General features: G+C 58.4%; 99 protein-coding genes, 2 tRNA genes and 3 pseudogenes (2 of these 104 only partly in view). 43 read left to right on the top strand and 61 right to left on the bottom strand.

Annotation, left to right across the window (positions count from 1 at the left end):
• Both GIR22_RS06840 and GIR22_RS06835 read right to left on the bottom strand, forming a co-directional pair.
• Positions 1-4,317, bottom strand: partial view of an NEL-type E3 ubiquitin ligase domain-containing protein gene (locus tag GIR22_RS06840; RefSeq protein WP_178122134.1) — the 5' portion only. The gene continues 783 nt to the left of window position 1, outside the view; 4,317 of the gene's 5,100 nt are visible here — the first part of the coding sequence; it begins with the start codon at positions 4,315-4,317; its stop codon lies beyond the left edge, outside the window.
• 201 nt (positions 4,318-4,518) lie between these two features.
• Positions 4,519-7,608, bottom strand: a complete 3,090-nt coding sequence (locus GIR22_RS06835) for a transglycosylase domain-containing protein (protein WP_154742579.1) — start codon at positions 7,606-7,608, stop codon at positions 4,519-4,521.
• Between the two features lie 430 nt (positions 7,609-8,038).
• Here GIR22_RS06835 and GIR22_RS06830 point away from each other — a divergent pair, with 430 nt between their 5' ends.
• Entirely contained in the window at positions 8,039-9,445 is a 1,407-nt protein-coding gene (locus GIR22_RS06830; protein WP_154742578.1) for an amino acid permease, read from the top strand.
• Positions 9,446-9,553: 108 nt separating this feature from the next.
• On the opposite strand, the pseudogene GIR22_RS06825 reads toward GIR22_RS06830, so the two are convergent.
• Together GIR22_RS06825 and GIR22_RS06820 are read right to left on the bottom strand one after the other, a co-directional pair.
• Positions 9,554-10,693 (bottom strand): annotated as a pseudogene (locus GIR22_RS06825) (OpgC family protein).
• 162 nt (positions 10,694-10,855) lie between these two features.
• Positions 10,856-12,475: an FMN-binding glutamate synthase family protein gene (locus GIR22_RS06820; RefSeq protein ID WP_154742577.1), complete on the bottom strand. Its 1,620-nt coding sequence runs from the start codon at positions 12,473-12,475 to the stop codon at positions 10,856-10,858.
• Between the two features lie 228 nt (positions 12,476-12,703).
• Between GIR22_RS06820 and GIR22_RS06815 the strand changes: the two genes are divergently transcribed.
• On the top strand, positions 12,704-12,979 hold the full coding sequence (locus GIR22_RS06815) for a type B 50S ribosomal protein L31 (protein WP_154742576.1): 276 nt from the start codon (positions 12,704-12,706) through the stop codon (positions 12,977-12,979).
• Positions 12,980-13,075: 96 nt separating this feature from the next.
• Here the strand turns inward: GIR22_RS06815 and GIR22_RS06810 are convergent, their stop codons facing one another.
• On the bottom strand, positions 13,076-17,251 hold the full coding sequence (locus GIR22_RS06810) for a dermonecrotic toxin domain-containing protein (protein WP_154742575.1): 4,176 nt from the start codon (positions 17,249-17,251) through the stop codon (positions 13,076-13,078).
• A gap of 189 nt (positions 17,252-17,440) precedes the next feature.
• On the opposite strand from GIR22_RS06810, the gene GIR22_RS06805 reads away from it, so the two are divergent.
• From GIR22_RS06805 to GIR22_RS06795, 3 genes and pseudogenes are all read left to right on the top strand, one after another.
• Positions 17,441-17,851 carry an NUDIX hydrolase gene (locus GIR22_RS06805; RefSeq protein WP_154742574.1) on the top strand — a complete coding sequence of 137 codons (411 nt, stop codon included), beginning with the start codon at positions 17,441-17,443 and terminating at the stop codon, positions 17,849-17,851.
• 43 nt (positions 17,852-17,894) lie between these two features.
• Positions 17,895-18,032 (top strand): annotated as a pseudogene (locus GIR22_RS06800) (LysE family translocator); the annotation flags it as partial.
• Complete coding sequence (locus tag GIR22_RS06795) at positions 18,029-18,535, top strand: GNAT family N-acetyltransferase (RefSeq protein WP_154742573.1); 507 nt, start codon at positions 18,029-18,031, stop codon at positions 18,533-18,535. The pseudogene GIR22_RS06800 and the gene GIR22_RS06795, both read left to right, overlap by 4 nt.
• Positions 18,536-18,560: 25 nt before the next feature.
• On the opposite strand, the gene metR is transcribed toward GIR22_RS06795, so the two are convergent.
• Entirely contained in the window at positions 18,561-19,478 is a 918-nt protein-coding gene (metR, locus tag GIR22_RS06790; RefSeq protein WP_178122133.1) for a transcriptional regulator MetR, read from the bottom strand.
• Positions 19,479-19,681: 203 nt separating this feature from the next.
• Between metR and GIR22_RS06785 the strand changes: the two genes are divergently transcribed.
• Positions 19,682-20,701: an alpha/beta fold hydrolase gene (locus GIR22_RS06785; RefSeq protein WP_154742572.1), complete on the top strand. Its 1,020-nt coding sequence runs from the start codon at positions 19,682-19,684 to the stop codon at positions 20,699-20,701.
• 82 nt (positions 20,702-20,783) lie between these two features.
• Positions 20,784-21,437, top strand: a complete 654-nt coding sequence (locus GIR22_RS06780) for a DsbA family oxidoreductase (protein ID WP_154742571.1) — start codon at positions 20,784-20,786, stop codon at positions 21,435-21,437.
• A 254-nt stretch (positions 21,438-21,691) separates the two neighbouring features.
• On the opposite strand, the gene GIR22_RS06775 is transcribed toward GIR22_RS06780, so the two are convergent.
• From GIR22_RS06775 to GIR22_RS06725, 11 genes are all read right to left on the bottom strand, one after another.
• On the bottom strand, positions 21,692-22,021 hold the full coding sequence (locus tag GIR22_RS06775; protein ID WP_154742602.1) for a GlpM family protein: 330 nt from the start codon (positions 22,019-22,021) through the stop codon (positions 21,692-21,694).
• Between the two features lie 18 nt (positions 22,022-22,039).
• Entirely contained in the window at positions 22,040-23,380 is a 1,341-nt protein-coding gene (aauR, locus tag GIR22_RS06770) for a two-component response regulator AauR (RefSeq protein ID WP_154742570.1), read from the bottom strand.
• On the bottom strand, positions 23,377-25,278 hold the full coding sequence (gene aauS, locus GIR22_RS06765; protein WP_154742569.1) for a two-component sensor histidine kinase AauS: 1,902 nt from the start codon (positions 25,276-25,278) through the stop codon (positions 23,377-23,379). The genes aauR and aauS overlap by 4 nt, the downstream gene beginning before the upstream one ends.
• 161 nt (positions 25,279-25,439) lie before the next feature.
• The gene (locus tag GIR22_RS06760; RefSeq protein WP_154742568.1) at positions 25,440-26,174 is read right to left on the bottom strand and encodes an amino acid ABC transporter ATP-binding protein; all 735 of its coding nucleotides are present in this window, start codon (positions 26,172-26,174) and stop codon (positions 25,440-25,442) included.
• A complete protein-coding gene (locus GIR22_RS06755) occupies positions 26,171-26,842 on the bottom strand; it encodes an amino acid ABC transporter permease (protein WP_154742567.1) in 672 nt (223 codons plus the stop codon). Before GIR22_RS06755 ends, GIR22_RS06760 begins: the two co-directional genes overlap by 4 nt.
• Positions 26,842-27,588 (bottom strand): amino acid ABC transporter permease, encoded by a 747-nt coding sequence (locus GIR22_RS06750; RefSeq protein WP_154742566.1) that lies wholly within the window; start codon positions 27,586-27,588, stop codon positions 26,842-26,844. Before GIR22_RS06750 ends, GIR22_RS06755 begins: the two co-directional genes overlap by 1 nt.
• Positions 27,589-27,780: 192 nt before the next feature.
• Positions 27,781-28,713, bottom strand: coding sequence for a glutamate/aspartate ABC transporter substrate-binding protein (locus GIR22_RS06745; protein WP_154742565.1), 933 nt, complete (start codon positions 28,711-28,713; stop codon positions 27,781-27,783).
• 305 nt (positions 28,714-29,018) lie between these two features.
• Positions 29,019-30,557, bottom strand: a complete 1,539-nt coding sequence (glpD, locus tag GIR22_RS06740; RefSeq protein ID WP_154742564.1) for a glycerol-3-phosphate dehydrogenase — start codon at positions 30,555-30,557, stop codon at positions 29,019-29,021.
• Positions 30,558-30,752: 195 nt separating this feature from the next.
• Positions 30,753-31,508 carry a DeoR/GlpR family transcriptional regulator gene (locus GIR22_RS06735; protein ID WP_038443004.1) on the bottom strand — a complete coding sequence of 252 codons (756 nt, stop codon included), beginning with the start codon at positions 31,506-31,508 and terminating at the stop codon, positions 30,753-30,755.
• A gap of 96 nt (positions 31,509-31,604) precedes the next feature.
• The gene (gene glpK, locus GIR22_RS06730; protein WP_154742563.1) at positions 31,605-33,110 is read right to left on the bottom strand and encodes a glycerol kinase GlpK; all 1,506 of its coding nucleotides are present in this window, start codon (positions 33,108-33,110) and stop codon (positions 31,605-31,607) included.
• A gap of 80 nt (positions 33,111-33,190) precedes the next feature.
• On the bottom strand, positions 33,191-34,045 hold the full coding sequence (locus GIR22_RS06725) for an MIP/aquaporin family protein (protein ID WP_154742562.1): 855 nt from the start codon (positions 34,043-34,045) through the stop codon (positions 33,191-33,193).
• 371 nt (positions 34,046-34,416) lie between these two features.
• On the opposite strand from GIR22_RS06725, the gene ybaK reads away from it, so the two are divergent.
• Positions 34,417-34,887, top strand: coding sequence for a Cys-tRNA(Pro) deacylase (ybaK, locus tag GIR22_RS06720; protein ID WP_154742561.1), 471 nt, complete (start codon positions 34,417-34,419; stop codon positions 34,885-34,887).
• Positions 34,888-35,008: 121 nt separating this feature from the next.
• Here the strand turns inward: ybaK and GIR22_RS06715 are convergent, their stop codons facing one another.
• Positions 35,009-36,109: an ABC transporter ATP-binding protein gene (locus tag GIR22_RS06715; RefSeq protein ID WP_154742560.1), complete on the bottom strand. Its 1,101-nt coding sequence runs from the start codon at positions 36,107-36,109 to the stop codon at positions 35,009-35,011.
• Entirely contained in the window at positions 36,106-37,026 is a 921-nt protein-coding gene (argF, locus tag GIR22_RS06710) for an ornithine carbamoyltransferase (protein ID WP_154742559.1), read from the bottom strand. The genes GIR22_RS06715 and argF overlap by 4 nt, the downstream gene beginning before the upstream one ends.
• 442 nt (positions 37,027-37,468) lie before the next feature.
• Between argF and GIR22_RS06705 the strand changes: the two genes are divergently transcribed.
• Both GIR22_RS06705 and grxD read left to right on the top strand, forming a co-directional pair.
• On the top strand, positions 37,469-39,577 hold the full coding sequence (locus GIR22_RS06705; RefSeq protein WP_154742558.1) for a molybdopterin oxidoreductase family protein: 2,109 nt from the start codon (positions 37,469-37,471) through the stop codon (positions 39,575-39,577).
• 100 nt (positions 39,578-39,677) lie between these two features.
• Positions 39,678-40,019, top strand: coding sequence for a Grx4 family monothiol glutaredoxin (gene grxD / locus GIR22_RS06700; protein WP_154742557.1), 342 nt, complete (start codon positions 39,678-39,680; stop codon positions 40,017-40,019).
• Positions 40,020-40,117: 98 nt separating this feature from the next.
• Here the strand turns inward: grxD and bfr are convergent, their stop codons facing one another.
• Both bfr and GIR22_RS06690 read right to left on the bottom strand, forming a co-directional pair.
• Positions 40,118-40,588, bottom strand: a complete 471-nt coding sequence (gene bfr / locus GIR22_RS06695; RefSeq protein ID WP_154742556.1) for a bacterioferritin — start codon at positions 40,586-40,588, stop codon at positions 40,118-40,120.
• Between the two features lie 201 nt (positions 40,589-40,789).
• On the bottom strand, positions 40,790-41,008 hold the full coding sequence (locus tag GIR22_RS06690) for a bacterioferritin-associated ferredoxin (RefSeq protein ID WP_003208706.1): 219 nt from the start codon (positions 41,006-41,008) through the stop codon (positions 40,790-40,792).
• Positions 41,009-41,248: 240 nt separating this feature from the next.
• Between GIR22_RS06690 and GIR22_RS06685 the strand changes: the two genes are divergently transcribed.
• Positions 41,249-41,851 (top strand): peroxiredoxin, encoded by a 603-nt coding sequence (locus tag GIR22_RS06685; RefSeq protein ID WP_003172097.1) that lies wholly within the window; start codon positions 41,249-41,251, stop codon positions 41,849-41,851.
• Positions 41,852-41,916: 65 nt separating this feature from the next.
• Here GIR22_RS06685 and rnt read toward each other — a convergent pair whose 3' ends face one another.
• Positions 41,917-42,591: a ribonuclease T gene (rnt, locus tag GIR22_RS06680; protein ID WP_178122132.1), complete on the bottom strand. Its 675-nt coding sequence runs from the start codon at positions 42,589-42,591 to the stop codon at positions 41,917-41,919.
• Complete coding sequence (gene pyrC / locus GIR22_RS06675; RefSeq protein ID WP_154742554.1) at positions 42,588-43,634, bottom strand: dihydroorotase; 1,047 nt, start codon at positions 43,632-43,634, stop codon at positions 42,588-42,590. Before pyrC ends, rnt begins: the two co-directional genes overlap by 4 nt.
• Before the next feature lie 157 nt (positions 43,635-43,791).
• Between pyrC and GIR22_RS06670 the strand changes: the two genes are divergently transcribed.
• The 3 genes from GIR22_RS06670 (at position 43,792) to GIR22_RS06660 (ending at position 47,305) form a co-directional block, all read left to right on the top strand.
• The gene (locus GIR22_RS06670; RefSeq protein ID WP_178122131.1) at positions 43,792-44,700 is read left to right on the top strand and encodes an OmpA family protein; all 909 of its coding nucleotides are present in this window, start codon (positions 43,792-43,794) and stop codon (positions 44,698-44,700) included.
• 129 nt (positions 44,701-44,829) lie between these two features.
• Positions 44,830-46,047 carry an argininosuccinate synthase gene (locus GIR22_RS06665; protein WP_154742552.1) on the top strand — a complete coding sequence of 406 codons (1,218 nt, stop codon included), beginning with the start codon at positions 44,830-44,832 and terminating at the stop codon, positions 46,045-46,047.
• Between the two features lie 625 nt (positions 46,048-46,672).
• Positions 46,673-47,305: a response regulator transcription factor gene (locus GIR22_RS06660; protein WP_154742551.1), complete on the top strand. Its 633-nt coding sequence runs from the start codon at positions 46,673-46,675 to the stop codon at positions 47,303-47,305.
• A 75-nt stretch (positions 47,306-47,380) separates the two neighbouring features.
• Here GIR22_RS06660 and GIR22_RS06655 read toward each other — a convergent pair whose 3' ends face one another.
• From GIR22_RS06655 to metG, 8 genes and pseudogenes are all read right to left on the bottom strand, one after another.
• Positions 47,381-47,566 carry a PA3496 family putative envelope integrity protein gene (locus GIR22_RS06655; RefSeq protein ID WP_154742550.1) on the bottom strand — a complete coding sequence of 62 codons (186 nt, stop codon included), beginning with the start codon at positions 47,564-47,566 and terminating at the stop codon, positions 47,381-47,383.
• Positions 47,567-47,673: 107 nt separating this feature from the next.
• A complete protein-coding gene (gene nth / locus GIR22_RS06650) occupies positions 47,674-48,312 on the bottom strand; it encodes an endonuclease III (RefSeq protein ID WP_154742549.1) in 639 nt (212 codons plus the stop codon).
• Between the two features lie 25 nt (positions 48,313-48,337).
• Positions 48,338-48,844: an Rnf-Nqr domain containing protein gene (locus GIR22_RS06645; protein ID WP_178122130.1), complete on the bottom strand. Its 507-nt coding sequence runs from the start codon at positions 48,842-48,844 to the stop codon at positions 48,338-48,340.
• Positions 48,837-49,448 (bottom strand): RnfABCDGE type electron transport complex subunit G, encoded by a 612-nt coding sequence (locus tag GIR22_RS06640; protein WP_154742547.1) that lies wholly within the window; start codon positions 49,446-49,448, stop codon positions 48,837-48,839. Before GIR22_RS06640 ends, GIR22_RS06645 begins: the two co-directional genes overlap by 8 nt.
• Positions 49,445-50,419, bottom strand: coding sequence for an RnfABCDGE type electron transport complex subunit D (locus tag GIR22_RS06635; protein WP_154742546.1), 975 nt, complete (start codon positions 50,417-50,419; stop codon positions 49,445-49,447). The genes GIR22_RS06640 and GIR22_RS06635 overlap by 4 nt, the downstream gene beginning before the upstream one ends.
• Positions 50,415-51,239 (bottom strand): annotated as a pseudogene (gene rsxB / locus GIR22_RS06630) (electron transport complex subunit RsxB); the annotation flags it as partial. The gene GIR22_RS06635 and the pseudogene rsxB, both read right to left, overlap by 5 nt.
• Positions 51,236-51,814 carry an Rnf-Nqr domain containing protein gene (locus GIR22_RS06625; protein ID WP_154742544.1) on the bottom strand — a complete coding sequence of 193 codons (579 nt, stop codon included), beginning with the start codon at positions 51,812-51,814 and terminating at the stop codon, positions 51,236-51,238. The gene GIR22_RS06625 and the pseudogene rsxB, both read right to left, overlap by 4 nt.
• A 120-nt stretch (positions 51,815-51,934) precedes the next feature.
• Entirely contained in the window at positions 51,935-53,986 is a 2,052-nt protein-coding gene (gene metG, locus GIR22_RS06620; protein WP_154742543.1) for a methionine--tRNA ligase, read from the bottom strand.
• Positions 53,987-54,157: 171 nt separating this feature from the next.
• Here metG and apbC point away from each other — a divergent pair, with 171 nt between their 5' ends.
• Positions 54,158-55,252, top strand: a complete 1,095-nt coding sequence (gene apbC / locus GIR22_RS06615; RefSeq protein ID WP_154742542.1) for an iron-sulfur cluster carrier protein ApbC — start codon at positions 54,158-54,160, stop codon at positions 55,250-55,252.
• A gap of 498 nt (positions 55,253-55,750) precedes the next feature.
• On the opposite strand, the gene fdxA is transcribed toward apbC, so the two are convergent.
• The gene (fdxA, locus tag GIR22_RS06610) at positions 55,751-56,074 is read right to left on the bottom strand and encodes a ferredoxin FdxA (RefSeq protein ID WP_154742541.1); all 324 of its coding nucleotides are present in this window, start codon (positions 56,072-56,074) and stop codon (positions 55,751-55,753) included.
• Between the two features lie 142 nt (positions 56,075-56,216).
• Complete coding sequence (mutS, locus tag GIR22_RS06605) at positions 56,217-58,808, bottom strand: DNA mismatch repair protein MutS (protein ID WP_154742540.1); 2,592 nt, start codon at positions 58,806-58,808, stop codon at positions 56,217-56,219.
• A 189-nt stretch (positions 58,809-58,997) separates the two neighbouring features.
• Here mutS and GIR22_RS06600 point away from each other — a divergent pair, with 189 nt between their 5' ends.
• From GIR22_RS06600 to recX, 5 genes are all read left to right on the top strand, one after another.
• Positions 58,998-59,741 carry a LexA family transcriptional regulator gene (locus GIR22_RS06600; protein WP_178122129.1) on the top strand — a complete coding sequence of 248 codons (744 nt, stop codon included), beginning with the start codon at positions 58,998-59,000 and terminating at the stop codon, positions 59,739-59,741.
• Positions 59,742-60,133: 392 nt separating this feature from the next.
• Positions 60,134-60,472, top strand: coding sequence for a phage holin family protein (locus tag GIR22_RS06595; RefSeq protein ID WP_154742539.1), 339 nt, complete (start codon positions 60,134-60,136; stop codon positions 60,470-60,472).
• A 144-nt stretch (positions 60,473-60,616) separates the two neighbouring features.
• Complete coding sequence (locus GIR22_RS06590) at positions 60,617-61,117, top strand: nicotinamide-nucleotide amidohydrolase family protein (RefSeq protein ID WP_178122128.1); 501 nt, start codon at positions 60,617-60,619, stop codon at positions 61,115-61,117.
• 83 nt (positions 61,118-61,200) lie between these two features.
• Positions 61,201-62,259, top strand: coding sequence for a recombinase RecA (gene recA / locus GIR22_RS06585; protein WP_154742537.1), 1,059 nt, complete (start codon positions 61,201-61,203; stop codon positions 62,257-62,259).
• An 8-nt stretch (positions 62,260-62,267) separates the two neighbouring features.
• A complete protein-coding gene (gene recX, locus GIR22_RS06580) occupies positions 62,268-62,735 on the top strand; it encodes a recombination regulator RecX (protein ID WP_154742536.1) in 468 nt (155 codons plus the stop codon).
• 148 nt (positions 62,736-62,883) lie between these two features.
• On the opposite strand, the gene GIR22_RS06575 is transcribed toward recX, so the two are convergent.
• Positions 62,884-63,993, bottom strand: coding sequence for an LOG family protein (locus tag GIR22_RS06575; RefSeq protein ID WP_154742535.1), 1,110 nt, complete (start codon positions 63,991-63,993; stop codon positions 62,884-62,886).
• 413 nt (positions 63,994-64,406) lie between these two features.
• Entirely contained in the window at positions 64,407-64,847 is a 441-nt protein-coding gene (locus GIR22_RS06570; protein WP_154742534.1) for a PA3611 family quorum-sensing-regulated virulence factor, read from the bottom strand.
• A 209-nt stretch (positions 64,848-65,056) separates the two neighbouring features.
• On the opposite strand from GIR22_RS06570, the gene GIR22_RS06565 reads away from it, so the two are divergent.
• The 3 genes from GIR22_RS06565 (at position 65,057) to GIR22_RS06555 (ending at position 67,118) form a co-directional block, all read left to right on the top strand.
• Positions 65,057-65,767, top strand: coding sequence for a tRNA-uridine aminocarboxypropyltransferase (locus GIR22_RS06565; RefSeq protein WP_154742533.1), 711 nt, complete (start codon positions 65,057-65,059; stop codon positions 65,765-65,767).
• A 262-nt stretch (positions 65,768-66,029) separates the two neighbouring features.
• Complete coding sequence (gene erdR, locus GIR22_RS06560; protein WP_154742532.1) at positions 66,030-66,680, top strand: response regulator transcription factor ErdR; 651 nt, start codon at positions 66,030-66,032, stop codon at positions 66,678-66,680.
• 75 nt (positions 66,681-66,755) lie between these two features.
• Positions 66,756-67,118: a diacylglycerol kinase gene (locus tag GIR22_RS06555; protein ID WP_034096172.1), complete on the top strand. Its 363-nt coding sequence runs from the start codon at positions 66,756-66,758 to the stop codon at positions 67,116-67,118.
• Here the strand turns inward: GIR22_RS06555 and GIR22_RS06550 are convergent.
• Complete coding sequence (locus GIR22_RS06550; protein ID WP_178122127.1) at positions 67,115-68,041, bottom strand: LysR family transcriptional regulator; 927 nt, start codon at positions 68,039-68,041, stop codon at positions 67,115-67,117. The genes GIR22_RS06555 and GIR22_RS06550 overlap by 4 nt on opposite strands.
• Positions 68,042-68,165: 124 nt before the next feature.
• On the opposite strand from GIR22_RS06550, the gene fpr reads away from it, so the two are divergent.
• The gene (gene fpr, locus GIR22_RS06545) at positions 68,166-68,945 is read left to right on the top strand and encodes a ferredoxin-NADP reductase (RefSeq protein ID WP_095146759.1); all 780 of its coding nucleotides are present in this window, start codon (positions 68,166-68,168) and stop codon (positions 68,943-68,945) included.
• A 182-nt stretch (positions 68,946-69,127) separates the two neighbouring features.
• On the opposite strand, the gene tsaA is transcribed toward fpr, so the two are convergent.
• From tsaA to rimO, 5 genes are all read right to left on the bottom strand, one after another.
• Positions 69,128-69,823: a tRNA (N6-threonylcarbamoyladenosine(37)-N6)-methyltransferase TrmO gene (gene tsaA, locus GIR22_RS06540; protein ID WP_154742530.1), complete on the bottom strand. Its 696-nt coding sequence runs from the start codon at positions 69,821-69,823 to the stop codon at positions 69,128-69,130.
• Between the two features lie 69 nt (positions 69,824-69,892).
• Positions 69,893-70,354, bottom strand: a complete 462-nt coding sequence (locus tag GIR22_RS06535) for a YehS family protein (RefSeq protein ID WP_017529765.1) — start codon at positions 70,352-70,354, stop codon at positions 69,893-69,895.
• Positions 70,355-70,430: 76 nt separating this feature from the next.
• Complete coding sequence (locus GIR22_RS06530) at positions 70,431-71,141, bottom strand: rRNA pseudouridine synthase (RefSeq protein WP_154742529.1); 711 nt, start codon at positions 71,139-71,141, stop codon at positions 70,431-70,433.
• An 82-nt stretch (positions 71,142-71,223) separates the two neighbouring features.
• Positions 71,224-71,697, bottom strand: coding sequence for a GNAT family N-acetyltransferase (locus tag GIR22_RS06525; RefSeq protein WP_154742528.1), 474 nt, complete (start codon positions 71,695-71,697; stop codon positions 71,224-71,226).
• Between the two features lie 122 nt (positions 71,698-71,819).
• Positions 71,820-73,160: a 30S ribosomal protein S12 methylthiotransferase RimO gene (rimO, locus tag GIR22_RS06520; protein ID WP_154742527.1), complete on the bottom strand. Its 1,341-nt coding sequence runs from the start codon at positions 73,158-73,160 to the stop codon at positions 71,820-71,822.
• Between the two features lie 305 nt (positions 73,161-73,465).
• Between rimO and GIR22_RS06515 the strand changes: the two genes are divergently transcribed.
• Positions 73,466-75,367 carry a potassium transporter Kup gene (locus GIR22_RS06515; RefSeq protein ID WP_154742526.1) on the top strand — a complete coding sequence of 634 codons (1,902 nt, stop codon included), beginning with the start codon at positions 73,466-73,468 and terminating at the stop codon, positions 75,365-75,367.
• Between the two features lie 108 nt (positions 75,368-75,475).
• On the opposite strand, the gene GIR22_RS06510 is transcribed toward GIR22_RS06515, so the two are convergent.
• The 4 genes from GIR22_RS06510 to GIR22_RS06495 form a co-directional block, all read right to left on the bottom strand.
• The gene (locus tag GIR22_RS06510) at positions 75,476-76,756 is read right to left on the bottom strand and encodes a virulence factor family protein (RefSeq protein ID WP_154742525.1); all 1,281 of its coding nucleotides are present in this window, start codon (positions 76,754-76,756) and stop codon (positions 75,476-75,478) included.
• Entirely contained in the window at positions 76,756-79,398 is a 2,643-nt protein-coding gene (gene mprF / locus GIR22_RS06505; RefSeq protein WP_154742524.1) for a bifunctional lysylphosphatidylglycerol flippase/synthetase MprF, read from the bottom strand. Before mprF ends, GIR22_RS06510 begins: the two co-directional genes overlap by 1 nt.
• Before the next feature lie 277 nt (positions 79,399-79,675).
• Positions 79,676-79,752 (bottom strand) — tRNA-Met (locus GIR22_RS06500).
• A gap of 207 nt (positions 79,753-79,959) precedes the next feature.
• A tRNA-Met gene (locus tag GIR22_RS06495) sits at positions 79,960-80,036 on the bottom strand.
• A gap of 279 nt (positions 80,037-80,315) precedes the next feature.
• Here GIR22_RS06495 and dinB point away from each other — a divergent pair.
• Positions 80,316-81,374, top strand: coding sequence for a DNA polymerase IV (dinB, locus tag GIR22_RS06490; RefSeq protein ID WP_154742523.1), 1,059 nt, complete (start codon positions 80,316-80,318; stop codon positions 81,372-81,374).
• Positions 81,375-81,815: 441 nt separating this feature from the next.
• On the opposite strand, the gene GIR22_RS06485 is transcribed toward dinB, so the two are convergent.
• From GIR22_RS06485 to GIR22_RS06470, 4 genes are all read right to left on the bottom strand, one after another.
• The gene (locus GIR22_RS06485; protein WP_154742522.1) at positions 81,816-82,769 is read right to left on the bottom strand and encodes a hypothetical protein; all 954 of its coding nucleotides are present in this window, start codon (positions 82,767-82,769) and stop codon (positions 81,816-81,818) included.
• 20 nt (positions 82,770-82,789) lie between these two features.
• Positions 82,790-84,505, bottom strand: a complete 1,716-nt coding sequence (locus GIR22_RS06480; RefSeq protein ID WP_154742521.1) for a proline--tRNA ligase — start codon at positions 84,503-84,505, stop codon at positions 82,790-82,792.
• Positions 84,506-84,708: 203 nt separating this feature from the next.
• The gene (locus GIR22_RS06475; protein WP_154742520.1) at positions 84,709-86,241 is read right to left on the bottom strand and encodes an AmpG family muropeptide MFS transporter; all 1,533 of its coding nucleotides are present in this window, start codon (positions 86,239-86,241) and stop codon (positions 84,709-84,711) included.
• 43 nt (positions 86,242-86,284) lie between these two features.
• Complete coding sequence (locus GIR22_RS06470) at positions 86,285-86,665, bottom strand: MGMT family protein (RefSeq protein ID WP_154742600.1); 381 nt, start codon at positions 86,663-86,665, stop codon at positions 86,285-86,287.
• A 126-nt stretch (positions 86,666-86,791) separates the two neighbouring features.
• On the opposite strand from GIR22_RS06470, the gene GIR22_RS06465 reads away from it, so the two are divergent.
• The 10 genes from GIR22_RS06465 to GIR22_RS06420 all read left to right on the top strand — a co-directional run bounded on the left by GIR22_RS06465 (position 86,792) and on the right by GIR22_RS06420 (position 95,420).
• Positions 86,792-87,799: a DUF481 domain-containing protein gene (locus GIR22_RS06465; protein WP_154742519.1), complete on the top strand. Its 1,008-nt coding sequence runs from the start codon at positions 86,792-86,794 to the stop codon at positions 87,797-87,799.
• An 88-nt stretch (positions 87,800-87,887) separates the two neighbouring features.
• Positions 87,888-88,619 (top strand): HugZ family pyridoxamine 5'-phosphate oxidase, encoded by a 732-nt coding sequence (locus tag GIR22_RS06460; RefSeq protein WP_154742518.1) that lies wholly within the window; start codon positions 87,888-87,890, stop codon positions 88,617-88,619.
• Positions 88,620-88,685: 66 nt separating this feature from the next.
• Positions 88,686-89,162 carry an FxsA family protein gene (locus GIR22_RS06455; RefSeq protein WP_154742517.1) on the top strand — a complete coding sequence of 159 codons (477 nt, stop codon included), beginning with the start codon at positions 88,686-88,688 and terminating at the stop codon, positions 89,160-89,162.
• 246 nt (positions 89,163-89,408) lie between these two features.
• Positions 89,409-89,705, top strand: coding sequence for a co-chaperone GroES (locus tag GIR22_RS06450; protein ID WP_154742516.1), 297 nt, complete (start codon positions 89,409-89,411; stop codon positions 89,703-89,705).
• Positions 89,706-89,754: 49 nt separating this feature from the next.
• Entirely contained in the window at positions 89,755-91,398 is a 1,644-nt protein-coding gene (groL, locus tag GIR22_RS06445; RefSeq protein ID WP_154742515.1) for a chaperonin GroEL, read from the top strand.
• A 250-nt stretch (positions 91,399-91,648) separates the two neighbouring features.
• The gene (gene colR / locus GIR22_RS06440; protein WP_003175870.1) at positions 91,649-92,332 is read left to right on the top strand and encodes a two-component system response regulator ColR; all 684 of its coding nucleotides are present in this window, start codon (positions 91,649-91,651) and stop codon (positions 92,330-92,332) included.
• The gene (locus tag GIR22_RS06435) at positions 92,322-93,602 is read left to right on the top strand and encodes a sensor histidine kinase (RefSeq protein ID WP_154742514.1); all 1,281 of its coding nucleotides are present in this window, start codon (positions 92,322-92,324) and stop codon (positions 93,600-93,602) included. Before colR ends, GIR22_RS06435 begins: the two co-directional genes overlap by 11 nt.
• A gap of 189 nt (positions 93,603-93,791) precedes the next feature.
• Positions 93,792-94,472: a class I SAM-dependent methyltransferase gene (locus GIR22_RS06430; protein ID WP_154742513.1), complete on the top strand. Its 681-nt coding sequence runs from the start codon at positions 93,792-93,794 to the stop codon at positions 94,470-94,472.
• A gap of 4 nt (positions 94,473-94,476) precedes the next feature.
• Positions 94,477-95,193, top strand: coding sequence for a lipopolysaccharide kinase InaA family protein (locus tag GIR22_RS06425; protein WP_154742512.1), 717 nt, complete (start codon positions 94,477-94,479; stop codon positions 95,191-95,193).
• On the top strand, positions 95,193-95,420 hold the full coding sequence (locus tag GIR22_RS06420; RefSeq protein WP_154742511.1) for a hypothetical protein: 228 nt from the start codon (positions 95,193-95,195) through the stop codon (positions 95,418-95,420). Before GIR22_RS06425 ends, GIR22_RS06420 begins: the two co-directional genes overlap by 1 nt.
• A 75-nt stretch (positions 95,421-95,495) precedes the next feature.
• On the opposite strand, the gene GIR22_RS06415 is transcribed toward GIR22_RS06420, so the two are convergent.
• From GIR22_RS06415 to GIR22_RS06405, 3 genes are read right to left on the bottom strand one after another with little or no spacing between them, the layout of a single operon-like run.
• On the bottom strand, positions 95,496-96,593 hold the full coding sequence (locus GIR22_RS06415) for a DUF1513 domain-containing protein (RefSeq protein WP_154742599.1): 1,098 nt from the start codon (positions 96,591-96,593) through the stop codon (positions 95,496-95,498).
• Between the two features lie 2 nt (positions 96,594-96,595).
• Positions 96,596-97,660, bottom strand: coding sequence for an imelysin family protein (locus GIR22_RS06410; RefSeq protein WP_154742510.1), 1,065 nt, complete (start codon positions 97,658-97,660; stop codon positions 96,596-96,598).
• A gap of 31 nt (positions 97,661-97,691) precedes the next feature.
• On the bottom strand, positions 97,692-99,119 hold the full coding sequence (locus GIR22_RS06405; RefSeq protein ID WP_154742509.1) for a di-heme oxidoreductase family protein: 1,428 nt from the start codon (positions 99,117-99,119) through the stop codon (positions 97,692-97,694).
• A 134-nt stretch (positions 99,120-99,253) separates the two neighbouring features.
• Between GIR22_RS06405 and GIR22_RS06400 the strand changes: the two genes are divergently transcribed.
• A complete protein-coding gene (locus GIR22_RS06400) occupies positions 99,254-99,817 on the top strand; it encodes a nitroreductase family protein (protein ID WP_154742508.1) in 564 nt (187 codons plus the stop codon).
• 69 nt (positions 99,818-99,886) lie between these two features.
• Here the strand turns inward: GIR22_RS06400 and GIR22_RS06395 are convergent, their stop codons facing one another.
• The 6 genes from GIR22_RS06395 to gap all read right to left on the bottom strand — a co-directional run bounded on the left by GIR22_RS06395 (position 99,887) and on the right by gap (position 106,616).
• Positions 99,887-100,288: a YbaN family protein gene (locus GIR22_RS06395; protein WP_154742507.1), complete on the bottom strand. Its 402-nt coding sequence runs from the start codon at positions 100,286-100,288 to the stop codon at positions 99,887-99,889.
• A gap of 87 nt (positions 100,289-100,375) precedes the next feature.
• Entirely contained in the window at positions 100,376-100,984 is a 609-nt protein-coding gene (locus GIR22_RS06390) for a biliverdin-producing heme oxygenase (RefSeq protein ID WP_154742506.1), read from the bottom strand.
• Positions 100,985-101,126: 142 nt separating this feature from the next.
• Positions 101,127-103,700 carry a TonB-dependent receptor gene (locus GIR22_RS06385; RefSeq protein WP_154742505.1) on the bottom strand — a complete coding sequence of 858 codons (2,574 nt, stop codon included), beginning with the start codon at positions 103,698-103,700 and terminating at the stop codon, positions 101,127-101,129.
• Between the two features lie 116 nt (positions 103,701-103,816).
• A complete protein-coding gene (locus GIR22_RS06380) occupies positions 103,817-104,785 on the bottom strand; it encodes a FecR domain-containing protein (protein ID WP_178122125.1) in 969 nt (322 codons plus the stop codon).
• An 83-nt stretch (positions 104,786-104,868) separates the two neighbouring features.
• Positions 104,869-105,387: a sigma-70 family RNA polymerase sigma factor gene (locus GIR22_RS06375; protein ID WP_178122124.1), complete on the bottom strand. Its 519-nt coding sequence runs from the start codon at positions 105,385-105,387 to the stop codon at positions 104,869-104,871.
• A gap of 227 nt (positions 105,388-105,614) precedes the next feature.
• Positions 105,615-106,616: a type I glyceraldehyde-3-phosphate dehydrogenase gene (gene gap / locus GIR22_RS06370; RefSeq protein ID WP_154742504.1), complete on the bottom strand. Its 1,002-nt coding sequence runs from the start codon at positions 106,614-106,616 to the stop codon at positions 105,615-105,617.
• Positions 106,617-106,838: 222 nt separating this feature from the next.
• Between gap and edd the strand changes: the two genes are divergently transcribed.
• The 4 genes from edd to GIR22_RS06350 all read left to right on the top strand — a co-directional run bounded on the left by edd (position 106,839) and on the right by GIR22_RS06350 (position 111,881).
• Entirely contained in the window at positions 106,839-108,665 is a 1,827-nt protein-coding gene (gene edd, locus GIR22_RS06365) for a phosphogluconate dehydratase (RefSeq protein ID WP_154742503.1), read from the top strand.
• Positions 108,662-109,618, top strand: a complete 957-nt coding sequence (locus GIR22_RS06360) for a glucokinase (protein ID WP_178122123.1) — start codon at positions 108,662-108,664, stop codon at positions 109,616-109,618. Before edd ends, GIR22_RS06360 begins: the two co-directional genes overlap by 4 nt.
• A gap of 72 nt (positions 109,619-109,690) precedes the next feature.
• Positions 109,691-110,422 (top strand): response regulator, encoded by a 732-nt coding sequence (locus GIR22_RS06355; protein WP_178122122.1) that lies wholly within the window; start codon positions 109,691-109,693, stop codon positions 110,420-110,422.
• Entirely contained in the window at positions 110,412-111,881 is a 1,470-nt protein-coding gene (locus GIR22_RS06350; RefSeq protein ID WP_154742502.1) for an ATP-binding protein, read from the top strand. Before GIR22_RS06355 ends, GIR22_RS06350 begins: the two co-directional genes overlap by 11 nt.
• 121 nt (positions 111,882-112,002) lie before the next feature.
• Here GIR22_RS06350 and GIR22_RS06345 read toward each other — a convergent pair whose 3' ends face one another.
• Positions 112,003-112,932, bottom strand: a complete 930-nt coding sequence (locus GIR22_RS06345) for an AraC family transcriptional regulator (protein WP_154742501.1) — start codon at positions 112,930-112,932, stop codon at positions 112,003-112,005.
• A 327-nt stretch (positions 112,933-113,259) separates the two neighbouring features.
• On the opposite strand from GIR22_RS06345, the gene GIR22_RS06340 reads away from it, so the two are divergent.
• Both GIR22_RS06340 and GIR22_RS06335 read left to right on the top strand, forming a co-directional pair.
• On the top strand, positions 113,260-113,601 hold the full coding sequence (locus tag GIR22_RS06340) for an antibiotic biosynthesis monooxygenase family protein (RefSeq protein WP_154742500.1): 342 nt from the start codon (positions 113,260-113,262) through the stop codon (positions 113,599-113,601).
• Positions 113,602-113,644: 43 nt separating this feature from the next.
• Complete coding sequence (locus tag GIR22_RS06335; protein WP_154742499.1) at positions 113,645-113,890, top strand: hypothetical protein; 246 nt, start codon at positions 113,645-113,647, stop codon at positions 113,888-113,890.
• 42 nt (positions 113,891-113,932) lie between these two features.
• On the opposite strand, the gene GIR22_RS06330 is transcribed toward GIR22_RS06335, so the two are convergent.
• Together GIR22_RS06330 and GIR22_RS06325 are read right to left on the bottom strand one after the other, a co-directional pair.
• Positions 113,933-114,553, bottom strand: coding sequence for a flavin reductase family protein (locus tag GIR22_RS06330; protein ID WP_154742498.1), 621 nt, complete (start codon positions 114,551-114,553; stop codon positions 113,933-113,935).
• Between the two features lie 68 nt (positions 114,554-114,621).
• On the bottom strand, positions 114,622-115,343 hold the 3' portion of the coding sequence (locus GIR22_RS06325; protein WP_246207939.1) for a trypsin-like serine peptidase. 790 nt of this gene lie beyond the right edge of the window; 722 of the gene's 1,512 nt are visible here — the last part of the coding sequence; its start codon lies beyond the right edge, outside the window; its stop codon occupies positions 114,622-114,624.

Genomic DNA, 115,343 nt, shown 5'->3' with positions numbered 1-115,343 from the left:
GGCATTGATGAACAGTTGCTGGCGCAACTCCGTGTCGCGGTCCATCGCAACCAGCATGTCCCATACCCGGCGCCTCAGGTCTTCGGCCCCCAGGTCATAGAGTTGCCTGTCGGCCGCGGTTTGTACCAATTCGGGCGGGCGGAGCATTTTGAGCACGTTGAAAAAACCTTCGGAGTCGCGCTCGTGCTCAAGATCGTCCCAGATGGCTTGCGCACCGCTGCTGGTCTCGGGGCTAAGCCCCGTCAGCCAGAACTGGAGATCGTCGGGATTGCCCGGCGGGATCACGCGATCAGGGTCTATACCCGAGGCCCGGCGGTAGTCGGCAAAGCGCACCCCATCGGCGGCGTCGAGTTGGGTTCTGTCCAGCCAGCTGCGCCCGACTACCCGCGCGCCGGGCGAGTCTGGCAGGTACTCTGGAATGGTTTTTATCTGCGTGTCGAGAAGGTCCAGTTCCAGGTCGCTTTCACGCGGCAGTTCGATCCCCTCCGGCCATTGGTTGATACTGGTTCTGCGCAGCACCATTTGCTGAAGATGGGGCATACGCCGCACGTCCGGCGCTACCCGCAGCTCTGCGTGGTCCTGCAGGTTCAGGCTTTCCAGGCCTTTGCATCGGTACAGAACCTCGAAGTCTTCGCTATCCCAGGGGATGGGATTGGCACTTATGTCCAGCTTGGTCAGGCGCGGCAGGGTCACCAGCTCCTTGGGTACTCTGTCGATCTCGTTGTCGCTCAGGTCCAGCGCCCGCAGGTTGGGAAAGTTTTCGAGAAAACCTAAGTCCCTGTGAGTAAGGCGTGTGTTATCGACTACCAAAGTAGTGACATGGTCAAAGTTGCTGCGCAAGCGGCCCATGCTGCGCATGTAGCGGCCCAGCACCAGTTCGCTCAAATCAAGCTTGGTGCCCGGCGGCGCCAGGCCGTCAGCCGAGAGTTCGCCCCGTGAACGGTTTTCCCAGCACAGTTTCAATTCGTCGATGATGCGATCACGCATCAGTTGTTCGTTCGCCGCAAGCATGCTGTAGCGTTGGCCGAACGTGGGCTTTTTTTTCCAGTCACTGAGGTCTTGCAGCAGGGTTTTTCTTTCGGCTTCCAGGCCACTGAGAATGGCCGGCCCGTTGTCCAAGGCATTGAGCTTTTGCACAAACTCCTGCGCGCGCGCCTCGGTCATGCTCGGAAACACCGCGCTGACACGCTCATGCAAGGCGGGAGGCTGGCTGCGAAACAGGTCGCGAAACGCACCCAGCATCGGCCGTTGCAGCAGGGTCTGGGTGATGCGCTCATCGGTTTGGCGCAGGGTTGGCTCTTCGATCACGGTACGCCGTACGGCAGGCTCGACCAGTTGGTCTTTGAGCCATAATTTGAACGCGCGTCCCTGGCCGGGTACATAGCCCTCGGAGGTCTGCGGCACCACACGCAGCAGGGCTTCGAAAAAGTCGTATTGCGTCGCTGGCGCCTTGCTTGTCGGGTCGTGAATCGCATAACGACCATTGGTTTTACGCAGCAGGATCTTTTGCGTGCCAGCGTCGGTGGGCCCGGCCTGGCAGCGCAATTTGCCGCTTGGCGAGTGATCATGCACGCTGATGCTCAGGTCGTTGAAGGTGTCAGTCTGCTGACGCAAGAGGTTCAGCGCCATGCGCTCGGTGTCCGCGGTGATCAGGTCATCATTGTAGAAACCCTCGAAGGCATGGCTGGCAATGGTTTCGTTTTCCAGCGCGGTTGCCAGGTTTTTCAGGCGCAGCGGGATGCGCTGTTCGTTGGCCATGATCGCCACTTCGCCGGGCGAGGTGCGCAGCATCAGTTTTTCCACCAGTTCAGCCGGCAGTTGCGGGAAGTGCTTTTTCAGCAGTTTGGCGGGGGCGCTGTCCAACACTTCGCTGGTGCTGTAGAGGTGGTTGAAGATCGCGGTTTTCTGCCCGGCCAGCTCATCGGCCAGTTGAGCACGCAAGGCACTGGTGCGGGCTGCCTGGGTCGGTGGCAATGGCTCGGGCAGCAGGGCTTGCAGCTCGGGCTCGGTCAAGAACGTCGTGAGCTGCTCGGGCAGCTTACCGTTGTCCAGATCTTGCTGGCTGATCTTCAGGCTGTGGGCCGCGTCGGCGTCCTGGGCGCCATACGTCAGGGGGGGGCCTGCCAGCTCGACATTGTCGAACACCTGGATGGCTTTATCCGATGGCCAGTTTTCAAATTCACTGCTCAATTGCGCCGACCAGTGGAACGATTCATCCGCAGGCTGGCCTGCGCGGATTTTCTCCGACAGGCTCGTGGCTTTGTCGTAAAGCTGCTGGCGTTTGAGGCTGTCGGCCAGCAGCGGTGGTGGCGGCTCAAGGTCGATGTACATTTTGCGCAATGCGTTTGGCCGGGTACCGCTGAGGATGCCGGCCTGTTCCACTTGCTCAGGTGTCAGCCCCTGGGTGGAGTGCCCCAGACGGCTGCGCAGCTTGTCGTCCTGCCAGCTCCAGGGGTCTTCGCCTTCGTGCACCCAGGCGCCTTTGCCATTGTGTTCCACCACGGGCGAATACGCTTGCGGGCGGGTAGGATGCTTGATCCGGTAGGTGTCGCTTTGGGCATCGTGGTTCAGCACATAGTGCTGGTCTTCCAGGGGCAACACCTTCTTTTGTTCATGGGCATGCAACCCTAGTTCGTCTGGTTTGGAGCCCTCGGGCAAGCGCAGATTCCGGTCGACGTAAGGGCTCAGGTCCGGGCTCCACAAGCGTGGCTTGTCATTGACCGTGACCGCGCGCATGCCGTTGACGAACGGTGAGGCCTTGAATATCACTTGGTTGGCCAGGACCCCACCACCGACCATGGCCAACAGCTGCACCACATCGGTGACTACACCGACAATGTGCTCGGCGGCTTCTTCGAATTGGCCCTGTGTCAGGTCAACAATACCTTCGATGAGATCGCTGGCCAACTGATAGGCGGTATAGGCCAGCATCAATTCTCCCAGGCCCGGCACGAAGGGCGCGGCGACCATCAGAGCGATGTTCAATATGTCGGAAAGTATTTTCGTGAAGTTGGCCCACCAGGCCCAGCGCGTATTGCTGTCGGCATCGGCGGTGGGCACGGCGATGGTGCGGGCGTCATTGAGTATCTTGTTCAAGGATGCCTGGTAGCGCTGCTTCCATAGGTCGCCGTGGATTTTCTGCGCGCTCATTTTGAGGTCGGGGTTGTCCACGGCGACTTCTAGCCAGGTCGGGCCCGGGTCGAGAGGGTCTTTTTTGCGCCATTTTACTTTGCACAAGCGCTGCTCCAACCCGGCGAAAAAATAGCCACGTTTGTCGTGACCAACAAATTGGCTGAAAAACTGGCGGTAGGTTTGTTTGGGCACCTGTTGGCTGGACTGCAGCACGGCGTTGGTTTGCAGTTTGCGGATCAAGTCGCGCATGAAGTCCTGGGGCGAGGCATATTCCTTGACCGGGCTTTCCGGGTCGTGGGGGATATAGGCGATCAGCCTCGACACGCGGGTCGTTTTCTCCAAATCGGCGGCAATCAACAGAACCCCGGTGAGCGGCGCTTCCAGCAGGCTTATTTGGTAGAACTGCAATCTACCGGGGTCTCCATCCAAAATGCGCATCAGCGCGCGGTGGCCGCTATCACTCAGGTCGTAGTAGCCCTGCGCGTCGGTTTTCAGCCGTGCCATATGCGCTGCGGCTTTGAGAGCGGCCTTTTGGCTGGCGATGACTTGGGTTTGCAGCACGGTAGTCGCGACGACATTGTCGGGCAGCAAGTAGTTGTTCAGGTGTTGCTGATAAAGTGTGCCCAAGTCCAGTTCCCGGCACAGCGATTTAAATGCTTCGATGGGCATTTTGTGATTGTGATGCAAAATAATAGAGTGCCCACGATAATCGGGCTTGCTGATATAACTTGAATCTTTTTCGAATGTTTCGCTATCGGCGAAGTTATGCAATGCCGCGTCGAGTAACGAAACAATACGGCTGGTGACACCGTTGGAAAAATCAACCGCGTACCACGGCAGTTTTTTTGGGATGTAAAGATGCAGGAAGGTGGTCTTGACGTCCAGGTCCAGATCGTACTTGTCGAGAATGGCGTTTTTGAGCAGCGGTTCGGCGAAGGCATAGGCGTCTTGCAAGTCGCTCAGTTTCTGATCTACGGCATTCTGGGTACGCCAGCCTTCGGCGTTGGCGGCTTTGAGGGCCTGGTGCCCGGAGGTATCGGCGCTGTCGTACCAGGGCGCTTTGTTCAGGCCGGCGGCGTGCAGCGCGTGTATTCGCGGTACGGCGGTGGAGGTCAACCATTGCGGCGCGACCTGTTGGATCAACGCGTAGTGGGGGCCTTTTTCAACACTTGGCGTTGGTGTCAATGCGCTAACTATTCTAAGTACGCGAAGCGTTGGAGTATTCGTTGGTTCAGGCATGCGTGTGGCCTTGATGGTGGGTTTAAACCATTAGCCTAACGCCGAACGTATTGAGTGAAACGTTCAAAGTGTGTGCACTTTCAAGCATTAATTAGTGATTGGCTTTGATTATTCAAATGCACGATTTATATAACTAATACCTTTTTTTTAATGGCCAGGCGGCGCCCCACAAAGTGTCGTAAGCAAGTAAGGGTTGAGAATCGGCGCCATGCCCTTGAGCACCTGCACCGGCAGCGCGGAAGTAAAACGGAATTGCTGCGCCAAACTGCCTGGCACGAAGGCCGTCAATGTGCCGAAATGGCGTTCGCCCAGGTAGAACACAAAGGTGGCGGTGCGGTTGATCGACCGGGAGCTGAGCACGCGCCCACCGGCGCCGATGGCTTCGATGCGGTTGTCGCCGGTGCCGGTCTTGCCGCCCATTGCCAGGGGCGTACCGTCGCCCCGCTTGAAGCTGCCGGCGACGCGTTTGGCGGTGCCGGCATCTACCACTTGTGACAGGGCCCCGCGCAGGGCGTGCGCCACCTCAATGGGCATCACGCGCTCGCCTTGATTCGGGGCGTTGACCAGGCGTGTGTCGTAGGGCGTACCTGCAGCGAAATGCAGGCTGTCGATACGCAGTGCCGGTAACCGCACGCCGTCGTTGAGGATGATCCCCATCAACTCGGCCAGGGCCGCAGGGCGGTCGCCGGAACTGCCGATAGCGGTGGCCAGCGACGGCACTAAATGATCGAACGGGTAGCCCACTGCTTGCCAGCGCTGATGGATATCCAGGAACGCTTCGATCTCCAGCATGGTCCGAATGCGGCTGTTCCTGGCGCTTGCGTGACGGCTTTTGAACAGCCAGCCATACACTTCCTGGCGTTCGAATTCGCTGGCCTTGACGATCTGGCTGAAGGTCGCCTCAGGGTGGTTGAGCAAGTAGCCGAGCAGCCACAGATCCAGCGGGTGGACCTTGGCGATATAGCCTTGGTCGGGCAAGTCGTAGGCGCCGGGGCCGTAGCTGGCGTAGAGCTTTTGCAGGCGCGTATCGTTGAGCTTTTCCTGGCTTTTGGCGCTGATCAGGTGTGAGCGCACGAACCGGTTGAAGGTTTCCTGATTGGCATCCGGCAGCAGGTAGCGGTGTACAGCTGCCAAGCGGATGGGCGTCGGGCGCAGGCTGTCGAGGAAGGTTTCGAGGCGTGCCTGGGTGTCTTTGTTGCGGTACTTTTTCCAGAACTTGAGCAGGAAGGCGGTGCCCTCGCGGTCGGCGAACCGGGCCAGGTATTCCTGGCGGCGCGGGTCGTGGTCGTCTTTGAGCAGTTGTGCGCTGTTGTTGGGGCCAGCGTAGGTGCTGTAACGCACCACGTCGCGCATCAGGCGAATGAACGGCAGGTTGATGGACTCACGTAGCGCATCACGCAAGGTCGGGTTGCGGCCGTTGTCCTGGGGGCGAAAGTTATGGAAGCGGTGCACGCCGCCACCGGTGAAAAAGCTTTCGCCCGGGCTTGCCGAATAGGTACGGTCGAGGGCAGCGTCGAGCATCGCGGGCAGTTGCTTGTCCGACGTGCGTAGCAGGTAATCCACCGCCCAGCGACTGAGGCGGTCCTGCTCGGCCACTTCGACCTGTTTCAATGCCTTCGTGGGCAACGCCGCGTAACGTTCATGCAGTTCGGCGACGATTTGCAGGTAGGTGGTGAGTACGCGCAGCTTGGCGGTCGAGCCCAGTTCCAGTTTGCTGCCTTCGTTGATGTCGAATGGCTGGTCGGTGTTGTCGGTTTGCACTCGCACCCGGGAACCGTCGTCACTGCGCTCGAACAAGGTAAAGCTGTAGCGCACTTGCGCGGTGGTGGCGGGCGTGAGCAAGCGTTCGCCGAGCAGGCCGACCTGGGCCGCGAAGCTAGGGTCGGCCAATTGCTTGAGGTAGGCGCTGACCTGTTGCTGCAGCTCACCCTGCAAGGTGCTGGTGGCCGATAGGTCCAGGCGATCAAGGTCGTACAACGGGCGATTGAGCAGCGCGGCCAGCCGACTGCGGGCGACACTGATGCCCTTATTGGTATCGATCATCTTGATCGTCGGCTGCCGTTGCCAATCGCGGTAGCTGACCTGGCTCGCCAAGGCTGCGGTCAACAGTGCCGGTTCCAGCACGCCGTTCTGCGCCAGCAGCCGCAGGTGGCTGGCGGTCAGTTGCGCCAGCTCGTCGCGCCCGTTGGTCAGGTAATAAGAAGGCCGGCGCTGGGCGATGATCAGCGACAGCACCTGACGCAACGCCAGGCCCTGTTGCGCCAGGCTGTGCGGGTCTTGGGCAGGCTGAGTCAAGGCTTGGTTGACCTGCACGAAGTCGGCGCCGTACCACACCCGCAACCCTTCGGCCAGGCCGTGGACTTCACCGTGACCGGGCACGGCCGACAGCGGCACGCTGTTGAGGTAGTCGCGCACGATGGCTTGCCGGGCCGCCAAGGTATCGGGGCCGCCGGCGTAGGCACGCACGCTGGCGGAGAGCATCTGGCGGATTTTTTCACCACCGCTTTGCGTCAGGCCATCCGGCGAGTGGCGGTATTTTTCCAACTGGGTCGCCAGGGTGCTGCCCCCTGCACTTTGGCCGGGCAGGTGCAGGCGCCTGGCGACTTGCGACCACGCGGCCATGGCAAATCGCGGCCAGTCGACCGCCGGGTTGGCCCGCGGGCGATGGATGTCCAGCAGGTCGCGGTTTTCGATGAATAACAAACTGTGCACCACCAGGGGCGGGATGGCGGCGAATTCACTGTAGAGCTGCTGCGGGTAGTTGAATTGATACAGGGGCATGGCACGGCAATCGGTGATCGACAGGCCTGCCTGGATTTTTTCGGTGTAGGGCACGAACAGGCCTTTGCGCGCATAGTCCATCAAGTCATCGGAAAAGCGCGCCTGCGCGGCGATCACATAATTGCGTTTGAGCAGCCGTGGCAGGAACTCATCAAGGTCGCTGTAGCCCAGGCGTTTGTCGAAGGGACCGGCGCCGGGATACACCACAGCGGTACTGGCACCTGGGGCCAAGTGATAGTCGAGATCGGCTGCCAGGCTGCTGAGTTGGCGGGCCTGCCATTTGGAGGTGTCCATCTCCCGCGACAGCGCATACCCGAAGGCCATGAGGGCCATCAACACAAGTAGCCAGAACAGTCGTCGCCAGTAACGGCGTGTGGAAGAATCTTGCGGCAAAGGAGCCGGATCGTCCGTATGGATCGCAGCCTTGCTCGAGTCGGTTTGCCGCAGAGCGCCCATAGTCGACTGATCCATTCACGCAGATTGATCGCACTTGTCTGAAGCTTAGACGGTGGCAGGCCTGTGGGAAAAAAATCTGTGGGTTCGCCTCATGTGCAAGCCGTTCGGCTGCAATCAGCGTTCGTAGCCGGGCAGGGTGCAGGCATGACGCTGCACCACGGCTGTGCAATACTCGCCGCCTTTTTTGCCCTATGGGAACGAAGGAAGGGGATGGTCGCAGACGAACACCGTCTCTGCACAACCAGTCTCTGCCGGGAGTTCTCGCTGAATATTGTGATTGATAGAGTGAAAAACCCTACCGTTGGCTTTTTATACTGCACGCCCCGCTGATCTTAATGACGCGCCTGCCCACGAAGCCGGCGCGGTTTCGGCAAGCCAAGGCTTCGACACTCGGTGGTCATACCCAATAACAAAATGAGGTTGTATTCCTATGCCTGTCGGCAATCCACTGCCCCCTGAAGGCGGCCCGCTCAAACGCGAACTCGGCGAGCGCCACATTCGGCTGATGGCCCTGGGCGCCTGTATCGGCGTCGGCTTGTTTCTCGGCTCGGCCAAGGCCATTGAAATGGCCGGCCCGGCCATCATGCTGTCGTACATCCTGGGCGGCCTGGCGATCCTGGTGATCATGCGCGCCCTGGGCGAGATGGCGGTGCATAACCCGGTCGCCGGTTCGTTCAGCCGCTATGCGCAAGACTACCTTGGCCCGCTGGCGGGGTTCCTGACTGGCTGGAACTACTGGTTCCTGTGGTTGGTGACCTGCGTCGCGGAAATCACTGCCGTGGCGGTGTACATGGGCGTCTGGTTCCCTGATGTACCACGCTGGATCTGGGCCCTGGCGGCGCTGGTCAGCATGGGCAGCATCAACCTGATAGCGGTCAAGGCCTTTGGTGAGTTCGAGTTCTGGTTTGCCCTGATCAAGATCGTGACCATTATTGCGATGGTCGTGGGAGGGATCGGCATCATTGCGTTCGGTTTCGGCAATGACGGCGTCGCCTTGGGGATCTCCAACCTGTGGGCCCATGGCGGCTTCATGCCCAACGGTATGACAGGCGTGTTGATGTCGCTGCAAATGGTGATGTTCGCCTATCTGGGTGTGGAGATGATCGGCCTTACCGCCGGTGAAGCTCGCAACCCGCAGAAGACCATTCCCAGTGCCATCGGCTCGGTGTTCTGGCGGATCTTGCTGTTCTATGTCGGTGCCCTGTTCGTGATTCTGTCGATCTACCCGTGGAACGAAATCGGCACCCAGGGCAGCCCGTTTGTCATGACGTTTGAGCGCCTGGGTATCAAGACGGCGGCCGGTATCATCAACTTCGTGGTGATTACTGCGGCGTTGTCATCGTGCAACGGTGGCATCTTCAGCACTGGGCGCATGCTCTACAGCCTGGCGCAGAATGGCCAGGCACCCGCGCAGTTCGGCAAGACCTCCAGCAACGGCGTGCCACGACGGGCACTGTTGTTGTCGATTTTCGCCCTGCTGCTGGGTGTGTTGCTTAACTATCTGGTGCCGGAAAAGGTCTTTGTCTGGGTGACCTCGATTGCCACTTTCGGCGCAATCTGGACCTGGCTGATGATCCTGCTGGCACAGCTCAAGTTCCGTAAAAGCTTGAGCCCTGCCGAACAGAAGGCCTTGAAATACCGGATGTGGCTGTACCCGGTCAGTTCCTACCTGGCGCTGGCCTTCCTGGTGCTGGTGGTGGGCTTGATGGCCTGGTTTCCCGACACCCGTGTGGCACTGTATATCGGCCCTGGGTTCCTGGTGCTATTGACGGTGCTGTACTACGCCTTGAAGTTGCAGCCGCGCAATGCCGCTGCACCAGAGATGCGTTCGGTTTAAGCGCAAAAAACGGCCCGCTGTCGACAGCGGGCCGTTTGCTCAAAGGACCATTTGCGCAGCCACTGTCTTGAGTGGAAGGTAAATGGAGGCGCTTATCCCAAGCACTGACTATGTTGGCAGGGCCTGGCTGAGTGGGCGGGCATGCCGTTGGTTCAGGCGCTTGTTCAGGTCCAGCCAGGCGGCGAGTGCCACCATCAGGGCGAGGCCAAGCAGAGCGCTGCTCAACTGCATTGCCAGCGCATCGCCCGCGAGGGCATTGAGCATGTCCGCCAACGGTGCCAGCAGCACCCCCAGGCAGAATATCTCCAGGGAATAGCGACCCATCCGGCAGGTCTGCTGGGCCAACCAGTGTCGGGTCCAGCCCACGGTGGGCAACAGCTTGGCCGTGACGTACGCCAGCGCCAGGAAATGCAACAGGCGTACGGGTGACAGGTCGGTCTTGCTGATGGGTTACAGCCAGTGTTTGAGCCGGTTGGGCATCAGCGCATCGTGGACCTGTGGCCAGCGCCAGGAGAGGGTGATGAGGGCGGTGGTTACGAGGTAAATGGCGGCTGCGATAAACATTGGCTGGCGCAGTAGCGGACGGTTTTCGAGGGGCCGGGGGCGCTGCCCATGAATCGCCGCCGCGCCGCCCAGTACAAATAACAGTTGCCAGGTGACCGGGTTGAAGTACCACACCCCGTCGCCGATCGCCGCGAGGTTCCAGCCCATCCAGGGCGCCAGCAGGTAAACCGCCAGCGACACAGCCACCACGGCTTCGGCCTTGCGGATCAGCAATGGCAGCACCAGGGGTAATCCCGCCAACAACACGATATACAGCGGCAATGGGTCCATCAGGTTCGGCTTGAAGCGCAACAGCAGTTCATCCGTGAGTGCCTGTTGGGGGTTGCTGATAAAATGCGTAAGGCCCATCTCCTGGACCAGGTCACGGGTTTCTACATGGCTGTTGGCGAAAAACACGATGCCCATCAGCATCGCCAACAAAAAGATATGCACCACATACAGCACCCAGGCGCGCCGCAGGATTTTCACGCAAGTGATCCAGTAACCTTCGCGCAACAGGATCTTGCCGTAGGCCAACACCGCGGCATAACCGGCAAGGAACACAAAGACCTCCGCTGCATCGCTGAAGCCGATGTTGCGCAAAGTGATTTGGCCCAGAGGATTGTGAGGCACGTGATCCCAGAAAATGAAGATCAGTGCCAGGCCACGAAAAAAGTCGATGCGCGGGTCGCGTCCGTTAAGCATGGCAGCGGGCTCTTGAACAGATGATTGAATTATGACAAGTGAACGACAGCGTTTTTCGCTCTGTACGTCGAGCAGACCGCGTCCAAGTGCTCTGGCTTGATGAGGTCTTCGGCAATCACTTTCAACATGAGTTCAGTTCTTTGAGCGGCGCCGTGATGATCGTTAAGCGGCCACTGCATCGTGGGGCTCAAAACTGTCGGCTCGTGCCATCTGCCACATCCGCGAATAGAACTCGCCGCTCACTTCACCCGTGAGCAATTCACCGGGCTTGAGGAACACATGCAACTGCGAGAACAGTTTGATCTCGGTCGCCGACATGCGCCGCACCAAGTGCTTGGCCGACAATTGCGACGGATGATCCAGGCCCGCCGCCGCGAGCATTTCTGCCAGGGCCTTGAGGGTATTGCGGTGGAAGTTGAACACCCGCTGGGCCTTGTCCGGTACCACCAGCGCGCGTTGGCGTAGCGGGTCCTGGGTGGCGACGCCGGTAGGGCATTTGTTGGTGTGGCAGCTTTGCGACTGGATGCAACCAATGGCGAACATAAAGCCCCGTGCCGAGTTGGCCCAGTCGGCGCCGATAGCCAGGACGCTGGCGATATCAAAGGCGCTGACGATCTTGCCGCTGGCACCCAGCTTGATCTTGTCCCGCAGGTTCAGGCCCACCAGGGTGTTGTGCACGAACAACAGGCCTTCACGCAGGGGCACGCCTATATGGTCGGTGAACTCCACGGGCGCCGCGCCAGTGCCACCTTCTTTGCCGTCTACCACGATGAAGTCCGGAAGAATGCCGGTTTCGAGCATGGCCTTGGCAATACCCATGAATTCCCATGGGTGGCCCAGGCAGAACTTGAAACCCACCGGTTTACCGCCGGACAGCTCGCGCAGTTGGGCGATGAAGTGCATCAGCTCCAGGGGAGTGGAGAACGCGCTGTGGCGTGACGGCGAAATGCAGTCCTCACCCATCATGATGCCGCGGGTCTCGGCGATTTCCCGGGTGACCTTGTGCTTGGGCAAGATTCCGCCGTGGCCGGGCTTGGCGCCCTGGCTCATCTTGATCTCGATCATTCGCACTTGCGGGTTTTGTGCCTGCACGGCAAAGCGTTCCGGGTCAAAGCGGCCGTCGCTGGTACGGCAACCGAAATAGCCGCTGCCCAGTTCCCAGGTCAGGTCGCCGCCGTTTTCCCGGTGATAGGGGCTGATGCTGCCTTCGCCGGTGTCATGGGCGAAGTTGCCCAGCTTGGCGCCCTGGTTGAGCGCGCGAATGGCGTTGGCGCTCAGGGAGCCGAAGCTCATGGCCGAGATATTGAATACCGAGGCTGAATACGGCTGCTTGCACTGCGGGCCGCCGACCATCACCCGAAAGGCGCTCGGATCGCTCAACGGCGCAGGGCGCATGGAGTGGCCGATAAACTCGAAACCGGATTGATACACATCGATCAGGGTGCCGAAAGGTTTGTCGGCGCTTTGATTCTTGGCCCGGGAGTAAACCAGCGAGCGCTGGGCCCGGGAAAAGGGCAGGGCGTCGCTGTCGGATTCCAGCAGGTACTGGCGGATTTCCGGGCGAATGCCTTCCACCAGATAACGGATGTTGCCCAGGATCGGGTAGTTGCGGCGCACCGCGTGGGGGCTTTGCAGCAGGTCGAACACACCGATCAGGCTGAGCACGCCGGTGACCAGGGTGATCGGCCACAGCCATCCGTGTTCGATAAAAGGGAGGCTGGCAAGAGTGAAAATGACGCACACGACAAAAAACGCATAACGGCTAAGCAAGGACAAGCTCATACGTATTCCTTGGGTTCGGACTCATCAGGACCTGGGTCTTCAGGTGGTTGCGCCTGTGTCTTGTTATGGTTTTCACGATTAACGCAGGCTTCCAGCTTAAGGGCGATCTCTCGGCAGGAGCAACCGCTATAACGTAGAGCGCTATTCTTATTGCAATTGGTTCTCGTTTGGGTGGCTTATTATGTTATTGTATAACGCATCGACTTCACCCAAATGCCTGGAGGCTTTATGAAAGCTGGTATCCATCCTGATTACCGCACCGTGCTGTTCCATGACACGGCCGCTGATGTGTTTTTCCTGATTGGCTCTACTGCCGACACCGATCGCGCCCATAAACACACGGATGGCAACACATACCCCTACTTCGCTCTGGACGTGTCCAGCGCTTCCCACCCTATCTATACCGGCCAGCAGCGCAAGACCCAGGCCGAGGGGCGGATTGCCGGGTTCAACAAGCGGTTTGCGTCGTTTGGGTCTTCGGCGAAAAAGGTCGAGGCTGAGTAAAAACGAGGGGCGGGGGGAGCATCACCTTCGCTTGATTGACTGGCATTAGGGGGGCTCCCCCTCGCTCCTATCAGCCTTAGCTGCAGTGTTTAGCGCTCACATCCCCCAAGCCTTTGGCGTGCTGCCGTGATAATCAATGATTCCCCTGAGGATGAAGACATCCTTGCCATCTTCTTTCCCGGTTTGCTCAAAAGCTGCCCGCCATTTGCCTCGGCCTGATCCGGTCTCTACTTGCGGTAAATCAACATAGGTGAAGTTGCCTATTTTTTTTCGACTGATCCGGCCTGCCTGAATATCCTGAATGATTTCCTCAAGTTTAGTTCTGGCACCGTCTGGCAGAAGGGGGACTTGGGTATCTGCCAAGTCGTCTGATTTGACGATGTTGATCACTGGGTCGCGCGTGGTAGTCGGCACTGAAACCGCAGGGGCGCCTGGGGAGGAGGATGGCTTTTCAATTTTGTGTGTTTGAGCCCGGGAGGGACTGAACTCCAAAGGTGTTGAAAACTGAGAAATGTTTTTTTCAAATGCTGTGACGGTGACACTATCAACCATCTTTATGCCCGAGTCCGTGCCCGTTTGTTTGCCATACGACAGTGCAATATAGGGAATGCCGGATTTTTTAAAATCTTCTGAATATGATTCGATGCCTAATTTTTTGAGATTGTCTTTAAATCTATCTCGCTTGAAGTTTCTGAAGGATTCTTGAATTTGTGGGTCTGATAAAAGCAGTTCCAACGCTTCTTCGCGTGTGATCTTGTGATCAGAGGCTATTTTGTTAAGAACGCGCTGGCGTCCTTTTTCGGTTATAAAAGCATTAAGACTGTCAGTGGGGAAGGTTTCAAGTTTGTGTTTTAGAGAAAATTTGTCAAGGTTGTTTTCCTGTTTCTTTGTAATCGCGTAGCCTACAAACTCCGCTTTCGTGTCGGGGTCTGTAATTCGAATTGAACTTCTGATTTGTTTCGAAAAGTCATCATTTTTTCCAATGATCCTTACTATTTTTCTATAAAGTTGATCCTTTTCAGGGGCAGAGAGGGAGGGCGTTAGAAATCGAGTTGACCGGTTGATATGGAAATGAGTATCCGCGTCGGATCGTAGACTCAATATAGTATTACGCAATTGGACTTTAGTTCGTTCGCTTAAACCCCGTGGGCTCGATAGCATGCGGCGAAATTCAGCCTCATTAACACCAAGCTTTCGTCGTGCATTATCCAGTAATTGTTGTTTCTGTAATATATCCAGCTCTTTGAGGGGGTCTACCAACTCCTTCATTTCCGCCTCTGTTGAGTGAAGGTGAAACACTGCGAGAAGATCATCATCCAGTTGCTGTCCCGCGGTGCGTGGGCCCAGAGCGCTCATTACAGGGCCGCCACCAATTGCCGTCCTTTCAGAGCGTGCCTTCCAGCTTTTCGCGTCACCTGGCACCACCATGAAATCCACTTTGTTTCCTGCCGGATCTTTTACATAACGCGCGCCGCTCTCCATATAGGACTGATACAGGTGATAGCGACCGTTTTCATGCCTCATCGCAATAAATTGATTGTTCTTGTTGTCAATAAAGCTCGGCGCGCCTGTCTTGCGCGACAGCTTGAAGTTGTTCGTCTGGGCGAACGCCTCCACGTCAAATAGTGGGTCAATGGGGGGCGGCAATCGATACTCTACGACATTGATCCAGGCGGGCTCCAACGGTCTGATTGAGGTTTTTCCGATGGCGATGCTGGCTTTGTTATCCCAGCTGGTTTTCTTGATAAGCCCTGGGATACGGTGTCCCAGTTTCTTGGCGTTATTTAACCCTTTAATGATTCCCCGACGCAAAAACGACAGCGCAGTCTTGCCCGGTAGCAGATCCATCAGAAAGTCGGCGACCTCAACTCCAAACATAAAGGCATTCACCGACGATTCACGTGCAACCTCGGCGTTGCTCCGTGAACGGAAATCCGCATGTGCGAGCTGAAAGCCCAGTTGTGCCGAATACAGAAACGCGTGAAAGTTACCGGTTATGGGGATCAAGGTATAACGATGCACGCTACGCGTATCGCTGAGAATCTGCGCAAGCTCTTCTGTATCGTTAGTGGCCATCCGCTGGGTGAAATAGGCTTGCCACTCAGGTTTTACCTTCAAGCTGTCCAACTCCGCCAATCCAGTGACCAGCTCCCTGAAGGGTATGCCATCTGGAGCGTCCGGGGCATACAGCACACTGACACCGTTGGCCCTGGTGCCTTTTCGTTGAATGACCGTGACCCCATTGATGACCTGGCCCCCTTCCAGCGCACTGCCCAGAACCAATAGGTTGGCTTCGATATCGTACCTGCCGACCAGAGGGCGGGCTGTCGAGTCGGGGTGTTCTATCACCACCTTTATCCAGTCCAGGCCGCTGCCGGGTATCTTGAATGTAAACAGGTTGTAGGCGGCGGGGTTCAGTCGGCTTTCAAGGGCATCTTTTTGCATTTTTGCCGCGTTGGCGCGTTGCCAGGCGGCGGCAAAGTTGGCCCCTTCGCCGCTTTGCGAGAAGGCTGTCTTGAGATACTCCTGATATTTTTTGCCGATGTCTGCTTGTTGAGCGAGCGCGTGCAAGTCTGCGTTGTCGAGCCTGCCATGCTTTTTTCCAGAGGTATCGATGATGTCTGCCGTGGCGATGGTAGTCCTATGTACCTGATGCAAGGACAGCGGCTCGACATTGCGGCGGGCGTAGCTTCCCAGGGTCTGTAAAACGACGATGGCGTGGGTGCTCCAGGAGCCTTTCGTCAAACTTTCGCCATCCAGATACTGCAGGATGTCTATCTTCGGGTCTTTGCAGATAAAAACAGTTCCGGTTCTTTCGTTGCGATAGCCCGTTACCTTGACGGGTAGTGAGGACGTCACGCGCAGATGTACCAGGCTCTTATAGTGCGCAATATCCACATCGGCATACGCCGGTTTTTGTAGTTTCAGTGTCTTTTCGGTTTCGTCGGCAGAGAAGGATGGCTGTGTGGAAATATTCTCCAGCAGCGGGATGAGTTCGCTATTGCTGTCAACCATCGCCGTTTCAAGTCGCTTGTACTCGGACTGATCTTGCGCACTGGTTGTTCTCAACCAGTGCGGCTCGCGCAGTTCTACCAAGCGCAGATTGCGCACAGCAAGGGCCGCGCAAATATCCAGCTGCGGTGTCAAATCCGCAGCCAGATCAAGCTCGCCTTCGGCAGGCAGCGTCGCTTTGAGCAACGCGTCGCGAACATTGAAGTATTGCCGGACCCGAAGCGAGTGGACGCCAGTTGCCACGACATCTGCCTCAATCACCGGCGGATTTTCTGCCAGCACGGGCAAGCCGTTTGGTTCTGCGCGGGCCGATGTCGGCAGGCTATCGACCAGCAGCTTGCCTGCCGATTCGCCCTTGCCCATACGTGCTGCGACGGCTTCGTTCAAGCGCGCCAGGTCGTCATATTCCTCAAACCCTTCGCCGGGGCTGTAGAGCAGCACGTTGCCTGTGAACGGTGTCTGACCCGTGGCGCTCATGATGAATGCTGCGCAAAACCCACTGCCGTCTTCCAGCGCAAGTCGGTACACGCCGGGTCTGCGGCCTGCGGCGAAGGCTTTTTGCCGCGCCACCGCTGTCGGGTATTTCAGGACGTTGTCTGCCAGCGTCCGTCCCGCCGCCGACAATGTGCCGTCAACTGTGTGCAATGCCAATTGATGGGCCAGCGCCTGCCGGCGCAGTGCGACCAATCGCTTCTCTGGGCTGGGCTGGTCGTTGAACGGGGTTGTCCAGAATTCATTCAGGTTTTTCGTGAAGGCTATTGTCAGCACGCTGGTCAGCGTTGCTGCCGAACCAATGAGGGAGAGGCGTTTGTCCGCCTCCAGTGTGTCGGCTTGCCGATAGAAGGCGCCGGCCTCTTGCGTCAGATAGTCCTCACTACCAGGCGCCCGTAATTTGCTCAGCAGCGAGCCCAGGGGGTCGGAAGACAGGTGTTGTTTGCGCCCCTCGCTATCCTCCCGGTAACGGTTGTAAAAAATCTGGTTTGGATCGATGGGATGGGACAAGTCGGGAAAGGCCGCAGCCAAATGCTGTTGATACATGCTCTCAAGGCTCGGCTGCTCTTGCATCAGATCGCCGATCTGGACATTCAGGTTGCCAAGTTCGCGGATGAGGTGTGCCTGCTGTTCGTCGGTCGTTTGATTGGCCGGCGGTATCACAGGCAGTGTCACTGGCAATAAGGGGTCGAGGGTCACGCGGTTGGCCGGGGGCTGTTCCGGTTCGTCAAGCTGTGGGTCTTGGGAGGGAGGCAATGAAATGTGCATAGGGAGAACCCGTACGAATGGGGCGCTGCGCAGGTGCAGAGCGTCCGATTGAATATGAGTTTCGAGTGTATGGCTGGCGGTCGCGGGCGAAGCGGTGCATGTATGTTGGACAAAAGCGCGGGCCTTTCGATTGCCTGCGGCGCAGGTGCATGTGATCCTTGCGGCCTTTTAGATTGAGGCGTTTATTCCATGTCCATGACCATCCGCATTGCCGCCGCCCTGTTGATTGGCAACGACGGCCAAACCTTATTGGTGCGCAAGCGTGGCACTCAGGCATTCATGCAACCGGGCGGCAAGATCGATGCTGGCGAACAACCCGCCGAGGCCCTGGCCCGTGAGTTGTACGAAGAGCTGAACCTGCGCATTGATCCAAGCGAGGCTGTCTATCTCGGCCACTTCTCGGCGCCAGCTGCCAACGAGCCGGGTTTTATTGTGGAAGCCGAGCTGTTCCAGGTTCGCATCGACGTGGATGTGTTGCCCGCCGCCGAGATCGAGGAAGTACGCTGGATCGATCCGGCAGGCGACGGCGGCCTGCAATTGGCGCCCTTGACACGTGACCTGATCCTGCCGTTTTATCGCTCATCGCTGACCACCGCCTGACCTGTCGGGCTCAGAGGAATGAAGCATGGTCCCCCTCAATGAAGTGCTGATTTTCGCCGCCGCCATTGCCGGCTGGTTTATCAACAACCCTGTGTGGTTGTCGGTGCAGCGCTATTTCATGAGCCTCGTATTGGCTGCGCTGGCCGTGCGCCTGGTGCTTGAGCAGCGCCGCAGCGCATGATCATCCGCACGCTGGAAGTCAAGGACGCCGAGGCCTATCGGGCCCTGATGCTTGAGGCGTATGGCGCGTATCCCCAGGCGTTTACTTCTAGCGTGGCCGAGCGCGCGGCGATGCCGTCGAGCTGGTGGGAAAAGCGCCTGGAGAGTCCGCTGGATCGCTTGCTCGGCGCGTATGTCGACGACGAACTGGCCGGCATTGTCGGCCTTGCATTCGAACCGCGGGAAAAGGCGCGGCACAAGGTGACCCTGTTCGGCATGTACGTGTCTGACGCCCATCAGCAACAAGGCCTGGGCCGCCAGTTGGTGGAGGCGGCGCTCACCGAGGCGCGCCAACACCCGCGCCTCAAAGTAATCCAGCTCACAGTCACCGCCGGTAATGACGCGGCCTTTGCGTTGTACCGGCGTTGCGGGTTTATCCAGTACGGCCTGGAACCATTGGCGGTGCGGGTGGGTGTCGATTACTTCGACAAGATCCACATGTGGCGCGAACTTACAGCTAGTTGAGATCCTACATTTTGATGTGTGCCGATCAGCGAACCGCACTGACCCCATCCAGGGTCGAGAACGACGTGTCCTTGGCCGTCAGCAAAAAATCGCGCATGTAAGGCGCATCCAGCATGTCTGCGCGAATCCCGGCATACAGCGTGGCGAACAAGCCTTTTTCCCCCAGCCGCTTGGCTTTTACATAGCCCCGTGAGCTGTACTCGTGCAGCGCCCAATGGGGCATGCCGCACACCCCACGGCCGCTGGCCACCAATTGCATCATCATTACCGTCAGTTCAGAGGTGCGAACCTGGGCGGGCTCCACGTCGGCCGGCTCCAGGAAGCGGGTAAAGATGTCCAGGCGATCACGTTCCACCGGGTAGGTGATCAGGGTTTCGTTGAGCAAGTCCTCGGGCACGATATAGGGCTTGTGCGCCAGCGGGTGTTGGTTTGCCACGGCGAGCATGGCTTCGTAGGTGAACAGCGGCACATAGGTAATGCCCGCCAGCTCCAGTGGGTCAGAGGTCACCACCAGATCCAGGTCACCACGGGCCAGGGCCGGCAGCGGGGCGAAGGCGAAACCGGAAGCCAGGTCCAGTTCGACCTCCGGCCAGGCATCGCGGAACTGATCGATGGTCGGCATCAGCCACTGGAAGCAACTGTGGCACTCGATGGCCATGTGCAGGCGCCCGGCAGTACCGCCGGCCAGGCGGGCGATATCCCGTTCGGCGCCGCGCAGCAAGGGCAGGGTGGCATCTGCCAGTTGCAGCAGGCGCAAACCGGCGCTGGTGAAGCGCAGGGGCTTGGTCTTGCGCACGAACAACGGCAAGCCCAGGCGCTCTTCCAGTTCCTTGAACTGATGGGAGAGCGCGGACTGGGTCAGGTGCAGTCGTTCGGCGGCTTCTACCAGGCTGTCGGCTTCGCGCAAGGCGTGCAGGGTCTTTAGGTGACGGATCTCGAGCACGGGCGCTCCATGAATATAATTTGTGAAAAACGTGAATGGTGTGAGTTTGTCTCATGTTGTAGCCGCTGTCGACACCCGAGCCGGCATCTGCCCTTATGACCGCTGGGCGCCTTTCATCAAACTGTCACGCAACTGTGGCAGCGAACTTGAACAAACTTCATCAGACTCGCGCTCTACTGGGGTTCTGCGTTTCGGTGTTTTTCATGCGTGTAGTGTTATTTCTGGCCGCGTTATTGTTCGGCCTGCCGTCCTTTGCGGCTTCTCGATGCGATGTCAATGTCCCGACCCAACGGGTCGACCTGCCACACGTCAACCTGGCCTACCAGAGCATTGGTCGCGCCTCCGACCCGGCGTTGCTGCTGGTGATGGGCTTGGGTGGGCAATTGATTCACTGGCCCGACGAAGTGGTGGTCGCGCTGTGCCAGCAAGGTTTTCGGGTGATTCGCTATGATAACCGTGATGTTGGCCTGTCCACGTGGCGCCAGGTGCCTGCCAGCGCCAACCTGACGTTTGAAGTGTTGCGCTACAAATTGGGCCTGCCAGTGGCGGCGCCCTACACCCTGACCGACATGGCCGGCGATGCACTGGGGTTGATGGATGCCTTGCAGGTCCAGCAGTTTCACGTCCTGGGCGCCAGCATGGGCGGGATGATTGCCCAGCACCTGGCGGCCATGGCGCCCCAGCGGGTAGAAAGCTTGACGCTGATCATGAGCAGTTCCGGCGCCCAGGGTCTGCCGGCACCCAGTGCGGCGCTGGTACAACTGTTGTCGCGACGCAGCGCGCCCAATCGTGAGGTGGCGCTGGAGCAGCAGGCCGACTTGCTGGCGGCATTGGGCAGCCCCGAGGTGAAAGATGACCGCCAGGTACTCTTGCACCAGGCGGCGCTGTCTTATGACCGCGCCTTCAACCCCGAAGGGGTGAAGCGCCAGATCATGGCGATCCTCGCCGAACCCAGCCGCGTGGCCTTGCTCAACCAACTGCGGGTGCCAACCCTCGTGGTCCACGGCACCGCCGATCCGTTACTGCCGGTGATGCACGGGGTACACCTGGCCGCGCATATCCAGGGCAGTCAGTTGCGGCTGATTCCCGGCCTGGCTCATCGTTTTCAGGAAGCCTTCAAGGTGCCGTTGCTGGCTGCGGTGTTGCCGTACCTGCAAGCCCATCGGGAAGATGCAGCCCATTGGGCGCAGATTGACCCGGCGAGGTCTTCCAAGGTTTTGTGAGACAGGACGGCTCTGTCCCCGGAGAGATGGAGGGGTGTATGGTGCGAACTTTCTGGCGTGTTTTGCCTGCGAGGTTGCCTACATGAGTACTCCCCTGAAAATCGATTTCGTCAGCGATGTGTCCTGCCCCTGGTGCATCATTGGCCTGCGCGGCCTGACCGAAGCCCTGGACCAGTTGGGGCCTGAAGTGCAGGCCGAAATCCACTTCCAGCCCTTCGAGTTGAACCCTGACATGCCTGCCGAAGGGCAGAACATCACCGAACACATTACTGAAAAGTACGGCTCGACCGCCGAACAGTCCCAGGCCAACCGGGCGATGATTCGTGACCGTGGCGCCGAGGTGGGCTTTGCCTTTCGTACCGATGGCCAGAGCCGTATCTACAACACCTTCGATGCTCATCGGCTGTTGCATTGGGCAGGGCTTGAGGGGTTGCAGTACAACCTCAAGGAAGCGTTGTTCAAGGCGTATTTCACCGATCAGCAAAACCCTTCCGATCATGGCACTTTGGCGACGATTGCCGACAGTGTCGGCCTTGATCGTCTGCGGGCCGAAGAGGTCCTCAGCTCCAACGAGTACGCGGCCGAAGTCCGTGAGCAGGAGCAACTGTGGGTATCGCGTGGCGTAAGCTCGGTGCCGACCATTGTTTTCAATGATCAATACGCGGTCAGCGGTGGTCAGCCGGTGGAAGCCTTTGTTGATGCGATCCGGCAGATTATCCGCGAGGCCAAAGGCTGACCGACACCGCGATGTAGCCGCTGGCGCAGCCTGCGATCGGCTGCGTAGCAGTCGTTTGGGGTTTGAAATTGCTGAAGGTCCTACGGCCCTTATCGCAGCCTCGTGCCTCGACAGCGGCTACAAAAGCCGATCACCGATCAACTGTAGCCGCTGGCGTAGCCTGCGATCGGCTGCGTAGCAGTCGTTTGGGGTTTGAAATTGCTGAAGGTCCTGCGGCCCTTATCGCAGCCAGTGGCTACAGGATTTTCGGCGGATTATGCGTGCATGCGCACCCACACGCTGACCAGCACCGTAGCTGCCATCAACCACGCCACCGCCGCCACGGCCAGTGACGCCTCCAATCGCATCCGATCCACCATCACATACAACGTCGCCAGGTACACAAAGTACGGAATGATCGACCACATCCCGAACACGATGGTGGTCTTCAAGTCCTCCACCGAGCGGCCCTTGCCAACGATGTAATGGGCGATCAACGCAAAGGTCGGGAACAATGGCACCAAGCCTGCGATGTAATAATTCCGGGTCTTGGCCAGCGCCGCCAGGATCAACACCACGCCTGCTCCCAGCGCTGCTTTAAACAATAAATCCACGATGCTCCCCTAGTGACCCAAACCGTACTTTTTGACTTTGTCGAACAGCGTGGTCTTGGCCATGCCCAGTTCCTGGCTGGCCTGGGTCAGGTTACCACCGCTGCGTTGCAAGGCGTCGTTGAGCAGGTTACGTTCGAAGGTCTCCACCGCTTCGGTGAAGGCCAGGCCATGACTGCCGCTGCTGGCCCCGCTTTTCTTGAAGGCCGGAAGGCCCAGGGCAAAGCGTTCGGCGACGTTGCGCAGTTCGCGTACGTTGCCAGGCCAGTCGTGGCTCATCAGGTTGGACAGGGTCTGGTTGTCCAGCTCCGGTGCAGTACGGTCAAAGCGCAGGGACGATTGCTGCAGGAAGTGTTCGAACAGTTGCAGGATGTCTTCCCGGCGCTCGCGCAGGGGCGGCAGTTCCAGGGTGACTACGTTGAGGCGGTAATACAGGTCACTGCGAAATTGGCTGGCACGGCTCAGTTCATCCAGATCGGATTTGGTGGCGGCGATCACCCGGCAATCCACTGCCACGCTCTGGTTTGAGCCCAGGCGTTCCAGGGTGCGCTCCTGCAAGACCCGCAAGAGTTTGATCTGCAGGTTCATCGGCATGCTTTCTACTTCATCGAGAAATAGCGTGCCTTCGTGGGCATGTTCGATCTTGCCGATCCGCCGTTTGCCAGCGCCAGTAAAGGCGTTGGCCTCGTGACCGAAAATCTCGCTTTCAAACAGGTTCTCCGGCAGGCCGCCACAGTTCAAGGCGACGAACTGATGAGAGTGACGCCGGCTGAAGTCATGGAGGCAACGGGCGACCAGTTCCTTGCCGGTACCGGTCTCGCCTTCGATCAATACGTTGGCTGCGGTGTCGGCGACGTTGGCGATCAATTCACGCAGGTTCTGCATGGCGGGTGAGCGGCCGATGATCCGGCCTTCCAGGGAGTCACGTTCGGCCAGTTGCCGGCGCAACGACCAGACTTCCCGGGCCAGGCTCCGTTGCTCCAGGGCGCGACGGGCGACGTCCACCAGTCGTTCGGGGGAGAAGGGTTTTTCCATGAAGTCATAAGCGCCGCTGCGCATCGCGCCCACGGCCATGGAAATGTCGCCGTGACCGGTGATCAGTACCACGGGCAGGCTTTTATCCAGGAGCTTGAGGCGGGTCAGTAACTCCAGGCCATCTATGCCCGGCAGGCGAATGTCGCTGATGACGATGCCGGCGAAGTTTTCGCCGACACAGGCCAGGGCTTCTTCGGCGCTGCCCACGCCAATGCTGGGAATGTCTTCCAGGGCCAGGGCTTGCTGGCAGCCCAGCAAGACATGCGGGTCGTCTTCGACAATCAGGACGGTCAGGTCGGTTTTGTGCTCGGTATTCATGTCGACTCGCCGGGTTGAGAGCCTGCCAGGGGCAAGCTCAGGACAAAGGCTGTACCACCGTTGGCCGGATGCTCGACGGCGAGGTTGCCGCCGGTGGCCGCTGCGAGGCTGGCCGACAGGGTCAGGCCGAGGCCCAGCCCCTGCTCACCGGGTTTGGTGGTAAAAAACGGTTCGAATAAATGCTTGCGTATCTGAGGATCAATGCCATGGCCATTGTCGCGTACCCGCAGGCGGTATTTACCGTCGACGGTGTCGCCTTCCAGCCATAGTTCGGGGGCTGGTTGCGCCTGCATGGCATCCAGGGCATTGCCGATCAGGTTGACGAGAATTTGCTCCAGGCGGGTCTGGTCAATTTGCAATTGTGCGGGTGTGAAGTTGTGGTGCAGGGCCAGTGGCAGGTTCTCCAGGCGGCTGCCGAGGACTTGAAAGGCTGCGTCCACGGCCTTGTTCAGGCTCGCCTCGCCCTGGTCGTCACCGCGCCTTGCAAAGGAGCGCAGGCTCGCGGTGATCCGGCCCATGCGGTCGATCAGTTCGTTGATGGTCTTGAGGTTGGCGCTGGCCGTGTCCAGGGCACCACGCTCCAGGAAGCGCACGGCGTTACCCGACAAGGTACGCAGGGCGGCCAGGGGTTGGTTCAATTCATGAGCGATGCTGGTGGACATCTGGCCGATGGCTGCCAGTTTTCCCGCCTGTACCAGTTCATCCTGAGCCCGGCGCAAGGTTTCTTCGGCCTGGCGTCGCTCGCGGATCTGGCTCTTGAGCCGTTCGTTGCTGGCTCGCAGGTCAGTGGTGCGCTCGGTAATCCGTCGCTCCAGTTGGTTGTTGGCTTCCTGCAAGGCTTCCCGGGCGGCGAGGCGGGTGGCGATGACCTTGCGCCGCTCGTTCCAGGCGATCAGCAGGAAAGCTACCAGGGCAAAGGCGACCGCCACCAGGATGCCCTGGTTGATCGCGGCCTGGCGCAGGTTATTCAGGGGGGTGAGCAGGGTGAAATTCCACGGTGTGTCGTTCAGGGGCCGGGTCTGGGCCAGGTAGCTGACTTCCTTGTCGTCGGTCACCACTTCGCTATTGGCCGGGAACGTCAGTTTTTCCGTACCTTCGTTCAGCCGTTCCCGGGCCAAAGGTTGCAGTTCGTTGAGAGTCGCCCAGTAATACTGCAGGCTGCGGGCCAGGCGTTCCTTGGTGTCATCGCTCAGGGGAAGCACCGCCTTGAGTCGGCGAGCCGGGTCGCTGGACAGAATGATGATGCCGTTCTCGTCACTGACGAACGCTTCCAGGCGTGCCCGTTGCCAGCGTTCTTCCAACGCTTCCAGACGCACCTTGACCACCGCGACGCCGATGATCTTGCCGTGCTCTTCCAAGCCATGGGCCAGGTAGTAGCCCGGCTCGCCATTGGTGCTGCCGATGCCATAGAAACGGCCGGGTTGACCGCGCACTGCATTCTGGAAATAGGCACGAAAGGACAGGTCTTCCCCCAGGTAACTGTCGACATCGCGCCAGTTACTGGTGGCCAGCACGCGGCCGGTGGTGTCCATCACATAAATGGCCCGACTGCGGCTACGCCGGTTCAGGCCTTCGAGGTAATCGTTTACCGTGCGCCGGTATTCCGGGGACGGGTCAGCGAGCAATTTGGAAACGCTGGACTCCAGCTCCAGGAGGCTGGGCAGGTAGGTGTATTTGCTGATCTCGCTTTCGACGGTGCGGGCGTGCAATTCCAACTGGCGCTCGCCGTTATCGCTGAGGGTGCGGATGCCATAGTATTCACTGATCCAGAAGCCGATATAACCCAGGCCGATCATCAGCGCGATGATCAGTGGCGGCAGGAACAGTTGGCGAATCAGGCGAGGCTTCACGGCAAGTGATGGCGGTGCGGCGCGATAGAGGTTGGGGTCGCATTTCATCACAGATGCCTTGGGTCAGCTACCGCTTGCCTGGTCACTGTAGGAGCGAGCTGGCTCGCGAAGGACGTCAACAGCAACGCGTGTATCCAGGGTAAACGCGGTGTCCTTGAGTTCTTCGCGAGCAAGCTCGCTCCTACAGGGGAGGGGCGAGTTGCGCTTTTTTAGTGCTGCAGGATTTTCTCGAGGAAGTGCTGCGCGCGCTCGGAGCGGGCGCTGACGTCGCCGAAGAACTCTTCTTTCGGGCAGTCTTCAATGATCATGCCTTTGTCCATGAAGATCACGCGATCAGCCACTTTGCGGGCGAAGCCCATTTCATGGGTCACGCACATCATGGTCATGCCTTCGTGGGCCAACTGCACCATCACGTCCAGCACTTCGTTGACCATTTCCGGGTCCAGCGCCGAGGTGGGCTCGTCGAACAGCATGACGATCGGGTCCATGGCCAGGGCGCGGGCAATCGCTACACGCTGCTGCTGGCCACCGGACAGCTGGCCAGGGTGTTTGTGGGCGTGTTCCGACAAACCGACGCGCTCAAGCAGTTGCAGGCCCTTTTTGGTGGCCTCTTCCTTGCTGCGGCCCAACACCTTGATCTGGGCGATGGTCAGGTTTTCGGTAATGGTCATGTGCGGGAACAGCTCAAAGTGTTGGAACACCATGCCCACGCGCGAACGCAGTTTCGGCAGGTTGGTCTTCGAGTCGGAAATGGAGGTGCCATCGACCACGATGTCACCTTTCTGGAACGGCTCCAGGGCGTTGACGCATTTGATCAGGGTGGACTTGCCGGAGCCGGACGGCCCGCACACCACGATCACTTCGCCTTTTTTAACTTCAGTGCTGCAATCGGTCAGCACCTGGAAGTCGCCATACCACTTGTTGATATTCTTGATAGAGATCATACGGCAAACCTTTTTTGCAGACGCTTGACCAGCAGCGAGGCGGCAAAGCTGATGATGAAGTAGACGACACCGGCGAAGACCAGGAACTCATTGGAGCGGCCGATGATGTCGCCGTTAGCGCGGGCGGAGTTGAGGAAATCCACCAGACCCACGGTGTACACCAGCGAGGTGTCCTGGAACAGGATGATGCTCTGTTGCAGCAGCAGTGGGGTCATCTTGCGGAACGCCTGGGGCAGGATGATCAGGCGCATGGTCTGGCCATAGGTCATGCCCATCGCTTGCGCAGCGGCCATCTGGCCCTTGGGGATCGACTGCACGCCGGCCCGGACAATTTCGCAGAAGTACGCGGCTTCGAACATCATGAACGCCACGACACAGGAGGTGAACGCGCCGATCGGCGTGTCTTCACCGGTGATCCAGCGCAGCACGAACGGCACCGCCAGGTAGAACCAGGTGATCACCAGCAGCAGCGGGATCGAGCGGAAGTAGTTCACATAGGCGCCAGCCACACGGGACAGCAGTTTGTTGGAGGACAGCCGCATCAGCGCCAGGATGGTGCCGATGATGATGCCGCCGAACACGCCCATGACCATCAGTTTCAAGGTCATGACCATGCCGTTCCACAAGCCTGGAATAGCCGGGATGATACCGCTGAAATCGAATTCCATTATTTATCCCCCACGGAGATCAGGCCGGGCACTGCGACTTTCTTCTCGACCAGGCGCATCAGCAGCATGAGGCTCATGTTGAGGGTGAAGTAGATCAACGTGGCCAGGGTGAAGGCCTCGAACAGGTTCGCCGAGAACTCGGCGGTCTGCTTGGTTTGTGCCAGCAGTTCCATCAGGCCGATCAGGGACGCCACGGAGGAGTTCTTGAAGACGTTGAGGAATTCCGAGGTAAGTGGCGGAATGATGATCCGGTAGGCCTGGGGCAGCAGCACGTTCCAGTAGATCTGCGGCAGCTTGAAGCCCATGGCGCGTGCGGCAGCTTCCTGGCCACGGGGCAGCGCCTGGATGCCAGTACGCACTTGCTCACACACACGTGCGGCAGTGAACAGGCCCAGGCACACGACAACGCTCAGGTAGGCCGAGGTGGTTGGGTTGAGGTCTTGTTTGTACCAGTCTTGCAGGTTCTGCGGCAGCATGTCGGGTACCAGGAAGTACCAGATGAACAGCTGAACCAGCAGCGGTACGTTACGAAACAGTTCCACGTAGCAGGTCGCAATGCCTGATACGAGACGGTTTGGCACGGTGCGCATGACACCCAGTATCGAGCCCAGCAGTAAGGCGATGATCCATGCCACGATGGCAATGGCGATGGTCCAGCCCAAACCGGAGATGAACCAGTCGAGATAAGTCTCGCTGCCCACGCCAGTGGACTTGAAGAACACGCCCCAGTCCCAGTTGTAATTCATTAGGGTCTCCCCCGAAATCGATCGATGTACAAGCACCCGCTTGGGGAAAATCCATTCCCGCCTGACGTTGATCGTCAGGCACACGCGATCGGCTCGAAAACCGCCAGGTCGAGTGTTCCACATATAACCAGCAGGTAGTAACAGATGCCTGAGGGAGGGTTGGCTCCTTCAGGCGATAAGGTTAGTTCGCAATCAGGACTTTTTTTCTGCCGCCTTGTCGTCAGCCGCTTTGTCGGTCGGGTTGGCGATCAAGGCCTTGAGTTCGTCGCTCATCGGGAACATCAGGTTCAGGCCTTTTGGCGGGATTGGCGAGCTGAACCACTTGGTGTAGATCGTGTTGATCTCGCCCGACTTGTAGGTCGCAACGATAGCGTCGTCCACAGCTTTCTTGAATGGAGCGTCGCCCTTGCGGACCATGCAGCCGTAGATTTCGAAGGACTGCGGAGTACCGGTTACGGCCCAGTCGGTTGGTTTCTTGGCCTTGGCCATTTCGCCAGCCAGCAATGCGTCATCCATCATGAAGGCTACGGCGCGGCCGCTTTCCAGCATCTGGAAGGATTCACCGTGGTCCTTGGCGGAGATGACGTTCATGCCCATTTGCTTGTCGGCGTTCATGGACTTGAGGATGCGCTCGGACGTGGTACCGGCAGTGGTCACGACGTTCTTGCCTTTCAGGTCAGCGAAATCCTTGTAGGTCGAGTCCTTTTTGGACAGCAGACGGGTACCGATTTCGAAGATGCCGACGGAGAAGTCGACTTGTTGCTGACGCTCCACGTTGTTGGTAGTGGAGCCGCACTCGACATCCACGGTGCCGTTCTGCACCAGTGGAATACGGGTCTGCGAGGTCACGAGGTTGTATCTGACCTTCAACTCGCCTTCTTTCATGCCGAGGTCTTTCTCAACTGCTTTGACGATAGCCAGTTGGATGTCGTGGGAGTAACCCACTGGTTTGCCGGAAGCGTCCGCAATGTAGGAGAACGGAATGGAGGCGTCCCGGTGACCCAGGGTGATGGTGCCGGACTCTTTGATTTTCTTCAGTGTGCCGGTGAGTTCGGCGGCGAAAACTGGAGTGCTAATCAGAGCGGCAGCGATAGCTGCGCCCAAAATATGGGGGACGATACGCATCAATACTTCCTCGACATTTGTTTTTTTTATGAAGCCTGGACGGCCCTTTGATACAGCGAATGCCCGTGACGGCTCCTGAAGCGTCTCAGGCAATCGCCTATGAGTGTAGAGCATGAGTCGTGCCAAACCAGATTAAAAAGTTTAACTATTTGATTTTTATGAGTATTAACTTTATATGACGGTTTTTTTGGTCGACCAGAATCCGGCAAACCGAATGGTGTGGTGTGGATCGTTCGGAAAACCGACTGCCAGCCGGGCAGCCCAAAAAAAGCCCCTGGACCTTTCGGTGCAGGGGCTTTGTCAGATCAGGCCGCTTCTATCTTGCTGCGGGCCTGCTCCAGTTGGGTCAGGTAGCGTTGCACGTTAGCCTGTTCCTCTGGTGTGGTGAACAGGCCCAGCTTGCTGCGGCGCCAGAGGATGTCCTGCGAATGCAGGGCCCATTCCTCGGCGCACAGGTAATCGACTTCCCGGGTGTAGAGACCACCACCCAGGTGGTCACCCAGGTCGGCCAGCGATTGCACGCCTTCGAGTAGGCGCCAGGTGCGGCTGCCATAAGTGGTGGACCAGCGCCGGGCAATTTCGCTGGGGATCCAGTCGAACTTGCTGCGAATAGCAGCGGCCAAGGCTTCTGGCGTGGTCATGTGTTCACCGCCGGGCAAGGTCGCCTTGGCGGTCCAGTTTGGTTTGATGCCCTTGAAGTAGGGGGCCAGTTGCGCCAGCGCCGATTCCGCGAGTTTGCGATACGTGGTCAGCTTGCCGCCGAATACCGAGAGCAGTGGTGCCTCATCCGCAGCACCGGACAGGGCAAGGGTGTAGTCGCGGGTCACGGCTGACGGGTTATCGGATTCGTCGTTGCACAGTGGGCGCACACCGGAATAGGTATGGACGATATCGTCGCGGCTCAGTTGTTTCTTGAAATGGGCATTGACCACATTGAGCATGTAGTCGGTTTCGCCTTCGGTAATCGCCACTTTCGCCGGGTCGCCGGTGTATTCGCGGTCGGTGGTGCCGATGATGGTCAGGTGGCCCAGGTACGGAATGGTGAAGACGATGCGCTGGTCTTCGTTCTGCAGGATATGTGCGTGTGTACCTTCATACAGTTTCGGCACAATCAGGTGGCTACCCTGGATCAGGCGGATGCCATAGGGTGACTCCAGCTTCAGGTCTTCCTTGATGAATTTGGCGACCCAAGGTCCGGCCGCGTTCACCAACGCCTTGGCGCGTATCGAGAACAGGCTGCCGTCGGCCCGCTCCATGTTCATTTCCCACAGGCCTTTGCTGCGATGAGCGCTGACGCAACGGGTCTGGGTGTGGATGTGCGCACCCTTTTCACGGGCGGCCATGGCATTGAGTACCACCAGCCGAGCGTCGTCGACCCAGCAATCGGAGTATTCGAAACCTTTGGTTATTTCGCTTTTGAGTGGGCTGTCAGGACCAAACGTGAGGCTTTTGGAACCTTGGAGTTTTTCCCGCTTGCCCAAGTGGTCATACAGGAACAGGCCGGCGCGAATCATCCATGCTGGGCGCAGGTGCGGACGGTGGGGCAGGACAAAGCGCATTTGCTTGACGATATGCGGGGCCTTGCTCAGCAGCACTTCCCGTTCAGCCAGGGCTTCGCGCACCAGGCGGAATTCGTAATGCTCAAGGTAGCGCAGGCCGCCGTGGATCAGCTTGCTGCTGGCCGAAGAGGTGTGGCTGGCCAAGTCGTCCTTTTCGCAAAGAAAGACGGATAAACCGCGACCGGCCGCGTCTGCTGCTATGCCGACGCCATTGATACCGCCACCAATAACGGCAACATCATAGACGTCGGCCAGTGGCGGAGCAGGCAAGGTAGAAGGGTTCATCGGCAGGCCTCGCAATTTTCTTGTCTTGGAATTCGAACATTAATGTTCATTTGCGAAAATGGTAGCCTATAAACGCGGGCACAGCCACCCGACTTCGATTGAAAATACTGATCGAAGGGGTGAGAAAGGAAAATTTGTGAACATGAACCAGGGGCTGATCGTTACCACGCGCAGCGTAGGAACGATCAGATAGGCTTAAACCACTTCCAGCCGAATCTTGTTCTGACTCAGCAACTGCACCAACGCCGGCACCGGTTGCTGGTCGGTCACTAAACAATCAATCAAACTGATAGGTCCCAGGCGAATCATCGCGTTGCGCCCAAATTTGCTGGAGTCCGCCGCCAGGATCACCTTGCGCGCGTTGGCGATGATTGCCTGGGACACCCGCACTTCCTGGTAATCGAAGTCCAACAGGCTGCCGTCTTCATCGATGCCGCTGATGCCCACCAGGGCAAAGTCGACCTTGAACTGGTTGATAAAATCCACGCTGGCCTGGCCCACCACGCCGCCGTCACGGCGCACGTTGCCGCCAGTGAGCAACACATCGAAGTCGTCCTTGGCGCTGAGCATCATTGCGACATTGAGGTTGTTGGTGATGATCTTCAGGTGACTGTGGTTCAACAGTGCCCGGGCGATAGATTCGGTGGTGGTGCCGATATTGATGAACAGCGAGGCGTGATCAGGGATCTGCGCGGCAATGGCTTCGCCGATGCGCTGTTTCTCGTCGCGCATCTGATCGGCACGCATGGCGTACTCGGTATTTTCGACGCTGGAATCATAAGCTGCGCCGCCGTGATAGCGGCGCAGCAGGTTTGCTTCGGCCAGTTGATTAATATCCCGACGAATGGTTTGCGGGGTGACAACGAATAACTGCGCCATTTCCTCGATGCTCACATAGCCGCGTTCGCGGACCAGTTCGAGGATTTGCTGCTGGCGGGGAGGCAGATTCATGGGGCGTCCTTTGGGCTGCCGTACAAAAAAGTGGCCCATGATGCCGCAGGAATCCGCTCCCTGCCAGTTACAACCTATGCGGGTCCTGCCGTTGGCTTATTCAGCGCCTTCGTGGGGTTCCCAGTCGCGGGTGCGGCTGACGGCTTTTTTCCAGCCTGCGTAGAGTTTTTCCTTGGCCGCTTCGTCCAGTTGCGGTTCGAATTCGCGCTCGATCACGGCCTTGCCCCGCAATTCGTCCAGGCTGCTCCAGAAGCCACAAGCCAGGCCCGCCAGGTAGGCGGCGCCCAATGCGGTGGTTTCGCGCATTTGCGGACGCTCGACCTGGGTGCCAAGGATGTCGGCCTGGAACTGCATCAGGAAGTTGTTGGCCACAGCGCCACCATCTACCCGCAGGGATTTCAGGCGTTCGCCGGAATCCTGCTGCATGGCGTCGAGTACGTCGCGGGTCTGGTAGGCAATCGACTCAAGGGCGGCACGAATGATGTGGTCCACGCGTACGCCACGGGTCAGGCCGAACAGCGCGCCACGCGCATACGGGTCCCAGTAAGGAGCGCCCAGGCCGGTGAAGGCCGGTACCAGGTACACGCCGTTGCTGTCCTTGACCTTGCTCGCGAAGTATTCGGTGTCGGTGGCATCGGCGATGATCTTCAGTTCGTCACGCAGCCATTGCACGGTGGAGCCACCGTTGAACACGGCGCCTTCCAGGGCGTAGGCCACTTCGCCACGCGGGCCGCAAGCGATGGTGGTGAGCATCCCGTGCTTGGATTTCACGGCTTTGTCGCCGGTGTTCATCAGCAGGAAGCAGCCGGTGCCGTAGGTATTTTTCGCCTGCCCCGGTTCTACGCACATTTGGCCGAACAGCGCCGCCTGCTGGTCACCGGCGATACCGCCGATGGCGATGCCGCTTTTGGTGCGGCCGTAGATCTCAGAGGAAGACTTAACTTGCGGCAGCATCTCGCGCGGGATATCGAGGATTTCCAGCATCTTCGAATCCCACTCCAGGGTGTGGATGTTGAAGAGCATGGTGCGCGAGGCGTTGGTGTAGTCGGTGACGTGGGTCTTGCCGCCGGTAAATTTCCAGATCAGCCAGCTGTCGACTGTGCCGAACAGCAGTTCGCCGTTGCGCGCCCGCTCGCGGCTGCCTTCGACGTTGTCGAGGATCCACTTGAGCTTGGTGCCGGAGAAGTACGGGTCGGTGACCAGGCCGGTGGTGTCACTGATGTATTGCTCATGGCCGTCGCGCTTGAGTTGTTGGCAGATCTCGGTGCTGCGGCGGCACTGCCAGACGATGGCGTTGTAGACCGGGCGGCCTGTGACCTTGTCCCAGACCACGGTGGTTTCACGTTGGTTGGTGATGCCAATGGCAGCTACTTGATCATGGTGCAGACCAGCTTGCGCCAGGGCCTCGACCATCACTGCGCTCTGGGTGGCGAAGATTTCCATCGGGTCATGTTCAACCCAGCCGGCTTGCGGGTAATGCTGGACGAATTCGCGTTGGGCGGTGCAGACCACGTTGGCGTCGCGATCAAAAATGATTGCTCGTGAACTGGTCGTACCCTGATCGAGGGCAATGATGTAGTTCTTATTCTGAGAGTCGGTCATGTCGATTGCCTTGGACGGAAAATTTCGGAATAAAAAATAGCCTGGACTGTAAAAGGGCAGGAGAGTCCAGGCTACAGCTATCAGGAAGTACGAGTCTTGCCGGTAGCGGCAGCTTCGGATGCATCAGTTGTAGCAGGTGCGGCGCTGGGCAGGTGACGGGCAATCAACCCGCGGTAAGCCGCTGCACCGAGGCAGGCACCGACAATCGGTGCAAAAATCGGAATCAGGAAATAAGGGATGTCGCGTCCGCCAGTGAAGGCCATTTCACCCCAACCGGCGAAAAAGGTCATCAGTTTGGGGCCGAAGTCACGAGCCGGGTTCATCGCAAACCCGGTCAGCGGGCCCATGGCGCTGCCAATCACCGCGATCAGCAAACCGATCAGCAGTGGGGCCAGCGGGCCGCGGGGCAGGCCATTGTTGTCATCGGTCAGGGCCATGATCACGCCCATCAGGATGGCGGTGATGACCATTTCCACCAGGAACGCCTGGGCAGTGCTCAGCAGTGGGTGGGGGTAGGTGGAGAATACCGACGCCAATTCCAGGCTGGCTTGGGAGCCCCGGATCATGTGGTGGGTTTGTTCGTAATCGAAAAACAGGTTGCTATAAAGTGTGTAAACCAGCGCGGCGGCGCAGAAAGCGCCGGCCACTTGGGCGATGATGTAGAACGGCAGTTTGCGTTTGTCGAAATCGGCAAAAATACACAGGGCGATGCTGACGGCTGGATTGAGATGAGCCCCGGAAATGCCGGCACTCAGGTAAATCCCCATGCTGACACCAATCCCCCAGATGACACTGATCTCCCACAAGCCAAAGCTGGCACCCGCGACCTTGAGCGCAGCCACGCATCCGGTACCGAAGAAGATCAGCAATGCAGTCCCCAGGAACTCGGCCATGCATTGGCTCGAGAGTGGAGGCTGTTGAAGGGCAGTTGTCATTGAAAACCTCTGTTTTTGTTGTTGTCTGGAGTCTGGTCGCAACGGACAAGACACGATTTTCACCGTGGCAAGGATCCCATCCTGTTCGCGGTTTGCTGCGGGGCTACCGAAAAGTCATTTCTATAGTATTCGTAAACGAAAAAATATAGACAAGAAACACGGCTGTCAAAGGTCGAAAGTGAACTATCGGTCATTTTATAATTATTGACGTGGTGAATGATCGCGGCACGGCTGCGCGCAAACGTGCCAGAAGCCCGCTAAAAAAGCTGCTCTGACTCGCTGCGAAAGTGCCGGTACTAGAGCGTTTTAGCTCGGTTTGGCCTAGAATCGGCGGTCTGTTTTTCCACGTTTACCCCAAGCCTGGAGCCCTTATGACCCCCGCATTGGACTTGTTGAAAAAAGTTCGAGCCGAACATCGCATTCACAGTTACGAACATGACCCTAAGGCCGCGTCTTATGGCCTGGAGGCCGCGGAGAAGTTGAGTCTTGATCCGGCGCAGGTGTTCAAGACCTTGCTGGCCAGTAGTGAAAAGGGCGAATTATTGGTGGCGGTGGTGCCGGTCGTCGGAAGTCTGGACCTGAAGGCGCTGGCGCAGGCGGCCGGGGTCAAGAAAGTCGAGATGGCCGACCCGGCTGCTGCGCAACGTTCCACCGGGTATTTGCTGGGCGGGATCAGTCCATTGGGGCAGAAGAAACGCTTGCGCACGTTTATCGATGTGACGGCGCAGCCGTTTAAGACAATTTTTGTCAGCGCGGGAAGGAGAGGTTTGGAAGTAGAGCTGGCGGCGGCGGTGTTGGCCGAGCATACCCAGGCCAGGTTTGCGCCAATCGGTCGTGGGTAAAAAAACACATTGTAGGAGCGAGCGTGCTCGCGAAAAACCTCAACGATGCGTGTGCATTCTGGATAAACGCGTCGCCTATGAGTTCTTCGCGAGCAAGCTCGCTCCTACAGTGCCGTGTGTGTCAGCTGTAGCGCCGCACGCCGGAATCAATCTGCGGAATCTGCGCCGCCGTGCTACCGGATGCCTGGAACAGCACCAGATGCTCTGCCGCCACACGGATGCCGACATCAGTACCTACCTGATGATCGGCATGGCTGGGAAAGATCGATTCCAACTGAGCGCCGGTAGGCAATTGCAAACGATACAAGGTCGACGCACCCAGGAAGGTCTTGCCGACGATCCGTGTTTTCAGCGCGCTATCCGGGGCGTAGACGATGTCATCCGGGCGCAGCAACACATCGACTGCGCCGCCAATCGGCCAGGTGTAGGCGCGATTGCCGCGCAATTCGCCCAACTCGGTGGTCACTGACTCTGGTGTGCTCAGTTGGCCGCGAATGAAATAACCCTGTCCGATAAAGCTGGCCACAAACGGCGTCAGTGGTTCGTGATAGAGATTGTAGGGCGTATCCCACTGTTCCAGACGACCTTCCTTGAACACCCCCACATGATCACTCACCGCGAAGGCTTCTTCCTGATCGTGGGTCACCAGAATCGCACTGGTGCCCCGAGCCTTGAGGATGTCGCGTACTTCATGGCTGAGCTTGCGCCGCAACTCTCCGTCGAGGTTGGAGAAGGGTTCGTCGAGCAGCAACAGTTGTGGTTCCGGCGCCAATGCCCGGGCGAGGGCCACCCGCTGTTGCTGGCCACCGGAGAGCTCATGAGGGAAGCGCATGCCCAAACCCTTCAGGTTGACCAGTTCCAGTAACTCTGCAACCACTCGGTCTTTTTGTGGATGCTTGCGAATGCCGAAGGCAATGTTGTCGGTCACGCTCAAGTGAGGAAACAGCGCGTAGTCCTGGAACACCATGCCGATCCGGCGCTTCTCCGGCGCCAGGGTAAAACCGGCGCTGGAGATGACCTTGCCTGCCAGGCTGATTTCCCCTTCATATACCGGCTCAAAGCCAGCAATCGCCCGAAGGGTAGTGGTCTTGCCACACCCCGAGGAACCCAGCAGGCAGCCGATGTCACCGGCATTGAGGTGCAGATTGAGGTTCTGCACCACCCGTTGATCCTGATAACCGCATGCCAGGTTGCGTAGATTCAGCAGTAATGGCTGGCTCATGCGTGGTGGTATGCAGGTGGAACCAGGAACTCAAGCAAGGCCTTTTGTGCGTGCAGACGGTTTTCCGCCTGGTCCCAGGCCACTGATCGTTGATCGTCCAGCAGGTCGAGGCTGATTTCTTCGCCCCGGTGGGCTGGTAGGCAATGCATGAACAGCACATCTGGCGCGGCCAGGTCGAGCAGGGCGCGGGTCACCTGGAATGGTGCGAACAGCGCCAGGCGCTTGGCGGTTTCGTCTTCCTGGCCCATGGAGGTCCAGACGTCCGTACTCACCAGATGGGCGCCAGCCACCGCGTCCCGTGGGTCGCGAAGGATTTGCACACGGCCATCGGCCTTGGCGAGGAATTCAGCCGCCGGCTCATAGCCTTCAGGGCAGGCAATGCGCAAGTGGAAGTCGAACTGGATTGCCGCTTCTATATAGCTGTTGCACATGTTGTTGCCATCGCCGATCCAGGCCACGGTCTTGCCCTTGATCGAGCCGCGATGTTCAAGGAAGGTTTGCATGTCGGCCAGCAGTTGGCAGGGATGCAAATCGTCAGACAGGCCGTTGATCACGGGTACCCGGGAGTTGGCGGCAAACTCGGTCAGCGTGCTATGGGCGAAGGTACGAATCATCACCGCATCGAGCATGCGCGACATGACGATGGCGCAATCGCTGATCGGTTCGCCACGGCCCAGTTGGGTATCTCGCGGCGAGAGGAAGATGGCCTGGCCGCCGAGCTGGATCATCCCGGCTTCGAAAGACAGGCGGGTGCGGGTGGACGACTTCTCGAAAATCATTCCGAGTACGCGGTTTTTCAAAGGCTCGAACAGTACGCCGCGATTACGCAGGTCTTTAAGCTCAATGCCTCGACGGATCACGCTGACCAGCTCTTCGGGCGTGCAATCCATCAGGGAGAGAAAGTGCCTTGCGCTCATCATTAACTACCTTTTGCAACAGACCGCAGATACTCAAAGCCTTGTTTATTGTGACAACGGGCGAGACCTGCGGCGAAAGCCGCACGGGGCGACGAAATAGGGGAAGGCGCGATCTTATAATTAAATGTCGCGTCTTACCAATAGGGCTACGGTTTTTAGGGGTGTTCAAGGGCGCGGGGATAACGCTTTGAAGCCTGGATCCTGACAGCAGCGGGTTATTTGTACACTGGCGTTGCGCACTTTTGCAATGCGCAAAGGCGGTTGCAGGCCAGGTTTTGCCGGATTTGAGGGCCATGAATGAGGGGTGGCGGTTTTTTTGAAACATTTTCTAATGCTTGGTCATGGCCTGGCTTGATGCTCTTCGATTCACAAGACGAACGTTGCTGGCGCCTCTGGCAGTCGCGGGCCATAGTTGGCCAATGCCCTGATAAAGAGACTGGCCATGACCAAGACTCTCCACCACCGTGCCTGCCACCTGTGCGAAGCCATTTGTGGCTTGACTCTGGAAACCACCCAAGCCGAAGACGGCAGCCTCGCGATTACCTCAATCAAGGGCGACCCGTTGGACAGCTTCAGTCGTGGTCATATCTGCCCCAAGGCCGTAGCCCTGCAAGACATCCAGAACGATCCGGACCGCCTGCACCAGCCCATGCTGCGGGTAGGCAGCGAATGGCAACCGATCCCCTGGGACGAGGCCTTTGCCCTGGTGGCCGAGCGGCTGGCGGGGGTTCAGGCTCGTCATGGGCAGAACGCGGTGGCGGTGTACCAGGGTAACCCCAGCGTGCACAACTACGGCTTGATGACCCACAGCAACTACTTTCTGGGCCAGCTCAAGACGCGTAATCGTTTTTCTGCCACCTCGGTGGACCAGTTGCCCCACCACCTTACCAGTCACCTGATGTACGGCCATGGTTTGCTGCTGCCGATTCCAGACATTGATCATACCGACTTCATGCTGATTCTGGGGGGCAACCCACTGGCATCCAACGGCAGCATCATGACCGTGCCGGATGTGGAAAAACGCCTGAAAGCCATCCAGGCTCGTGGCGGCAAAGTGGTGGTGGTCGACCCTCGACGCAGCGAAACAGCAGCGATCGCCGATCAGCATATCTTCGTACGTCCCGGTGGCGATGCAGCGCTGTTGTTCGGGCTGCTCAATACCTTATTCACCGAGAACCTGACCCGTGACAGCCACTTGCTGGTTGAAGGCTTGGAAGATGTGCGTCGCGCGGTTGCCGGGTTTACCGCAGAGGCCATGAGCCGCCAAAGTGCGGTGCCGGCCGAGCAGATCCGCCAATTGGCGCGGGACTTTGCCGCTGCCGACAAGGCGGTTTGTTATGGGCGGATGGGGGTCTCGACCCAAGCCTTCGGTACGCTCTGCCATTGGTTGGTACAACTGATTAACCTGGTGACCGGCAATCTGGACCGCGTGGGTGGGGCCTTGTGCACCACGCCTGCGGTGGATCTGGTGGCGGCCACTTCCGGTGGGCATTTCAATCGCTGGCAGAGCCGGGTGTCCGGGCGTCCGGAATACGCTGGCGAGTTACCTGTGTCTGCCCTGGCCGAAGAAATGCTCACCGAGGGCGAAGGGCAAATCCGCGCCTTGGTGACGGTGGCAGGCAATCCGGTACTATCGACGCCTAATGGGCGTCAGTTGGAGCAGGCGTTGGACGGCCTGGAGTTCATGGTCTGCATCGACCTCTATATCAATGAAACCACGCGTTATGCCGATCTGATCCTGCCTTCCACTTCGGCGCTGGAAAACGATCACTACGACACCACTTTCAATATGTTTGCGGTGCGCAATGTCACCCGCTTCAATCGCGCGATTCTGCCTAAGCCTGAAGGCGCATTGCATGACTGGGAAATCTTTGTCGGGCTGGCCCAGGCGTTTGCGGCGAAGACCGGCAATGCCCTCAAGCCAACTCTGCCGCCGGCGCAGATGATCGACTTCGGTATACGGGCCGGGGTGTATGGCGATGCATCCAGCCATAAGTTATCGGTGGCGGCCTTGGCTGATTACCCCCATGGTCTGGACCTGGGGCCGCTCAAGGCCAATCTCGCTGGGCGCCTGAAAACGCTCAACGGCCAAGTGCAGGCCGCGCCTGCGGTGATCCTGGCGGATCTTGCGCGCTTCGCTGCGCAGCCTTTGCCCACCGTGGACGAGTTGCTGCTGATCGGCCGTCGTCATGTGCGCAGCAATAATTCCTGGATGCATAACTACCATCGCCTGGTGAAGGGCAAGCCACGGCACCAGTTATTGATGCATCCCGAAGACCTGGCCCAGCGTCAGTTGAGCGATGGCCAGCGGGTGCGTATCAGTTCGCGGATCGGCATGATTGAGGTGGAGGTGATGGCCAGCCTGGACATGATGCCAGGTGTTGTCAGCCTGCCTCATGGTTGGGGGCACGGCCGCCCAGGTGTGCAGATGAGCATTGCCAGCGGACAACCTGGAGCGAGTGCCAATGATCTGACCGATGAGCGGCATTTGGATGAGTTGTCGGGCAATGCGGCGTTAAATGGCGTACCGGTGCGGGTGGAGGCGGCGTGACGTTTGTCTGTCGGGGAGTCCGAGCACCCGGTCAGGCTTTTACGCTACAATGCGCCACCGTGCCGACCCGTGAGTCGCAAAGTTTCTGTCGAGGTGCTCCATGGATATCATCGAAACGATTAAAGAGCAGATTGCCAACAACACCATTCTGCTTTACATGAAGGGCGCACCCAATGCCCCTCAGTGTGGCTTCTCCGCGAAGGCCTCCCAGGCCATTATGGCGTGTGGCGAGAAATTCGCTTACGTGGACATTCTGCAGAACCCGGAAATCCGTGCCAACCTGCCCAAGTACGCCAATTGGCCTACTTTCCCGCAGTTGTGGGTTGCTGGTGAGTTGGTCGGTGGTAGCGACATCATCACTGAAATGGCAGCTGATGGTTCGTTGCAAACGTTGGTCAAGGACGCGTCCGCAAAAGCGGCTGTGGACAAGACTGAAGCCTGATTTTTCAGGTTTGGCAATAAAAAGCCCCGCTTCTCTATACGAGAGCGGGGCTTTTTAGTGGGCGCTATGTAGGAGCGAGCAAGCTCGCGCCTATAGGCTTACTCCCCCATCTGCGATTGCAGATAGTTCTCGAGGGTCACTTTGTCGATCAGGCCCTGTTGGGTTTCCAGCCAGTCGATATGCTCTTCCTGATCTTCGAGGATATCTTCCAGCAGTTCACGGCTGCCGAAGTCGCCATTGGTTTCGCAATGAACGATGGCAGCCTTGAGATCGCTGTGGCTTTTGCGTTCGATGCCCAGGTCGCAGGTGATCATTTCCTGGGTGTGCTCGCCGATGTGCAGCTTGCCCAAGTCCTGGACGTTCGGCAGGCCTTCCAGGAACAGAATGCGCTTGATCAGCTTGTCTGCGTCTTTCATAGCCTGGATGGATTCTTTGTACTCATGCTTGCCCAGCTTTTCCAGGCCCCAATCTTCATACATACGTGCATGCAGGAAGTATTGATTGATCGCGACCAGTTCATTGGCAAGGATCTTGTTGAGATGCTGGATGACTGTAATGTCGCCTTTCATGATTGGGGTCCTGCCCTGTGTTAACTGTATATAGGGTGGAGTTTGAGCTGGGTAAATACTACTGTCAAACCTAAGTTATTGAATAATAAATGAAAATTAATCGGAATAAGAATGTTTGTGTTCCGCGTCTTGGTGCTAACTGGTTGAATTCAAGGCATAAAAAAACCGGACACTAAGTCCGGTTCTTTAAAACACGTTGTTTTAAGCGTGTGTAAATTCTGCCGAGTAGGGGATCGCGGCCTGGGCAGTCTGCAGCTGCGTCAGGGTTTCCCGTACCACTTGCTTGGCCAGGCAGGCACATTTGCCGCATTGGCTGGCAACGCCGGTGGTTTCACGCACTTCCTTGTAGCTGCAGCAACCTTCGTAGATTGCTTCGCGGATTTGTCCGTCGGTGACGCCAGTGCAGAGGCAGACATACATAAGGGAGAACCATCGCGGTTTAGGCTTAAGTGCGATGGATCTTAATGTTAACGAGAATGATTGTCAAAGTAGTTTCTCAAGTCTTTGCGCCCGAGTGGGCTGTGCGCTGACGAACGGTTTTTTCAGTGTATGATGGTCAGTCTTCACGAAGCGTGATCGCGTCACAGGCTTGTCGTTTATATAAGGCAGGCTTGAGGTCGGTCCTTTTACTTCAGTCACTACATCATCAGGAGATATCCAATGAGCGTACTCGTCGGCAAACAAGCCCCGGATTTCGACGTACCTGCCGTCCTCGGCAATGGCGAAATCGTAGACAGCTTCAAACTGTCTGAAGCCATCAAAGGCAAATATGGCCTGGTGTTCTTCTACCCGCTGGACTTCACCTTCGTCTGCCCATCGGAGCTGATCGCTCTGGATCACCGCATGGACGATTTCAAGGCGCGTAACGTAGAAGTGGTAGCGGTTTCCATCGACTCCCATTTCACCCACAACGCTTGGCGCAACACTGCCATCAATGATGGCGGCATCGGCAAAGTCAAATACACCATGGCTGCCGACATGAAGCACGACATCGCCAAGGCCTACGACGTTGAGTCCGAAGGCGGCGTGGCTTTCCGTGGCGCGTTCCTGATCGACGACAAGGGCGTTGTCCGCTCGCAGATCATCAACGACCTGCCGTTGGGCCGTAACATGGAAGAACTGATCCGCCTGGTCGACGCCCTGCAATTCCACGAAGAGCACGGCGAAGTTTGCCCTGCCAACTGGAAAAAAGGCGACAAAGGCATGAACGCTTCGCCAGAAGGCGTTGCGGCTTACCTGACCGAGAACGCTGGCAAGCTGTAAGCCAGTTTAGCGGCATAAAAAAACCGGCCTGAGAGGGCCGGTTTTTTTATGCGCGGGATTCAACCTCAGTCGTTGAAGTCTTCCCAGCCGCCCATCTGTTTCCAGCGGTTGACGATGCCGCAGAACAGGTCGGCGGTCTTCTCGGTGTCGTAGCGAGCCGAGTGGGCTTCACGACCGTCGAAGTCGATACCGGCAGCCTGGCAGGCTTTCGCCAGCACGGTTTGACCATAGGCCAAGCCAGCCAGGGTCGCGGTGTCGAAGCTGGAGAATGGGTGAAAGGGATTGCGTTTCATATCCAGGCGCGTCACGGCGGCGTTCAAAAAGCCGAGGTCGAAGCTACTGTTGTGACCTACCAGGATTGCGCGTTTACAACCGTTGGCCTTCAAGGCCTTGCGCACGCCACGGAAAATGTCGGTCAGTGCCGCTTCCTCGCTGACGGCCATGCGCAGCGGATGGTCGAGCTTGATCCCGGTGAACTCCAGGGCCGCCGCTTCGATGTTGGCGCCTTCGAATGGCTCGACGCGGAAGAAGTGGGTGTGTTCCGGGAACACAAAACCCTGTTCATCCATGCCGATGGTGGTAGCGGCAATTTCCAGCAAGGCATCGGTGGCACAGTTGAAACCGCCGGTTTCTACGTCAATGACCACGGGCAGGTAGCCACGAAAGCGTTCGGCCATCGGGTGGCGCGAACCGCCACCCCCATGACCTTCGTGTTCGTCGTCGAAATGGTCTTCACTCACAGGTGTTCCTCCAGCAGGCGCCAGCGCAGTGTTTCACCGGCGCGCAGCGGGATGACGGTCAGCTCGCCAAATGGCAGGGTGGCAGGGGCGGTCCAGTCTTCACGGACCAGGGTAATGTGCTCGGTATTCGCCGGCAGGCCGTAGAACCGTGGGCCATTGAGGCTGGCGAAACCCTCAAGCTTGTCCAGCGCATTGCGCTGTTCGAACGCCTCGGCGTACAACTCAATCGCTGCATAGGCGGTGTAGCAGCCGGCACAGCCGCACGCCGCTTCCTTGGCGTGCTGGGCGTGGGGCGCCGAGTCGGTGCCGAGGAAGAACTTCTCATTGCCACTGGTGGCGGCATCGAGCAAGGCAACCTGATGGGTGTTGCGCTTGAGGATCGGCAGGCAGTAGAAGTGCGGCCGAATCCCGCCCACCAGCATGTGGTTGCGGTTATACAGCAGGTGATGTGCAGTGATGGTCGCGCCGACGTTGGCCGAAGCTTCGGTGACGAACTGTACGGCATCGGCCGTGGTGATGTGCTCGAACACCACTTTGAGCGTAGGGAACAACTCGACCAGACGGCGCATGTGCTCGTCGATGAAGATCTTCTCGCGATCAAACACGTCGACATCGCCACGGGTGACTTCGCCATGGATCAGCAGCGGCATGCCAACTTCAGCCATGGCTTCTATCGCCGGCAGTATCTTGTCGATACTGGTCACGCCGGAGTCGGAGTTGGTGGTCGCGCCGGCCGGGTACAGCTTGGCGGCATGGACGAAACCGCAGGCCTTCGCCTCACGAATCTCTTCGGGCTGGGTACGGTCGGTCAGGTAAAGCACCATCAACGGTTCGAAGCGGCTGCCGGCGGGTCGTGCAGCGAGGATACGCTGGCGATAGGCATCGGCTTGCGCGGCGTTACGCACCGGAGGTACCAGGTTAGGCATGATGATGGCGCGGCCAAACGTACGCGCTACATCGGCCACGGTTTGGGGCAACGCTGCACCATCGCGAAGATGAATATGCCAGTCGTCGGGACGCAGCAGGGTCAGGCGGTCGGACATTGGGGATTCCAGGCGGGTAAATCTGGTGGGAATGCTACCGGAAAAGACTCTTGCAGGCACTCGCTATCAAGTTTTGCAGGAGGCGACCGATATCCCTGGGTATGCCTTAACGATGCATGACGCCTTGTTGTGTTGTAGCAAACCTGTGGAGCCTCCCGTGCGCCAGCATTATCTAGCCTTGCTCAGTGTGTTCGCCAGCCTGCCCGCGATGGCCCTCACGTTCCAGACGCGGCTGGAGAATATCGAGTGGAAGGTTGCGGGTGATAAGTTTGAGTGTCGCTTGACCCAACCGATCACCGATTTCGGTTCGGGTGAGTTCGTGCGCCAGGCCGGCGAGCAGGCGACGTTTCGTCTGAAAGCTTATAACGGCTCGCTGGGTGTTGGCTCGGCCACCTTGTTGGCGGCAGCCGCGCCGTGGCAGCCGGGCCGAGGTGACATCAACCTCGGCGCAGTGCAGGTCGGCAGTGGCGATGTGCTGTTCAACAGCTCCCAGGCCCAGGCCGGGCGTCTGTTCAATGGCTTGCTTGAGGGCCGCAGCCCGGTGGTGCGCCATTATGGCCGCGACGGCGGTTTCTCCGAGGTTCGCCTGCTGCCTGTGAAGTTCAATAAGGCATACAGCGACTATCAACAGTGCACGGCCAAACTGCTGCCGATGAATTTCGAGCAGATCAAACAGGCCGAAGTGGGCTTTTCTGGCGCGGGGATCGAGCTGGACGCCGCGGCCAAGAAGAAGCTGTCGGTCATGTTGGAGTTCATCAAGGCTGATCCGACAGTCAATCACATCCAGTTGGACGGTCACTCGGACAACAGCGGTAATCGCCTGACCAATCGCGACCTCTCGCGACGTCGTGGTTTGGCGGTGATGGACTTCCTCAAGGCCAACGGGATCCCCGAATCACAGATTACCCTGCGCTTTCACGGCGAACGCTACCCGTTGGTGCCCAACACCAGTTCGGCCAATCGGGCCAGGAACCGGCGGGTCAATATTCACCTGGAGCGGGTCCCCGCCCCCGAGAAGCCGGCGCCCCAGGCCGTTGCCCCGAATGACACCGCAGCCACGTCGTGAAGTGCGGGGATTCGTCGCCCGCTCGACATAATCTGTCGCTTTATCTTCATTTGCTGTCGCGCCTCTGTAAATTCACGGTTTTGATCGGTAGAATCGACGCCTTTCCGTACAACCCCGTGGAGTGATGGCATGGCCGACGTAAACAAGGTCGTTCTCGCGTATTCCGGCGGCCTGGACACTTCGGTGATCCTCAAGTGGCTGCAGGATACTTATAACTGTGAAGTGGTGACCTTCACCGCTGACCTGGGTCAGGGCGAAGAGGTCGAACCTGCACGCGCCAAGGCGCAAGCCATGGGCGTGAAAGAGATCTACATTGACGACCTGCGCGAAGAATTCGTCCGCGATTTCGTCTTCCCGATGTTTCGCGCCAACACCGTCTACGAAGGCGAGTACCTGCTGGGTACCTCCATCGCGCGTCCGTTGATCGCCAAGCGCCTGATCGAAATCGCCAACGAAACCGGCGCCGACGCCATTTCCCATGGTGCCACCGGCAAGGGCAACGACCAGGTGCGTTTCGAACTGGGCGCCTATGCGCTCAAGCCAGGCGTGAAAGTGATTGCCCCTTGGCGTGAATGGGACCTGCTGTCCCGTGAAAAGCTGATGGATTACGCTGAAAAACACGGAATCCAGATCGAACGTCACGGCAAGAAAAAGTCCCCTTACTCGATGGACGCCAACTTGCTGCACATCTCCTATGAAGGCGGCGTGCTGGAAGACACCTGGACCGAGCACGAAGAGGACATGTGGCGTTGGACCGTCTCCCCGGAGAACGCGCCTGATACCCCGCAGTATCTGGAATTGACCTACCGCAATGGCGACATCGTGGCGCTGGACGGCGTCGACATGACACCGGCCACTGTACTGGCGACCTTGAACCGTATCGGTGGCGAGCACGGTATCGGCCGTCTGGACATTGTCGAGAACCGTTATGTCGGCATGAAGTCCCGTGGCTGCTACGAAACCCCGGGCGGCACCATCATGCTGCGCGCTCACCGGGCCATCGAGTCCATTACCCTGGACCGTGAAGTCGCTCACCTCAAAGATGAACTGATGCCCAAGTACGCCAGCCTGATCTACACCGGCTATTGGTGGAGCCCGGAGCGCTTGATGTTGCAGCAGATGATCGATGCCTCCCAGGTTCACGTGAATGGCGTTGTGCGCTTGAAGCTCTACAAAGGCAACGTGATCGTCACCGGACGCAAGTCCGATGAGTCGCTATTCGATGCCAATATCGCCACCTTTGAAGACGATGGCGGCGCCTACAACCAAGAGGATGCTGCCGGCTTCATCAAGCTCAACGCATTGCGCATGCGTATTGCAGCTAACAAAGGCCGCAAGTTGTTCTGAGTGTTTAGTGGTAATGAAAAATGGCCCCTTGTTTAAGGGGCCATTTTTTTTGGGTTGAATTCTATTGGTGTTTTTAAATTGTAAGTGGCGCCGGTAAATTTAATCTTGGTTGAATGTGTCGAGGCGATAGTTGAGACAACTAAAAAGAATACCCCTGTTTGTAACATTGAATCATGTAATTTTCCTGCAGTGCATAGAGAATTATATTGCAGAAATTTCTTACAGTAAGGTGCTGTCAATGAGGCGCTTATTGAATTTTCTGTCAGATATCTTCTATGTAAGAAAATGCTGATGCTGGAACTTTTTTAAGCAGGGTTCCTTGTCTATTCGTCGGACCGATCACGGTATACAAGGGGTATTTCCTGAAGCCTATGTACGGGCTGTTTACGTTTGACCCTTGATCCGAGGACTTTTCACTCAGAATGTGCTTGCTCCCGGAAAATTCTGAAAGTCTCAATAAAGCCCACCACATTTTTAAGGGTGTTTTTTTGTAGGTTAAATCCCATCTCTTTGTGGGTTGGGTCTCTGCTTACTGTTGCTTGGGGGGGAGTGCTATGCCAAGGAGGAAACGACTAGGCTATTGTGCTTACTCTAAATAATTCGAACAGCGAAATTGGACTTGCCCATGAATAAAGTGCTGATCGTGGATGATCATCCCGTCATTCGCCTTGCTGTGCGTATGCTAATGGAACGTCATGGTTATGAGGTCGTTGCCGAGACTGATAACGGTGTCGACGCATTGCAACTTGCGCGGGAGCATATGCCGGATATTGTCATACTGGATATTGGAATACCCAAGCTCGATGGTCTGGAAGTTATTTGTCGACTGTCGTCTACCAAGCAACCGCAACCCTTCAAGGTGCTGGTATTGACATCCCAGGCTCCAGGGCATTTTTCCATGCGGTGCATGCAGGCGGGGGCCGCTGGCTATGTGTGCAAGCAGCAGGACCTGACAGAACTGTTGAGTGCGATAAAGGCGGTACTGTCCGGTTACAGCTATTTCCCGAACCAGGCACTGAACTCAGTGCGTTCTACCCTGGGTAACGCCAGTGAGGCGGACATGGTCGAGCGTCTTTCAGGTCGAGAGATGATGGTGTTGCAACAACTGGCCCGGGGTAAAACCAATAAGGAGATCGCCGATGGGATGTTCCTGAGCAACAAAACCGTGAGCACCTACAAGACGCGCCTGCTGCTCAAGCTCAATGCGCGTTCCTTGGTAGACCTGATCGAACTGGCTCAGCGTAACGGCCTGGTATAAGGGAAGCACTGCCAACCTTGGACGTATAAACAGAAAAGCCTCCTTAAGGGAGGCTTCTGATCACTATCGGTTCGATTAGAGGTCAAAATCGTAATCGGCCAACTGTTTTTGCAAGCGTCGCTCTTCCAGAAGGTTGTCGATGGTGCGACGTTTGCTCAAATTGGTCTTGGCCACTTCCGCAGGTGCTTCGGCTGTGTCGTCGTCGGACTCTGCACCAACAAGCTCGTCTTCTACATCCAATTGTTCTTTGCCAGTGCTCATAAGGTTAACTCCAGGCTAAGACTGCCGTTGGCGCTCCTTATAACGATAATCGTCATGCGGGTAAAAAAGATTTTTTCAATCGACTGACCAAGAAAGGCAATAGCGGCTCAATCGTCGCCAGTCTTGTCCTTGTATTCGCACAGGTCTTCGATGCGGCAGCTTCCGCAGCGGGGCTTACGAGCCTGGCAGACGTAACGGCCATGAAGGATCAACCAGTGATGTGAATCAAGCAGATAGGGCTTGGGAACAAACTTCATCAGTTGCTTTTCAACCTCCACCACATTTTTCCCAGGGGCAATACCGGTTCGATTGCTTACCCGGAAGATATGCGTGTCCACGGCCATGGTCAGTTGCCGGAACGCAGTATTGAGCACGACGTTGGCTGTTTTTCTCCCGACACCGGGAAGGGCTTCGAGCGCTTCACGTGTTTGCGGGACTTCGCCGCCGTGCCGCTCCACCAGCAAGCGACAGGTCTCAATGACGTTTTTCGCCTTGCTGTTATACAGGCCAATGGTCTTGATGTACCCGGACAGACCCTCAATCCCCAGGGCGTATATGCTCTGGGGGGTGTTGGCTACGGGATACAGTTTGGCGGTGGCTTTGTTGACACCGACGTCTGTGGACTGGGCCGAGAGGATCACGGCGACCAGCAACTCGAACGGCGAGGAGTAAGCCAGTTCGGTCTTTGGTTCCGGGTTGTCTTCGTGAAGCCGGCGGAAAATTTCCAGGCGTTTGGCGGCGTTCATGGGGCGAGCGGTTCCTTGCAGGCGGTCAATGTGGTTTTGAAAAGTGAGCCCAGGCCTGTTGCCCGGCGAGCAGCAGCCCCAGCAGGATAAACCCGCCCGGTGCGAGTGTGGCGAGGGTGCCGTTGCCGATCAACGTCCGCAACAGGGCCAGCGTCATCAGCAGCGCGCCGAACAGCCCAAACAGTTGTAATCGCGCCTTGCCTTGACCTGCCTTGAACAGTCCATGGTGTTCCAGCAGTACGCATTGAACGCTGATCAGCGCCAAGTAAAGGCCCAGCTCCTGATAGAGGGGTAGGGCAAAGGCCTGCAAAACCAATTGTGTACAACTGACCAGCGTGGCGGCCAACAGCAGGCTGGCAACTAGCCGCAGTTGCCCTGCGACGGTATTTCTCAGGCTGAACATGCCCACGCCGTAGATCGTTACGATCACTGCCGACAGCCCCCAGAAACTCAGGGCCTTGGGCAGCGTGTCGCTGATGCCAACCAGTGGCGCGAGCATCAATGAGCTGGCCAGGGCGAAGGATTTAGTCACGGGGCGGGGGCTCCAGGATCGACTGTCGGGCATCATCAACATAGCGCAAGGCGTCGTGAACGGCGTTGAGCACGGCGCGGGAGGTGACAGTGGCTCCGGCGATTTGATCGAATTGGCCATGATCTTTCTTCAAGGCCCAGGCCGAGTCTTGTGGATCGTTGCGTGAGTGCCCCTTGAATGCTGCGATCCAGGCATCGTTGTTCTCGGCGATACGCCCGCCCAGGCTCGGAGTCTCCGACTGCTTCAAGGTTTTCACCCCCAGCAGTTTTCCGTTGCTGGAGACTGCAATCAGCAACTGGATCGTGCCGCCGTAGCCACTGGTTTGCGAGCGCAGGAGTACGGCGCTGGGTTGACCTGCCAAGGTGGCAAGGTAGCCTCCTTGCACTTGGCTGTTTTCCAGTGTTTGTGCAGTTATCGCCAAGGGTTGTTCCAGAGGCTGATTGTCGTAACTGTCGACTGGCAGGATGTCCAGCCAGGCGCGGCGCTGTAGATCCTGATGCTGCGCTGCGGCGCGGTTGGCGGTCAACTGCTGGACGCCCACCGTGAGGGCAACGCCGGCCGCGAAAATCAGCACCACTGTCAGCAGGCCTTGGGCACGCTTCATGAGTTCACCGCGGGCTGTTTTGGCGTTGCCCAGCGTTCCAGTGCCGGCACCGCCAGGTTCATCAGCAGTACCGCAAATGCCACGCCATCCGGATAACCGCCCCAAGTCCGTATCAAGTAAGTCAGCAAGCCCACCCCAGCACCAAAGAACAAACGTGCCCGCGGGCTTTTGGCACCGGAAACCGGTTCGGTGACGATAAAAAAGGCCCCGAGCATGCTGGCTCCGGTGAACCAGTGAAACAGCGGCGAACCATGGGAGTCCGACCCCGACCCGTTCCAGCACAACAGGCTGATGACGAACAAACTGCCGAGCATGCCCACAGGCGCGTGCCAACTGAACACTCGTTGCTGTAGCAGAAACACCCCGCCGGCCAGAAACGCCAGGTTGACCCATTCACTGCCCCTGCCGGCGATATGGCCGAAGGCCGGACTGGCGGCAAATAGCTCGTCGATGGTCAGGCTCCGATTGATATGCAGGACATCCAGGGCAGTTGCCCCGGCCCACGCGTCTGGCGTATTACTGTGCAGGCCGAATACCTGTTGCAGTCCCGCCAGCAAGTCCATGCCGTGGGGCGCGGGCCAATGGGTCATGGGTTGTGGAAAGGCCACCAGCATTAGTGCGTAACCCACCATGGCCGGGTTGAAAGGGTTTTGTTTGCCACCGTACAGGTGCTTGCCTAACAGCAGTGCACTGGTTACAGCCCCAAGGCATATCCACCATGGGCAATAAGGCGGCAGCGCCACGGCCAACAGCGTGGCGGTGACCATCGAGCTCATATCGCGGGCGTTCGGATGTCCGCGCAGCCGATAAACGCCGGCTTCCATCAGCAGGGCGTAACTGCACGCCAGAAACAGATTGATCAATACGCCCCAGCCGTAGAGCCAGAACATCGCCACTAACCCAGGTACTGCTGCGATCAACACCCGTTTCATCGCCTGTTGCTGATGATCGACGGTGTCAGGCGCTGACATGGGCATCCACCAGGCGCTGCGCTTCATTCAATGCCTGTTCCGCTGCTTCGAACTGCTGCTGCAGGATGATTAATTGCGACTGCTGCTCGAAGGTCGGCGGATGCCCGAAAGCCTTCAAGGATTTGTGGAGTTGGGCACGACTCATGGCGAGCTCAATCTTGGCCTTTTTTGCCGCGGTGTTCATGGCGGCAGCTTTTTGCGCGAGAACCCGTTCAATGGCCGCCTGGACTGGATCGGTTGTCACCGCCTCCACAGGCGCTGGGGATTTCGCACGAGCCAGGCGTTCGGTCAGTTTCTGTTCTTTCTCGCGCTGCAGGCGCGCATTGCGCTGCTCGAAGCGGTGCCGGGCGCGGTCGCGCTTGAGGCTACGGGCTTGTCGCTGCCCATCGTTGGCTGCCAATCCCCCGACAATCGGTAAAACGTTCGTCAGCGGATGCATCTCGATGCAATCAACGGGGCAGGGGGCGACACACAGGTCGCAACCGGTGCACTCGTCGATAATGACGGTGTGCATCAGCTTGGCCGCGCCGACGATGGCGTCCACCGGACAAGCCTGGATGCACTTGGTGCAGCCTATGCACTCGGCTTCACGAATAAAGGCGATCTGTGCGGGCGCCTCGCCACGGGTTAAGTCCAGCTTCAGTTCTGGCAGGTTCAACAACTGCGCCAGCCCGGCGATGGTTTCCCGTCCGCCCGGCGGGCATTTGTTGATGGCCTCACCCTTGGCAATGCCTTCGGCGTAGGGCTTGCAGCCAGGATGTCCGCATTTGCCGCACTGGGTTTGTGGCAGCAGTGCGTCGATACGTTGAATCAGGCTCATGGTTTGATCATTGTGTTGAAACCCAGAAAGGCCAAGGCCATCAGACCGAGACTGATCAGCTCGACCGGCAAGCCTCGAAAGGGCAGTGCAATATCGTTGTCGGCGATGCGTTGGCGCAGGTCAGTGAGCAGGCTCAAGACCAACCAGAATCCCAAGCCTGTGCCCAGGCTCAGGGTCGCCATGTGGGCCAGGCCCTTGCCATCCTGTGTGCCCAACAGCACCACGCTCAACACGCCGGCATTACCCAGCAATAACGGCCACAAGCCCTCGAACGACAGTTTGGGCAACTGGCGAGACAACACCCACAGCAGCGGCTGGATCAGCAACACGGTCACTGGCAGAAAGATAAACAGGCGCAGGGATGTCAGCGCCAGCGGCTGCAAAAGGAAGTGATACAGCAGATAGCCCGCAACACCGCTCAGCACCATCAGCAAGGTGGTGGCGATACCCAGGGCATGCACCTGCCGGCGTAGGGTTGGAGAAGATGCAACCATCGAGTCGGCAGCCAGGGGCATCTGCAACACGATGTTGCTGATCAAGGCGGTGCTGACAAGGGTGAGAAGCATATCGGTCATGGTCGTGCCGGTTAAGCGAACAGGACCTGATTATCCGGCAAGCGAGGAGAGAGCACTAGCCCAGTAGCCTGCGCCCCGCGAGGCTGCTGAGCAGCCCAACGGAGCGGTATGGCGAGGCGCTTACTTGATGCGTTGCCCTGGCTTGGCGCCGCTGTCCGGGCTCAACAGGTAGATTTCTGCACCCCCGGGACCGGCTGCCATCACCATGCCTTCGGATATGCCGAAACGCATCTTCCGTGGCTTGAGGTTGGCAATCATCATGGTCAGGCGACCTTCCAGCTTGGCCGGGTCCGGGTAGGCACTCTTGATCCCCGAGAACACGTTGCGTTGCTCGTCACCGATATCCAGGGTCAGGCGCAGCAGCTTGTCGGCGCCTTCTACGGCTTCAGCCTTGAGGATCAGCGCAACTCGCAGGTCCACTGCAGCAAACGCATCGAAGTCGATTTCCGGGGACAGCGGGTCTTTCGCCAGTTCACCATTACCCGCAGGTGCAGCTTCGCCGGTGTCAGTCTTGCTGGCTTCGAGGTCTTCTTTCGACGCGTCGCTCATGGCCTGGACTTTTACCGGGTCGATGCGGGTCATCAGCGGCTTGAATTCATTGAGCTGATGGTTGCCGAGCAAGGTGGCGTGATCGTTCCAGGTCAGCGGTGCGACGTTGAGGAACGCCTCGGCATCAGCGGCCAGCAACGGCAGCACCGGCTTGAGAAAGATCACCAGTTGACGGAACAGGTTGACGCCGGTGGCGCAGATCGCCTGGACTTCAGCCTGCTTGCCTTCCTGTTTGTTCAGCGACCACGGCGCCTTGTCGGCGATCCAGGCGTTGGCGCGGTCGGCCAGGCCCATGATCTCGCGCATGGCGCGGGCAAAGTCACGGGCCTCGTAGGCATCGGCGATGCTTGGCGCTGCGGCCAGGAACGCATCGGTCAGTTCTGGCGCGGCGTTCTCGGCCACCAGTACACCGGCGTTGCCCTTGTGGATAAAACCAGCGCAACGGCTGGCGATGTTGACCACCTTGCCCACCAGGTCCGAGTTGACCTTTTGCACGAAGTCTTCCAGGTTCAGGTCCAGGTCGTCGACGCCACGGCCCAGCTTGGAGGCGTAGTAGTAACGCAGGTATTCCGGCGACAGGTGGTCCAGGTAGGTGCGCGCCTTGATAAAGGTGCCACGGGACTTGGACATCTTCTGGCCGTTGACCGTCAGGTAGCCGTGCACGGCGATGCCGGTCGGTTTGCGGTAGCCCGAACCTTCGAGCATTGCCGGCCAGAACAGGGCGTGGAAGTTGACGATGTCCTTGCCGATGAAGTGATACAGCTCGGCGCTGGAGTCCTTGGCCCAGAACGCGTCGAAGTCCAACTCCGGCGTGCGGTCGCAAAGGTTCTTGAAGCTGGCCATGTAGCCGATCGGCGCGTCCAGCCAGACGTAGAAGTACTTGCCTGGCTCATCGGGAATCTCGAAACCGAAATACGGCGCATCGCGGGAGATATCCCACTGTTGCAGGCCGGCATCCAGCCATTCGGCGATCTTGTTCGCCACGGCATCTTGCAGGGTGCCGCTGCGGGTCCAGGTTTGCAGCATTTCCTGGAAGTCTGGCAGTTTGAAGAAGAAGTGCTGGGAATCCTTGAGTACCGGGGTGGCGCCGGAGATCGCCGACTTTGGATCCTTCAGGTCGGTGGGCGCGTAGGTGGCGCCGCATTTCTCGCAGTTGTCGCCGTACTGGTCTTCGGTGCCGCATTTCGGGCAGGTGCCCTTGATGAACCGATCGGCCAGGAACATTTTCTTTTCCGGGTCGAAATACTGGGTGATCGAACGCGTGGCGATGTGCCCGGCGTCTCGCAGCTTCAGGTAGATCTGGCTCGACAATTCACGGTTTTCTTCGGAATGGGTCGAGTGGAAGTTGTCGAAATCCACCAGGAACTCGGCAAAGTCGGCGCTGTGTTCAGCCTGCACGTTGGCGATCAGTTGTTCCGGGGTGATGCCTTCCTTTTCGGCGCGCAACATGATGGCCGAACCGTGGGCGTCGTCTGCGCAGACATAAATGCATTGGTTGCCGCGATGCTTCTGGAAGCGCACCCACATATCGGTCTGGATGTACTCAAGCATATGGCCAAGGTGGATTGAACCATTGGCATAGGGCAGGGCGCTGGTGACGAGGATCTTGCGTGGCTCGGACATGGGGCTCGGCTACTTGATGAAACGGAGGTCGGCCACTATAAAGCGCCGCGAAATTTATTTCACCCCGTGGCGTTGTTTCAGGGTTTTCCATCGTTGCGAAAGCATGCCCCTCGGCCGCGGGAACGGTTAGGATAGCCACCTGTTTTAGTCTGTCTTTTCCGGGAGTAGCCCATGAGCGCCGTCAATCGCGCAGCGGTGGAAGCCGTCCTTCGCCAATATACCGACCCTTATCTTAACCAGGACCCGGTCAGCGCCGGCTGTGTCCGGGCCATCGACGTCCAGGGCGATCAGGTAGTGGTCCAGCTCGAATTGGGCTACGCCGCGGGCCTGTTCAAGAGTGGCTGGGCGCAAATGCTGCAAATGGCGATTGAAGGCCTGGAGGGTGTCAAGTCTGCCAAGGTGGATATTCAATGCGTCATTGCCCCGCACAAGGCCCAAGCGCAGATTCCAGGCCTGGCCAACGTCAAGAACGTGGTGGCCGTGGCTTCCGGCAAAGGTGGCGTGGGCAAGTCCACGACGGCCGCCAACCTGGCCCTGGCCCTGGCCCGTGAAGGCGCGCGGGTAGGCATTCTCGACGCAGATATCTATGGCCCCAGTCAAGGCGTGATGTTCGGCATCGCCGAAGGCACCCGGCCGAAGATCAAGGACCAGAAGTGGTTCGTGCCCATCGAGTCTCACGGCGTGGAAGTGATGTCCATGGCCTTCCTGACCGACGACAACACGCCGATGGTCTGGCGCGGGCCGATGGTTTCCGGGGCTCTGCTGCAACTGGTCACGCAGACCGATTGGGGCAACCTGGATTATCTGGTGATCGACATGCCGCCGGGCACCGGTGATATCCAACTGACCCTGGCGCAAAAGGTACCGGTAGCGGGTTCGGTCATCGTCACCACGCCACAAGACCTGGCGCTGCTGGATGCCCGTAAAGGCGTGGAGATGTTCCGCAAGGTCAACATCCCGGTGCTGGGCGTCGTGGAAAACATGGCAGTACACATCTGTTCCAACTGTGGGCATGCCGAACACCTGTTCGGCGAAGGTGGTGGTGAGAAGTTGGCCACGCAATATGGCGTCGAGTTGCTGGCGTCGTTGCCGCTCTCGATGGGGATTCGCGAGCAAGCGGATGGCGGAAGGCCGACGGTGGTCGCCGAGCCCGACAGCCAGATCGCGATGGTCTACCAGGAATTGGCTCGTCACGTGGGTGCGCGAATTGTCCTGCAGGAAGCCGGGGCCCAGGCAATGCCGACCATTACTGTCAGCGACGACTGATCCACTTGAAAGCCAAAAAGCCTCGACGCTGTCGGGGCTTTTTGTTGTCGCTCGTAAGGCCTGTGAGGGGGGAATGACTCTATTACGTGGTGGCTGGTGTAAGCATTCACTTACTTTTTCGTAAGTGTTTGGTTCTTTTACTCGGTCAAGACGTCTCGAATGGTTGGGTTGTTTTTATAACTAATTGAAAAATAACAATTATTTTTTATTGTTCAGCATGGCAGGCTTGCAGTGCTTGCGATGGGTTCCCATTGAACTTAATCGGGAAGTCTCTACTATCAGCCCTGTGTCCACGGATTGACACAGTCATCAAGGATCGATGACTCAGGGAACGTCGCAGGATGCGATTCATCAGGATGATGAAAAGGAACACAGGGACTAGGGAAAAAATGTGGGCGGGTCAAACCGCCCCTTTTTTTATGCCTGCAGAAAAGTAAAAAGCCAGTGCCAGAAATGCAAAAAGGCCCGCAAGGGGCCTTTTGAAGAGCGACGACGCTATCAGCGCTCGAGGTCTGCAATCTTGCCTTTTTTGCCATCCCACTCTGCCGCATCCGGCATCGGGTCTTTGCGCTCAGTGATATTCGGCCAGACTTCCGCCAGGTCGACGTTCAACTGAATAAACTCCTGCATCTCTGCCGGGACTTCGTCCTCGGAAAAAATCGCGACGGCCGGGCATTCTGGCTCGCACAGCGCGCAGTCAATGCACTCATCCGGGTGGATCACCAGGAAGTTCGGGCCTTCGTAAAAGCAGTCCACCGGACAGACTTCTACGCAGTCGGTGTACTTGCACTTGATGCAGTTGTCGGTGACGACGAAGGTCATTTCTAATTTTCTCCTCAGGCGGCGGCAGCGAAACCCCGTGTGGTGGGGCTCGCGAGGTTCGGGAGCGATAGTCTACGGGCCAGGCTAAAAGCCAGCAGCATCCCAAACCGCGCGAGATTCTATCAGCTTGCAAGCGTCTGCGTTAGATCCGTGTCTTCAGTGCATAGAGCATTTCCAGCGCTTTTCGTGGCGTCAGGTCGTCCAGGTCAAGCTTTGCCAACTCATCCAGGACCGGATGGGGCAGGCTGGCGAACATATCGCTCTGATGTGGGGCGCTGGATTTGCTGGAAGCTTTCGCCGGGCTGGCCACGGGCAATTCGTGGGGCAGGGCGGTGGTCTCCAGGCGACTCAGGTGCTCACGGGCACGGGTGATGACTTCGTTTGGAACGCCGGCCAATTGAGCCACGGCCAGGCCATAGCTCTGGCTCGCCGGGCCTGGCAGCACATGGTGCAGGAACACGATGCGCTCGTTGTGCTCGGTCGCATTGAGGTGCACGTTGGCGACCAGCGGCTCGTTTTCCGGCAGCACGGTCAGTTCAAAGTAGTGTGTGGCAAATAGCGTATAGGCACGCAGGTACGCCAGACGCTCGGCCGCCGCCCAGGCCAGGGACAACCCGTCGAAGGTGCTGGTGCCACGACCTACTTCGTCCATCAGCACCAGGCTGCGTTCGGTAGCATTGTGCAGGATGTTGGCGGTCTCGCTCATTTCGACCATAAAGGTCGAACGACCACCGGCCAAGTCATCGCTGGAACCGATCCGGGTGAAGATTCGGTCCACCAGGGACAATTCGCAACTGGCCGCCGGCACGAAACTGCCGATATGAGCCAGCAGTACGATCAACGCGGTCTGGCGCATATAGGTGGATTTACCGCCCATGTTCGGACCGGTGATCACCAGCATTCGGGTGTCGTCGTCCAGGGACAGGTCGTTGGCCACGAACGGGGTGGTCAACACTTGCTCCACCACCGGGTGACGGCCCTGGACGATACGCATACACGGCTCACTGACAAAACGCGGGCAGTTCAGGTCAAGGTTCAGGGCTCGTTCGGCCAGGTTGCTCAGTACGTCCAGTTCCGCCAGGGCAGCAGCGGTGTCCTGCAAGGGCGCAAGTTTGCCGATCAAGTCCTCAAGCAAGGCTTCGTAAAGCATCTTCTCGCGAGCCAGGGCCCGGCTCTTGGCCGACAGCGCCTTGTCTTCGAAGGCTTTGAGCTCCGGCGTGATAAAGCGCTCGGCACCCTTGAGAGTCTGGCGTCGTTGGTAGTCGATAGGTGCCTGCTCGGCCTGCTTGCTCGGCAACTCGATAAAGTAGCCGTGGACGCGGTTGTAGCCGACTTTCAAGTTGGTCAGGCCGGTGCGGGCTTTCTCACGGGCTTCCAAGTCAATCAGGAATTGCCCGGCGTTTTCGCTCAGGGCTTGCAGTTCATCCAGTTCGCTGTCGTAACCGGTCTTCAGTACACCGCCGTCACGGATGATTGCAGGTGGGTTATCGATGATGGCTTTTTCCAGCAGGGCCGCCAGCTCCGGGTAAGTGCCGGCAGTTACTGCAAGCTGCTGCAGGTGCACAGCTTCCAGTTCGGTCATCGCCACTTGCAGTTGAGGCAGGGCGCCCAGGGCGTCCCGCAGGCGCGCGAGGTCACGAGGGCGTGCGTTACGCAAGCCGATTCGCGCAAGGATTCGCTCTATATCGCCGATCTCCTTGAGCTGCGGTTGCAGCTTTTCAAAGTGGTAACTGTCCAGCAGGCAGGTAATAGACGACTGGCGCGCTTGCAGCACGCTCAAGTCCCGTAGCGGACGGTTCAGCCAGCGGGTCAGCAAACGGCTGCCCATGGCGGTCTGGCAACGGTCGACCACCGATTGCAGGGTGTTGTCGCGGCCGCCGGCCAGGTTGGTGTCCAGTTCCAGGTTGCGACGGCTGGCGCCATCCAGCACCACAGTGTCATCCAGGCGCTCATGACGCAGGCTGCGCAAATGCGGCAGGGCGGTGCGCTGGGTTTCCTTGGCGTAGTTGAGCAGGCAACCGGCGGCGCCGATGGCCAGGGTCAGGTTTTCGCAACCAAAGCCCTTGAGGTCCTGTACCGAGAACTGCTGGCACAAGCTTTTTAATGCCGAGTCACGTTCAAAGTCCCACGGCGCACGTCGCTTGGTCCCACGACGCCGCTCCGCTGGCAGGTCCTTGGGCCAATCATCGGGAATCATCAGTTCTACCGGATTGATGCGTTCCAACTCGGCCAGCAAATTCTCCCAGCCCTTGATCTCCAGCACGCTGAAGTTGCCGCTGGTGATATCCAGTACAGCCAGGCCGAACAGCCGCTCATCCCCCAATACCGCCGCGATCAGGTTATCGCGACGTTCATCCAGCAGCGCCTCATCACTCACCGTCCCCGGGGTAATAATGCGCACCACCTGACGCTCCACCGGCCCCTTGCTGGTGGCCGGGTCGCCGATCTGCTCACAGATCACTACCGACTCACCGAGCTTGACCAGCTTGACCAGGTAACCTTCCAACGAGTGATAGGGAATCCCGCACATCGGAATCGCCTGCCCGGCCGACTGGCCGCGCGCCGTCAGGGTGATATCCAGCAACTTGGCGGCCTTCTTCGCATCTTCGTAGAAGATCTCGTAGAAGTCGCCCATGCGATAGAACATCAACTGATCAGGGTGCTGGTTTTTCAGGCGCCAGTACTGCTGCATCATCGGGGTGTGGGAGGACAGGTCAGAAGTGTTCTTACTCATCAGATACTTAGCGGATTCGTTGAAAGTGATGGGGCAAAGGGCGCTTGGCCCAGCATTTTTGCGATGGTCGCAAGGTTAACACGCAAGGTCGGCGCTTCGCATTTCACAAAACAACACGCTATTTAAGGGCACGATCAGTGCATAAAATATGCAAAATAGCATTTGCCATCCATTGAAACTGTCCCCACTATGCGTGTTATGCAAAAACGCAACGTTTCTATCGTCTTAAGAGAGCTGCTGGACCGCGACCGGATCTCCCCCACGGAGCTTCACCGGCGTACCGGCGTGCCTCAATCCACACTGTCCCGGATTCTCAGTGGCAAGATTGTTGATCCGTCGGACAAGCACATCTCACGCATCGCCGACTACTTTCGCGTCAGCACCGACCAACTGCGCGGACGTGCGGCGTTGGCGTCCGCGCGGGGAAACGAGCGCGACCCTATGCATTCGGAACTCAAGGACATAAGCCTGTGGGACGACGATACCCCCGTCAACGATGATGAGGTCTCGATCCCCTTTCTGCGCGAGGTTGAATTGGCTGCTGGATCAGGAAGATTCGTCATCGAGGAAAGTGAGAAGGCCAGCCTGCGTTTCGGCAAGCGCAGCCTGCGGCATAACGGTGTGCAGTTCGACCAGGCCAAATGCGTAACGGTGCGTGGCAACAGTATGTTGCCAGTGTTGCGCGATGGCGCGACGGTGGGGGTCAATGCTGGCAAGTGCGGGATTGGCGACATTGTTGATGGTGACTTGTACGCGATCAATCACAACGGCCAGTTGCGGGTCAAACAGCTCTATCGCTTGCCTTCAGGGGTTCGCCTGCGCAGCTTCAACCGTGATGAGCATCCAGACGAGGACTACAGCTTCCAGGGAATCCAGGAGGAGCAGATCAGCATCCTTGGCCACGTTTTCTGGTGGGGCATGTACGCCCGCTAACCTTCTTGTGTAAGACAACGCCTGCCATCGAGTGGGCTTTTTTTCGCCTGTGCAAAACCACCAAGCCCTTTACCGACAAGGCGTTAATGCGCCAATGCATTTTAAGGTCGAAATTAAATGCATTTATGCATTGACTGTATATCCATACATACCTATTCTTCATCTCAAGCCGGCCAACAAGGTCTGGTGGAGGCGGCAAGGAGGCTGCCAAGGAAGACAAGGAAGACAAGGAAGACAAGGAAGACACGCTACATCGGCATGGACGCCACCAGCGGTGGCACGGAAGCCAGGTAACACCGGCAAGGACGCCGACGCTGTTTAATTTAAAACTCATACGGATGAATCAAGGTGCCGGCCAAAAGTCGGTCTCACTCATTGCCAGGAGGCGTGACATGACAAGCGAGCAGCAAGCGTTGGCGGAAATACCTATCTGGCTGGTCATCATATTGGCGGTGATCGGCGGTGTTTCCGGAGAAATGTGGCGCGCCGACAAGGAGGGCGCCCGCGGTTGGTCCCTGGCTCGCCGCCTGGCCCTGCGCTCCGGGGCGTGCATGGTCTGCGGGGTCTCGGCCCTGATGCTGTGTTATGCCGCCGGGATGTCGAACTGGACTGCCGGTGCCATTGGCTGCCTGACAGCTATGGGCGGTGCCGACGTGGCCATCGGCTTGTATGAGCGTTGGGTGGCCAAGCGGATCGGGGTGAGCGAGGGGCCACCACCCAACCAGCCATGATCGTTGCAGGGGATGCTACTAAGTGCGGGCCTGTCAGGCTTTATACGGGCCCTTGTCCGTTAGCATTGTGATTCCGTCAGTATCTTGCATGACCGATAGGCTCCTGTAGGGTAGGCACACGCCCGCCCACAGATGGAGACGATCGTGAAGGAAATTACCCAACTCGCTGCTGAACTTGGTCGCCGCTTGCAGGTTCTCAATGCCCACGTCACCACCGCCGAATCGTGCACCGGCGGCGGCATCGCTGAAGCGATTACGCGTATTCCCGGGAGTTCGGCCTGGTTCGAGGCGGGTTATGTCACGTATTCCAACCGACAGAAGACCCAGCAATTGAATGTACCGGAGAAGCTTTTTCCCAAGGTCGGTGCCGTCAGCCGGGAAGTGGTCGAGGCGATGGTGAAAGGCGCCCAGGAGAAAAGCCTGGCACGGTTTGCCGTGGCAGTCAGCGGTGTGGCCGGCCCTGATGGCGGTTCGCCGGACAAACCGGTGGGCACCGTGTGGCTGGCCTGGGGTGTCGGTGAGGAGGTTATTGCGCAGCGCCAGCACTTTCCCGGCAACCGTGACGAGGTCCGTCGACAAACGGTAAAAGCCGCATTAGAGGGGCTATTGCGACGAGCTGCACTCGAAATAGAAAAACAGGGGTAGGCGATCCCGGATCTTTGTGGAACAATACTGTCTACTTATACAGGTGTTGGCCGCCAGGCCTTATTGATTACGTGAGGACTTTAATGGACGACAACAAGAAGAAAGCCTTGGCTGCGGCCCTGGGTCAGATCGAACGTCAATTCGGCAAGGGTGCCGTAATGCGTATGGGCGATCACGACCGTCAGGCGATCCCGGCTATTTCCACTGGCTCTCTGGGTCTGGACATTGCGCTCGGCATTGGCGGCCTGCCAAAAGGCCGTATTGTTGAAATCTACGGTCCAGAATCTTCCGGTAAAACCACCCTGACCCTGTCGGTGATTGCCCAGGCACAAAAGATGGGCGCCACCTGTGCGTTCGTCGATGCCGAGCACGCCCTGGATCCTGAATACGCAGGCAAGCTGGGCGTTAATGTCGACGATCTGCTGGTCTCCCAGCCGGATACCGGTGAGCAGGCCCTGGAAATCACCGACATGTTGGTGCGCTCCAACGCCATCGACGTGATCGTGGTCGATTCTGTGGCCGCGCTGGTACCGAAGGCGGAAATCGAAGGCGAAATGGGCGACATGCACGTTGGCCTGCAAGCCCGTCTGATGTCCCAGGCGCTGCGTAAAATTACCGGTAACATCAAGAACGCCAACTGCCTGGTGATCTTCATCAACCAGATCCGAATGAAGATCGGCGTAATGTTCGGTAGCCCGGAAACCACCACCGGTGGTAACGCGCTGAAGTTCTACGCTTCGGTCCGTCTGGACATCCGTCGTACTGGCGCGGTGAAGGAAGGTGACGAGGTGGTCGGTAGCGAAACCCGCGTTAAAGTCGTGAAGAACAAGGTGGCTCCACCGTTCCGTCAGGCGGAGTTCCAGATTCTCTATGGCAAGGGTATCTACCTGAACGGCGAGATGATCGACCTGGGCGTGCTGCACGGCTTCGTTGAGAAATCCGGCGCCTGGTATGCCTACAACGGCAGCAAGATCGGCCAGGGCAAGGCCAACTCGGCCAAGTTCCTGCAAGACAACCCTGACATTGCCGCAGCCCTTGAGAAACAGATCCGTGACAAGCTGCTGACCCCGGTGCCAGACGTCAAGGCTGCTGCAAACAGAGAAGCTGTTGTCGATATGGAAGCAGCAGACGCTGACATCTGAGCCATACGATGACTGCTGTACTGGATACACTCGTCGCTGTACGGCGTACGGCAATGGACCTGCTCGCTCGACGCGAGCATGGTCGAGTTGAGTTGACGCGTAAGTTGCGTCTGCGGGGCGCTCCTCCTGAAATGATCGAAACAGCCCTTGATCGTCTGACGGAGGAGGGGCTGCTTTCGGAAACCCGTTACCTGGAGAGTTTTGTTTCCTATCGGGCCCGCTCTGGCTATGGTCCGGCGCGGATTCGCGAAGAGCTGAGCCAGCGTGGTCTGCAGCGCATCGATATCGATCTCGCGCTACGTGAGTGCGGCATCAGTTGGCAGGCGCAACTGGAGGACACGTGGCGCCGCAAGTTTGCCGGGCATCTGCCTATCGATGCTCGAGAGCGTGCGAAACAAGGTCGTTTCCTGAGTTACCGCGGATTTTCGATGGAAATGATCAGCCGCTTGTTAAGTGGTCGGGACATGGACGATTGAGTCCCCAGTAGCTAGCAGCCCAAACACGTTCCATCTGAAGTCCTTGCTCCCTCCTGAAAATAGGTCAGAAGGTGTAAACCTTATTCAGGACGGGACAACACATACAAAAAGGCCCGCCATGAAAATAGCGGGCCTTTTTGCGTTTGGCTTATGCTGGCTCTCTCACCCGCTGCTGCGCTTTCCCCTGAGCCTGGGCCCAGTTTTCCGGCAAATTGATGTAATCCACTAACTCTCGCAACCGGCCCTGATTACGGCCATTGAAGTTGAACACCAGGCGCGTCAGATGACTGAGGTGTGGTTCGTCATACTCCTCACCTTCATAAGCATACTGATGGAAATCGTCACTAAGTTTCAGATCGGCAAATGCTTCCTGAAGGTGGGCTAACGAGCGGTCGCTGAGAGGGTGATTCATGCGGATCACAAACTGACGCTTCAGCCAGCGGGTAGAGTGGAAGTTGGCGTAGAACTGGTTGATTTCTTCTACTGCTTCTTCGGCGCTATACACCAGGCGTACCAACTTGAGGTCGGAAGGCAGAATGTAGCGATTAGCCTCAAGCTGGTTGCTTATGAAATCCAGTGCTCCTTGCCAGAAACCACCACCCGGCGTATCCAGCAACACCACCGGAACCAGCGGGCTTTTGCCGGTCTGGATCAGGGTCAGGACTTCCAGCGCTTCATCAAGGGTGCCGAAACCGCCAGGGCAGAGCACGAGTGCATCGGCCTCCTTGATGAAGAACAGCTTGCGGGTAAAAAAGAAATGGAAAGACAGCAGGTTCTCGGTGCCATCAATGGTCGGGTTAGCATGCTGTTCGAAAGGCAGGGTGATATTGAACCCCAGGCTATGTTCCAGGCCCGCACCTTCGTGAGCTGCGGCCATGATGCCGCCGCCGCCCCCGGTAATGACCATCAGGTCCGAGCGTGCCAGGACGGCACCTACTTCCCGGGCCAATGCATAAAGCGGGCTTTCGACAGGGGTACGCGCCGAGCCAAATACGGTGACTTTGCGTCGGCCCTTGAATTGCTCCAGGACCCGGAAGGCATGATCCAGTTCGCGAATGGTTTGCAGAGTGATCTTGGCATTCCAGCGGTTGCGGTCATCCTGGGCCATGCGCAAGACGGTGAGAATCATGTCGCGGTAAAGGGGGGTATTCGGGCTGTTTGGAGCAATCAGCTTGAGTTGTTCGTCGACCTGCTGCGTGAGTTCAGGCTCGCTTTCTTGAAAATGACGGACCAGGAGGTCATTCGGTTCGTAAGGCATTCAGTTTCTCCTTCTTTACAGAACCCAGGGTGCCGTCGAGATATTCGTCGGGGACCACGACACTGCATGTGTCGCTGTTGGCCTCGGCACATGGCCGGGTGCTACACGGGATTCGCCAGGCCTCTGATGATCAAGGTGGGCGAAACAGGTTCTGTATGTTTCCTGTGATTAAAACCCTATGCGCTGCAAGTCAGGTGGGCAATCCTCTTTTGCCCTGAAAATATTACAGAACAGCATGAAAGGCCCCTGCAACAAGCTTTCAAGATGATTTGATCATGAGCCTATAAAGTCTTGGCTGGCAACAGCTTATTGATCATTCGTCACTGAGCGTGTTCGCGGGTATGAGCGGAGCGAGGGCATTGCAGAAGGGGATCGCACGCCGCTGATCAGTGGCGTGCGAAAGAAGGTATCGCTTACTTTTTCTTCTTCGCCGAAGCAGGTGCGGGGCAGTCGGATTCCTGGAACTTCACCGACGCGACGGGGCGATTGGTCTTGTTCTCGGTAATCTCGTAGCGCATCACGGCACCCTTGGCCATCAACTCGCGATAACCCTTGTTCAGGCAGACGCTCTGCCCCAGTTGGAAATACACAGCCTTGGGATTGGCGCGCATTTGTTCGGCACGATCAGGCAGCACGCTGAGATGGTCAATCAGTTGCAAACCTTCAACGGTGTAGGCCACTTCCAGGGTTTTTTCGTCAATCTCCCTTGGTAGGTCCTTGTTACTTTCCGCCGCCACGCTCTGCAGCTTCTTGTTCAGTTGAACTTCCAGCAAGGAAGCCGCTTGGGCACCCACGGGCAAAACCAACGCGAGGGCGATGGAAGGGGCCACATAACGCAGCATAAAACGCAGCATGGAAATCTCCTGATTCGGTTACTGGTGCATAGACCCGCCACGGCGTCGTGCGTTCAGTGGCGCGCGATTATAGGTGAGCCTTGGTCTGTACGACCAGCGTATTGCGGGAAGTGCAGGTGAGGGCGATTGGCTCTGGTAAACTGCGGCGACTTTTGCCTTTCCTGAGTCCTGTCCGTGTTGATCTTCACTTCTTTGCCACGGCGCATCCAATGAGCCATGCCGTCTCCCGTTTGCGCGCCCAACGCTTGGCCCGGGCCCTCAAGCCATTTGTTGCGCGTGGCTCCCGTGCCGAGCGCTGTCCGGGCTGTCGGGTAATCCCCGAGTATTGCCTGTGCGCCTGGCGACCGAAGGTCCAGGCCCAATCCGCCATGTGCTTGTTGATGCATGATGTGGAACCGATGAAACCCAGCAATACTGGCTGGCTGATTGCCGATGTGATCAGTGACACGACGGCGTTTCCCTGGTCGCGAACCGAAGTGGAGCCTGAACTGCTGGCTCTGTTGGCGGACCCGCAATGGCAGCCCTATATCGTTTTTCCTGGTGAGTTCGTAGCGCCTGAGCGCGTGGTCAGCGAGGTCAAGCTGGCGCCGGGTAAGCGCCCGCTGTTCATCCTGCTGGATGGGACCTGGAGTGAGGCGCGCAAGATGTTTCGCAAGAGTCCGTACCTCGAGCACTTGCCGGTACTGAGCTTGGAGCCTGAGCAGTTGTCGCGTTACAAGTTGCGGCGCTCCAAGCGCGATGACCACTTCTGTACCGCCGAAGTGGCTGCCTTGTGCCTTGAACTGACAGGGGATCAGTCGGCCAGTGAGGTGCTGGATGCCTATCTGGACGTCTTCAGTACGCACTATCTGGCTGCCAAGTTTCAGTTGGCGCTGGATCCGCAGGACGTTGTCCACTCTCGTTTGGCACCTTTTCTATAGGCGTCATGGTCAGAGGGCCTTGACCGAGTGGCACGGTAATCACCAGGCCGGCTAAAATATGCCACGGGCGTAGCGCTTGACCACCCAGGCTACGCTGGGCATGCTTGGCGCCGTTCAGGGCGCCGCCGTGAATTTTCAAACGTCGTAATTTGCTTTTTTGACGTTGGACGTGCCCTGTGGTGCCTGCCTTGCGGTCACCTTGTGTTGCCTTGGCGAGCACTGAACCCATCGGTGTTCCCATAAAAACAGGATCATTTGAAAAATGGCCACATACGAAATCCTGATTGCTGACGACCATCCGCTTTTTCGCAGCGCGTTGCACCAGGCAGTCACCCTGGGCCTGGGGCCGGATGTGCGATTGGTTGAAGTCGCCAGCATTGCTGAGCTGGAATCCCGTCTTACCGAAAAATCCGACTGGGACCTGGTGTTACTGGACCTGAACATGCCCGGTGCCTATGGCTTTTCGGGACTTGTGCTGCTGCGCGGGCAATACCCGCAGATTCCCGTGGTGATGGTCTCGGCGCAGGAAGAAGCATCGGTGGTGGTGCGTTCCAAGGAATTCGGTGCCAGCGGTTTCATTCCAAAATCCAGTTCCATGGAAGCTATTCAAAAAGCCGTGCGTACGGTGCTGGACGGTGATGTCTCCTGGCCGCCACAAGCGTTTGAAGAGATCAATGTATCCGACGAAGCCAAGGCCGCACGGGATGGCCTGGCCAGCCTGACGCCTCAGCAATTTCGAGTACTGACCATGGTTTGCGAAGGGTTGTTGAACAAGCAGATCGCCTACGAGCTGAGCGTGTCCGAAGCGACTATCAAGGCTCACGTCACGGCGATTTTCCGCAAGCTCGGGGTGCGTACACGAACCCAGGCGGCGCTGCTCTTGCAACAACTTGAGTCAATTACGCAGCAATAAGAACGTATTCATTCACGCTTTTTTGACTTGGCGTGTTCTAGCTTTCCTACTCCTTTTTGTGCAGTTGCCTACTCTATGTCGCCTTTTAAAGGTCAAACCGGTATCAAACGTATCTTCAACGCAGGCGGTTACTCCCTGGATGGCTTGCGTGCGGCCTTCACGGGTGAGGCGGCGTTTCGTCAGTTGGTGTTGCTCAACGTCATCTTGATCCCGTTGAGTTTTTTCCTGAGCGTCAGCCGGGTCGAGCGGGCGTTGTTGATTGCCGTCTGCCTGCTGGCGTTGATCGTCGAGTTGCTCAATTCGGCGGTAGAAGCGGCCATTGACCGGATTTCCCTGGACCGCCACCCCTTGTCGAAGAACGCCAAGGACATGGGCAGCGCCGCGCAGTTCGTGGCGTTGACCATGATTACCCTGGTGTGGGCCGTGATTTTGATCTAGGCAATGTTAGGCAGCACGATCTCGTCGCTGCGCACAACCCCGGCGGTAAAGGCACGGCATAGCTCCAGGAACTCGCGCATGGCGGAGGTCTGATACTTTTGCTTGTGCCAGATGAAGTAGAACTGCCGGGCCAGGTCCAGGTCTGGAGTTTCCACTGGTACCAGGCTGCCACGCCGGAATGCATCACGCAGAGCCAATCGTGAAATACAACCAATCCCCAGCCCCGACTCCACCGCGCGCTTGATGGCCTCGGTGTGTTCCAGTTCCAGGCGGATGTTCAGGGCGCTGCGATGATGACGCATGGCCTGATCAAAGGTCAGGCGGGTGCCGGAGCCTTGTTCCCGCAGGATCCACGCTTCATGGGTCAACTCTTCCATACTCGCCTGGCCTCGCTGAGCCAAGTGATGCTGTGGCGCACAGAACACCACCAGCTCATCTTCCACCCAGGTTTGTACTTCGATGTCCGGGTGGCTGCAATCGCCTTCAATTAGACCCAGATCAATTTCGTAGTGCGCCACCTGGTGCACGATATGTGCAGTGTTCTGCACGTGCAGCTTCACTTGGCTCTCGGGATGCTGCTGCATGAAGCTGCCGATCAACAGCGTGGCCAGGTAATTACCGATGGTCAGGGTGGCGCCGACCGCCAGGGAGCCGAAGCCGGACTTGCCGTTGAGCAGATCCTCGATCTCCTTGGCCTGGTCCAGCAGCGCCACCGCTTGGGGCAATAGCTGATGGCCGAGGGCGTTGAGGCTCAGGCGTTTGCCGGCGCGATCGAACAGTTGGCAGCTGGATTGGCGTTCCAGCTCAGTAATTGAGGTGCTGGCGGCAGATTGAGATAAGGCCAGAAGGCCAGCAGCGCGAGAGACGCTTTCCTGCTGGGCGACGGCGACGAAGACTTGCAGTTGTCGTAGAGTAAATCGCATATCGATATAACCGATAACCCTTATCTTAATAATCCAGTTAACAGATATTGTCGCTGCCATTAGAATACGATGCAATTGCGCACCTATCATTTGGCGCAGACCCATTTCCAGGAGTTCCCCGTACATGAGCAACATGAACCACGAGCGTGTCCTCAGTGTTCATCACTGGAACGACACTCTGTTCAGCTTCAAGTGCACCCGCGATCCGGGCCTGCGCTTCGAGAACGGTCAGTTCGTGATGATCGGCCTGCAGCAACCCAACGGCCGCCCGCTCATGCGTGCTTACTCCATTGCCAGCCCGAACTGGGAAGAACATCTGGAATTCTTCAGCATCAAGGTTCCGGATGGTCCGCTGACGTCGCAGTTACAGCACCTGAAGGAAGGCGACGAGATCATCATCAGTAAAAAACCGACCGGCACCCTGGTGCTGGACGATTTGAAGCCAGGGAAACATCTGTACCTGCTCAGCACCGGTACTGGCCTGGCGCCGTTCATGAGCGTCATCCAGGATCCGGAAACCTACGAACGTTTCGAAAAAGTGATCCTGTGCCACGGCGTGCGTTACGTCAACGAAGTTGCCTACCGTGAATTCATCACCGAGCATCTGCCGCAGAACGAATTCTTCGGTGAATCCCTGCGTGACAAGTTGATCTACTACCCCACCGTGACCCGCGAGCCATTCGAAAACGAAGGTCGCCTGACCGACCTGATGCGCAGCGGCAAACTGTTCAGCGATATTGGCCTGCCGCCGATCAACCCTGAGGACGACCGCGCCATGTTGTGTGGCAGCCCGAGTATGCTGGACGAGACCAGCGAAGTACTGAACAGCTTCGGTCTGAAGGTTTCGCCGCGGATGCGCGAGCCAGGTGATTACTTGATCGAACGTGCGTTCGTCGAGAAATAACGTCGGATCTCCTGTAGGAGCGAGCTTGCTCGCGAAAAACGCAAGGGCACCGCATTAATCCAGAATGCCCGCGTTATCGTTGAAGTTCTTCGCGAGCAAACTCGCTCCTACACGGTGTGCGTCATATAAAGAAAAGCCCGCATTGCCTTTCCAGGCAATGCGGGCTTTTTTGTTTTTGCGATTTACCGGGCTGCAACCACTTCCAACACACAAATCATCCCAGCTTCCGGATAGTGCCAACGTACATCCACGTCCCAGAGCTGCGCGCCATATTCCCGTTCAGGCCCCGGTGTCTGGTACGCCGGTCGTGGGTCCTGTGCCAAACACTGCTCAATCAGCGCAACTAATGGCTCGTCAAGGCGCTGAGCGTGGCCTTGTGCCTGATGCAGGGCAGCCTTCAGCCACTGCACGGGAATCAGCTGCGGCGCAGCACTGGCGATGCTGTTGGTCGCTGTATCGATGATGTCGGCGTAGGGCACATACGGCTTGATGTCGAGAATCGGCGTGCCATCCAGTAAATCAATGCCGGATATCCACAGGCGGTTGGCTTCCACCTTGTCCAGTTTCACCACTGATTGGCCGATGCCGTTTGGGCGATGGGTGGCGCGGGTGGCAAACACCCCCATGGATTTGTTGCCACCCAGGCGCGGCGGGCGGACTTTCAGTCGGGGCTTTTCTTCCAAGGCCTGGTGAAACAGGAACAGCAACCACACATGGCTGACCTGTTCCAACCCCTGTACCGCTTCACCTTGATCGTACGGCGCCACCAACTCCAGCACGCCTCGGGCGGCGGGTGCCAGTTGCGGCTGGCGCGGGATGGCGAACTTCTCCTTGAAACAGGAGCGGACGAAGCCGATGGGCGAAACGCTGTAGGTCATTGCACAAGCCTCAAGTTGCAGGCCCCAAGCTACAAGCTCTTAACTTGCCGCTTGAAGCTTGTCGCTGCCTCAAGCCCTGACGCGCAGCGTCAGCCCCTTGAGGAAGTTGCGCAGCAACTGATCGCCACAGGTGCGGTAGTTGGTATGCCCGAACTTGCGAAACAGCGCGCTCAGCTCAGGCTTGGACACCGGAAACTCGGCGGCCTTGAGGATGGCGTGCATATCGTCTTCTTTCAGTTCGAAGGCGACACGCAGTTTCTTCAGGATGATGTTGTTGGTCACGGGCGTTTCAATTGGCTGCGGTGGACGGCTTTCGTCCTTGCCGCGCTTGAAGATCACCAGGCCATCAAGAAAATGGGCCATGACGTCGTCTGGGCAGAACACAAAGCCTTCTTCCTCGTCTTTCTTGAGGTAGGTCAGCAGGTCGTCCTTGGTGACATCCATGCCGCCGAGCTTGATGATCTCGACCATCTTGTTGTCGCTGATGTCGAGCATGTAGCGCACGCTGCGCAGTACGTCGTTGTGAATCATGTTGGCAATCCTGGTCATTCAACTGTGGACACCGCCCAGGGAGGCGGTATCGAGAAACTCGGCGGCGAAGAAAGCGTTAAAACTTCTCTTTGCCGGACAGATAGCGCCATTGGCCCGCCGGCACTTTGCCGATGGAGACTCCGCCAATGCGGATGCGTCGAATGGCGACGACCTTCAAGCCAACGGCTTCGCAGAACAAGGCAATCACACCCGGTTGCGGATTTTTCAGCGCAAAGCGCAGGCGGTTCTCGTTCTGCCAACTGGCTTTCACCGCTGGTAATTCCTTGCCCTTGTACGTCAGGCCATGGTTCAGGCGGTTCAGGCCGTGCGCCACCATGTCCCCGGATACTTCCACCACGTACTCCTGTTCGATCTTGGCGGCATCGGCCGTCAGTTTGCGCAGGATTTTCCAGTCCTGGGTGAACACCAGCAGGCCGCTAGCCTTGGCCTGCAGGTCGGCGCTGGTGCTCAGGCGTAGGAAGTGGCCCCGGAGCGGGCGCTTGCCGAAGCGGTGCTCCTGCGACAGGGTATCGGCGTTGATGGACGCCAGCGCTGTTTCGGCATCTATGTCCGCTGGCGCGTGCAGCAGGATGGTCACCGGTTCCGGGGCGGTAGCCTTGGCGTCCGGGTCCAGCTCGACTTTTTGGGTGGTGATCTTGAACTGCGGTTCGTCGATCACTTCGCCGTCCACCATGACCCAGCCGCCCTCGATGAACAGTTCAGCCTCCCGACGGGAGCAGCCGACCAGTTCGATGAGGCGTTTGGAGAGACGTATGGGGTCGGTCATGACAAGGGCCGTAACAAAAGGGGGCAGCTATTGTACCTGCCTGAAGCCGGTTAATCCCGGTTCCATTTCGGTGCCGTGGTGTTTAGCCGCTCTTTGCCTCTTGTTGCGCCTGGCGCAAGCGCATGTGCAGCAGCGGGTAAGGCTGCCCCATGCCGTCGTGGTCGGTGCGCCCGATCACCTCAAAACCCTGTTTGATGTAGAAACCCAAGGCTTGCGGGTTCTGTTCGTTGACGTCCAGTTCGTCGGCATTCAGGTGCTCGATCGCATAGCGCAGCAATTGCTGGCCCAGGCCCCGGCCGCGGTGCTTCGGGTCGATGAACAGCATTTCGACCTTGCCCGCCGCGATGCCCGCGAAACCGGTGATGTGTTGCCGCGAATCCTTGGTGCAAATCAGCATGACGGCATCGAGGTAGCGGGTCAGTACCAGGTTCTTCAGCACCTCTATGTAGCTGTTCGGGAGGAAGTCATGGGTGGCGCGCACCGAGTCCTCCCAGATTTGGGTCAATAGCGGATAGTCGGTGGGTTTGGGTGTATGAATAACTGAATGTTGATGCATGCCCGCAGCCCTTTGGCGATGATTGGCATTGATGAGTAAAACAATAGACCTAAAAAAGCCCCGCATCTTGTCGAAGAGCAGGGCTTTTTCAATTATTTATACGCTAGCGGCCTGTATGGGTACTAGTCACGCTTCTCGGCCCAGAGGTCGTATTCGTCGGCGTCGGTGACGCGGCACCAGACTTTATCGCCTGGCTTGAGGCCGTTGGCATCGCCAATAAACACGTTACCGTCGATTTCCGGAGCGTCGAAGAAGCAGCGGCCGACCGCGCCTTGCTCGTCGACTTCGTCGATCAGTACTTCGATTTCCTTGCCGATGCGCAGTTGCAGGCGTGCCGAGCTGATGGCCTGTTGGTGGGCCATGAAGCGCTCCCAACGGTCTTGCTTGACCTCATCGGGAACAATCGCGGCGTCCAGCAGGTTGGCCGGGGCGCCTTCGACCGGCGAGTACTGGAAGCAGCCGACACGGTCCAGTTGGGCGTCGGTCAGCCAGTTCAGCAGGTACTGGAAGTCTTCTTCGGTTTCGCCGGGAAAGCCCACGATGAAGGTCGAGCGGATGATCAGTTCCGGGCAGATCTGGCGCCAGTTCTTGATACGCGCCAGGGTCTTGTCTTCGAAAGCCGGGCGTTTCATGGCCTTGAGGACTTTCGGGCTGGCGTGCTGGAACGGGATATCCAGGTACGGCAGGATCTTGCCGGCGGCCATCAACGGGATCAGTTCGTCAACGTGCGGGTACGGGTAGACGTAGTGCAGGCGTACCCATACGCCGAGACTGCTGAGCGCTTCGCACAGTTCGGTCATGCGGGTTTTTACCGGCGCGCCGTTCCAGAAACCCGTGCGGTATTTGACGTCGACGCCGTAGGCGCTGGTGTCCTGGGAGATCACCAGCAGTTCCTTGACCCCGGACTTGACCAGGCGCTGGGCCTCGTCCAGCACATCGCCCACCGGGCGGCTGACCAGTTTGCCGCGCATCGACGGGATGATGCAGAAGCTGCAACTGTGGTTGCAGCCTTCGGAAATCTTCAGGTAGGCATAGTGGCGCGGGGTCAGCTTGATGCCTTGCGGCGGCACCAGGTCGATCAACGGGTTGTGATCCTGGCGTGGCGGCACGACCTGATGCACGGCATTGACCACCTGCTCGTACTGCTGCGGACCGGTCACGGCCAGTACGCTTGGGTGTACGTTGCGGATATTGCCTTCTTCCACGCCCATGCAGCCGGTGACGATGACCTTGCCGTTTTCCTTGATGGCTTCGCCGATCACTTCCAGGGATTCGGCCTTGGCCGAGTCGATGAAACCGCAGGTATTGACCACCACCACGTCCGCGTCCTGGTAGGTGGACACGACGTCATAACCTTCCATCCGCAACTGAGTGAGAATGCGTTCGGAGTCGACCAGAGCCTTTGGGCAACCCAGGGATACAAAACCGACCTTGGGGTTGGCTTTTGCGATGGTGGTGGACATGTCTAACCTCGGTATTGAATGACGCCGCCAGTCGTGCACGACAAGGCTGCGGACGGGCACTTGGTGTGCCTCTGATCAAAAAGTGCGCAATTCTAGCGACGGGAGTCGCTCTTGACCAGCTTTATGCGGGGAAATACGACGGGTGCTGCGCTATGCTTCGCGCCGTTGCACCTGGGCGAATCCCGGTGGTCAATAAATCGTCTGTAACGAGAAGTAAAACAGCGCATGCTGTGCACAGCTTAGGCGCTGGCCTACGGGTGTGCTGTTTATAAAAGACCTCAGGTCAAAAAGGGCAGGAGTGGTTAATGGGTCAGACAAGTACTCAGGCGGCAGGCGCCGGGCATTCCAACGCAAAGCCAATCGGCATGCTGGTGGCTGCGGTGGGGGTGGTTTACGGCGATATCGGCACCAGTCCGCTCTACACCCTTAAAGAAGTGTTTTCTGGCGGTTATGGGGTTCAGGTCAACCATGACGGGGTGCTGGGGATTCTGGCGCTTATCTTCTGGTCGCTGATCTGGGTGGTATCGATCAAGTACATGTTGTTCGTGCTGCGCGCCGACAATCAGGGTGAAGGCGGCATTATGGCGCTGACGGCATTGGCCCGGCGGGCAGCGGGGAATCATCCGCGGTTGCGCAGCTTTCTGGTGGTCTGCGGCCTGTGCGGTGCGGCTTTGTTCTATGGCGATAGCATGATCACCCCGGCGATCTCCGTGTTGTCGGCCATCGAAGGCCTGGAACTGGCGTTTGAAGGCCTGGAGCGCTGGGTCGTGCCCTTGGCATTGGTGGTGTTGGTAGCGCTGTTTTTGATCCAGAAACATGGTACCGACCGCATCGGCAAGCTGTTCGGGCCAGTGATGGTGGCGTGGTTTTTGGTGCTGGGCGGTTTGGGCATCTACGGCATCCTTCAGCATCCAGAAGTACTTCGCGCGATGAACCCGGTATGGGGCGTGCGCTTTTTCGTCTCTCATCCCGGTATTGGTGTGGCAATCCTCGGCGCGGTGGTATTGGCGCTGACGGGGGCCGAGGCGCTGTACGCCGACATGGGCCACTTCGGCCGCAAGCCTATAGCCCGCGCCTGGTTCATTCTGGTGCTGCCGGCACTGATGCTCAACTACTTCGGTCAGGGCGCGATGCTGCTGGGTGACCCGCAAGCGGCGCGCAACCCGTTCTACCTATTGGCACCGAACTGGGCGTTGATCCCGCTGGTGCTGCTGTCGACCCTGGCGACGGTGATTGCCTCCCAGGCGGTGATCTCCGGCGCCTTCTCTCTGACCCGCCAGGCGATCCAGCTGGGTTACATCCCGCGCATGTATATCCAGCACACCTCCAGCGCCGAACAGGGGCAGATTTACATTGGTGCGGTGAACTGGTCGCTGATGGTCGGGGTGATCCTGTTGGTACTGGGCTTCGAGTCCTCGGGCGCCCTGGCCTCGGCCTATGGCGTGGCGGTCACCGGAACTATGCTGATGACCACTATCTTGGTATCGGCGGTGATGTTGCTGCTATGGAAGTGGCCGCCTGTGCTGGCGGTGCCGGTGCTGCTGGGCTTTCTACTGGTGGACGGCTTGTTTTTCGCCGCCAACGTGCCGAAGGTCGTCCAGGGTGGCGCCTTTCCGGTGCTGGCGGGGATCGTGCTCTTCGTGTTGATGACCACCTGGAAGCGCGGCAAACAATTGCTGGTGGGGCGCCTCGACGAGGGCGGCCTGCCGCTGCCGATCTTTATCAGCAGTATCCGTGTACAACCACCCCATCGTGTCCAGGGTACGGCGGTGTTTCTTACTGCACGGCCTGATGCGGTACCCCACGCGTTATTGCATAACCTGCTGCATAATCAGGTGCTGCATGAACAGGTGGTGTTGCTGACGGTGGTCTACGAAGACATCCCGAGGGTTCCGGCCCAGCGCCGCTTCGAGGTGGACTCTTACGGTGATGGCTTCTTCCGGGTGATTCTGCATTTCGGTTTTACCGATGAGCCGGACGTACCCGAGGCGCTGAAACTGTGTCATCTGGACGACCTGGATTTCACCTCGATGCGCACCACCTATTTCCTCAGCCGTGAGACGGTTATTGCCTCCAAGCTCGAGGGCATGGCGCGCTGGCGGGAGGGGTTGTTTGCTTTCATGCTCAAGAATGCCAACGGCAATCTGCGTTTCTTCAACCTGCCGGTGAACCGGGTGATTGAACTGGGCACCCAGGTAGAAATGTAACTGTCCTGCCCACTGTAGGAGCGAGCTTGCTCGCGAAAAACTCAAAGACGCCGCGGTTATCCTGGTTCCCCGCGTCATCGTTGACCACCTTCGCGAACAAGCTCGCTCCTACTGGGACTTGGCCTGGCGCTTATTAATGATGTCGACAAGGCGCTGGGCCAAGGCCGGGTAGTTCTCGTCGAAGTGGTGGCCGCCAGGCAGTTTCATGGCTTCGCCCACCGCCGTCTTGTCGGTGCAGCCGCTCTCGTCGACTTCTTCGGCACCGTAGATACACACCACCTTGGCGGCGGGCAGCTTGGCCATTTCCGGACCGGTAGCGGCTTCTTTACCGGCATTGCCCAGCCAGCCTTCGACTTCGATTTCGAAGCTGGCGGTGCGGGCAAAGGCCAGCAGGATGATCGCGTCGACCCGCTGCTGCTCGGTTTGCGGCAGGCGGTTGTAGATCGCGGGCAAGACGTCGGCGCCAAACGAATAGCCGGTCAGCACAAAGCGTTGGGTACCCCATTTCTGCCGGTAGTGCTGAATCAGTTCGGAGAGGTCCTTGGCGCTCTGTTCCGGGGTCTTGTGCTGCCAGTAGTAGCGCAGGGTGTCGATGCCGACCACCGGGTAGCCGATCTTGGCCATTTCCCCGGCCACGTCACGGTCCAGGTCGCGCCAGCCGCCGTCACCGGACAGGAACAGCGTTACGGTGTCCTTGGCCTGGCCGGCGGGCACTTCTACCACCGGGATCGCCAGCCCACCATTCTCCGAACCCACCAGTTGCTTGCGCAGTTCGTTGTTCAGGATCTGTGGGAAGTGAATGTCATAGTCGCTGATGCTGGTGGACGCGCGCGGGGTGTCGCGTACGAAGCTGGCACTTTCATCGTCAGGATTGTCGTTCCACGCCACCAGCCAGTTGCCATGGGCTGCAGTTTTCGGCAGTGGGTCCTTGCAGCCTTCCTGGGCCAGGGCGAAGCCGACAGAGATGGCATTGGCCTTGTCATCGTTTTGCGTGGCCAGCCAGCGCCAGGCCAGGGCTGCGCCAGGGCCGATACCGCTGACCAGCGTCGCCGGGCCCTGGAGCTGGTCCAGCGCGGCGTGCAAGGCTTGCTCCTGCAGTTTGCAGTCATCCTTGGGCAGGATCACCTGGACGATCTGCGCCGCGCCGCCCTGGCTCAGGGCGATCAACTGGGTGTCGGACAGGGTTTCATCGGCCATCACGGCCACGGCCACCCGGGCCTTGGGCGTAGTGCCGGGCGTCACGCGGGTCAGTGCGGTGCCGTTGGCTTGTGGCAGGTGTTCCAGCGTAGGTTGAGGTGCCGGGCGATTCCAGTACCAGTAGCCACCCCCCAGGGTCAGTGCCAGTACTACCAAAAATGCCAATACATACCGCCAGGAGCGTCGAATCATCAGCGTTTCACCAATCCAGTCAAGCCGCCCGCAATCAGGGCGGCGGTATCGGCCAGTGCCACCAGCGGATCAAGTCCTGCGGGCACAGCCATATAACGGGGTTCCCAGTCGGGCTGGAATTTGTCTTTGAAGCGGCGCAAACCTTGGAAGTTATACAGTTGCTCGCCGCGGCGGAACACCATGGAGCCCAGGCGCTGGGTCAAGGGCGCGCCACGTCGTGGCTGCAAGCCCGACAACGGCACCATGCCGAGGCTGAAACGGTCGTAGCCGTGACTCTTATAATATTGAATCAGGCCGACCATCATGAATTCCATTGTCAGCTTCGGCGCGTCCGGGTGGGCGCGCATCAGGTCGAGACTGGCCAAGTCATGGCTGTAGGTCTCAAGCAGGTTGGCGAAGGCTACGGGGCGACCTTCAAAGCGAATGATCGCGATGCGAAAATGCTTGAGGTAATCATCGCTGAAGCGGCCCAGGGAGAAGCCCTTTTCCCGTACGTTCTTACCCGTCAGCCAGGCATCGGAGATGACTTTGAGCTCATCGATCGGCGCCTGGCCAGATTCAAAGATCTCCAGGGACAGGCCATCCCGGCTCCCGCGATTCCAGGTGTAGCGCAAATCCTTCATCTCTTTGCCCTTGGCTTCCAGGTCAAAGCGCTTAAGGTCAACCCGGGCTTCCTCTCCCAGCTTGATGGCGGTCAGGCCGATGTCCATGTAGTACGGCAGGTTTTCGGCGCGGACTTGATAAAACACCGGGCGGGCGTGGTGAATGTCACACAGGTCGCGGAACTGCCAGATCATTTCGGCCCGTTGCTGGGTGGGGCCGATCGGGTCGTAGAGGGCTACCAGGCTGCGGCCGCGACGGGCGTACATCAGGAATGCCTCGTCGTTGGGGTGGAACAGCAGCGCTTTGTCGCCGGTCAGCGCGAGGCCGCCGTCGGGTTGCGCCGAGGCCATCAGGATCTTGCTGGCACGTTCCAGCTCATCCGGTGTCGGCAGGTGGATCACCGGGCGTGCGGTGCGCAACAGCCAGGTCAGGGACACAATTACCAGTAGCACGGCGGCGCCCAGCAGCGAGCGCAAGCCACGAGGGGCATTGGCGTCGAGGGTGAACTGCCACCAAAGCTCATGGCTGTAGGGCACGTCCTGATAGGCGAACAGCAACAACCAGATTGACGCGCCGAGCACACACATGCTGGCCACCAGGTACAGCGGCGAGAAGGGCAGCTCGGTCAATCGGCTGGGGCGGTAGAACGAGCGACGGAAGATTGCCAGCAAGATAGCGGTCATCGTCAACAAACTGGCTTCTTCCCAGTCGAAGCCTTTGAGCAGTGATAACAGGGCGCCCACCAGTAGCAAGACGGTGGTCAGCATCCAGGCGGCTGACAACCGGCGGCGCAGGCCCTGGGCCAACAATAGGCAAAGCACGCCGATCAGGCTGGCGCCAAAGTGCGAGGCGTCAATCAGGCGGTGGGGAATCAGGAAGCCGATGCTTTCCAGGCGAGAGTCGATTTCCGGTGTAGCGCCGGAGAACAGCAGCACCACACCGGACAAAAAAACCAGTACCCCCAGTACCGGCGCCGCCAGGCCAGAGGCAACCCGCAGGCTTTGCTGGGTCTGGAACAGACGCTGGGCTTCGTTGATCAGCAGGAATACGCAGGCGATCAACAATGGCAGTACCACGTAGATCATTCGGTACAGCAAGAGGGCGGCCGCCAGCGGGGCAGCGCCGAGCTTGTTGGCAAAGGCTGCCAGCAGGATCGCTTCAAATACCCCGACGCCACCGGGCACATGGCTGAGCACACCAGCGGCGAGGGCCAGCAGGTATACCAGCAGGAACGTACCGAAAGGCGGTGCTTCGGGCAGCAACATATAAAGCACGGTGGCGGCAGCGGCGACGTCCAGAGCGGTGATGATCAGTTGCAGGAAGGTCAGGCTGCGCCCGGGCAGACGTAAAGTGCGGCGTCCGGCCTTGACCAGCAGGTTGTCCGGATAGGGCTGCTCCGGCAGGCGGCGGCGATAAATACCGATGCACAGCACAACCGTCAACAGCAGCACTGCGCCGGCAATACCCCCCAGCAGGCTGGCAGGCAGATGCAGTGCGCTCGATGCCGCAGGCAAGTTGCTCAAGGTAGCCAGGGCGGCCAGCGGGGGCAGGGCGCAACCCAGGGCCAGGCTGGCAAACACGGTCATGCGGGCTACTTCGGACGCACCGATGCCATGTCTTGCGTACAGGCGATAACGCACCGAGCCACCAGACAGCATCGACAGGCCAATCGCATTGCCGATAGCAAATGCGGTAAAGCCTCCGTAGGCCAGGGTCTTGGCGGGCAGCTTCACACCGGCATAGCGTGCGCCGGAAAACTCGTAGCCCAACATAATGATGAACCCTGCGACGCCAGCGGCGAATGCGCCCAGCAGGGAAGGTATCGGCACTTCCAGGATCGAGTCATGAAGGGCGTACAGGTCCAGCTCAAGCAATAGATGACGGCAGGCAATCAGGGCAATCGCAAATAGCAATAAAGTGACAACCAGCCCGATGGGTTGGCGGTACTTGCTTAACAGATCCAGCCAGCGCAAGCGCGAGGGAATGACCGGTTGTGTCGTTGTGACAGTGTCTTGTGGTTCTGGTGGGTGGGCGCGCATCAATCACCTCGAGGATTGTGCGCGACAGGATGGAGGTATCCAGTCAAGTTACCAATCCCTACTGACAAAATAATTACAAATTTTAGCGCGTATCACCGGGACCGGCGACAACGCCCACAGATCGCAGAGGGTGGCGGTTGAAAGCATGCATAGCCTGCAACGAGATGGACTCTACAAACCACATACAGTTTCATGAAAGGTGCCATGTCACTGTTTCAGAAGAATTTTTCGCTGGATACAAAAAAGGCCACTCTTTCGAGTAGCCTTTTTTGATGTTTGGTTGCGGGAGCCGGATTTGAACCGACGACCTTCGGGTTATGAGCCCGACGAGCTACCAGACTGCTCCATCCCGCGTCTGTGTGGCGGCATTCTACAGAGCAATGGCAGAGTGTCAACCGTTAATCAGTCGAAGGGTCAAATAAGTGCGAATTAACCGTTCATCGTTACCCAGGCGTGGTAAGTGCTCGATTGGAAAGGTTTTTTTGTTGGACAATTGTTCGGTGGGGTAAAAACAGACGCGCACAAAAAAGGCCACTCTTTCGAGTAGCCTTTTTTGATGTTTGGTTGCGGGAGCCGGATTTGAACCGACGACCTTCGGGTTATGAGCCCGACGAGCTACCAGACTGCTCCATCCCGCGTCTGTGTGTCGGCATTCTACAGAGGAACGACAGTGTGTCAACCGTTGATTCAAAGAAAAGCGCTTGTGGTTCAATTGCTTAGCTCTCCAAGGTGGTCTGTTGGGAGGGGGCAGGCCCAGTCAGGGCAAGGCTTCCAGCTCTATTGGGGGGTGGGTTTCGATTGAAAAAATGAATTCGTGAAGGAGTTTTCCTACCGCTTGTACGGAAGAATCAAAGTACTGGTGCTATATACAGGTCTGAATGAGATACTGGCCTCCCGTTGGCCCACACTGTCTTTATATGACGCAGCGCAAAATCATCCACGTCGACTGTGATTGTTTCTATGCCGCCATCGAGATGCGCGACGACCCGAGCCTGGCGCAAAAACCGCTGGCGGTGGGCGGTTCAGCAGACCGGCGGGGCGTTATTGCCACCTGCAATTACGAGGCGCGGGTCTACGGGGTGCGCTCGGCCATGTCCTCCCGTCATGCCTTGAAGCTCTGCCCTGACCTGACCATCGTCAAGCCGCGCATGGATGCCTATAAAGAAGCATCAAAGGAAATCCAGACGATCTTTCGTGATTACACAGATCTGATTGAGCCATTGTCCCTGGACGAGGCTTATCTGGACGTCTCGGACTGTGGGCATTTTGGCGGCAGTGCCACGCGCATCGCCCAGGACATTCGTCGCCGCGTGTCCAATCAGCTTCACATCACTGTTTCCGCTGGCGTCGCGCCGAACAAGTTCCTGGCCAAGATCGCCAGCGACTGGAAAAAGCCCAACGGCCTGTTTGTGATTACCCCCGACCAAGTGGAAGACTTCGTCTCGGCACTGCCGGTCGGCAAGTTGCACGGCGTCGGCAAGGTGACCGCGGACAAGCTGGCGCGACTGGGCATTGAAGATTGCCTGCAACTGCGGGACTGGAACAAGCTGGCGCTGGTGCGGGAGTTCGGTAGTTTTGGCGAGCGGCTATGGAGCCTGGCCCGTGGGATTGATGACCGGCAGGTGCATAACGACAGTCGTCGGCAATCCATCAGTGTAGAAAATACCTACGATGTCGACTTGCCTGACCTGCCCAGTTGCCTGGAAAAACTACCCGAGCTGATGGATACCTTGGCTGGACGTATGTCGCGTATCGACAGCAGCTACCGAGCGGGCAAGCCGTTCGTCAAAGTTAAATTTCATGACTTTACCCAGACGACGTTGGAGCAAGCAGGGGCGGGACGTGACCTTGAAAGCTATCAGCAATTGCTGACGCAGGCGTTCAATCGCGGCGGGAAACCGGTGCGGTTGTTGGGAATTGGGGTACGGTTATTGGACTTGAGCGGCGGCAACGAACAATTGGAGTTGGCCTGGTAGAAAGCGGACCTCGAAGGTGGTGGCTTGCCTGCGTAAGCATCAGCATCTTTTGAGCTTGCCGAAAAACTGTAGCCGCTGGCGTAGCCTGCGATCGGCTGCGCAGCAGTCGCCTGGGGCCTTGAGATTGCTGAAGGTCCTGCGGCCCTTATCGCAGCCTCGTGCCTCGTCAGCGGCTACAGGGGACCGTCGATCACCGATCACTTGTAGCCGCTGGCGCAGCCTGCGATCGGCTGCGCAGCAGTCGTTTGGTGCCTTGAGATTGTTGAAGGTCCTGCGGCCCTTATCGCAGCCTCGTACCTCGACAGCGGCTACAGGAGCCGTCGATCACCGATCACTTGTAGCCGCTGGCGTAGCCTGCGATCGGCTGCGCAGCAGTCGTTTGGGGCCTTGAGATTGTTGAAGGTCTTCGGCCCTTATCGCAGCCTCGTACCTCGACAGCGGCTACTTGGCCCCTGGATCCGCCACCAATCGCCCCGCATCCCTGGTCAAGGCCTTGAGGAATTCCTGCTGCAACTCGGGATCATTGCGGGTCAGTTCGATCAAGCTTTGTTCCAACTCACTGGCTTCTTCTTCCAGGCCTAACTCTGACAAACGCTTGACCCGATGCACCCATTGATTGACTTCGTCATCCTCCAGGTCATCGTAGATCAAGGCGTGAGCTTCAAGCAGTTTGTCCCGAAGGGTGGCACTGATAGCCAGGGACGAGTCCGAATGCTCATCATCCTGGGCATCTTCGACACTGATCTTCAATGTGCTGATGTGGCTCAGGTCCTGTTCGGCAAATGGGCTGTCCAGTAGGCTCAGGCGCAGTACACCGTTACGGTCGGTGGTCAGCTCATGGGTCTGCTTGCCCGCGGTAACCTGTACCGGGCGTTCGCTCCAGGGCAGGCTTGAATGCTCCAGGCGCTTGTCACGCTGGGTTTCATCGATACCTCCCAGATTCTGCTGCGCACGGCCATGGGATTGCACGTTCATGAACGGGTTGAGGCCGTCCACGCCATAGCTCAGCCAGCCATGGGTCATGTTGTCTGGCAGGTTGCCGAGGGCAAAGATGTTCGCCACGTTTGCGCCGACACCGGCCACCACTGCCACCACACCAAGGGGTACCTCATAGAGTTCGCGCCAGGGTTGGTAGGGCGTGTAGCGATCGTAACGTCGGGTCACTTCGAATTCGGTGATCTCGAAGGTCTTTTGCTCATGAATCCGGACCCGGCGTTGTGGTAGCTCAAGTACCTTGGGTTCGCCCACGTCGATTTGCAGGCTGTGATCGAGCAATTTACGCTCGATACGTTCCTCGTGCTCGCTGCGTTGCGACATGTGATTGGCGCAGCCGCCGACCAGCAGGGCGCCGCACAAGGCGGCGCCCCCCAGGGCTTGGGTGTTTCGCTTGAACATGACTTCTCTTGATCTGGTTTTCAGCGACGAATACGCGCCTGAAGGAAAGACAACACGTCAGCCACCGGCAACGGTTGTGCTTGGGCTTCGGTCCGGCTCTTGTATTCCAGGTTGCCATCAGCCAGGCCGCGGTCACTGACCACGATCCGGTGTGGGATGCCAATCAGTTCCATGTCGGCGAACTTGATGCCCGGGCTGGTTTTCTTGTCGCGATCATCCAGCAGCACTTCGAAACCGGCAGCCGTCAATTCGGCATACAGTTTGTCGGTGGCTTCGCGGACCTGCTCGGTTTCATAGCGCAGCGGTACCAGGGCAATCTGGAACGGTGCCAGGGCATCGCTCCAAATAATGCCTTTGTCGTCGTTGTTCTGCTCGATGGCAGCGGCAACCACGCGGGAAACGCCAATGCCATAGCAGCCCATTTCCAGAGTAACCGGCTTGCCGTTTTCGCCCAGCACTTCGCACTTCATCGCCTTGCTGTATTTGTTGCCCAGCTGGAAAATGTGTCCGACTTCGATTCCGCGCTTGATTTCCAGGGTGCCCTTGCCATCCGGGCTCGGGTCTCCGGCAACCACATTACGCAGGTCAGCCACGGTCGGAACCGGCAGGTCACGTTCCCAGTTCACGCCGAAATAATGCTTGTCGTCGATATTGGCACCGATGCCGAAGTCGCTCATCAATTCGACCGAACGGTCAATGATGATTGGCAGCGGCAGGTTCAGCGGGCCCAGGGAGCCAGCACCGGCGCCAATGGCGTCGCGCAGTTCGGCATCGCTGGCCATGACCAACGGGTTGGCTACGCCCGGTTGTTGGGCGGCCTTGATTTCATTGAGCTCGTGGTCGCCACGGATCACCAGGGCAATCAGCTTGCCTTCTTCTTCTGCCTGCACGATCAGGGTCTTGATGGTCTTTTCAATCGGCAGATTGAATTTCTCCACCAGGGCCGCGATGGTCTTGGTGTCTGGCGTGTCTACAAGGCGCAACGCTTCAGCCGGCGCAGGGCGGGAAGTTTCCCGTGGCACAGCCTCGGCTTTCTCGATGTTCGCCGCGTAGTCGGAACCGTTGCTGAAGACGATATCGTCTTCGCCGGATTCGGCCAGTACGTGGAATTCATGGGAGCCGGCGCCACCGATGGAGCCGTTGTCGGCTTCAACCGGACGGAACTTGAGGCCCAGGCGCGTGAACACGTTGCAGTAGGCCTGGTGCATGCGGTCGTAGGTGACCTGCAGTGAGGGCTGGTCCGCGTGGAACGAATAGGCGTCCTTCATGATGAACTCACGGCCACGCATCAAACCGAAGCGTGGGCGGATCTCATCACGGAATTTGGTCTGGATCTGGTACAGGCTGAGGGGCAACTGCTTGTAGCTGCTCAACTCATTACGCATCAGGTCGGTGATTACTTCTTCGTGAGTCGGTCCGGCGCAGAAATCGCGACCATGACGGTCCTTGAAGCGCAGCAATTCAGGGCCGTACTCTTCCCAGCGCCCGGATTCCTGCCACAGCTCGGCCGGTTGGGTGCTCGGCATCAACACTTCCAGAGAGCCGGCGGCGTTCATTTCTTCACGAACGATCGCTTCGACCTTGCGCATCACCTTCAAGCCCATGGGCAGCCAGGTATAAAGGCCCGAGGCAAGTTTACGGATCATACCGGCGCGTAGCATCAGCTGATGGCTGATCACGACTGCGTCGGAAGGCGTTTCTTTCTGTGTGGCGAGCAAATATTGACTGGTGCGCATGGTAGGCCGTTGTCGGTTGCTTGGACTTGAAATGATTTGAGATTGTACGGGCGGTCGCTGCCGGAGTACAGGCGTCAGGTTACAGAGCTGCTTGTAGGAGCAAGCTTGCTCGCGAAGGTCGCTGACGATGATGCGAGCATTCAGGATAAACGCAGCGCTCTCAAGTTCTTCGCGAGCCAGCTCGCTCCTACAGAGAAGGGTGATCAGTCTTCTTCAGGGGGATTCAACCGAATCCGCCGGTTTTCCTGAAACCAATGCAAGGCAATCAGGACCAGCGTCGGTACACCCAGCAGGCAGGTGATCATGAAGAAACTGTGATAACCGAACTTCTCTACCATCACCCCTGAATACCCGCCGATCAAGCGTGGCAGCAAGAGCATGATCGAGCTGAGCAAGGCATATTGGGTGGCGGAAAACTTGAGGTTGGTCAGGCTCGAGAGGTATGCGACAAACGCCGACGTAGCCAGGCCCGAACTGAAGTTGTCCAGGGAAATGGTGAAGATCAGCATCTGCAGGTCCGGCCCCATGTCGGCGAGCATCAGGAATAGCAGGTTGGTGCCGGCCGACATCACGCCGCCGATGAACAGGATGGGCAGGATGCCGAAACGCACGATCAGCAGGCCACCCATGCCGGCGCCCAGCAAGGTCATGATCAGGCCGAAGATCTTGCTGACGCCGGCGATCTGGTCCTTGGTAAAGCCCTGGTCGATGTAGAACACGTTGGCCATCACGCCCATGACCGTGTCGGACATTCGATAAGTGGCAATCAGCCCCAGCAACAGGAGCGCCTGCCAGCGGTAGCGCAGGATAAAATCGTTGACCGGCGTCAGGACGGGCGCCAGGCCTCGGCGGCCCATGGCCGAGAGGCACAAAGTGGTCAGGGTGATGTACAGAATCGCCCGCAGGAAGGCACGGTCTTCCAGCAACAGTTCCAGCCAGCTGACGTCTTGGAACAGCACGCTGGCGAAATCGGTGTTGTACAACTGGGTAAACATCGCCGGAACAGAGACCAGCAAGACAATCAGCACGAACACCGACATCAGTTGGTGGGTAAAACTGTAGCGCCCGGCTTGCAGTTGGGTGCGCAATGGCACATCGGGTTCACGTATGAACAACGTGGTCAGCAGGGCCGGAATCATCAGCATGCCGAACAGTACATAGGTGCCGGTCCAGGCCGCATGCTTGTAGTTGAAACCGGTGGAACCAAAGCCTTCGGCAAAGAACAGCGCACCGGCGGTGGCCAGTAGTGCGGCGATCCGGTAGCCCGCCATATAGCTGGCGGCCAAGGCGGCCTGGCGAGTGTCGTCGGCAATTTCCAGGCGATAAGCGTCTACGGCGATATCTTGGGTGGCGGAAGCGAAGGCGACCACAACGGCAATAGCAATCAGCCAGGACAGGTGCTTCTGTGGATCGCAGAAGCCCATGCCGATCAGCCCCAGGATCACCAGCGACTGGGCCAGTACCAGCCAGGAACGCCGACGGCCAAGCTTGCCGAGCAACGGCAGGCGCCATTGGTCGAGCAGCGGCGACCAGACCCATTTGAAGGCATAGGCCAAGCCGATCAGGCTTGCATAACCGATGGTTTCCCGGGCTACGCCGGCTTCGCGCAACCACACCGAGAGCGTAGAGAACACCAACATGTAAGGCAGGCCGGCAGCAAAGCCGAGCAGCAACAGTACTAACGTCGAGGGGCTGGCATAGGCGGCGAGCGCGGCGCGCCAGGTTTTACGGGGCATGGGCTGGAGTCTGCCTCAGATTTGCGGAAACAAAGCGCGCACTCTAACCGCAGTGCTCTACCGGGCGCCAGCCATGGCGCCGAATATCAACGCGGTTGTTCAGGATACTGATGCCTTCGCAGCGTAAACGCGCACGTTGTTCGTCCCCTGAGGCACTGCCTGCTGGCAGGCTTATCCGACCACCGGCGCCCAGCACTCGGTGCCAGGGCAGCTTGGTGTCGTCGGGGAGTTGGCTGAGCGTACGGCCGACCCAACGGGCGGCGCGACCCAAGCCTGCAAGGTGGGCCAATTCGCCATAACTCACTACGCAGCCCTCGGGAACCTGGGCGAGGGTCAGGTAGAGTGCGGCACGGCGTATCTGGGCGGGGCTTTGTTGTTCGTCGGCGCGATCAGTCACTTGAGCGTATCCAGATGAAATCGTCAGTCTTCTTATAAGAAACGTCTGTAAAGATGTGGAACTCAATATAGATACTCGAGTCAGTCCTTGCTAAGGCCTTATCCTTGACGATAATGCCCTTTTTTTTCGCTAACTTGAGCTCATCATCCGCTTATGCTGTCCAGAATCCTGCTGTGCTTCGCTGTTCTCAGTGCCTCTACACCCCTGTTTGCCGATACTGTCTGGTTAAAAAACGGCGATCGCCTGACCGGCAAGATCAAGGTCTTCGACGGCGGCAAATTGCTGATCCAGACCGACTACGCCGGCTCCATCCCGGTGGACTGGAAACAGGTACAAACCCTGGAAAGTGACCAGGAGTTGCTGGTCAAACAGGACGCCTACACCGGCGAGAAGGCCAAGTCCCTGCAGGCCGCCGAGCCTGGCAAGGTCACCCTGGCCAATGGCGAGGCGCCCAAGACGGTAGACTTGGCAAGCATCCAACAGATCATCAAGCCCAAGCCGGTGATCGAAGACCTGGTATGGAAAGGCAATGTTGACGTAGCGCTGGACTACAAGCGTGCGGAAAAGGACACCAACGACTACGACATCGACTTCAATACCACCGCCCGCCATGAGCGCTGGCGGCATACGGCCAAGGGCGAATACAACCGCGAGTTTCAGAACAACGTCGTGACCACCGACAACTGGAGCGCCGAGTACGACCTGGACCGTTTCCTCACCGAACAGTGGTTCTGGCAAGGACGCTTGACCTACAAGCGTGACAAGATCGAAGACCTGTCCCGTCAGCGCACCGTCGGCACCGGTCCGGGCTATCAGTTCTGGGACAATGAGTTGGGCGCGTTTTCTCTCGGCTCGCTGCTCAATCGTACCGATTACGAGTACTCGGATGGCGGCAAGGACAATTTCTACTCGCTGGCCATGAAGTGGAACTACAACCGTTATCTGGTCGGCAAAACGGTGGAGTTTTTTACCAACGGTGAATTGGGCAAGCCACTGGCGGGGCCCGCTGACTATTCCCTTGATGCCGAAATGGGCTTGCGCTACAAAGTCACCGAGTGGGCGTCTCTCAATCTCAAGGCCGAGCGCGACATTATTAGTGGCGGCTCGGACAGCGACCTGAGCAAGACCCGTTATACCGCAGGCTTTGGCGTGACTTGGTAACACCTGAGGCTTGGCACTGATCTCCCTGTGAGCAGATTTAAGCCGATACCCAAGTCCTGTTTACGGAATTTATCGAAGGAGTCATAAGTTGAGCGCGCACGTTGCCAAAAATGCCCGAGAATTACTGCTCAAGGAATACCGTGGAGCGCTCTCCACGCTATCCAAGGCAATGCCTGGATTCCCCTTTGGCTCGGTGGTGCCTTATTGCCTGGATACCGAAGGCCAGCCGCTGATCCTGATCAGCCGCATCGCCCAGCACACCCATAACCTGCTCAAGGAACCTAAGTGCTCATTGCTGGTGGGTGAGCGCGAGGCGGACGATGTGCAGGCGGTAGGGCGCCTGACCTACCTGGCTGAAGCGGAAAAAATCAGTGATCCCGAGGCGATCGAAGCGGCAGCCGAGCGTTATTACCGCTATTTCCCCGATTCTGCGAATTATCACAAGGCTCACGATTTTGACTTCTGGGTGCTCAAGCCGGTGCGGCATCGTTACATCGGTGGTTTTGGCGCGATTCACTGGATAGATCAGGTGACCCTGGCCAATCCGTTCGCCGGCAAGGCCGAGTCAAGCATGATCGAGCATATGAACAGTGACCACACCAAGGCCATCGCCCATTATGTCGAGCTGGCGGGCTTGCCCGCTACAGAACCTGCGCAGTTGGCCGGTATCGACAGCGAGGGGATGCACTTGCGCATCGGCCAGGCCTTGTTCTGGTTGCCCTTTGCCGAGCCTTGCAATACGCCGACACAAGTGCGCGAAGCCTTGGTTTTCCTGGCTCACGCCGACACGTGGCCGAAAAAAGCTATCGCTCAAGCTTGAATTCACGAAACGGCGACGTCATCTAAGGTCAAGTGGCAAGGTATTCTTGCGTTGAGGAACCATTTGATGCGCCCTTTTTTATTGCTCTTTCTGCTATTCCCGGTGTTGGAGCTGTTCGTATTCGTCAAGGTAAGCGCAGCTATCGGGTTTTTCCCGGCCCTGCTGCTGATTATTCTCGGCTCGATGCTCGGTGTGTTCGTGCTGCGCATCGCCGGCCTGGCTACCGCACTGCGTGCCCGTGAAAGCCTGAGTCGCGGTGAGTTGCCAGCTCAGACCATGCTTGAAGGCCTGATGATGGCTTTGGCGGGCGGCCTGTTGATCTTGCCGGGTTTTGTCAGCGATGTGCTCGGCCTGCTCTTGTTGTTGCCGTTCAGTCGTCGATTGCTGGCAGGCAAGATGCGCAAGCGTGCCGAAGAGGCCGCGATGCGCCAGCGTGCGTTCTCCGATGACCTGCAATCGCGCGGTGGTCCGGCTCCCCGCCAGCCGCTGGGGCGCGAGGGCGACGTAATCGAAGGCGAATTCGAACACCGTGACTCCAAGTAATCCCTTCATTGGCACGGCACCGTCGGGTGTCGTGCTGCTTTTAAGGCTCGGCAGACACAAAAATTTTCACCTTCAAGCCTTGTAATAAGCTTATGCGCCCTTATGTAACGGTCACCGCAAGGTTTCTGGTGGCAACACCAGACAGACTTCCGCGTTTCGCTCCGCGACCCGCGACCGGCACCGCCGGAATTTAACCTGCCGGAATTGACACCGGCCGATGAAAAACACAATTAGGAGAGATCGACAATGAGCAAGCTTCGTCCTCTGCATGACCGCGTCGTCATCCGTCGCAGTGAAGAAGAAAAGAAAACCGCAGGTGGCATCGTTCTGCCTGGTTCGGCTGCTGAAAAAGCCAACCACGGTGTGATTCTCGCTGCTGGTCCAGGCAAAGCACTGGAAAACGGTGAAGTTCGTGCGCTGGCCGTGAAAGTGGGTGACAAGGTTGTATTCGGCCCTTACTCCGGCAGCAACACTGTGAAAATCGACGGCGAAGACCTGCTGGTAATGGCTGAGAACGAGATTCTCGCTGTTCTGGAAGACTGATTTCCCGCTCATTTTCCCATTACTACAAAGTATTTAAGGAATATCGATCATGGCTGCTAAAGAAGTTAAATTCGGCGATTCCGCCCGTAAAAAAATGCTCGCCGGTGTCAACGTCCTGGCTGACGCAGTAAAAGCGACCCTGGGCCCTAAAGGCCGTAACGTGATCATCGAGAAAAGCTTCGGCGCTCCGACCATCACCAAGGACGGCGTGTCCGTTGCCAAAGAAATCGAACTGAAAGATCGCTTCGAGAACATGGGCGCGCAGTTGGTCAAAGACGTTGCCTCCCGTGCCAACGATGACGCAGGCGACGGTACTACCACTGCTACTGTCCTGGCTCAGTCGATCGTCAACGAAGGCCTGAAAGCCGTCGCTGCCGGCATGAACCCGATGGATCTGAAGCGCGGTATCGACAAGGCGACCATCGCCATCGTCAAAGAGCTGAAGTCCCTGTCCAAGCCATGCGCTGACACCAAGGCTATCGCTCAGGTAGGCACCATCTCCGCCAACTCCGACAACTCCATCGGCGACATCATTGCCGAAGCCATGGAAAAAGTCGGTAAAGAAGGCGTGATCACCGTTGAAGAGGGCACGGGCCTGGAGAACGAACTGTCGGTTGTAGAAGGCATGCAGTTCGACCGTGGCTACCTGTCTCCGTACTTCATCAACAAGCCAGACACCATGGTTGCCGAGCTCGACGGCCCGCTGATCCTGCTGGTGGACAAGAAGATCTCGAACATCCGCGAAATGTTGCCAGTACTGGAAGCCGTTGCCAAAGCCGGCCGCCCACTGCTGATCGTGGCTGAAGACGTTGAAGGCGAAGCCCTGGCGACTCTGGTTGTGAACAACATGCGTGGCATCGTCAAAGTCGCGGCCGTCAAGGCTCCAGGCTTCGGCGACCGTCGCAAGGCCATGCTGCAGGACATCGCAGTTCTGACCGGCGGTACCGTTATCTCCGAAGAGATCGGCCTGAGCCTGGAAAGCACTACCCTGGAACACCTGGGTAATGCCAAGCGGGTGATCCTGTCCAAGGAAAACACCACCATCATCGACGGCGCCGGTGTTGAGTCTGACATCCAGGCCCGTGTGACCCAGATCCGTTCGCAAGTGGCTGATACCACTTCCGACTACGACCGTGAAAAACTGCAAGAGCGTCTGGCAAAACTGTCCGGCGGCGTTGCAGTGATCAAGGTTGGCGCTGGTTCCGAAGTCGAAATGAAAGAGAAGAAAGCCCGCGTTGAAGACGCCCTGCACGCTACCCGCGCAGCCGTTGAAGAAGGCGTGGTACCTGGCGGTGGCGTGGCACTGGTTCGCGCCCTGCAAGCCATCTCCGAACTGAAAGGCGACAACGCCGATCAGGACGTTGGTATCGCTCTGCTGCGTCGTGCTGTAGAAGCACCACTGCGCCAGATCGTTGCCAACTCCGGCGACGAGCCAAGCGTGGTAGTCGACAAGGTCAAGCAGGGTTCGGGTAACTACGGTTACAACGCTGCTACTGGCGAATACGGCGACATGATCGAAATGGGCATCCTGGACCCAGCTAAAGTGACTCGTTCGGCTCTGCAAGCGGCTTCGTCGATTGCCAGCTTGATGATCACCACCGAAGCCATGATCGCCGAGATCAAGGAAGATGCTCCAGCTGGCGGCGGTATGCCAGACATGGGCGGTATGGGTGGCATGGGCGGCATGATGTAAGCCAGCTTTGCCCCGATACTGAAAAAGCCCCGCCAGCGTCATGCTGGCGGGGCTTTTTTTTTGGTGCGAAACGGACGCGATTTTCGGCCTGACACTGTCGTCAGGTTGTGAACCTATAGTGAAAAACGTGTTAAACGGGCCAAACGCTTAAAACTGGTCAGCGATGATGGTTCTACGCTAGCCGCCAGCCATACTTCGCCTTAAGCTGCGCGAGCCAACACGGCCGTTACCGCGTACGGAGACATTGCCCATGCGAATTCTATTGGTTGAAGACAACCGCGATATTCTGGCCAACCTGGCCGACTACCTGGGGCTCAAGGGTTATACCGTCGATTGTGCGCAGGACGGTTTGTCAGGCTTGCACCTGGCCGCTACCGAACACTACGATTTGATCGTGCTGGACATCATGTTGCCCGGGATCGATGGCTACACTCTGTGCAAACGCCTGCGTGAGGACGCCCGCCGTGATACGCCGGTGATCATGCTCACCGCCCGCGACCAGTTGGATGACCGGCTGCAAGGCTTCAAGTCTGGTGCGGATGACTATTTACTCAAGCCGTTTGCCCTGTCGGAGTTGGCCGCGCGGATCGAGGCGGTGTTGCGTCGTGCCCAAGGTGGCGGTCGCCGTGCCTTGCAAGTCGGTGACCTGAGCTACGACCTCGACACTCTGGAGGTCACCCGTGAAGGGCGCCTGCTCAAGCTCAACCCGGTAGGCCTGAAACTACTGGCGGTGCTGATGCAGAAAAGCCCCCATGTATTGCGCCGGGAAATTCTCGAAGAGGCCCTGTGGGGTGATGATTGCCCGGACAGTGACAGCCTGCGCAGCCATGTCCATCAGTTGCGCCAGGTGATCGATAAGCCCTTCGCCAAACCATTGCTGCAAACGGTACACGGTGTGGGTTATCGCCTGGCCGAGGGTCGTGATGGAGTTTAAGCAAAGCCTTGCCCAGCGGATCATCATTGCTTTTGCTTTGATGAGTGCGCTGGTGGCGGGCGCCTTCGCCATGGGTATCGTCGCAACGGTGCACCTGGTGGAAGAAAAATTGATCTCGGCCGGCCTGGGCGGTGACTTGCAGCGTCTGCTGCTGATGGACAGTGTCGAGGATTGGAGTCATCGCCCCAAGCCGAGCCAGCTGTTCTATTTCAGTGGCGGGCCAGGGGATTTCGATTTGCCCAAGGATTTGCGTCACTTGGATGCAGGCTTTCACGAAGTCTTTCGCGAGCAGCTTTCCTACCATGCGATGGTCGAAATCGTTGACGGTCGTCGATACGTCCTATTGCAAGACCAAAGCGACTTCGAAGAGCGCGAGCGGGTGTTGTTTGCCGTAGTACTGGTGGGCTTTGTCCTCAGCCTGGCGCTGGCGGTGTTCCTCGGCTGGGTCTTGGCACGCAAAGTCATGGCTCCTGTGGTACGGCTGGCCCGCCAGGTTCGGCATCGCGACCAATTGCTTGGCCTGGCGCCGCCGCTGGCTCCGGATTATGCGGCGGACGAAGTCGGCGAGTTGGCCGTAGCGTTCGACGCCACCCTTGGGCGTTTACGTCAGGCGCTGTCCCGGGAGCGGTTGTTTACCAGCGATGTCAGCCATGAATTACGCACGCCGTTGATGGTATTGGCCAGTTCCTGTGAGCTGTTGCTGGAGAACCCGGCCATTGACTCGCGCGGTCGCAATCAAGTTGAACGCATTGCTCGTGCCTGTGAAGAAATGCGTGAATTGGTGCAGACCTTCCTGATGCTGGCCAGGGCTCAGCGTGAAGATGCCACCATGTCGCCCCAGGTCAATCTGGCCCAGGTAGCTGACGACTTGCTGGGGATCTGGCGTGTACCTATTGAGCACAAAGGCATCGAATTGATTTATCAGCCGGGCACGCCGCTGGATACCCGCTACAACGCCACCTTCCTGCACGCGGTAATGGGCAACTTGCTGCGCAATGCCCTGCATTACACCGAACAGGGGTTTATCCGCTTGACCCTGGAGCCCACCGGCTTTGTGGTGGAGGACAGCGGCGTGGGGATTCCCGAGGACAAGCGTGAAGCGATGTTCGAGCCGTTTGTACGCGGTAATGAGAAACGCGGCGAGGGCCTGGGCTTGGGCTTGTCGCTGGTCCAGCGGATCTGCGAAAACCAGGGCTGGACGGTCAGTCTCAGTACCGTGGAACCCAACGGTTGCCGTTTCCATGTCGAGTTGAGCGCAGTCAAATACTGATTCCTTTCCTGCCCTTGCTCTTGGGGCAGATCCCGGATTTTCGCCGAAGATAGCTTCAGACTATTAGTTGCCCTTGTAAAATTTTGTATTGTTTTACCGTTAGACGGAACATTATTTTCACAAAGGGTTGACCGGACAATGACAGACCAAACCATAAGGTTGTAGGCATCAGTCACTGGAGGCCCGTTGATGCCTAGTCCAATCAAGCTCGAATTTTCCGAAAAGTACGACGATGAGCACTCGCAGAATTATCTGCTCAAACATCAGGAAACCTTGGCCCGCAGGCTGTCCCACAAACGCGATGAGCAATTGGCCCGTGGTGCGCTGGCCATGGCTGGCGAGCCTGGCCTGGTGTTGGACCTGCCTTGCGGGGCTGGGCGTTTTTGGCCATTGCTGGCGGAAAAACCCAACCGTGTGATCATCGGCGCCGACAACTCGGAGTCGATGCTGAAGATTGCCACCGTGGCTCAACCTGCCGATGTGGTGAAACGGGTACGGTCTTTGCAGACCTCAGCTTTTGATATCGATTTGCCAGATAACGCGGTCGACAGCATTTTCTGTATGCGCTTGATGCATCACATTGGCGAGTCTGAACACCGTCTTGCAATATTGAAGGAGTTTCAACGGGTTACTCGCGACAGTGTGATTGTTTCGTTGTGGGTCGATGGCAATTTCAAGGCCTGGAAGCGCAAGCGTTCTGAACTGCGACGTATAAAGAAAGGGAAGCAGGGCAGTTACCAGAATCGGTTTGTGTTACCGGCTGCTACCGTTGAAGCCGAGTTTGAACAAGCTGGTTTTCGGGTTCAGGAACACTTGAACTTCATTCCGCTCTACGCCATGTGGCGAGTGTACGTATTGCGTAAGAGGTAACAGAATGGCGGTCGAGTGTTTAGCAGAGGGTGACGTAGCTCCCGAAGAGCGATTTGACTATTTTTGGCGTCAGCAGGGCGAGTGGGTCGAGGAACCCAATCGTCGTCGTGGCGGTAAAAGTGGTGTGCAGCGCGTGATCGGCACTAATGGGCGCTTGCTCTACAGCAAGCGCCAGACAGGCCACATCTACCGTAGTTGGTTGCATCCTTTTGGACGCCCTACCGTGTTACGCGAGCGTGATGCTCTCAAGGGCCTGCGTTTGCTGGATGTAGGTGTGCCGGAATTGGTGTTCTGTGGCGCCCGCCGTGATCCGGGGCACCCATGGAAAGCGTTGCTGGTGACGGCCTCTCTAGAAGGATTCGACGAAATCGAAAACTGGTACGCCGCCGGTGGTCGCGAGCAGTACGGTGAGGAGGTGCACGAGCGCCTGCTTCAGGAATTGGCCGGCACCTTGGTGCGCATGCACAAGGGCCGATGGCAGCATGGCTGTCTGTACGCCAAGCATATATTCGTGCGGGTCAGTGGTGAAGCTGACTCGGCGACTGTTGAAGTGGCGTTGTTGGATTTCGAGAAGTGCCGTCAACGCCTGACCGCTCGTCAGGCTGCGACCCATGACATGCAGCAATTGCGGCGCCATTCGTCGTGGAGCGGCCGTGACTGGCAAAAACTCAGCTACTTTTATGAGACAGCGTTTGGCAGCGCTATCAAAGGTTTAACCTGATGAAGCTAGAAATAGCACGAGGTTTGTTTCTGTTAGGGGCTCTGGGGATTGCGTCCCTGGCCTTGGCTGCGTGGGAGCAGCCCCGGACACAGGTGCTCAGTGCGGTGCAGGGCGGCGGGCAGTGTCCGTTGCCGCGGACCGTCAAGGTGAGCGTCCCGGCCAAGCCTGATCATGAACTGTTGTTGTTCATGTTCGGAATGTCTCAGGCGATGGGGCCGAAGAGTTGAAACTATTGAAACCACCTGAAAAGGCTTCGCATTGCGAAGCCTTTTTTTGGCCTGTAGATACAGGTTCAAAGAACATCAGATCAGATGCAGGTGGTTATCCCAAAGCCCTGCTGGCAGCTCCAATGGCTTTGCCAGCAGTTCCTTTTGTCGACAATCGTAGAACCGGCAACGGCCTTGACCCGAGGTCACGACAAAACCATCGGCCACTGCACCGACCCCGGCACAGTCCGGCAGCGGCCCGTCCAGGCGCAACTCGCCGCTGTCCATGTCCCAGATAAAGAACCGATTACCCCGTGGCGCCGTCAGGGCCACCAGGCGCAGTTCGCTGTGCACGGCGACGCTTGCGGTGTAATGCCCCATGGCCTGCAGTTGTTCGTCCGCCACCGGAAACGGCACGAAGGGTTGGCCAGGCCGCTTGATGGCCAGCAATTCGGAGCGTTCCTGGGATGGCCCCATGAACTGCTGCCCGGCGAGAATGGTGCCATCGCTGGCAATCCCCATATGCCGCACGCTGTTCATCTGTTGGGCCAGGGTTTCCTTGCTCAACAGTGTACCGTCGCGTTGCATCAGCACCAGGCTCGGCTCCATGGCGTTGAGGTTCATCTCGACCCGGCTTTCGGCCTCGGTGCGGATGCCGCCATTGGCCACTACCAGAGTCTCACCATCGGGCATCCAGGACACTTGATGTGGGCCGATGCCGTGGGTGGAAATCTCGCCGCTGTGTACCAGCCGCTCACCTTCGAACCTGTACACGCCCAACAGGCCGCGACCGGGGTCGGTAGTATCGTTTTGAGTGGCATACAGCCAATCACCGCTTTTGTGAATGACCGCGTGGCCATAGAAGTGGCGGTGGGCGTTGGCGGTGATGGTTTGCAGGAGCGCACCGTCACATAAATCGATCAGGTAGCTCTCGGTGCCCGGCCTGCGGGCGACAAACAGCGCAATCGGCAGCGTCGGGTGGTTGACGATGTCGTGGCAGCGTTGGCCGACCTGGGTGGCAAACACCTGGGTACCGTCCAGGCGATAGCCCACGGCGTAATGTTTACCGTCGCTGTCATCGCGTGCCGAGAGCAGCAGCGGTTTTTTACCCTTGTGCTTGAACAGCGTCCAGCCACCCAGCGTGATTGCACTGAGCAGCACGCTGCCGATGGCCAAAGCCTGTCGCCTGAGCATCATCAGTCACCGTCGTTGGCATTGAAGCCCAGTTGGATACCCAGCGCCTTGGCCAATTCGCCTTCGTGCAGGCGGTGGACGACGTTGAGGCTGTCGTAGATAGCGTTGAGTTGCTGGCGTCCGGCGTCATCGGCCAGCAGCTCATTCAACGAACGCTGGTTGCTGTCGAACAGTTTCAACGACGCGGCATAAGCGGCATCGATCTTGTCGGCCAGCGGCTTCTGATCGGATGGCAGCAGGCCGCGCAGGCCTTTGTTATCAACGCCGACCCAGACGGTCTGAGCAGCGGCGAGGCTGGCCTCCAGGCTCTGCAGGGAAGACTGGCTACGCCACGCATCAGCCTGGAATGGTTGCGGGACTCCTTTGCTTTGGCGGCCCATGGGGGTGCCGAGTTTTTTCTTCAGGGTGTCGAGGGCTGTCACTTGTACCCGCAGCAAATCGGCGATGGCCTCGTGGGAATCGGCGTAGCGCTGATTAGGAAACTTGGTCATCTGCGCCAGCATGCCGTCGGTGGTGTTCCAGCGCGAGAGGATTTCTTCGGCGAGGATTTTCTGCCGCTCGCCAATGGCTGTCAGCAAGGGGCAATAGCGGGCTTTCTGCTCGGCATCGGCCAGGTCGATCCTGGCGTCATACAGGATGTATTCGTAGGCCGACAGGCCCTGTACGACCACGCTGGACTTGGTCAGCGTGGCGACATCGATCTGTGGCTGGGAGGTAACCAACTGCTCGACCTGACGGCCTACCAGGTTTTTCTTATCCGGCCAGAATTGCACTTGCCACGACCGGTTGCCTTCAGCCAACGGGCCGATCAGCAGCGGTTGCAACTCGGCCCAGGCCTTTTGAGCGTGGAGGAAATCTGCGCGAGCGGTCTCCAGGGTTTCCTTGCCTTGGCAGTAGGCCAGGGCGCTGACCGCCAACTGGCGGTCAGCGTCGACCCAGCGGCTGTAGGTCGGCAGGATCACTTGCTTGGCGATGGCCGCCGAGGTTACCGCTTGCGGGTCCTGGGGCGAGCAGGCGCCGAGGGCGAGGGCAGCCAGGCTGGTGAACAACAACTTGGGACGGAACATGTCGAGCTCCCTTCTGTAATTGTGACAAAGCTTATAAAGAATTCAGGAACGCCAGCAACGCAGCGCGCTGTCCGGCATTAAATGACAACACATGCTGCTGCGCCGCCTGGGCTTCACCGCCATGCCACAGCACGGCTTCAAGCAGGTTGCGGGCGCGGCCGTCATGCAGGAACTGGGTATGGCCACTGACGGTTTGCGTCAGGCCAATGCCCCACAACGGCGGCGTGCGCCAGTCGCGGCCACTGGCCTGGAATTCGCTGCGATTGTCGGCCAGGCCTTCGCCCATGTCATGCAGCAGCAAATCGCTGTAGGGACGAATCACCTGGTTGGCCAACTCAGGCTCGGCGGCATTTTGTGCCGTGGTGAACTTCGGTGTGTGGCACGACTGGCAGCCGGCCTGGAAAAACAGGTTTTTCCCGGCCAGCACTTGCTCGGCGTTGACGTCACGGCGAGCAGGAACCGCCAGGTTACGGGTGTAGAACAACACCAGGCGCAGGATGTTATCGCTGACTTCCGGCTCGCCATCGGGGTCATTGCCGTTGGGTGCCTGTTTGCAGGCCACTTGTGCATCGGTGCAGTCATCGAATGGTCTCAGGCTTGTGGTCAGGCCCATATCACCAGAGAACGCGTGAACATTTTGTTGGTTGAGGTTCGGTTGCCCGGCTTTCCAGCCAAATCGACCGAGGACGGTTTTTTGCTGGACGTCGTCCCAGACGAGGTTCGGGCGGCCGATGACGCCGTTTTTATCCGGCGTAGTGGCGGCATTTTTCAAGATGTCGGCGTCAGAGATGGCTTCGAGTAAGCCCAGGCCGATCATCGGCGGGGCGACGCGAGCCGAAAAGCGCGTGTCCGGGTGCATCGGCCCATAGCCCAGTTGGGTGATTTGCAGCGTTGGCTTGCGCAGTTCGACGACGGTACCGTCCTTGAAGCTGACGTTGACCGGGGTATAGTCGACTCGCACCTTGCCTTCCGGGGCAACGCCTGGCACGGCCATGTCTTGCAATTGGCCGCCATAGACCGGCTCGGGAACGATGCCCATTTGCTTGATGAGCCCGGCGTCGCGCGGCGCATCGGGAATCGACAGGCGCACCAGCATCGACACGGCGTTGGGCGCATCGGCCAGGGGCGGATGCCCACGGCCATCCTTGATGTGGCAGTTCTGGCAGGCATTGGTGTTAAACAGCGGCCCCAGGCCATCCCGGGCCGTGGTTGTAGACGGGGCGATCACCCAGGGGCTGCGGAAGAAGCTGTTGCCAACGCTGAAGTCCAGGCGTCGGGTGGGTGTCAGGTTGGCCGATGGTAGTGAAAAGGCATTCCGGTCGGCCTTTCTCACGCTGGTGCTGCCGCCCGAACGCGCTTCACCCGGCTCGGCCTTGCTAAAGCGAGGCGCGTCATCGCAAGCACTCAGGCACAGGGCCATCAAGCAGGCGAACAGACGAAGGGGCAGCGTACAGCGCATCAGCAATCCTGTAGCGGTGAAAAGAAGGTCGCAAAGTCTAACAGGGCGAGGCTGTTTGAATAAGAGCAATTATCGTTTGGTGCTATCCGATTCATTCCCGCTAGAATGGCCGCACATTTTTTCTGGAGGTGACCATGCAGGCTCTCGATGCTTTGCTCAACCGTGTATCTGTGCCGCGATTGCTGGAGCCGGCCCCTACCGCCGAACAGCGCGAGGTGTTGTTCGCGGCGGCGATGCGTGCGCCCGACCACGGTCAACTGCGGCCTTGGCGCTTTCTCACGGTGGAAGGCGTGGCCCGCGAACATATGGGCACGCTGTTGGCCGAAGCGGCCCGCCTGCAGGATGAAGACGCTCCCCAGGCCGTTATCGACAAGGCCCAGGCCGGCCCTTTGCGGGCGCCATTGGTGGTGGTGGTGATCGCCCGTCTGCAAGAACACTTCAAGATACCCAAGTCCGAACAGCGCCTGGCCGCGGCGTGTGCCGCCCATGGCATCCTGTTGGCGGCTTACGCCCAAGGGGTCGGTGCGGTATGGCGTACCGGTGAATTGTCCTACTCAGTCCACGTGGCCAAAGGCTTAGGGCTGAGCGCCAATGAGGAAGTCATCGGCTTTCTCTACCTTGGCACTCCGCAGAACCCACCGCGTACGGCGCCCAAAGAAGCGCTGACGTCGTTTGTCAGCGCCTGGACCGGTCTCTAAAACACCGCTGATCTAATGCGGGACTTGCTCGCGGTGTAGCCGCTGCCGAGGTACAGAGAAAGGCGCCAATCAGGAGATAGGCGCCAACGCCTCAGGGCGTGACCAGATCCACAGGTTACCCAGGCTCATCCCGGCGATTGCCAGGTAGATCGGCCAGCCATGCTCCAGCAGCACCCACATCAATCCGGCGCAAAGCAGCATGCTGACGGTGGCACTGATCTTGGCCCGGCGGGTGATGATTTTGCCATTGCGCCAGTTGAAGAGGATCGGCCCGAACAGGCGGTGGTTTTCCAGCCAGGCGCTCAGGCGCGGCGAGCTCTTGGTGGCGGCCCAGGCGGCCAGCAGAATGAACTCGGTGGTAGGCAAGCCCGGCACCACAATCGCGACCAAACCGATGCCCAGACTGATATAGGCCAGCAGGCCGAACAGGATACGGGCGACTTTGGAAGAGGATTGGGTTTTGCCGGTCATGGGTGCAATTTGGCTGGGGAAAGGGTTTGCACAATCAAATAATGTGGGAACCGTCGCTCCCACATTAATCAGGTATCTACAGAAAAATCAGGCCAGCTCAGGGGCACTAGCGTACGCCTGTTCCAGCAGCACGGTGAAGCGTACAAAAGCATCAATCGCACCTTTTTCCACATCCGCTTCTTCTTCGGCGGTGAATTCCAGGCCGTCGAGGGTGCGGGTAAAACGCTTCCACCCTTCGGCACGGCCGCCAGCAGGTTCGCCCAGGTGCCGAGCACCAAAGGTTTCGCTCAGGCCCAGGCCCACGGCGCGCTTGATCAGGAACGCTGCGCCCAGCTTGGAACCCTCGGAGACGAACAGCCAGCCCAGGGCTTGGGCTGTGCTCGGGTTCTCCAGTGCACCGGCCACCGGCGCTGGCACGTCGGTTTCCAGGTCGCCAAGATCAAGTTTGGCCGCGTCGGCACGGCAGCGCTCGGCCAGGTCGGGGATGATCTTGATCAGTTCGGCATCGTTGTACAGCGCCACCAGTTCCGATTGAAACAAGTACTGAGCCACCACAAAACGGGCGAAGTTGGCCTGGGTCTCAAACGGGGCGTGGGCCTTGACCAAGGCGTCGAGCTTGGTGTGTGGCTCGTTGGTGATCTGGTTCAGGCGTTGGGAGCGCAGGCTTGGGCGTTCAGCAGTAGGAGAAGCGGTCATGAAGGTGTCCTTGAGAAGGGAAGCGCATTCTTGCTAGGCACAGAGTTGCCAGACTGTATGAACTAGACGAACAAGAAGACGTGTCACAGTAAAAAATCCTCACCCCTCCAGTGATAAAACTGAAGAGGCAAGTCTCTATGGGTCAGATGTCCCAGATCAGGTTGAGCGCAAAGTTGCGGCCCGGCTGGGTCAGCCGGTCCAGGCTGGCCGGGGAGGTCACACCCGCTTCGCCGACGCCGTCGTAGCTGCGCACGTCATCCCAATTCCAGTATTTTTTGTCGGTGAGGTTGTACAGGCCACCGTTGAGGGTCACCTCGTCGGTGACTTTGTAGAAACCGGTCAGGTCCACCACGCCAAAGCCGGGCGTCTTGAACGGGCCGTTGGCCTTATTGCCGTCGGGGGCGAAGAAGGTGCTGCTGTCGACGCGGTTTTGCTTCTTGACCAGGGTCCAACTGACCAGCGCGCCGTAGTTATCCTGGTCGTAACCCAGGCCGAATACACCCTTGAGCGGGTTGACGCTGTTCAGTGGCTCGCCGGTGTCGTCATTGCGGCCATGGGCATAGGCGATCGAACCCTGGGTATACAGGCCGTGAGGTGCGCCCAGTACATCGAGGTTCATGCGGCCTTTGACTTCCAGGCCCTTGATGGTGGCGTGCTTGATGTTGTTGGCCTGGAACTGTTCGATGGTGCCACCGGCCACCGAGGCGTCTTCGTTGATGAAGTCGCGGTACTTGTTATAGAACACTGCCACATCGAAGGAGCCGGACTCGAAGTTGCCGCGAATCCCGGTTTCGTAGCTTTTGCTGCGTTCCGGCTTGAGGTCCGGGTTAGGCTCGACCACGTAGCTTTCCTGCAGGTTTTCAAAGCGTCCATACAAGGCTTTGGCTGACGGCGTGCGGAAACCTTCGGCGTATTGGCCAAACCAGGTGTACTGCTCGGTGAGGGCGTAGGTCAGGCCGAACTTGGGCGAGACGCGGTGCCAGGTTTTCTTCTCATCGCTTACCGGATAATCGCCGTTCGGGTTGACGGTATTGAGGAACTCCTGGGTCAGCTTGGGTTTGAGCTGGGTGTAGTCGTAGCGCACGCTGGGCAGGAAGGTCCAGTGGTTCCAGGCGATCTGGTCCTGGGCAAACAGTGCGTAGGTATTGATAGTTGGGTCAGGGAAGTCGCTGGATTTCTTCACGCTGTCGGAGGCTTGCGGGCTAGGCGCACCAATTGCGGTACAGCCTGCGCCGACGGCCAGGCAGGTGGCGCTACCTTCCCGTGAACCGGTGACTTTTTGCTGCTTGAGGGTAGTGCCGTAGGTCACCAGGTGATCGGTTTCGCCTAGGCTGAAAGCTTTGTCGAACTGCGCGTCGAATACCCACTGTTTCTCTTCGTACAAGGTGTCGCGGCTGCGTAACACCTTGCGGGACGGCTGGTAGATTTCCTGGGTGCTCTGGTCGGTCTTGGCGATCTGGTAGTTGAGGCTGGTCTTGATGTGATCGGCAATCGGCGAGTCGAGCGTGAAGCGGTTCTCGATACCGAAGCGCTCGCGGGTGATGGTGTCGTTACCTTGGCGGCCACGGTAGAAGTTGAAACCTTGGCCGGCGTTAAATGGACCGCCCACCGCGCTTTTCTGATTGATGTCGCGGTCGTCCTTGAACTTTTCATAAGTCAGGCCCAGGCGATTTTCGTCGCCATAGTTCCAGCCCAGCTTGGCCAGCACGTTGGTGGTGCGAGCATCTTCGGGGTTGGCGCCGGTACGGGCCAGGCCGGTAGCGTTGTTGCCGTCGTAGGATTCGGCTTCATGGCCGTTGCGCTGGCTCAGGTGCAGCAAACCGTCGAAGTCCTCGACGCGGCCGGCGACAGTGCCGGAGGTCAGCCAGCTCTCGTCGGCGGAGCTGTAGCCAGTCTTGAGGCGCGCGCCGAAGTCCTGGCCGGGCTTGATGATGTCATTCGGGTCAAGGGTGAAGTAACTCACCGCACCACCGATGGCGTTGCTGCCATACAGGGCCGAGGCCGGGCCACGGAGGATTTCCACCCGCTTGACGATTTCCGGGTCGACATAGTTGCGACGGGTCTTGGCGTAGGGGCCGTTGAAGAAGTTGTCTGGCACTTCGACGCCGTCCACCTGGGTCAGGATGCGGTCGCCATCGATGCCGCGAATGTTGTAGCCGGCGTTGCCGGAGCGGCTGCCAGTACCGCTCACTGAAACACCCGGCTCGTAACGCACCAGTTCGCGAATGTTGTTCACGTTCTGGCGGTCCAGTTCCTGGCGGTCATGCACGCTGACCGTGCTGGGCACGCTGTTCACGTCCTGTTCCTGGCGGGTGGCGCTGATGGTGACTTGTTGCAGGGTGAGGGCGCTGCCAGCGGCACGCTTTTCCAGGACGATGTTGTTATTGCCCAATTTGCGGTAGCCCAGGTTGGTCCCCACCAACAGCCGGTCCAGGGCTTTCTCCGGTGTCAGCGAGCCGCGGGCGCCTGGAGAAGACACACCCTGGCCCAGCTCTGCAGGCAGGCCGACTTGCCAACCGGTCACCGTGGTGAAGGCGTTGAGAGCCGCGACCAGGGATTGCTGCTCGATACTGAAGCTGTAGTTGCCGTGGCTGCGGGTAGTTGGCTCGGTAGCGGCCAAGACCTGGGTCACCTGGCTTCCCGCCAGCAGGATGGCGGCGGTCAGCAGGGACAAGCCGTGGCGACGAGAAGAGGGCCGATTGAAACGAGAAGACATCGAGAGCGCTCCGGAAGTACGAATCTTATAGTTGCAAGCCCGATTCAAATAAGAATCAGTTGCATTGGCTATAACTAGACGTACCGCCGTGGGCTATCGCGTAAAAATAATTTGTATCAGTTGAGAATCACCAGCGCCGGGTATTCCGAGAGCGTGCTCGAGGTGATGTGGGCCAGGGAGCGCACCACGTCCAGCGGCTGGTCGAGGCGATAATTGCCGGTAACGTTGACGTTGGCCAACCGCTCGTTGTTGTTGACGATCCAGCCCGGGTAATAGCGTCGCAACTCGGCCAGCACTTCACTCATTGGGCAGTTTTCAAAGATCAGCCGGCCCTGGACCCAGGCCAGGTCCTTGTCGGCGTCAAGGCGGGCGGGTTGGCCGAAACCCCTGGGGCCGATGCGGATGCTTTCGCCAGCGCTCAGGCGCACCCGGGCGTCGTCGAAGGTGTTACTCAGGTCGACATCACCACGCTGTACCTGGACCTGGGCTTCGCCATTGAGGTAGCGCACGGCGAAGGCGGTATCACGCACCCGGGCTCGCACGGGGCCGGCGTCGATTTCCAGGGGCAGCCCGCGGTTGCCCACCACTTCGAAAAACGCTTCGCCCTGATACAAGCGGGCAATGCGTTGATGGTCATTGACGGTGCTGGAGAAGGCTGAATTGGTGTTGAGCAAAACTTTCGAACCTTCGTCCAATTGCAGGCGCTGACGTTCGCCGACCACGGTCAAATGGTCGGCCTGCAGGCGCACCGGCAGGCTGCTGAAACTAAACAACCCCAACAGCAGCACAGCGGCGGTGGCCAAGGGTTTCCAATGGGGTTTGAAACGGTGCCAGGTGCTGGGCTTGCGGGGCGCGTTGAGGGCCACGGCGGCGCTGTGTACTGGCGCGCCACCCCAGGCCGCCTGGGCCTTGCTGAACGCTTCAAGGTGCGACGGATCACTGGCCAGCCAGGCTTCGAGTTCGGCTTGCTGCCCGGGTTGGGGGCACTGCAGGGCGATCAGCCAGTCGAGGGCTTGGTCCATGGCCGCATGTTGCAACACCTCATGAGCCAGCTCATGGGGCTGCAGTTTATTCGGGTCCGTCACGGTGTTCCTCGGGTCTTCGCCACGTTTTATTCAATCGTCCTGCAGTTTTGGGCGTCAGTTCTGTCAGCGTTGTCCGACAAAGCTTAAAGGTGATCCAGCCGTTCGGCCACACCCACACAGATCGCCATGATCAATTTCAGTTCCTTTTGCACGGTGCTCAGGGAAACATCGAGCTGATCGGCAATCTCCTGGTAGCTGCAACCGTGCAGCCGGCTGAGGATGAAGATTTTCTGCTGACGGGCACTCAACTGGCCGAGGCTGATACTCAGGTGCTCCAGCAATTGCTCGGCCTGGGTTGCATCTTCAGGGGTAGTGACGGGAGAAGCGACGCTCTGCAGGATGTCCAGCGGTACATCTTCCTGCAACGTTCGGGCTTGAATCCGACGCGAGCGCAGGTGGTCCAGAGCCAGGTTGCGGGCCGTCTGGTAGACGAAGGGCTCGAGATGCTCGATCGGTCTTTCGCTCAGGGCCCGAGTGACACGCAGGTAGGTTTCCTGCAGCAGGTCCTCGGCGGTACTGTGGTTATTCACCATCCGCTGCAAGGTGCGCAGCAGAATGACCCGTTGGGTGAGGAAGACTTGATTGAAGCGAGATTGGCTCACAGTGATACCAGACCGATTTGCAGTAAATGATAATGCTTATCATCACTGCAAATGGCAAGTAGCGCTTCAGAGTGCGTACCACTGCTCGTTCCCACGCTCTGCGTAGGAATGCATCCCGTGACGCTCCGCGTCACCCGTGTCCAGGCTTGAGACTAGACGCAGAGCGTCCAGGGCTGCGCTCCCACGCAGAGCGTGGGAACGAGCAGGCCAGGGGGAGAGCATATGGTTTATTCGGCGTTACACAGCGCCAGGCAGTTATCCAGCATGCGGTTGGAGAAGCCCCATTCGTTGTCGTACCAGGCCAGGACCTTGAGCAGTTTGCCGCTGGATTTGGTGTGGTTGGCATCGAAAATCGACGACAACGGGTTATGGTTGAAGTCACTGGAAACCAGTGGCAGCGTGTTATAGCCGAGGACCTTCGAGTGCTGGCTGGCTTCCTTGAGCAACGCGTTGACTTCATCGGCCGACGCTTCGCGCTTCAATTGCACGGTCAGGTCCACCAGGGACACGTTGATCACCGGCACGCGAACGGCCATGCCGGTCAGCTTGCCTGCCAGTTCCGGCAGTACCAGGCCTACCGCTTCGGCAGCACCGGTCTTGCTCGGAATCATGTTCTGGGTGGCCGAGCGGGCGCGGTATGGGTCGGTGTGATAAACATCAGTCAGGTTCTGGTCGTTGGTGTAGGCGTGGATGGTGGTCATCAAGCCGCTTTCGATGCCCAGCTCACGGTGCAGCACCTGGGCAACCGGCGCCAGGCAGTTGGTGGTGCAGGATGCGTTGGAGATGATCTGGTGGGATTGACGCAAAATGTCATGGTTTACGCCGTAGACCACCGTGGCGTCAGCGCCTTTGGCTGGCGCCGAGATGATCACTTTGCGGGCGCCAGCGCTAATATGGGCGGCGGCCTTGGCGCGGTCGGTGAACAGGCCGGTACACTCGAAGACCACATCGATTTTTTCCGCAGCCCAAGGTAGATCGGCCGGGTTGCGAATGGCACTGACGGCGATCCGGTCGCCATTGACGGTCAGGCTTTCCTGATCATGGGCGACCTCTGCATCGAAGGTGCCGTGGACGGTGTCGTACTTGAGCAGGTGGGCATTGATCGCGCTGTCGCCTAAATCATTGATGGCAACGATCTGCAAATCCTGGCGGTAACCTTGGGTATAAAGTGCGCGCAGGACATTACGGCCAATACGGCCAAAACCATTGATTGCGATTCGAAGAGTCATTAGGAAAGCGCCTGTCGTCGATTTGTTGTAAGAATTACAAGATTATTCGCATAAAAATAGAAAACAAGCCTTTTTAGTGGCAATATTTTGTTCAATCTACAACGAGTGACCTGAATCAACTGGTCCGATGATTCAAACGACACCCTGCCATCCCATGAGCTGCGGGCGTTTGATCAGTATAGGAACGAGGGTCGCCACATCCGTTAGCCTGGAGTTCTACACATGCATCCCCGCGTACTTGAGGTCACCGAACGGCTTATTGCCCGTAGCCGCGCCACCCGTGAGGCTTACCTTGCGCTTATTCGCGGCGCTGCCAGCGACGGCCCGATGCGTGGCAAGCTGCAATGCGCCAACTTCGCCCATGGCGTGGCGGGTTGCGGTACTGAAGATAAACACAGCCTGCGAATGATGAACGCTGCCAATGTGGCAATTGTTTCGTCATATAACGACATGCTCTCGGCGCACCAGCCCTACGAGCATTTCCCCGAGCAAATCAAAAAGGCCTTGCGCGAGATCGGCTCCGTCGGTCAGTTCGCCGGTGGCACCCCGGCCATGTGCGACGGCGTGACCCAAGGCGAGCCGGGCATGGAACTGAGCCTGCTGAGCCGTGAAGTGATCGCCATGTCCACGGCGGTAGCGCTGTCCCATAACATGTTTGATGCCGCGCTGATGCTGGGGATCTGCGACAAGATCGTCCCTGGCCTGATGATGGGAGCCCTGCGTTACGGGCACCTGCCAATGGTCTTCGTTCCGGGTGGACCAATGCCATCGGGGATTTCCAATAAGCAGAAGGCCGACGTGCGCCAGCGCTATGCCGAAGGCAAGGCCACCCGCGAAGAGCTGCTGGAATCGGAGATGAAGTCCTATCACAGCCCCGGCACCTGCACCTTCTACGGCACTGCCAACACCAATCAGTTGCTGATGGAAGTCATGGGCCTGCACTTGCCGGGCGCTTCGTTCGTCAACCCCTACACACCGCTGCGTGACGCACTGACCCGCGAAGCCGCGCATCAGGTCACGCGGTTGACCAAGCAAAGTGGCGCATTCATGCCCATTGGCGAGATCGTCGACGAAAAGTCCCTGGTCAACTCCATCGTCGCCCTCAACGCCACCGGCGGTTCCACCAATCACACCCTGCACATGCCGGCCATTGCCATGTCGGCGGGCATCATCCTGACCTGGCAGGACATGGCCGACCTCTCCGAGGTGGTGCCAACCCTGTCCCATGTTTATCCGAACGGCAAAGCCGACATCAACCACTTCCAGGCGGCGGGCGGCATGTCGTTCCTGATCCGCGAACTGCTGGAAGCCGGCTTGCTGCATGAAGACGTCAATACCGTGGCCGGTCATGGCCTGAGCCGCTACACCAAGGAGCCGTTCCTGGTGGACGGCGAACTGATCTGGCGCGACGGCCCTATCGAGAGCCTCGATGAAACCATCTTGCGCCCTGTGGCCCGGGCGTTTTCGCCGGAAGGCGGGTTGCGGGTGATGGAAGGCAACCTCGGTCGCGGTGTGATGAAGGTCTCCGCCGTGGCCCTTGAACATCAAATCGTCGAAGCCCCGGCCGTGGTGTTTCAGGATCAGCAGGACCTGGCCGACGCCTTCAAGGCCGGCCAGTTGGAGAAGGACTTTGTCGCGGTGATGCGCTTCCAGGGCCCGCGCTCCAACGGCATGCCGGAACTGCACAAAATGACGCCGTTCCTTGGGGTGCTGCAGGACCGTGGCTTCAAGGTGGCGCTGGTGACAGACGGGCGTATGTCCGGCGCCTCGGGTAAGATCCCGGCGGCGATTCATGTCAGCCCCGAGGCCCAGCGCGGTGGTGCGCTGGCACGTGTACGCGATGGCGATATCATCCGTGTGGATGGCGTCCAAGGCACCTTGGAGCTTAAGGTAGACGCCGAAGAATTTGCAGCGCGCGCACCTGCCGCCGGCCTGCTGGGCAATAACGTGGGGGCCGGTCGCGAGCTGTTTGCATTTATGCGCCTGGCCGCAAGCTCCGCAGAGCAGGGTGCCAGCGCCTTTACGTGTGCCCTGGAGAGTCTTAAGTGAAGCTTGCGCTGGTTGGTGATATTGGTGGTACCAACGCCCGTTTTGCGTTGTGGCGGGATCAGCAACTGCACTCGATCCGCGTCCACGCAACGGCGGATCACGCCAGCCCCGAGGAAGCCATCCAGGCCTACCTCAAGGAAGAAGGCCTGGAGCCTGGCGCCGTTGGTGCGGTCTGCCTGTCGGTGGCGGGGCCGGTAAGTGGTGATGAATTCAAGTTCACCAACAACCACTGGCGTCTTGGCAAAACGGCTTTTTGCAAAACCTTGCAGGTAGATGAGTTACTGCTGGTCAATGACTTTTCAGCCATGGCCCTGGGTATGACTCGCCTGCAGCCCGACGAGTTTAGGGTGGTCTGTGAAGGTACGCCGGAGCCGCTGCGCCCGGCGGTGGTGATCGGTCCGGGCACCGGTCTGGGCGTGGGCACCCTGCTGGATCAGGGCGCCGGGCGTTGGGCGGCGTTACCGGGGGAGGGCGGCCATGTCGACCTGCCCTTGAGCAGCCCGCGGGAAACCCAGTTGTGGCAGCACATCTACAATGAGATCGGCCATGTCAGTGCCGAAACTGTGTTGAGCGGCGGGGGGCTGCCTCGTTTGTATCGGGCGATCTGTGCCGTGGACGGTCATGCACCCGTGCTGGAAACCCCCGAGGCCGTGACTGCGGCGGGCCTGGCCGGCGATCCGGTAGCCCTGGAAGTGCTGGACCAGTTCAGCATCTGGCTTGGCCGAGTGGCCGGTAATAACGTACTGACCACCGGAGGGCGTGGTGGGGTGTATATCGTAGGAGGGGTGGTCCCCCGGTTTGCCGATTTCTTTATCACAAGTGGTTTTGCCAAGAGCTTTGGCGACAAAGGCTGCATGAGCGACTACTTCAAGGGCATCCCCGTATGGCTGGTGACGGCACCGTATTCCGGGTTGACCGGTGCTGGTGTTGCACTGGAGCAGGCATTTGCGTAAGCAGTGAGGCCGGCAAGATCGACACATGATCCAGTAACGCCCTGCACCACCCATAACAACAAGGAGGACCCTGTGAGCGTAATCAGTAAATCCATTCTCTTGGTTGACGACGACCAGGAAATCCGCGAATTGCTGCAAACCTACCTCTGTCGCGCCGGTTTTCAGGTCCGTGGCGTGTCGGATGGTGCAGGGTTTCGCCAGGCGATGAATGAGGCACCGTGCGACTTGGTGATCCTTGATGTGATGCTGCCGGACGAAGATGGCTTCAGTCTTTGTCGCTGGGTTCGTCAGCACCCGCGTCAGGCGCAGGTGCCAATCATCATGCTCACCGCCAGCTCCGACGAAGCCGACCGGGTGATAGGCCTGGAACTGGGCGCCGACGACTACATCGGCAAGCCGTTCAGCCCGCGTGAACTACAGGCCCGCATCAAGGCCCTGTTACGCCGTGCCCAGTTCGGGCAGGAGCGCAACGGTGGCGAAGTGTTGGTGTTTGATGAATGGCGCCTGGATATGATCAGCCATCGCTTGTTCCACCTGGACGGTGAAGAAGTGATTCTCTCCGGCGCCGACTTTGCCTTGTTGAAACTGTTCCTCGACCACCCCCAGCAAATCCTCGACCGCGACACCATCGGCAACGCCACCCGGGGCCGCGACTTGATGCCGTTGGACCGCATCGTCGACATGGCCGTCAGCCGTTTGCGCCAACGGCTGCGGGACACCGAAAAACCACCTCGGCTGATACGTACGGTGCGCGGCAGCGGTTACCAACTGGCAGCCAGTGTGGTTGCCAGCAATGCCCACTGAACACCCGAACGAACTGCGTCGGCGGGTTCCGGTACCCCGCTCGCTGTTGGGGCGGATGCTATTGCTGACCCTGCTGGCGGTGTTGTTTGCCCAGGCCTTGTCCAGCGTGATCTGGGTCTCACAATTACGCGCCACTCAGTTGGAAGGCCTGGTCACCAGCGCCCGCAGCCTGGCTCATTCGATGACCGCCAGCGTCAGCTATTTCCGCTCCTTGCCGGTGGCTTTTCGCCCGTTGGTGCTGGACCAATTGCGCAGCATGGGCGGTACCCGGTTTGTGGTGACTCTCAACGACAAACCCCTGGGCATGGAGGTGTTGCCTGAGACCCCGCGCAAGTTTGCGGTGCTGGGTGCGGTGCAAGAAGTGCTGCGCCAGACCCTGGGCAACGATGTGCATCTCTCGGTGGAATTTGTCAGCGCCGAAGACTTGCGGATCTTCAACGCCGGTTTGAAGCTCGACGAATTGCCGCGCTCCTGGGCGCATTACGCCCTGACCCTGGAACCGGTCAATCCGCCGGTGCTGGTGACCCAGATCCAGCTGGCTCCCGGCGAGTGGCTATACATCGCCTCGTTGTTGCCTGAGCCCTATACCAGCCTTGAAGAACCAGGCCTGCCGGCCCAGCAGGTCTGGTTTATCGTACTGACCAGCACGTTCCTGCTGTTGTTTATCGGACTGCTGGTGCACTGGCAAAGCCGTCCGCTCAAGCGTCTGGCGCGGGCGGCGCGGAATATGTCCCTGGGCGCCGACGTTGAACCGGTGGCCGAAGGCGGTGGCAGTGAAGTGGTGGAAGTGGGCCGGGCCTTCAATGCCATGCGCGAACGCATCAGCCGTTACCTGACCGAGCGCAGTCAATTGTTCAGCGCCATTTCCCATGACCTTCGCACACCTATCACGCGCCTGCGGTTGCGTGTGGAGTTGCTGGAGGATGAACAACTGCAAATCAAGTTCGGCCGGGACCTGGATGAGTTGGAGTTGTTGGTAAAAGGTGCGCTGCAATGCGTGAAGGACACCGATATTCACGAGAACATCGAACCGGTAGACCTCAATTACGTGCTCGATTGCCTGGTGGAGCCTTACCTGGCCCCCAGCGGCAACGGCCGGGTCACTCAACAGGGAAGGGCACTGGCGGTTTATCCGGGCAAACCGTTGGCACTCAAGCGCTGCATTGGCAATCTGATCGATAACGCCTTGAAGTATGGGCAAAACGCTCATTTGCATATTGAAGATGACGGTGTGGAGTTCATCCTGCACGTTGATGACGAAGGGCCTGGTGTGCCCGAGCAGCGCATGGAGCAAGTTTTCGAACCGCACTTCCGCCTCGCCGGCCAGCAGCAGGGCTACGGCCTGGGCCTGGGCATCGCCCGCAATATTGCCCATAGCCATGGGGGTGAAGTGAGTTTGCAGAATTTGCGCGAGGGTGGGTTACGGGTGACCTTGCAACTGCCCCGAGGCCTGGACTGAGGTCTTTCAATGGACCTAGCCGCTGCCGAAGCACGAGGTTGCGATAAGGGCCGCAGGACCTTCAACAATTTCAAGGCCTCAGGCGACTGCTGCGCAGCCGATCGCAGGCTACAAGTGTGGGTTAGACGCTCTGGCGTAACCGCGCCAAATCCCGTAACGGTGGCGCACCAAACAGCCGGCTGTATTCACGACTGAACTGCGAGGGGCTTTCATATCCCACCCGATAGCCCGCTGCCGAAGCCTCCAGGCCTTCGGCAAGCATCAGGCGCCGGGCTTCCTGCAAACGCAGTTGCTTCTGGTATTGCAGCGGGCTCATGGCCGTCATGGCCTTGAAGCGATGGTGCAAGGTCGAGACACTCAGGTTCACTTCCTTGGCCAGGTCATCAATGCGCAGCGCTTGTTCGTAGTTGCCGTTCAGCCACTTGATCGCCTGGCTGACCCGATGGCTCTGACTATTGGCCACGGCAATTTCATACAGTCGATAACCCTGCGGACCACGCAGCAAACGGTAAAGAATTTCCCGGTTGATCAGCGGCGCGAGCATGTCGATGTCTTTGGGCGTATCCAAAAGGCGGGTCAAACGCAGCACGGCGTCGAGCAATTGGTTGTCGATGCGGTCGACATACATGCCACGGGATGTCGGGCGCGACGGCACACCCATCGGGCCGGCTTCGGCGATCAGCGCGGTGAGCTGGGCCGGGTCGATATTGATGCGCACCGACAGGTTCGGCTCTTCCGGGGTGGCATGAATGATCCGACCAGCCACCGGCATCGCGACCGAGAACACCAGGTAGTTGAGCGGGTCGTAGGCGAAGATTTCGTCAGCCAGGCGCACTTCCTTGCTGCCGCTGGCCAGGATGCACAGGGCAGGCTCCACCAGCACTGGCATGAAGTCGCGCGGCGCGTTGTGGCGGTTCAGGTAAAGCGTTGTGATCGCCGTGCCGTAGGAGCCATCTTCCCAGGTATGCCGGTGCACGATACTGGCCAGTTCGGCGCGCTGTTTTTCCATCTCGGCATCGAGAGGTGTGGGCTTTTGTTCGGGCGGCGGCATGGGGCGTCCTCTACAGGCTGCTTTGATGGGGTCAGCTTAGTGACGGCTATTCAAACAGTGTTACGTCGATTCTGCACAATCCTTGCCTGATCCTGCGACACATCGTGAATCAGGCAAGCAGTGGGCCTGTCATCTCCCTGAAACAAGGCGTTGGTCCTTGGAATAAACCTGCGGGCCAAACGTCCTGTCTACGCTTCTCACAGGATTGTGCAATAAGCCGGCAGGAATCGACTAACCGCGTGCCCACTCGCGCCGCTATCTTTGATCCTGTGGCAACACGCCCTCACAGTGCTTGCCGAGCATCACTTCTCAACGGGAGAGTCGAACATGTCCACCCCCATTCCCGCGAGCCATATGGCCTTTATCCGCGCCCGCACTGGGTGCAGCACCGAACTGGGTGCACGCTTGAGCAGTTTGATCGAACCGGGCCGCGAGGCTCAGGGTTGCCTGCAATTCTCGTTGCAGCATTCTCAGGTCGATCCCGATGTATGGCTGGTCTCGGGTTTCTGGAGCAGCGAGCAGGCGATGAGCGCCTACTTCAACTCTCCGGCCCTGATGATCTTCACTGAGTTGTTGAACGACATGGTTGTGCGCAGCATGGACTTCCAGACCTTCACCGATGCATCCGCTGCGCACGCCTACGGGGAGTATCTGCAGCTCGCTGGTTGAGAGGTTAGAATGGCCAACTTTTCCATTGCCCAGGACCTGCAACATGGCACGTAAAGAGTTTGCCCACCACGAAGCCGTATCCGCCGTAGTACCGGGAGAAGGTGGCTACAGCGCCGCTATCGCCATCAAGGCACTGGATGGCATGGGCGCACCGCGCTTTCACAAGATTCTTGATGAACACACGTTCAAGACCGCCGACGACGCCGACGACGCTGCTGCCCAGCAACTTGAGCGGTTGATCGATGTGGATGAAGAAGGCCAGTTGGCCTGGGCAACGGTGGTCAGCTAAACCGGGTACTTTCTACAATTGTCATCGCAGGTGGCATTCCAATCATCGCGGCCGGTGCATCTTGAACAACGCCTCAGGCCCCAACTGAAAGTAATCCGCCGGGCCGCCGCCGCGCAGTATCGGCTCGGCGGCGGCGGTGTCATACACCCCATCCTTGAGTAGCCACTTGGCAATGTGTACGGCGACCACCTCGCCAAGCACCAGCCAGCTTGGCACCGGCTCCTTGTCGGCGCGTTGCAGCTGGATAATCTGCGTCACCTTGCACTCGAACGACACCGGGCTCTCACCCACCCGAGGCACGGCAATCACTTTCGAGGCCACCGGCGTCAGGCCGGCTAATTCAAACTCGTTGATCTCGGGAGAAACGGGCGTGCAGCTCTGGTTCATCTGCTCGGCCAGTGGTCGCGTTGCCAGGTTCCACACAAACTCGCCGGTCTGTTCGATATTGTTCAGGCTGTCTTTGCGCCCGACACTGGAAAAACCAATGATCGGTGGAATGTAATTGAAGGCGTTGAAGAAACTGTAGGGCGCCAGATTCAGGCGGCCTTCGCTGTCGTGTGACGAAATCCAGCCAATCGGCCGTGGGCCTACGATCGCGTTGAACGGATCGTGGGGCAGGCCGTGGCCGTTGGCGGGTTCGTAGAAGTGGATATCATCGGGCATGACCGGGGTTCCTGCTGGGGGTTCTGGGAGGGCACTATAGTGCAAGGCGTGGCGATTGATTTCTACGGTCAAGTGGAGGGTGATACTCGCGTCGGTTGCGTGAGGGGGCAGTGCGTTGATTTTTCGATCACATCCCTGCGTGTGGCCGAGGGTTGTCCCGCCGCGTTGCGCGCATAGCTGCACACTGTGACGGGGAGTTGTGAGGCCTGGTAGGCAATGCTACCGGTCGTTCGCGTGTAGCGAGGGTCATCGCTGTCTGCGCAGGACGCGGCGCGTGAAGGCTCGACATAGGCGTAAGAGTGCAGGAAGCCTATATGTGAGGCATCCCAGTCTATCCGGTAGTCCACGCTGACCTGCGGGGCTGGCGTCTCAGGAGTCAGGAAAACGGCGTGCGTAAACGCATTGTGTAACAAGGCGGGCGTCAACCGCTGGTTGCGGCTTGTCAGGCCGATGATGCACAACACATGTGCGCCGAGTGCCGGACCGATGGCTTCGTTGATGTAGGCGTCCGTTGCGCTGACTGCCGTGTAGTAGCCCTGGGAGTTTTTACAAGCCTTGACGCTATCGGTGGCCTTGAAACGATAGAACGGGTCCTGGGTCGAGAACCGGATGTTCCAAATGGGCCAGATACTTTGCCCGGCTTGGCCCTGCTGCATGTGAACAAACGGTGGCAGATTCCACGGCTCCTCCAGGGTTATCTCGACGGGCTTGAGCTGACAATCGGTAGTGTCGTTTTTGAACACTCCATCGACGAAACAATGGCGCAGGGCGTCGGCCGAATAGCTGTAGT

The sequence above is a fragment of the Pseudomonas karstica genome, assembly GCF_009707515.1.
Lineage (GTDB): Bacteria > Pseudomonadota > Gammaproteobacteria > Pseudomonadales > Pseudomonadaceae > Aquipseudomonas > Aquipseudomonas karstica.
Note: the sequence above shows the minus strand (reverse complement) of the source record. Positions and strands in the feature narration are given on the sequence as shown.

Bases quoted from the DNA above. Each gene is read 5' to 3' on its own strand.
- GIR22_RS06835 (WP_154742579.1), bottom strand. From the start codon at position 7,608: ATGGGCGCTCTGCGGCAAACCGACTCGAGCAAGGCTGCGATCCATACG.
- GIR22_RS06830 (WP_154742578.1), top strand. From the start codon at position 8,039: ATGCCTGTCGGCAATCCACTGCCCCCTGAAGGCGGCCCGCTCAAACGC.
- GIR22_RS06820 (WP_154742577.1), bottom strand. From the start codon at position 12,475: ATGAGCTTGTCCTTGCTTAGCCGTTATGCGTTTTTTGTCGTGTGCGTC.
- GIR22_RS06815 (WP_154742576.1), top strand. From the start codon at position 12,704: ATGAAAGCTGGTATCCATCCTGATTACCGCACCGTGCTGTTCCATGAC.
- GIR22_RS06810 (WP_154742575.1), bottom strand. From the start codon at position 17,251: ATGCACATTTCATTGCCTCCCTCCCAAGACCCACAGCTTGACGAACCG.
- GIR22_RS06805 (WP_154742574.1), top strand. From the start codon at position 17,441: ATGTCCATGACCATCCGCATTGCCGCCGCCCTGTTGATTGGCAACGAC.
- GIR22_RS06795 (WP_154742573.1), top strand. From the start codon at position 18,029: ATGATCATCCGCACGCTGGAAGTCAAGGACGCCGAGGCCTATCGGGCC.
- GIR22_RS06785 (WP_154742572.1), top strand. From the start codon at position 19,682: ATGCGTGTAGTGTTATTTCTGGCCGCGTTATTGTTCGGCCTGCCGTCC.
- GIR22_RS06780 (WP_154742571.1), top strand. From the start codon at position 20,784: ATGAGTACTCCCCTGAAAATCGATTTCGTCAGCGATGTGTCCTGCCCC.
- aauR (WP_154742570.1), bottom strand. From the start codon at position 23,380: ATGAATACCGAGCACAAAACCGACCTGACCGTCCTGATTGTCGAAGAC.
- aauS (WP_154742569.1), bottom strand. From the start codon at position 25,278: ATGAAATGCGACCCCAACCTCTATCGCGCCGCACCGCCATCACTTGCC.
- GIR22_RS06760 (WP_154742568.1), bottom strand. From the start codon at position 26,174: ATGATCTCTATCAAGAATATCAACAAGTGGTATGGCGACTTCCAGGTG.
- GIR22_RS06755 (WP_154742567.1), bottom strand. From the start codon at position 26,842: ATGGAATTCGATTTCAGCGGTATCATCCCGGCTATTCCAGGCTTGTGG.
- GIR22_RS06750 (WP_154742566.1), bottom strand. From the start codon at position 27,588: ATGAATTACAACTGGGACTGGGGCGTGTTCTTCAAGTCCACTGGCGTG.
- GIR22_RS06745 (WP_154742565.1), bottom strand. From the start codon at position 28,713: ATGCGTATCGTCCCCCATATTTTGGGCGCAGCTATCGCTGCCGCTCTG.
- glpD (WP_154742564.1), bottom strand. From the start codon at position 30,557: ATGAACCCTTCTACCTTGCCTGCTCCGCCACTGGCCGACGTCTATGAT.
- GIR22_RS06735 (WP_038443004.1), bottom strand. From the start codon at position 31,508: ATGAATCTGCCTCCCCGCCAGCAGCAAATCCTCGAACTGGTCCGCGAA.
- glpK (WP_154742563.1), bottom strand. From the start codon at position 33,110: ATGACCGACTCTCAGAATAAGAACTACATCATTGCCCTCGATCAGGGT.
- GIR22_RS06725 (WP_154742562.1), bottom strand. From the start codon at position 34,045: ATGACAACTGCCCTTCAACAGCCTCCACTCTCGAGCCAATGCATGGCC.
- ybaK (WP_154742561.1), top strand. From the start codon at position 34,417: ATGACCCCCGCATTGGACTTGTTGAAAAAAGTTCGAGCCGAACATCGC.
- GIR22_RS06715 (WP_154742560.1), bottom strand. From the start codon at position 36,109: ATGAGCCAGCCATTACTGCTGAATCTACGCAACCTGGCATGCGGTTAT.
- argF (WP_154742559.1), bottom strand. From the start codon at position 37,026: ATGAGCGCAAGGCACTTTCTCTCCCTGATGGATTGCACGCCCGAAGAG.
- GIR22_RS06705 (WP_154742558.1), top strand. From the start codon at position 37,469: ATGACCAAGACTCTCCACCACCGTGCCTGCCACCTGTGCGAAGCCATT.
- grxD (WP_154742557.1), top strand. From the start codon at position 39,678: ATGGATATCATCGAAACGATTAAAGAGCAGATTGCCAACAACACCATT.
- bfr (WP_154742556.1), bottom strand. From the start codon at position 40,588: ATGAAAGGCGACATTACAGTCATCCAGCATCTCAACAAGATCCTTGCC.
- GIR22_RS06690 (WP_003208706.1), bottom strand. From the start codon at position 41,008: ATGTATGTCTGCCTCTGCACTGGCGTCACCGACGGACAAATCCGCGAA.
- GIR22_RS06685 (WP_003172097.1), top strand. From the start codon at position 41,249: ATGAGCGTACTCGTCGGCAAACAAGCCCCGGATTTCGACGTACCTGCC.
- pyrC (WP_154742554.1), bottom strand. From the start codon at position 43,634: ATGTCCGACCGCCTGACCCTGCTGCGTCCCGACGACTGGCATATTCAT.
- GIR22_RS06665 (WP_154742552.1), top strand. From the start codon at position 44,830: ATGGCCGACGTAAACAAGGTCGTTCTCGCGTATTCCGGCGGCCTGGAC.
- GIR22_RS06660 (WP_154742551.1), top strand. From the start codon at position 46,673: ATGAATAAAGTGCTGATCGTGGATGATCATCCCGTCATTCGCCTTGCT.
- GIR22_RS06655 (WP_154742550.1), bottom strand. From the start codon at position 47,566: ATGAGCACTGGCAAAGAACAATTGGATGTAGAAGACGAGCTTGTTGGT.
- nth (WP_154742549.1), bottom strand. From the start codon at position 48,312: ATGAACGCCGCCAAACGCCTGGAAATTTTCCGCCGGCTTCACGAAGAC.
- GIR22_RS06640 (WP_154742547.1), bottom strand. From the start codon at position 49,448: ATGAAGCGTGCCCAAGGCCTGCTGACAGTGGTGCTGATTTTCGCGGCC.
- GIR22_RS06635 (WP_154742546.1), bottom strand. From the start codon at position 50,419: ATGTCAGCGCCTGACACCGTCGATCATCAGCAACAGGCGATGAAACGG.
- GIR22_RS06625 (WP_154742544.1), bottom strand. From the start codon at position 51,814: ATGACCGATATGCTTCTCACCCTTGTCAGCACCGCCTTGATCAGCAAC.
- metG (WP_154742543.1), bottom strand. From the start codon at position 53,986: ATGTCCGAGCCACGCAAGATCCTCGTCACCAGCGCCCTGCCCTATGCC.
- apbC (WP_154742542.1), top strand. From the start codon at position 54,158: ATGAGCGCCGTCAATCGCGCAGCGGTGGAAGCCGTCCTTCGCCAATAT.
- fdxA (WP_154742541.1), bottom strand. From the start codon at position 56,074: ATGACCTTCGTCGTCACCGACAACTGCATCAAGTGCAAGTACACCGAC.
- mutS (WP_154742540.1), bottom strand. From the start codon at position 58,808: ATGAGTAAGAACACTTCTGACCTGTCCTCCCACACCCCGATGATGCAG.
- GIR22_RS06600 (WP_178122129.1), top strand. From the start codon at position 58,998: ATGCGTGTTATGCAAAAACGCAACGTTTCTATCGTCTTAAGAGAGCTG.
- GIR22_RS06595 (WP_154742539.1), top strand. From the start codon at position 60,134: ATGACAAGCGAGCAGCAAGCGTTGGCGGAAATACCTATCTGGCTGGTC.
- recA (WP_154742537.1), top strand. From the start codon at position 61,201: ATGGACGACAACAAGAAGAAAGCCTTGGCTGCGGCCCTGGGTCAGATC.
- recX (WP_154742536.1), top strand. From the start codon at position 62,268: ATGACTGCTGTACTGGATACACTCGTCGCTGTACGGCGTACGGCAATG.
- GIR22_RS06575 (WP_154742535.1), bottom strand. From the start codon at position 63,993: ATGCCTTACGAACCGAATGACCTCCTGGTCCGTCATTTTCAAGAAAGC.
- GIR22_RS06570 (WP_154742534.1), bottom strand. From the start codon at position 64,847: ATGCTGCGTTTTATGCTGCGTTATGTGGCCCCTTCCATCGCCCTCGCG.
- GIR22_RS06565 (WP_154742533.1), top strand. From the start codon at position 65,057: ATGAGCCATGCCGTCTCCCGTTTGCGCGCCCAACGCTTGGCCCGGGCC.
- erdR (WP_154742532.1), top strand. From the start codon at position 66,030: ATGGCCACATACGAAATCCTGATTGCTGACGACCATCCGCTTTTTCGC.
- GIR22_RS06555 (WP_034096172.1), top strand. From the start codon at position 66,756: ATGTCGCCTTTTAAAGGTCAAACCGGTATCAAACGTATCTTCAACGCA.
- GIR22_RS06550 (WP_178122127.1), bottom strand. From the start codon at position 68,041: ATGCGATTTACTCTACGACAACTGCAAGTCTTCGTCGCCGTCGCCCAG.
- fpr (WP_095146759.1), top strand. From the start codon at position 68,166: ATGAGCAACATGAACCACGAGCGTGTCCTCAGTGTTCATCACTGGAAC.
- tsaA (WP_154742530.1), bottom strand. From the start codon at position 69,823: ATGACCTACAGCGTTTCGCCCATCGGCTTCGTCCGCTCCTGTTTCAAG.
- GIR22_RS06535 (WP_017529765.1), bottom strand. From the start codon at position 70,354: ATGATTCACAACGACGTACTGCGCAGCGTGCGCTACATGCTCGACATC.
- GIR22_RS06530 (WP_154742529.1), bottom strand. From the start codon at position 71,141: ATGACCGACCCCATACGTCTCTCCAAACGCCTCATCGAACTGGTCGGC.
- GIR22_RS06525 (WP_154742528.1), bottom strand. From the start codon at position 71,697: ATGCATCAACATTCAGTTATTCATACACCCAAACCCACCGACTATCCG.
- rimO (WP_154742527.1), bottom strand. From the start codon at position 73,160: ATGTCCACCACCATCGCAAAAGCCAACCCCAAGGTCGGTTTTGTATCC.
- GIR22_RS06515 (WP_154742526.1), top strand. From the start codon at position 73,466: ATGGGTCAGACAAGTACTCAGGCGGCAGGCGCCGGGCATTCCAACGCA.
- GIR22_RS06510 (WP_154742525.1), bottom strand. From the start codon at position 76,756: ATGATTCGACGCTCCTGGCGGTATGTATTGGCATTTTTGGTAGTACTG.
- mprF (WP_154742524.1), bottom strand. From the start codon at position 79,398: ATGCGCGCCCACCCACCAGAACCACAAGACACTGTCACAACGACACAA.
- dinB (WP_154742523.1), top strand. From the start codon at position 80,316: ATGACGCAGCGCAAAATCATCCACGTCGACTGTGATTGTTTCTATGCC.
- GIR22_RS06485 (WP_154742522.1), bottom strand. From the start codon at position 82,769: ATGTTCAAGCGAAACACCCAAGCCCTGGGGGGCGCCGCCTTGTGCGGC.
- GIR22_RS06480 (WP_154742521.1), bottom strand. From the start codon at position 84,505: ATGCGCACCAGTCAATATTTGCTCGCCACACAGAAAGAAACGCCTTCC.
- GIR22_RS06475 (WP_154742520.1), bottom strand. From the start codon at position 86,241: ATGCCCCGTAAAACCTGGCGCGCCGCGCTCGCCGCCTATGCCAGCCCC.
- GIR22_RS06465 (WP_154742519.1), top strand. From the start codon at position 86,792: ATGCTGTCCAGAATCCTGCTGTGCTTCGCTGTTCTCAGTGCCTCTACA.
- GIR22_RS06455 (WP_154742517.1), top strand. From the start codon at position 88,686: ATGCGCCCTTTTTTATTGCTCTTTCTGCTATTCCCGGTGTTGGAGCTG.
- GIR22_RS06450 (WP_154742516.1), top strand. From the start codon at position 89,409: ATGAGCAAGCTTCGTCCTCTGCATGACCGCGTCGTCATCCGTCGCAGT.
- groL (WP_154742515.1), top strand. From the start codon at position 89,755: ATGGCTGCTAAAGAAGTTAAATTCGGCGATTCCGCCCGTAAAAAAATG.
- colR (WP_003175870.1), top strand. From the start codon at position 91,649: ATGCGAATTCTATTGGTTGAAGACAACCGCGATATTCTGGCCAACCTG.
- GIR22_RS06435 (WP_154742514.1), top strand. From the start codon at position 92,322: ATGGAGTTTAAGCAAAGCCTTGCCCAGCGGATCATCATTGCTTTTGCT.
- GIR22_RS06430 (WP_154742513.1), top strand. From the start codon at position 93,792: ATGCCTAGTCCAATCAAGCTCGAATTTTCCGAAAAGTACGACGATGAG.
- GIR22_RS06425 (WP_154742512.1), top strand. From the start codon at position 94,477: ATGGCGGTCGAGTGTTTAGCAGAGGGTGACGTAGCTCCCGAAGAGCGA.
- GIR22_RS06420 (WP_154742511.1), top strand. From the start codon at position 95,193: ATGAAGCTAGAAATAGCACGAGGTTTGTTTCTGTTAGGGGCTCTGGGG.
- GIR22_RS06415 (WP_154742599.1), bottom strand. From the start codon at position 96,593: ATGCTCAGGCGACAGGCTTTGGCCATCGGCAGCGTGCTGCTCAGTGCA.
- GIR22_RS06410 (WP_154742510.1), bottom strand. From the start codon at position 97,660: ATGTTCCGTCCCAAGTTGTTGTTCACCAGCCTGGCTGCCCTCGCCCTC.
- GIR22_RS06405 (WP_154742509.1), bottom strand. From the start codon at position 99,119: ATGCGCTGTACGCTGCCCCTTCGTCTGTTCGCCTGCTTGATGGCCCTG.
- GIR22_RS06400 (WP_154742508.1), top strand. From the start codon at position 99,254: ATGCAGGCTCTCGATGCTTTGCTCAACCGTGTATCTGTGCCGCGATTG.
- GIR22_RS06395 (WP_154742507.1), bottom strand. From the start codon at position 100,288: ATGACCGGCAAAACCCAATCCTCTTCCAAAGTCGCCCGTATCCTGTTC.
- GIR22_RS06390 (WP_154742506.1), bottom strand. From the start codon at position 100,984: ATGACCGCTTCTCCTACTGCTGAACGCCCAAGCCTGCGCTCCCAACGC.
- GIR22_RS06385 (WP_154742505.1), bottom strand. From the start codon at position 103,700: ATGTCTTCTCGTTTCAATCGGCCCTCTTCTCGTCGCCACGGCTTGTCC.
- gap (WP_154742504.1), bottom strand. From the start codon at position 106,616: ATGACTCTTCGAATCGCAATCAATGGTTTTGGCCGTATTGGCCGTAAT.
- edd (WP_154742503.1), top strand. From the start codon at position 106,839: ATGCATCCCCGCGTACTTGAGGTCACCGAACGGCTTATTGCCCGTAGC.
- GIR22_RS06350 (WP_154742502.1), top strand. From the start codon at position 110,412: ATGCCCACTGAACACCCGAACGAACTGCGTCGGCGGGTTCCGGTACCC.
- GIR22_RS06345 (WP_154742501.1), bottom strand. From the start codon at position 112,932: ATGCCGCCGCCCGAACAAAAGCCCACACCTCTCGATGCCGAGATGGAA.
- GIR22_RS06340 (WP_154742500.1), top strand. From the start codon at position 113,260: ATGTCCACCCCCATTCCCGCGAGCCATATGGCCTTTATCCGCGCCCGC.
- GIR22_RS06335 (WP_154742499.1), top strand. From the start codon at position 113,645: ATGGCACGTAAAGAGTTTGCCCACCACGAAGCCGTATCCGCCGTAGTA.
- GIR22_RS06330 (WP_154742498.1), bottom strand. From the start codon at position 114,553: ATGCCCGATGATATCCACTTCTACGAACCCGCCAACGGCCACGGCCTG.